The sequence below is a fragment of the Rossellomorea sp. NS-SX7 genome, from assembly GCF_052828565.1.
Window position 1 is genome coordinate 918,360 of the sequence record NZ_CM128249.1, and the last position, 115,343, is coordinate 1,033,702.

Sequence of the window (115,343 nt, forward strand, 5' to 3'; positions counted from 1 at the left end):
CCTCGGCAGCTTCGGTAAAGCACAACAGGTGGAAGAAAGCCTGATGGATGCGATCCCTGCAGTGAGCGGGTCTTCTCCTGCCTATGTGTTCATGTTCATTGAAGCACTCGCAGACGGAGCTGTGCTTCAGGGGGTACCAAGAAACCAGGCTTATGAAATGGCGGCTCAAGCTGTACTGGGTGCCGCCAAAATGGTACTCGACACAGGTAAGCACCCAGGAGAACTGAAAGACGCTGTCTGCTCTCCGGGAGGTGCCACCATCGAAGCAGTGGCAGCGCTTGAAAAAAATGGATTTAAAGGTACCATCTTAACGGCCATGGAAGCCTGCGGGAGAAAAACGAAATCATTGGGAAAATAAAACATATTAAAGGCCTGTCACTTCATCGCTTTAAACCGATGAGGGACGGGCCTTTTTGTGAATAGAAAGGTTAAGTTCTACCTTGGGAATTGTCCAGCTCCGGCGGCTAGCCCCTCGAGGTCATAAGCTAAATGGGCCAAGAAGGCAAAAAGCGCCTTCCCGTCCCATTCATCTTATGCTTGTCGGGGCTGAACGAGCCGCCTCCGCTTTCTTATTTCGTTCGGAATTCCGCTGTGAGTGAAGCCGTTACGCCGATTTGTCCGGGCTGAAGGGTTGTGCTCTCTTCGGCTGCTTTGACAAAGGCAGTCGGAGCATACGGTATCACAGCAGTACCGGAATGTTCAGTAATGGATTTGGGATACGGGTTCAATTGCTGACCGGATTGATTAGAAAGGGTGAGAGCTTTTTCATATGAATTTTGATAAGCAGCAGCAAGGGCCTGTTGGTAGGTCTTTGCAGGGTCGGAATTGACAAATTGAATATTCTCGACACGATTTGCTCCGCTCTTTACGGCATCATCAATGATTTTTCCCAGAGAGTCAATGTCGTTCACAGTAACCCGGAAAACATGCCTTACCTCATAACCGGTAAAGACCTGCTTTCCGTCTTCATAATTATATTGAGGAAAGATTTGATAAGTGGACGTTTGGATGTCCTTTTTCGGAATATCATTCTTCATCAGTGATTGCACAACTTTGTTTGAAATCTGGCGGTTCTGACTCTGGGCTTCTTCAAGATCTTCATTCTTTGTAACGACGCCAATAGACACAATTGCCTGATCCGGATCTACGTAGAGTGTTTGTTCCCCGGTAACCTTGATCGTTCCGCTCCGGACTTCTGTTGTTCGAATATATGATGGGTACGAATACATATTCATCGCCTATACACATGTAAAGGATCGGATCTTATCTAAATCAATGCCGAAATATACCCATCTCCAGCCGATCCATCTCCAGCCGGCAATCGAACGGCGGCCAATGAATGTTGGATAGAACCAAAACGAATCCCTTCTCAGCCAAATATAAGTGTAACGGAACATGCAGCGTCTGATGGCACCAGGGTCTACTGCGAAGGTGCTCGGTCCCCCCGGTCCAGCTTGCATGGGTGCCATTTGAGGTGTATAGTTCGGCGGCGGCCCAGGCGGCTGCTGACTACCGGAGCCTTGCTGCCCTCCAGGAGGAGGCGAGCTTGGCGGCCCTCCGCCTGGTCCTCCGCCTGGAAAACCTCCTCCAGGGAATAATTGTCTCTCATCGTACATAGAAGAACCTCCTCATAAACGAATTCTCAATAGTTTATGAGGAGGCTGCAATGGCGTGCGTGTCTATTCAATTCTCAAGTACAATCTCACAGGTTATTCCTCGAATGCTGTATCCATTATCCCTTTTAACGTCGCGGCAGAATGGTTGAATTGACCTTGTTCTTTCTCATTTAGAGGAAGCTCCACCACTTGGCGGATCCCTTCACGGTTAATGATTGCAGGAACCCCGATATAAATATCATTCTGTCCATATTCCCCTTCAAGCATTGAAGAAACGGTCAAAATACTGTTTTCATTGTTGAAAATCGCTTTCGTGATCCGGGCAAGCCCCATGGCGATCCCATAGTAGGTAGCTCCTTTCCGTTCAATGATCTGATAAGCAGCATCCCTTACATTGATAAAGATTTCATCCAGTTTGTCCTGTACCTCTTCTTTGTTCATATCAACTAATTCACTTAAGTGACTGGCTCCGATGGTCGTATGGCTCCATACAGGGAATTCTGTATCACCGTGCTCACCCATGATATAGGCATGAATGTTACGGGTATCAATGTCAAAATGCTCCCCGACCAAATAGCGCAGTCTTGCTGTATCCAAAATAGTACCTGATCCGATGACTCTTTCTTTCGGTAATCCGGAGAATTTCCATGTTGCATACGTCAAAATATCCACAGGGTTGGTAGCGACAAGAAATATGCCGTTAAATCCGCTGGCCATGACTTGTTCGACAATGCTCTTGAAGATTTTAATGTTTTTACCTACCAAATCGAGACGGGTTTCACCAGGCTTTTGATTCGCCCCGGCAGTGATCACCACGATATCAGCGTCCTGACAATCACCGTAGTCCCCGGCGTGAATTTTCATCGGAGAAGCAAATGCCAGACCATGATTGAGGTCGCGTGCATCTCCATCTGCTTTTTCTTTATTCATATCAATTAATACCAGTTCATGGGCAATTCCCTGATTTAAAAGGGAAAAGGCATAGCTAGAGCCTACAAATCCAGTTCCGATTAGCGCCACTTTATTTGTGCATTTGATTGTCATTCTTCATCACACACCTAACTTTAAGGAAGTTTTCATTGTACCCTTGGGGTATACTTTATATTGTGAATCAATTCACAAACTAATCATAACATGAATGCCTGGCTTATTCTACTTCTGAGCATATAAAAAAATACCTAAACAACGTAAAAATTTTATACTTTCACATGATTGTCATAAAATGCCGCTTTTATATAATAAAACTCTTTTTTCCTTTAATGCATTCCATTATTAAAATCCCGTCCCTCAACGCATTTAGGCCGGTCCGTAGATTTGCCTGAAGGATTTTTGCTGGGGTTCAGTGAACTATTATATAGAGGGAAGAGGTGTGAGAGATGGAATTCAGGAATGGAGATATAGGGATTCAGCCCATTAAAGAGGAAGATAAATATGTGGTAACAAAGTGGCTGTCTGACCCGAAGGTGCTTCAATACTATGAGGGAAGGGACTGTCCTTTTACACTCCAAATGGTAGAAGAAAAATTTCTCAAACCAAGTGATGGGGTTATCAGGTGCATCATCACTTATAAAGGCAAGGGAATCGGGTATCTTCAATATTATCCCATTGATGAAGAAGAGAGAAATAAATACGGATACGGTCCTTCCGATGAGGTGATTTACGGAACCGATCAGTTTATAGGTGAGCCTGACTATTGGAATCAAGGACTCGGGACCAGCATCATCAATTCTGTGAAGGGATATCTTATCGACACAGCCGGTGTTGACCGCCTTGTCATGGACCCCATGATATGGAATGAGAGAGCCATAAAGTGCTATGAAAAATGCGGATACAAAAAAATAAAACGCCTGCCTAAAAATGAAAAACATGAGGGAGTCTGGCATGATGCCTGGCTGGTTGAGTATAGACCTGAGCAGAGGAAAAGTCAGCCTGGATTACTTGAGGAGAGAATTGAAGAAGGGGTTAACCTGAGAAAAAAAGGAGATATCCAGGCTTCTATTGATCTCTTTAAAAAGATGATAGAAGAAGACCCTCTTAATGGCCATCTACATTATCAATCTGCATGGAGTCATGATGCACTCGGAAAAGAATCGGAAGCCATCCCATATTATAAAAAAGCTTTAGAACTCGGACTAAATGAGAGTGACCTTCAAGGTGCCTATGTAGGGCTTGGCAGCACATTCCGTACGTTGGGACAATATGAAAATGCCAAAAAGATTCTAAATGAAGGGATGGAAAGGTTCCCTGAGAATAATGCATTAAAACTCTTTTACAGTATGACATTACATAATGTTAAAGAGCATAGTGAGGCTATGGAAATCCTTCTTAATCTCTTGGCAGAAACATCTAGTGACCATACGATTCAGTCCTATCACAAAGCTATAAAATTTTATGCTGGTCAGTTAGATATGATTTGGGATTAGTGAGATCTTTTTTAATGCTTATAAGTAAATAAATTATACAAGTTTTTAAGAAAAGAAGTGAATGAATTGAAAACCAACATTTATTTTGTGAGGCATGCACATTCAGTGTATACCCCTGAAGAGTTGAAGAGGCCGCTATCAGAAAAGGGCACACGCGATGCAGAACGTGTGAGATCCCTCTTAAAAGATAAGAACATCCACGCTGTATGCTCAAGCCCATATAAAAGAGCGATTGAGACGGTAGAAGGAATTGCCTCACACTACGATAAAGAAATTGAAATCTATGAAGAGATGAAGGAAAGACAGCTCTCGGGGGAACCAGTCGAAGACTTCTCCCATGCGATAAAGAAAGTATGGACTGAGCCTGAATTTTCTTTCGATGGAGGCGAATCGAATAAGGAAGCGCAGAATAGGGGGATTCGGAGCTTTCTACGTATCTTAGAAAAATACGAAGGTAAAAATGTAGCCATCGGGACTCACGGAAATATCATGGTCCTGATCATGAATCATTTTGATGAACGCTATGGCTTTGATTTTTGGAAAAAGCTTGAGATGCCGGATATTTATAAAATGACCTTTGAAGGGAAATCGCTGACTGGAGTTGAGAGGGTATGGGAGTGAGCAGCTCCCGATTGGAAGATTATGAATCGAATATATAAAAAAAATCGCCCGGAATCATTCCGGGCGATTTTTTTAATGAGGCAGAAATGCCAGCTGATAGAAGAATAATACTGCAAAGATGTAGACAAGAGGATGTACCTGCTTCCATTGTCCTTTGACTACTTTTAATAGCGGATAAGAGATGAATCCAAGTGCAATTCCTGTTGCGATGCTTGATGTCAGAGGCATGCTCAGGATGATCAGGAATGCAGGGAACGCTTCATCCAGTTCATCCCATTTAATATGGGAGATGCTGCCCATCATCAAGCTGCCGACAATGATCAGGGCAGGGGCCGTGATTGCTGAAATCCCTGAAACTGCACTGACCAGAGGACCGAAAAAGGCGGCTGAAATAAATAGAATCGACACGGTCAAAGTCGTTAATCCTGTTCTGCCTCCTGCAGACACACCAGCAGAGGACTCGATGTAGGCGGATGTAGGGCTTGTACCGAACATTGCCCCGATTGTCGTCGCAACGGAGTCTGCCAAAAGTGCTTCACGTGCTCTCGGCATTTTGTTGCCTTTCATCAATCCTGCCTGCTGTGCAACACCGATCATCGTACCGGTCGTATCAAAAATCGTCACGAGCAAAAAGGAGAATACGACGGCATAGAGTCCGTATTGAACTACATCTGCAAATGCGGTAATCGGATTGCTGATGATGATGCCTTCCGGTAGATGAGGGATGGCAAAGATCCCTTTATCAAAAGACAGCTCCCCTGTAAAATAAGCAATCAGTGCCGTCACGATCATTCCGATGAATAGTGCCCCATGGACATTCATCACCATAAGAACAAGCGTCACTGCCAATCCGGTAAGGGCAAGAAGTGCAGAAGGTGAATGAAGATCCCCGAGCTTTACCAAATTGGTCGGGTGGGCTTCAATCAAACCGGTCAAACGTAATCCGATGAATGCGATGAACAGACCGATTCCTGCCGTGATCCCGTGTTTTAAATTTTGCGGAATCGCTTCAATCAATTTTGCACGGAATGGTGTAAGAGAAAGAATGACAAATATGATTCCTGCTACAAAGACAGCAGAAAATGCCACAACATATGAGATATCTTCATTCGCTCCGACGACAGAATAGGTAAAATACGCATTCAAACCCATACCTGGAGCGATTGCAATTGGATAGTTTGCGAATAATGCCATCCATAATGTACCCACAACGGCTGATATAATCGTTGCCATGAATACCTGGTCAAACGGAACACCTGCATCCGCTAAAATAATCGGGTTGACGATCACGATATAAACCATCGTCAGGAACGTTGTCAAACCAGCCAGTATTTCAGTTTTCGGAGTAGTGCCGTTTTCTTTCAATTTAAACATTGTTATACCTCCATAAAAAACGAACATTAAAAACACACAAATAATATATTATTCGGTATTAAGGTGGAATTCAATAGGTAATCCAAAAAAATTATAAAAAATAATTTTGAAACCCCTTCCAAATGATGTGCTTTTTCGTTAAGATGTTATCAATTATAGAGAATATATTTAAGGGAAAGGAGCGGTACTAACGTGTATTTACAGCTGAAAGACAAATCGATCTCCGAGCAGATTGAACTCATCACACGATCTTTAGTCGCTCTTAAAAGTTATAATGGTACAGACGGTGAAAGCCGAAAAGCGCAATATATATATGAAATCATCCGGTCATTTCCTTACTTTCAAAAACATCCCGATAAAGTGTGGTTGCAGGAAGTCCCAAATGACGTGATCGGCCGTCAGAATGTCTTTGCTCTTCTTGACGGTGAAACATCAAAAACATTATTGTTTCATGCCCATTACGATACGGTAGGCACAGATGATTACGGTGCCCTGCAGGAAATGGCACATGACCCTGATTTTCTTCAGAAATTCTTCATGGACTATGAAGGTGAAGAGAAAGTAAGAGAAGATGCCCTGTCAGGGAATTGGCTATTTGGCAGGGGATCCCTCGATATGCAAAGCGGAATTGCCGTTCACCTTGCAAATCTGCTTCATTTTTCCGAACAAAGCAAGGCTCCGGAAGGGAATCTTTTGTTTTTATTCAATGGAGATGAAGAAAGTGAACACGCGGGGCTGATTGCAGCTTTAACAGAGCTTGACCGCTTGAAGCGCGGAGGATTGGACTACTTGGCGGCCATCAATACCGATTTTATTTCCCCCATTTATGACGGGGACTGTAAGAGATATATTTATACAGGAGCAGCCGGTAAATTTCTTCCCGGGTTTTATATTTATGGGAGGGAAGCACATGTAGGTGACGTATTGACGTCCATCGACCCGACCGCGATCGCTTCTAAAATCAATTTGGAGATCAATCAGAATCTTGACTTTGTGGAAAATATACCAGGTGAATTCACTCTACCTCCGTCATGCCTTTATTTTAAAGACGATAAGACAGCGTATAATGTACAGACACCGCTCTCCACGTCAATTTATTTTAACTATTTTGTTTATGAAAAGACGGCCCGCGATGTGTTATACGTAATGAAGAAGGCCGCCATGAAGGCGGTGGCACAGCTCGAGGAACGAAGTAAACAGCAGTATGAAAGCTACCGTGATTATCACGGTTTTCCTGAGCGGGAATTGTCGTGGCAGGTTGATGTCCTCACATTAAGGGAATATATCTTCTGGCTGAAAGAAAGGGGACTGGATCCGGAGCCTGTCATGGAAAAAGTGCTACGTGATCATGAGGGTGAGGACAGACGCACTGTTTCCTATAAAATGGTAGAAGCCCTTCAGCATCTCGACCCTGATCGAACGCCAAGAGTCATCATTTTCTTCGCACCTCCGTTTCTGCCTCATAACTATTTAAACGAAGAGAATGAATACGGAAAGAAAGTAAAGGAAGTGCTTAACAGCTGTCTGAATGAAATTTCCGAGGAAACAGGAGAAGAGTTCGTTACAAAGCGCTTTTTTCCATATCTCGCAGACGGAAGCTTTCTGTCACTTCATGAAGAAGATGAAGACATCGAAGTGATCAAAAAGAATCTCCCGATGATTGACGACCTTTACCCGGTACCGATTGACACGATCCGGAAGCTCAATATTCCTTCCATTAATATCGGTGTTTACGGAAAAGACGGTCACCAGTGGACGGAACGAGTATATAAACCCTATACATTTTCAGTACTGCCGGAAATCATTCAACGGGTCACAAAGGATTTATTGAACATTTAATGCTTCATTCAAATCAAAAGCCACATCGCTGAAAACGATGTGGCTTTCTATTATTCCGCCCAATCAATTAAATTGCGGATATCTAGTCGGTCTGTTTTTCGTGCTTCCTTAAGAGGTTTACCGATGGTGATCAGCATGATCGGCAGGTAACGGCCGGAAATATTGAATTCTGAAATCAGGGCTGACGGATTGAAGCCACCGATCGGACAAGTGTCCCAGCCTTTCGCTTTGGCTGCCAGCATTAACTGCATGGCTGCGAGCGAAGCGTTGCTGAATGCGGCATCCCTTGGGTATTGGTCTCGGCTGTAGGCCCCTTTGATCTGTTTTGAAAGGATTTCTTTTAATTCCGGTGTCATTTCACCTTTTTCGACTGAAGGATCGAGTACAGGGTCGATATTTTTATCTGCCTCAAGATCTCCCAGTACGGCAACGACTGCAGATGCATCTACGACTTGCTGCTGATTATATGCAATCGGAAGCAGGCGCTCCTGAACTTCTTTTTGGTCAAACACAAGAAAATTCCAATGCTGCAGATTCCATGCAGAAGGTGCTTTCCCTGCAATTTCAAGAATTTCTACCAATTCTTCACGCGGGATCTCCACCTCTGGATTGTATACTTTCGTTGAGCGGCGTTCCTCTGCCACTTGAAAGAAGTTTGTCATGATTATGCCTCCTTGATGTGAAAATAGTGCTATAATATAGGGTATATCTGGATGTCACTTACTTTTTGTAAGTAGTTTATAACATGACCACTATAACGGACGTATTTTTTTGCGTCAAGCAATCAGACTTAAAGGAAGTGTGTTCCATCATGAATTCAACCATATGTCCTAAATACGAAGCAGCTTTTTCTCTATTGGGAAAACGCTGGGTCGGAGTGATTATAAGAGTATTATTTGACGGAAGCTGCCGTTTTAAAGATATAAATGATCAAATACCGAATCTCAGTCAAAAAGTTCTGGCAGACAGGCTGAAAGAACTGGAAGGGTGCGGACTTGTCCAGCGGGAGTGTGTGGAAGAGAAGCCGTTGAAAATCACATACACGCTGACACAAAAAGGAAGAGATCTTCAACCGGTTCTTGAGGCGGTACATGTATGGGCGGAAAAATGGATGAATCCACCTGGACACGAATAAAAAACCGCTTCCCCGCCTGGAGGAAGCAGCTTATTAGTATTACATATGTCTCTTAAACAGTGAATCGAAAGGATCATCAACATCTGTTGCAGTGAAAAAATCAATGGGCTCCAATGCAAGATAACTGCCTCCGACAATGATGATACAAAGAATCGGGAGATATAAAATGCCCAGCATACCGCATCCTCCTTGCCTTTTATTTTTTTAATGCGTTAACCTTATCTTGACAATAAACTGTGAAACGCGTTTCAGAGCAAGCATTTTGCAGAAAAAAACATCCATAAAAAAGGGGGGGGCTATCATGACAAATATCCGTAAAATAGCCCAGCTGGCCGGTGTATCGGTTTCAACCGTTTCAAGGGTATTGAATGATCACCCTTATGTTATAGAAGAAAAAAGACGGAAAGTAATGGACGCCGTCAAAGAATTGAAATACATCAAAAATGCAAATGCCGTTCATTTATCCAAGGGGAAAACGTATTGCATAGGCGTGGTACTTCCCTTTCTAAACCTTCCTTACTTTGGTGAAGTGCTGCAGGGCATCGCCGCAGAAGCTTTGAAACATGGGTACCATCTGCAGATTTTTCAGACTGATTATGAAAAAGAGGCAGAACTTGATGCCTTTCACCGTCTTCAGATGAAAGAGGTAGATGGCCTTATCATCACATCAAGGGCGAACTCCCTCGAAACGCTGCATCCTATAATGGAGGGGCTGAATGTCGTTTTCTGTGAAAACCTTCAGGGTGTGGAGAAAAAAGTGTTCATCAACCATTATGAAGCGATTCGTACCGGAATCGATCATCTGTATTCCAAAGGCCATACCGACATTGGGTTATGTATTCACCGCACTTTCGGTACCAATAGTGAGGAGCGGGTCCGTGGATTCTATGATGGGGCCGAAGCGGCCGGTTATGATGTCCGTGAAGACTGGATTTTCAACAACTGTATCGACCTAAAGGATGGCAGGGAAGTCGCAGGGCAATGGGAGGCTATGAATGAGAAGCCTTCTGCCCTTATCGTCACAAGTGATCAAGTTTCGGCAGGAATTGTATCTCAAGCAGGGAGGAAGGGCATTGCCATTCCTGATGAACTCGCAATCTTAAGTTTTGATAATCATCCGATATCTGATGTTTTTGATATTACTTCATTTGAGGTACCCATCAGACAGCTGGGTGAGGAGGCATTTAAGCTGTTCTTAAAGGATGACCCATCTTCCCCGGTCATTCTTGAAACCACTTTGCACGAGCGGAAAACGGTGTAATACGTGTTGGAAGCTCAATTCAGGGTAAAATGATAGTACACTGGGTGAAGGGTACATCACAGGGAGGCGAATCATTATGCTTGGTAATAAAGAAGAAAAAATCCTGGTCATCGTCATGTTTGTTGTTGCCTTATTCCTTCTTTTTGCGATTGTAAGAAAATATATCATGTAGAATATGATAAGCAGATCCGGAAACGGGTCGGCTTTTTTTCTTTGTAGGGGAGCGCCATCGAAGTCAGGGGCCTGCGCGGGAAGGGCAGAACCTTGCTGCTGATCATGAATCAGAATGGACTCCCTGGATTCTCTTTTTCGGCAGAGTCGAGCTAACTTAATAAACATAAGATTGTCCTCATACCTTGCTTGTTCCTGCCATATGATTTAATAATGAAACGGCAGGTGAAGGGATGATGTGGAGAGAATTTAAGCAGTTCATTTCCAGGGGGAATGTATTTGATCTTGCCATTGCAGTGATGATCGGGGCAGCATTTGGGAAGATTGTAGAATCTCTCGTTCAAGATATCATGATACCCATAGTGGGCATAGTATTCGGTGGCATAAATTTTGAAGGACTGACCTTGAAAGTGAAAGCTGAGGTGATTGAAATAGGAAAGTTCATTCAGACGACAGTCGATTTTCTCCTGGTTGCTGCAAGTATATTTTTTATGATCAAGCTCTTCAACCGCTTAAGGGGAGGAGAGGAGCAATATAAAGTCAAACAGACGACCAATCTCGAAGTCCTTCAGGAAATAAGGGACCTGTTGAAGGAGGAAAGAAGTGAGCCCATTCAGCTGAATGGTCCTTCCCAGCAAAGCCCTTCCAAAAGCGGCTTGAAAATACACATTAAAAATAAACGGAATGTGAAATGAACACTCCATTTTGACTGTAATCCTACTTTTATAGTAGGATTACTTTGTATTCTCTTATTCTTTTTGAATTTTATTAAAATGGGGTAATCATGATGAAAAAAATTTATGTCATACATGAAAACAGTGAATGGACCGATCATTTGACGGCTCGTTTGAATGAACTGGGGCTGCCGTACGAAGAATGGTTTCTCGATCAAGGCGTTGTCGATTTGACAGAAATCCCTCCAGACGGCGTATTCTATAATAGAATCAGCGCGTCATCACATACAAGGGATCATCGCTATGCACCGGAATTGACAGAAAGTGTCCTATCCTGGCTTGAGCGTCATGATCGAAAGGTATTAAATGGTACTCGTGCTCTCCGGCTGGAAGTCAGCAAAGTGAATCAATATATGGCTTTGAATGCGGCCGGCATCAAAACCCCAAAGACCATTGCTGCTGTTGGGAAAAAGCAAATTGTTGAAGCTGCAGAAAAACTGGGAAAGACATCGTTTATCACTAAACATAACCGTGCCGGTAAAGGGTTGGGCGTACAATTATTCCATTCAGTCGAAGCATTGAAGGACTATGTTTACAGTGATTCCTTTGAGGAACCATTGGACGGTACAACGTTAATACAGGAATATATCCAGTCACCCGATTCTTCCATCATCCGTTGTGAATTCATCGGTGGACAGTTTCTATATGCTGTCCGAGTGGATACATCCGAAGGCTTTGAACTATGTCCTGCCGATGCCTGTCAGATTGATGACTTATTCTGTCCGGTCGGCGAAGAGGAAAAGGCACCCAAGTTTCAAGTAATCGATGGTTTCGAAGATGGAATCATTTCTGACTATCGGACCTTCCTCATCGAGAACAAAATCGATGTCGCCGGCATTGAATTTATCAAGGATGCAGAAGGAACGATCTACACGTATGACGTGAATACCAATACGAACTACAACAAAGATGCCGAGGAAGCTGCCGGTAAGTATGGCATGCTGGAGCTTGCAAAGTATTTGGGTAGTGAATTGGAAAAACTGTGATCATGAGATAGTATGGGAGCCCCTCTTGGATGGAGGGGTTTTTTGTTTGTTCGGGATTCTGTCTTTTGTGGAATTGTTTTCCAGTTGACGGAATTAATTTGAAAATCGAAAGAATAAGGGGCGGAACTCGAAGAATATTGGTTGAAATCGAAAGAATAATGGTAAAAACTAAAAGATTATTGGCCAAAACTCGAAGATTCAGGCGTCGTAACCAAAATTGCCACCTATTCCGGCCCATTCATCTTATGCTTGTCGCCTCTGAACAAGCCGCATCCGCATCTCTAGTGTCCAGCTGCGGGGCTTAGAGGCACATGTCATAAGCCAAACCGGCCAAGAACGCAAAGAACGCCTTCATGGACGGTTCGTCTTATGCCACCCGCCTCTGAGCAAAGCCCTTCCGCTTTTCTTGTTGAACTTTTACCAATTATCTGATAATATATATTTCTGCTCCCAAACGCCTACATAATTTTTACAGATTTCGATGTGTCTCATTTAACGTGTTAGACCGCACGGGCGTCGTTACCCCGTCGGTGTGATTAAGACGTTTTTTTCTCCATTGCGGCAACCACACTTGAAAGGAGAAAGCTATGACGAAGGAATCAGCATTGCACCCCGATTTTTCAAATGAATCAGAGCGCCTGGAATTCACAAAGAGGTATATTGATGTGGTGATTGAAACATCACAGTCAAGCAAAGAGAAGTACAAAGAGAATATGGAAAAAGCCTTTGGCGATGTCGACTGGGGAGAATCCAGTGCGGCCTATATCGATATTCTCACTAACTCGAGCTTTTTCGAGATGTCTAAAGAAGAATTGGAATCCCTCCTGAAAGCGAAGAATAAGCCGTATTTTGCCCGGATTGATTTTAAGAATCAGGGTTCGGACAGAACAGAAAAACATTACATCGGGAAGACTTCTTTGTATCAACGTGAAAACCAGGAGCAAATCATTGTTGACTGGCGTTCCCCGATCGCGAATCTCTACTATGAAGGAAGGATTGGCGATGTCTCGTATGAGGCGGAGGGTGAAACGTATGAGGGTGACCTATCCTTAAAGCGTCAATATATGATTGAAGACGGTCTGCTTGAAGAAATCAGGGACATCGACTTGACGACCACAGACGAACTCCTCCAGGATTCTTTGGCAAAGAGTTCGAGCAATCGATTGACTGAAATCATTTCCACCATTCAAGAAGAACAGAATAGAATCATCCGGGCCGACCTGAACAAGCCGATTATCGTTCAGGGAGCGGCAGGAAGCGGAAAAACGACGATTGCGCTTCACAGGATTTCCTACTTTATTTATAACTACAAACAGCATTTTGATCCTAGGCAGCTGATGATCCTTGCACCGAGTAATCTGTTCATCGATTACATTTCGGAAGCATTGCCCGAGCTCGGAGTGGAAAGAGTGAGGCAGACGACTTTTTCCGATTATGTCATGACATGCCTGGAAAAGAAATTGAAGCTCGTTGAGGATGACAAACTGATCAGGCTGATTGAGCGAAATCATGATGTTGAGGTCAAAAAGGCTTCGTGGATCTCGGGATTCAAGGGATCAAAGACGTTCAGAAAGATCCTGGATCAGTATATTGAAGAAATTGAAAAAAGATTTTATCCATCTGAAGATTTCTATGTCGACAAATACAAACTATACTCCGCAAAGAGATTCACGTATCTTTTTAAAGAAGAATACACCTACATGCCGATCTACCGCCGTCTTGAAAAGCTGAAAACAATATTGCAGAGCTATGTGCGGACAAACAAGAAGCAAATGATCGAGAAGGTAGAAACTTTTTTTGACGGCAAAATCGAAAAAGCCCTCTATCAGCGTACTGGTGCCGGAAACCGTAAAGAATATATATCAAAAGCATTGGATAAGAAAGCTGAACGGCTTGAGGAAGTTAAGAAGGCTGTAAGGACAAGTGTCTCGCAATATATGAAACAGTTTGAAAAGAAAAACCTTGAACAGTACTATTCAGAGCTCTTTTCCGATCCGGAACGGCTTGTGAAGTATTCAAAAGGGGAACTGGACTTGATTCAGGCACAGGATCTTTGCTTTTATTCGTTGAACCTTTTGATGAAGAAGAAATACGAGGTGGAGGACCTGGCCGCGCTTCTTTACTTACAGACCCATCTATTTGGGATCGATAAGTTCTATAAAGCGAAAAACATCGTGATTGATGAAGCCCAGGATTACAGTTACATGCAGCTTTATGCGTTGAAAAGGGCCTTGGAAACAGACATGTTCACCCTGGTGGGGGATCTTGCCCAGGGAATCCATTCCTACAGGGGCCTTCAAGCATGGGATCCCGTTTTCAGGGAAGTATTTCCGAGGGCCACGTATACGGAGCTTCAAAAAAGCTATCGTACCACAATTGAAATCATGGAAGAGGCAAATAAGTTATTGAGCCTCCTGCCATATGAGTTTCCAAAGGTGAATCCGGTGGTAAGGCATGGCGAAGCGCCGGATTCACATACGTATACAGAGAATGAGGAGCTTGCCGGCATCATTGCGGAGAACGTTGCCCAAGGTAAAGAAGAAGGCTTTCAAACATTTGCGGTCATCGGAAAGAGCATGAAGGATTGTAAGATGATCTATAACATCCTGGAAGAACATATGCCTGGGAAAGTAAAGCTATTGGAAGAACAGGAGTCGATCCCGAAAGACAAGATCGTCGTTGTGCCTTCTTATCTATCGAAAGGATTAGAATTCGATGTGGTCATGATTACCGTCATCGACGAAGTGTTCAGCAGTGAAAACGAACTGGATATCAAGCTGCAATATGTTGCCATGACGCGTCCGCTGCACCAACTTTCCTTCATAGGAAAAGACCTGAGCCAATTCATAAACAGATAAGATGGTAGAACCCAAAGTCCGTTCATCGGTGCTTAAAGCATTGATGGGCGGGCTTTTTAAATTATAGGTAATTTGTCATGGTTTTGTAGTATAATGGTTTAGAAGAATTTGGTTGAAAATGACTTTGAGAGAAGGAGCTTGCTTTCTATGTTTTCTGCAATTCCAATCGTGCTGCTTACAGCATCTGCAGTGACCGTCTTGATTCTGATGGCCATAGTCTGGAAAATGGTTATGTATTATAAACAAAAGATAGCAAGTTTGGAGAAGATCTTTCAACTGGTGGAACGTTCTCAAGACATTATCTATCATTTTGAAATTAAACCGGATTTCGAATATAAATACTTAAGTCCTGCCATTGAAAAAGTATTAGGGACCAATTTAATAGAAGAAAGCAAGAAAAATCCTCTGATTGCATTTGATAGAATACACCCGGATGATTATAATATTCTGCTCAGAAAAATTTCCGGGAAGCTGGATTATACGAAGCCTGTGAGACAGCGATGGAAAAATGATGAAGGAACTTATATTTGCTTTGAGGAATTTGTAACACCTGTTTATGAAAATGGTGAATTGACCGCGGTCCAGGGAATCATCCGGAATGTGGACGATAAGGCTGCCCTCCAGAGGGAACTTGAATACAAGGCGACCCATGATTCGCTGACGGATGTATTCAACCGTGAATACTTTGAATCCCGTATGCAGAAGTATAACGACTGTGAAGATATTTCAGCAGGCTTGATCATCTGTGATCTTGATCATCTTAAAATGATAAATGATCGCCATGGCCATAAAATGGGGGATCGGTTAATTGTAGAGGCAGCAAGCATCCTTAAACAAGTGGCTGCTGAAAATACTTCTGTCTCAAGAATCGGCGGAGATGAGTTTGCCATACTGATCGAGTACTGTTCACCGGAATTCCTCGATGAACTGGTTCATTTTCTTCATTTCGAGATACATGGATATAATCAAAACAGCACCGAATTCAATATAAGCATGTCGATCGGCCCTGCTTATTGTGAATCATCTCTTGGCAGCATGGAAGAACTCTTTAAAAAAGCAGATCAGCAGATGTACCGTCAAAAACATCACCACAACAATGCCTGTCCCTCCATACGGTAAGTGAGGGACAGGCATTTTTTCTCAGAGAAGAGTGACCATGATCTCTGATAACTCACGTCTATCATACATGTAAAAAAAGAGAGTCGAGGAGATAAGCTGCAATCATAATATTCGCCTTATTGCTTATAGGTTTAGTAAAATATAGGAAGGAGGGATGCAATGTGTTAAAGAATTTACAAAGTAAAAAGACGTTACATAACGGTATAGAAATTCCTTACGTTGGACTCGGAGTCTTCCAAATGAAGGATCCCCGTGAAACGGTTGAAGCTGTCAAATCGGCTATCCAAGCAGGATACCTTTCAGTGGATACGGCAGCTGTTTATGAGAATGAAGAAAGCGTCGGACAAGGTGTAAGAGAAAGCGGTGCAAGAAGAGAGGATCTATTCATTACTTCAAAGGTATGGAATAGTGACCAAGGCTATGATACTACGTTGAAAGCATTCGAAACGAGCCTAAAGAAACTGGATATGGATTATATGGATCTTTATTTGATTCACTGGCCTGTTGAAGGGAAATACAAGGATACGTGGAAAGCCCTTGAAAGACTTTACAGTGAAGGCTTGGTAAAATCAATCGGAGTAAGCAATTTCCATCAGCATCATCTGGAAGACTTGATGAGCAGCAGTAATGAAAAACCGGTGATTAACCAAATCGAATGCCACCCCCGCCTGAACCAGGAGAAGCTTAGAGCTTTTTGTCAGGATGAACATATTGCAGTGGAAGCGTGGTCCCCGATCGCACAAGGAAGGGTTCTTGATGAGCCTGCATTAAAACAAATCGCTGAAAAGCATGGGAAATCTTCGGCTCAAGTCATCCTGCGCTGGCACCTGCAGAACGATGTCGTAATCATTCCAAAATCGGTACATTCAAACCGCATCAAAGAAAACGGTGATTTATTCAATTTCGAACTTTCCTCAAGTGAAATGAACCAAATCAACGACCTTAACCAGGACGAACGTTTCGGCCCGGACCCGGACAACTTCGACTTTTAATTTTAATGTAAAGGCCATTCCCTCGCTTCTTTAAACAGAGAGGGAATGGCCTGTCTTTTGGATTTATTATTATTGTTGACAGGAGGGGGAGAGTTGATATACAATTATCTCGAAATCGAAATAAATATTACTGAGATATTTTTTTGGTTCTATATCTCAATTTCAAGATATTCAATTGAAGGATAATTGCAATTGAGACGTTTTGTTTGGGATTTCACTGGGAACACAGTAAAGAGGAAGTTTTTAGTGTATGAAGAAGAACTTTACTATTCTAGCGCAAGGTCCAATAATGGATGATCAGGTGCTTGAGTAAGGAATGAAAGACGAAGGTTTATGCTGGCGGCACTGCCGGCATACTATTTTATGTGCATTACCCATTACTATACATTATTTGAAAAAAGGAGAGATTTACATTATGTCCAACGTAAAATTAGCAATCATGTACTACAGTTCTACAGGAACGAACTACCAAATGGCAAAGTGGGCGGAAGAAGCCGCGAAAGAAGCTGGAGCAGAAGTGAAATTACTTCGTTTTGAAGAAACGGCTCCTGAAGCAGCGATTTCCTCTAATCCAGCTTGGGAAAAACATTATAATGAAACGAAAGACAGTGTTCCGGTAGTCACTCTGGATGATTTGGAGTGGGCAGATGCATATCTTTTCAATGTACCGACTCGTTTCGGGAATGTTCCGTCCCAGGTGAAATCCTTCCTGGATACAACAGGCGGTCTCTGGTTCCAAGGTAAATTGGCTAACAAAGTCGTGAGCGCTACATCCTCTGCAAGTAACTCACATGGCGGTCAGGAGCAGACTGTTCTGGCACTCTACACTACTATGATGCACTGGGGTGCAATCATTGCTGCACCTGGCTACACGGATGAATCATCATTTGCTACCGGAGGAAACCCTTACGGTACAAGTGTAACGGTCGATCAGGAAGGAAATATGGTAGAAGGCGTTGAGCCTGCTGTTAAACATCAAACCCGCCGTACGATCCAGGTAGCGGAAGCGATCAAAAACGGATTGAAATAATCATGTATCGGAGTACCCGGCTGATGTGGTCAGGGTGCTCTTTTTTTACATTAAAAAGAAGCCGCTGCAAAAGCAGCGGCTCACATCAAAAAGTTCCTCTCGACAGACCAACATCATCCAAGCATTCAGCCTCGCACTCAATCCTCTCACCGCTCAAGGGGTGTGGAAAACTAATCCGTGAAGCGTGCAGAGCCTGGCGACTGACTACAGGTTTACCCCCGTATAAAGTATCCCCTGCCAATGGATGTCCGATATGACTCATGTGCACGCGGATCTGGTGGGTCCGCCCTGTATCCAGTACAACTTCGGTAAGAGTCATATTTTCTCTCACTTCTAATACGTTATAATGAGTGACTGCTTTCTGACCGGATGGAGAGACCCTTCTTCTTGTGTTGTGATGACGGTCGCGGCCAATCGGCTCGGAAATGGTCCCTTTCTTCTGCTTGAGCCTGCCCTGGAGAAGTGCCAGATATGTTCTTTTCACTTTACGTTCGATAAGCAGCCGATCAAGAATCGCTTTGCTTAACGGGTGTTTGGCGAAAATGACTGCTCCTGAAGTGTCGCGGTCGAGTCTGTGAATATGCATCACCCGGCAGCTTTCTCCCTTTGACTGAAAATGAAATGCAACCAGGTTCGCAAGTGTATCTGTATCACCCGGCTCGTTGGGATGGGTATCCATACCGGCAGGTTTATTTACGACAATCAGATGATCATCTTCATACAGGACATGCAATTCACCAAATGATGGAGGGACATCATAGTCCACTTCTTTGAAAAGGGTAATTTGGAGAAGGTCGCCGGGTGACAACGGCTTATCCCATGGCAACAGTTCTCCGTTTACTTTGATATCTTTTTCCATTCGCATCGAGTGAATAAGTTTCTTCGGGGCTTGCCAATGATTCTTAAGGATGTGATCTATCGTTACATTTTTCCAATTCTCTGGTATCACCACTTGGTAGAGTGAACCTTTTCTCATTGTTTTCATCAAAAAGCTCCTTTAAATGACAAAAATCTTATACGTTTATGGGTATTTAATCCCATTTAAGCACCTGTTTTACCAAATTCATGGGTATAATTACCACACTTGAGGCTTCTTATCTATGTTATTCTAAATGTATCTATTACAGAGAGATTACAACCATTACAAAGGTGGGTTATCAAGGTGAAGGTTTTACTTGCTGCAACACATGAACAGGATCATAAAATCCAGGAATTAATCAGTCATATGTATTGTACTATTTTCCCTGATTATTTCACAGACGAAGAAATAGAACAATTTGAAGATATGGAAATTTTACATACGACGAATAGAAACTTTGAATATTGCGGTACATTGAAAGAAGCGTTCCAAGTGATATCCAGTCTGCAGACGCTGATTTCAATCGTTGAATGCGGAGTAAGAGATGAGGTTTATGAGGATATGTTCTATCACAATGTTCAAATTCTTCAAGGATTTGGACTCTTCTTTCCACTGTCTTTTGATCAATTTACGGATGAATCGGAATGCAAACACACGCTAAGCGTCTATTCAAAGGCTGCCAATCAGCTGTTAATTTAGTGATTGTTTAGAAAATTAAAAGAATACGTTTATTTTTGATCCAGCGGGGAATATACCAAGTAATCAATTTTAATATTGAAGGTACAGCGTATCTTCTCTTGAAATTCCTCCTCATTGACAGGGGCTGACGAATTCGTCGGTCCCTCTTTTTTATGAAATAATAAAAGCCCGTTTCTCAATGCTTTATCGCACTGAGGAACAGGCTTTTAATATTTATTTTATTTCACATTTTCCTCAAAAAAGCTTCTGAATTCTTCTTCAGGCTGGCTTCCGACAACGCGGTCGACTTCTTTACCATCTTTGAAGTGGACAAGGGTAGGTGTGGCTTCGATTTGATAGTCAGTCCATCCCTGCTCAAATTCCAGTACATTGTATTGAACCATGTCTACTCCCATTTCTTCAGCAAGCGGTGCAAGAATCGGAGTCGTTTCTTTACAGTGAGGGCATGTTGAGCTGTAAAAATAGACCGTCACATCTTCTTTATCTGCCAGCTTTTTTTCAAGTTCTTCAGGAAGGATGACATTTTGATAATTTGGATCGTCCAACAAGGCTACAGTTGCAGGGTCCAAGTTATCCTTTTTAAACTTATTTCCTTCTGCTTTTTGACTGTTCTGCATGTTGGTTACAATGGCGATTGCGGCAAACAGTCCGATCACAACGGCTAAAAAGATAATGATTTTCTTCAACTTAATGGTCCTCCTTTATTGCTTTAAGCGTTAACAGGCTTGTAATGAAAATAATGATGAATCCTGATAGTGCAAGGAATGGAATCGTAATGAATCCCATCCAGTTTATGTACTCGCCTGTACACGGTACACGTCCGCATGACGGTGCGGCTTCAGATAAAAATGATAGTTTTTGCAGTGAATAATGATAAAGGGACACTGCAAGTCCGATACCGGACAGAATCAAAGAGTATAATGCCGCTTTAAAGTCTTTTCGTACATAGGCAACCCCTAAAAGGATGACCATGGGATACATCAGGATCCGCTGATACCAGCATAACTCGCATGGTTCATATTTCATCACTTCCGAAAAAAACAAGCTGCCCAGAGTAGCGATTAGTGAGGCTGCCCATCCAGTGAACAGGAGGGAATCTGCTTTTTTATTCATAATGAAATCCTTTCTTGACTTATTTTCTCTTACTATTATAAAGGTAAACCGTTCAAATCTGTTAAGAAAAGGTGATCGTTTTTCAACATTTTTTGTTCAGGCTATCATACCCCATTGCTATATAGTATATATTATTGCACTTTTGAGCAAATCATCTGCGCCTTCCCAGGGTTCAAAATGCTTCAAAAATGATTCTTTCTTTTGGTAAAATGATATAGATTACTAACCAAACTTTGTATCTATGCACTCATGAACTTCGTTTCACCAGTGCATGATAAGGGTATAACAACAGCGTATAGAGGAGTGATTTATATATGGCAGAAAAACTGGACTTATCTCAATTCGAGAAGAAAATGATCATACGTCCAATGGAACATAAGGACATCAAACATATAATCAGCATGCAAGAGGTCTGCTTTCCCGGCATGGAGCCGTGGAAGGTGGAACACCTGGAAAGTCATTTGGATGTATTCCCTGACGGCCAGCTGGTGGCAGAACTTGATGGCGATATTATCGGATCCTGCTCAAGTTTGATTATTAACTTTGACGAGTACGATGATCGACATACCTGGGATGATGTCACAGACAACGGATACATAACCAACCACAATCCGGACGGCTACAATCTTTATGGAATCGAAGTGATGGTCCACCCGGATTACCGCCGCATGAAAGTGGGGCATCGTCTGTATGAAGCCCGTAAAGATCTTGCACGTCAGTGGAATTTAAAGAGTATCATCATCGGGGGACGCATCCCGAATTATTATAAACATTCAGATGAAATGTCCCCGAGGGAATACGTGGATGCGGTAGGGCGCCACAAAATCTATGATCCTGTTCTGTCGTTCCAGTTACTGAACGGATTTACACTGATGCGTATCAATCCGAATTACCTGCCGGATGACAAAAGGTCGCAAAAATATGCAACATTGATGGAATGGAACAATGTTGATTATCGTCCTTCAAGCAAACGTCATTTCAAAACGAGTTATCCTGTCCGGATTTGCGTAGTGCAGTACATGATGCGCAAAATCAACTCGTTTGAAGAATTTGCGAATCAGGTTGAATATTTTACGGATGTAGCATCTGATGCGAAATCTGATTTTGTTGTGTTCCCGGAGATTTTCACAACTCAGCTGATGTCATTCCTGAACATCAAATCACCTAGCCTTGCAGTGAGGAAGCTGACTGACTTTACAGAAGAATACATTGAACTCTTCACAGACTTGGCTGTCCGTTACAACGTCAATATCATTGGGGGATCCCACTTTGTAAAGGAAGAGGATGATGAAATCTATAATATTGCCTATTTATTCCGCAGGGATGGAACCATCGAGAAGCAATATAAGATCCATATCACACCAAATGAACGAAAATGGTGGGGAATCAGTCCCGGCGATTCCGTGAGGGTATTTGATACAGACTGCGGAAAGATCGCCATTCAAATCTGTTACGATATCGAATTTCCTGAACTTGCCCGGATTGCAACAGACAAAGGTGCTAAAATCATCTTTACCCCATTCTGTACGGAAGACCGCCAAGGCTATCTGCGTGTCCGTTACTGTGCTCAGGCACGTGCGGTTGAAAACCAGATTTACACGGTTATTTCCGGAACTGTTGGAAACCTTCCTCAGACGGAGAATATGGATATCCAGTACGCTCAATCAGGAATCTTTGCCCCGTCCGACTTTGAATTTGCGCGCGATGGAATTGTCGGTGAAACCAACCCGAACATCGAGATGGTCATGATAGGGGATGTCGATCTGGAAGTACTGCGACGCCAGCGCCAGTCAGGGACGGTCCGCCAGCTTAAGGACCGCCGCCATGACGTATATGGAGTAAACTATAAGAAATAGACTCGAAACAAGATCCAAGGAGCAACTCTGTTCCTTGGATCTTGTTTTGTATTGGTGAAGGATAGCAGCATATTATGAATATTTCTTGAATCACTGAAAAACAATAAATTAATCACAAGGGTTAAGGAGGGTCTATGATGATCAACAAACTAATACTTTGGTTCATACTTATTGCCCCCTGGTTTTCATTGTTCTTTTTGAAAAAAGAAGATATTAAGCGATTTATTCCAGTTTCCCTGCTTGCATCGTTCCTCATGCTCGTTTATAACCTCGTTGCTGAAAATCAAAACCATTGGGTTATTAATGTTTCGATCATCCCATCCTTGGAACCTGCATTTGTATCTGGTGTTTTTGGCACATTTCCTGTCATCACTTTATGGATATTCCATTTTTCTTTCGGCCGTTTTTGGAGATATACAGTGATCAATGTGATAGCTGATTTTATGTTTGCTTTCTTTCCTATTCATTACTTATTGCAAAATGTGCTTGGGATATACGATCTCGTTACCATTACACCTTTCGAAAGGTTCATTCTATTTGTTACATTTGCCATGATTCTTTATGGTTTTCAGGCTTGGCTCGACAAAGGTGATGATTCTCTGTCCAGGTATCCCTCATAAAAACAAAACTACATAATACATCCCCTGCCAATCAAGAAATTATGCTAAAATAAGAACGGTTACATCTGTCGGAATGTGACGAAAAGGTTTTAAAAGGAATACGGGTAACTATGATAGAATTAATTATTATACAGCATTAGGAGGGGATCGTATTGAGTTGGCAAACAGCTTGGACAAAGTGGAATGATTATGTACATATCGATCGTGAAATAAACGATCATTTAGCTTCAATGAAGAATGATGAAAAAGCATTGGAAGACGCTTTCTATAAGAACCTCGAATTCGGAACTGGCGGAATGAGAGGGGAAATCGGTCCCGGAACCAATCGTATGAACATATACACGGTGCGCAAAGCATCGGAAGGTTTGGCCCGTTATATTGAGAAAGAAGGGGATGAAGCTAAAAGGAGAGGTGTGGCAATCGCTTATGATTCCCGCCATAAATCTCCGGAGTTTGCAATGGAAGCAGCGAAAACACTTGCGACTCATGGCATTCAAACCTATGTGTTTGATGAACTTGCCCCTACACCGGAGCTGTCCTTTGCACTCAGGTATTTAAACGCGTTCTCAGGTATTGTGGTGACAGCAAGTCATAACCCTCCTGAGTATAACGGATATAAAGTATACGGTGAAGACGGAGCCCAATTGCCTCCGCATATTGCAGACGCCGTGATCGATAAAGTAAACGAAGTGGAAAACGAACTTGAGATCGATGTGAAAACCGAAGAGGAATTGAAATCACAAGGGTTGATCAAGATGATTGGGGAAGAAATCCACCAATCCTATCTTGATCACCTGATTTCTATTTCAGAAACTCCTCAAATCAGCAAAGAAGTTGATTTAAAAATTGTATTCTCACCTTTACACGGAACGGCCCTTAAGATGGCTGAAAGAGGATTGGATGCACTGGGGTATGAACATGTTCATGTTGTTAAAGAACAAGCAAAACCAGATCCTGAGTTTTCGACTGTAAAATCTCCGAATCCAGAGGATAAAGAAGCTTTCGAACTGGCAATCCGTGACGGTAAAGAAATGGATGCCGATATCTTGATTGCTACAGATCCAGATGCCGACCGCTTAGGAGTCGCCGTTAAAGGACAAGACGGAGAGTATGTGCTTCTTACCGGAAATCAGACAGGTGCCGTGCTCATGAATTACATTCTTTCCCGGAAGCAGGAGAAAGACATGATCCCTGCTAACGGCCGTGTCTTCAAAACGATTGTTACCTCCGAGTTAGGAAGGAAAGTGGCTGAACATTATGGTGCATCGGTTGAAGACGTCCTGACAGGCTTCAAGTTCATCGGTGAAAAAATCAAGAAGTATGAAGAATCCGGAGAATTTACATTCCTGTTCGGATATGAGGAAAGCTACGGCTATCTGATCGGGGATTTTGCACGTGATAAAGATGCGGTACAAGCAGTTCTGATGGCTGCAGAAGCAGCGGCATATTACAAAAAGCAAGGCAAGACCCTGTATGATGTATTGAACGAATTATATGAGCGCCATGGCTACTATCAGGAAGGATTAAAGAGCCTGACTCTGAAAGGGAAAGAAGGGGCAGAGCAGATTCAGGGGATCCTTAAAAAGTTCAGGGATGAGCCTCTTGACGAAGTGGCAGGCTTGAAAGTCGTATCGGCCGAAGACTATAAATCAGGCAAAAAAGTGGAACTCTCCACAGGAGCGGAAACGGCCATCACACTTCCTGCTTCGAATGTATTGAAGTATTTCCTTGAAGATGGTTCATGGGTATGCCTTCGTCCATCGGGTACCGAGCCGAAAATCAAGTTCTACTTCAGCGTCATAGGTAAGACCCAGGAGGAAAGTGACAAGAAATTAGCTTCTCTGACTGAAGATTTAATGAACAAAGTAGAAAGCATCATCCAGTAAATGAATGGTCCGTCCCTTACCGTAAGCAGTGAGGGACGGACTTCTCTTTTGGAGTTAAATTAAGTGGAAAAAGACAACTTAGATGGAAAAGGAGAATGAGGGATGTTGAAAAATCAAGCAGCAATCATAACAGGGGCGTCAAGAGGGATCGGCCGTGAAATTGCACAGCAGTTTTCAAAAGAAAGCACGAAACTTGCGCTGGTAGGAAGTTCTGAGGAAATACATAAAGCAGCTGAAGATTTGAAGGCGAGCGGATTTGAACATGTGATTTCGATACAAGCTGATGTGTCGAAAGAACAGGACGTTCAAAAAGTGGTTGATGAAACCCTGTCTGCCTATGGGAAAATAGATATTCTGGTTAATAATGCGGGTGTAGGATTCTTTAAACCGACAGAAGAAGTGACGGCAGATGAGTGGAAGAAAATCTTTGATGTGAATGTCCAAGGTGTTTTCCTATGTTCAAAAGCTGTACTGCCACATATGAAAAAACAAAAATTCGGGACCATCATCACCATCTCTTCCGATGTAGCACGCTATACAATTCCTAACGGGTCGGCATATGTGGCGACCAAATATGCCGTGCAGGGCTTCTGTGGTTCACTTGCACAGGAAGTAAGGGAGTATGGAATCAGGGTCGGCACGATCAATCCGGGAATGGTCGATACCTATTTTGCGGACTCCAAGCAGGGTCTTCCTGAGAAAGAAGACTGGCTGAAGGTAGAGGACATCGCTAAATCTGTCATATACATGGCTTCAGCACCAAAGCACATGTTGATCGACGAAATCAAGATCCATCCATTTGCGCAGGATTATCCAATATCATAGATGGTTTTTAAAGAGATGGGGGGACTCATCTCTTTTTTGAATTTATTTATATCAGGGTTGAGATGGAGAAAGTACAAGTGTGTGTGGAATTTGTCGAAATTTGAAGAATGGCAGATATATCGTGGTTTTGGCAGATAAAATAAATAAATGGCAGATATATCAGGATTTTGGCAGATAAAACGAATAAATGGCAGAAAAATCAAGATAATGGCAGATATCCCCCTCGGCTCGTTTAAGTCTATATAAATAAAATGGACTTCACCCACGAAAGTCAATACTATCAGTGAAATCGGACAAAGGCATCCACTCAGTAAACCAGAAACTGAAAAGAACAAACGTTTTCAGTCAAAAGTCGTAGGAAAATTCCTTCTTTCTTAGAATATCGAATTCCACTCTGGAACTGTATACTAATAGTAAGAGAGAAGAGAGGACGATGACAATGAATGAGGAGGCACTTTCAAATATCGAGCTGTTGAAAGAAATTGCCGAATTCCTGAATAACGAGACCGAGCAGTGTGATATGCTCCATGGCGCCCTGAAGAAATTGATCAAAGGCACAAGCTTTACGACCGGCTGGATCTTTTTTATAGAAGAAGGCGGGAAGCATCAGCTGGCATCTTATGAAGATCTGCCGGAATCCCTGGAAAACAACGGCTGTGAATTGATGCATGACGGTGGTTGCTGGTGTGTCAATCGTTTTCGAAAAGGGAAGCTGACGAGAGCCTCGAATATCATTGAATGCCAAAGAATAGAAAAAGCCATCGAAGAGAACAGGGGGGGAACTGATGGTATCACCTACCATGCCACAGTCCCGCTGCAATCCGGTGATGAAACCTATGGATTGCTAAATGTAGCTGCCCCCCACAAAACCCATTTTTCAAAAGATGAATTGGCACTGCTGGAATCTGTTGCCTTTCAAATAGGCTCAGCGATAAAACGGATCGCCCTTACAAAAAAAGAACAGGAGATCGCATTGCTTGCGGAAAGAAACAGGCTGGCCAGGGATCTTCATGACTCTGTGAATCAATTATTGTTTTCTCTTACACTGACTGCAAGGGGCGGTGCAGAGATGACCAGTGAAGAAGAAGTGAAACAAACGTTTCAGACAGTGCAGACCCTCGCCCAGGAAGCGTTATCCGAAATGCGAGCCCTTATCTGGCAGCTGCGTCCCCATGGTCTGGAAAATGGGTTAGTTGAAGCGGCTAAGGGTTATTCCGACATGCTGGGATTGACACTGGAAGCAAAGGTGGAAGGAGTCATCTCCTTAAGCTCAAAAGTGGAAGAAGTCCTCTGGAGGGTCAGTCAGGAAGCGCTGAATAACTGTAAAAAGCATTCAGGAGTGAATGCCATCAGCTATTTGTTAAGGGACGATGGCAATATGATCGCTCTGATGATTGAGGATAAAGGCTACGGTTTTCAATACGATGAGGCCCAGCCATTGCCCTCCATCGGGATTGAAAGCATGAAAGAACGGGTGAGTACCCTGGGAGGAACGTTTCATCTGGAGAGTGCTTTAGGAAAAGGAACAAAAATAACGGTGAAAATACCGTATTAGGAGGATCGGTATGACGATTCGAATCTTGATTGCAGACGATCATCATGTTGTGAGAAGGGGTCTTGTTTTCTTCTTGAAAACGCAAAAGGACATAGAAATCATAGGCGAAGCAAAAAATGGGGCAGAAGCCGTTCAATTGGCAGACAGCTTGAAGCCTGACCTGATCTTGATGGACCTGATGATGCCGGTCATGGACGGGATCGAAGCAACCAAAGAAATCAAAAAGCAGCATGGCAGTGCCGTTCAAGTGCTCATGCTGACGAGCTTTTCCGATCAAAACCATGTGATCCCGGCAATCGAAGCGGGTGCTGCTGGCTATCAATTGAAAGATATCGAACCGGATGAGCTGGTCGCGAGCATCCGAAAGCTGTTATCAGGAGAGAACTCCCTTCATCCGAAAGCAACCAATCATCTGCTGACAAGGATTTCAAAACAAGATCCCCCTCATAGAATCCATGCTCTTACAAAAAGGGAAAAAGATGTTTTGGTCGAGCTGACGAAAGGGAAGAGTAATAAAGAAATTGCTTCCAGCTTATTTATCACGGAAAAAACGGTAAAGACCCATATTTCGAATATATTCTCAAAGCTTGAAGTATCCGATCGAACACAAGCGGCACTTTATGCCGTTAAACATAATCTTGCTTGAATACAGGAAGGACGTTTTACTGAATGAACATCTTAATCATCAATGGCAGCCCAAGAAAAAAAGGGCGCACAGGTATTGCAGCGCGTTTCATGGCAAGGACGTATAACGCAGGTTTGATTGATCTAAGTGAGGGAACTCTGCCTCTTTATACAGGTGAACAGGATCAGGCTGAGCTTCCATCCGTACAGTCCCTCAAGCAAAAAGTGAAACATGCCGATGCGGTCATATTGGCTTCCCCCGAATATCACAGCGGCATGAGCGGAGCATTGAAGAATGCACTGGACTTCTTGAGCAGTGAACAATTTGCCCATAAACCAGTGGCTTTGCTTGCGTGTGCAGGAGGCGGGAAAGGCGGAATCAACTGTCTGAATAACCTTCGTATCGTGGCGAGGGGTGTTTATGCAAATGTCATCCCGAAGCAGCTGGTACTTGATCCGCACTGTTTTGATTACGACAATGACGGTTTGCTGGAAGATCCGGCAAAACTTGTTGATGAAATGGTCAAGGAATTGAAGGTCTATGTGAAGGCAGCAGAGATTGTGAAGAATGAAACTGCGGGAAATTCATAATATGTGTGGAAACTGACGCTGGGTGTCGGTTTCTTTTTTTATGCTGTGTGCTGTGGAGAGGTTGTAAAATGCAGGGTAATGTCGATTTTTGTAGGATCGTCGGTAAATCAATAAAAATTGTCTGTATTTCAAATTTTTCGTCTGGAAATCCAAAAAATTGTTCGAAAATAAAAAATTTCGACCGTAAATTCCCAAAAATGTCCGAATCATTTTAGCAGCGATCCTTTATCAAAAAATGCTGATCTTTACATAAAAGTCGGCTGTATGCAAATACTAAAAGCTGATTCAACAGTCATGCTGCTGAATCAGCGTGGTTAGGTGGAATTCTCTTTTTACATTTCTGCAAATGTTTCCTCAAGTGGTTGCTCGACACTGAAGGTGTAATTTGCATGCTCGATATAGCGTAGTAATGTGTAAAGGTTCCGTTCGACAACGGTGTAATCCTTTGAAAAGTGATAGGCGTGCAAGAATTGTTCAATTCTTTTCGAAAGAAGGTCATCTTTCGTCCTTACCATCAGGATGAGCAGGTTATCCCATTCCGATCGGTGGGTGTAGTACAAGGCCCGGTCATAATCGACTTTGTTCACTTTTGTTTCCCTCCTTCTGAAGGGGGTAATCTTATTGTGTGAAGAAACTCAGCATTTTTTCTCTGAAAAACTTGGTACTCCTGATTGCACTGACTTTCCTTCTATTGGGTGAATATTTTTGCATTTTTTCATTATCCTATGTAATGAGAAGACATAAGAGGTGATGAAATGAAAAAGTCATTCATGTTGTTGATGGCCATATTTTTTCTTTTATTTTCGAGCAATGTACAGGCACAGCAGCCGCAGCCTTCCGATTATGCAAAGTTCGGCCGCATTGCAACAGCTGTCATAAAGGAAGATTATCCGGGACAGCCTTTGAAGGATTATAAGTATCAAGGCCGTCAAAAAATTGATGAAAATAAGCTTGCGGATTCTTTTGAATTCACGGTACAGGAGAATAATGCAGAGAAGAAAGTAATCGTGAAAGTCATACACGATCTTGATAATGAGAAGACATTGAATATTACTGTAGAAGAGCAAAAATAATCAAAAAAACCGGGAACTGGCTTAGTATCGTATGATGCGAAATGAGTCAGTTTTTTATTTGGCTGTTTTTTTACGACTTTCTGCACGCTTCTTCAAGGAACTGGCCAGTCAGGGAATGGCGGGATCTGAATACGCGGGACGAACTATGATCATTTAATATATATCAGGTGTTCACCTTCAGAATTGTTTGATAAAATGAAATCAAATGAAATGTGAGAGGAGCCATCGTCCAATGTGATATGTCTTTTACCTGAATATAAATTGAATATTGGGAGGAAGAGACATGGCTTCTAAATCATTTCGACATCTTTGGATCGGGCAGGCACTGGCGAATATGGGGGATATCCTGTACATCGTTGCGTTGATTTCCCTGATTCATGCGGTCACAGGTTCACCGGTTTTTTTGACCGCAGTGCCGTTGGTCATTACATTTTCAAGATTTATCAGCAGTGCGATGGCACCGCTGTTATTGAATCGTTCACAAATGAAATCCTTGATTGCATATTCTCAGCTCGCAAAGACATTGCTGCTCATTCTGTTTTTGGTTATGATTTTATATTCAATGGGGAATGTATGGCTCTATTTAGGGGTTGCAAGTGTCATTTCCTTTTTGGATGGGTGGGCGCTTCCGGCAAGAAACGCCTATATTCCTTTTATCGTAAAGAGGGAAGAATTGATGGGTGCGAATGGTTTTTTATCGACCGTCGATCAAACCATTCAATTTTCGAGCTGGGCTCTTGGAGGATTATTGCTGACATTATTGAATGAAAGCTTATTATTCATACTTGTCATTCTGCTGTTTCTTGCGAGCACGCTATATATGCTGAAGCTTCCGGTCATTCCAGGCACCACGCTGCAGCAAAAGAAATACTGGTGGAAACAATTTGGAGAAGGCTGGTCTGAAGTGAGAAAGAATGAAAGGCTAAGGAATATTTTCTTCATCTATGGTTTAGAAGCTGCAGCTGGAGCCGTTTGGATTGCAGCCGTTCTTTATCTTTATGTGGACCTCGTCCTGGACCGAAGTGAAGCTTGGTGGGGATTCATCAACAGCAGCTTTTTCATCGGTTTGGTGATTGCTTCATTTCTTGTGTTCAAGCTGCATGGCTTTTTTTCGCGGCGGCGGGATGAGTGGCTTCCGGTATGCATGATTATGACATCCCTTGCAACACTGGCTTTTGCCTGGAACAAAGCGGCCTTGTTTGCACTGGTTCTATCACTGATCTTCGGTGCATTCGATCAGATTAAAACCATCGTTTTGCAGACATATTTGCAGGAAAGTTCGCCTTATGAAGAGATAGGGAAGATATATGCTGCGCAGGGGGCGTTGACCACTCTTTTATTCGGACTGTCATCCTTAGGGGTGGGAATTCTCTTGGAAATCACGAGTGTACAAATCATTTTTACCATTTCAGCAATCCTGCTGATTCTCACTCTGATTCCGATTCAGTCATTGAGAAAAGCTTAGATGTAATGAAGGCTGTATCATCAATTTTTGATGGATACGGCCTTTTATTTGTTTGAAGCTGGAATCTGAAAAAATCATCCGGCAGAAACAGAGTCCATTTCTTCTCATGAATCAGCTCCTCTTCTCATACATTGTGATAAGAGTAAAAAGAGGGGGATGACCATGAACCAAGAGGAACAAAAGCAATTGCAGAATGCGATTGGTGAAATTACTGAAATAGCTGCCGGATTCGGCCTCGACTTTTATCCGATGAGATATGAAATCTGTCCTGCTGACATTATTTATACATTTGGTGCCTATGGGATGCCGACTCGTTTCTCTCACTGGAGCTTCGGGAAACAATTCCATAAGATGAAGCTTCAATATGATCTGGGTCTCAGTAAGATCTATGAACTTGTCATCAACTCAAATCCATGCTACGCATTTCTGTTGGATTCCAACTCATTGATTCAAAATAAGTTGATTGTTGCGCACGTACTGGCGCACTGCGACTTTTTTAAAAACAATGTGAGATTTCAAAATACAAAGCGGGATATGGTGGAAAGCATGGCGGCGACAGCCGATCGTGTCAGGAGATACGAAATTGAACATGGAAAGAGGGAAGTTGAAAACTTCCTTGATGCGGTTCTTGCGATTGATGAACATATCGATCCATCATTGATGAGACCGAAGCTTTCATGGTCGATGGATGATGTGGAATGGGTGGAAGAAGAAGTGAATCCAATCACACCTTATGATGATTTATGGTCGCTGGATGACAAACCGAAGAAACGGAAAACCAAGAAAGTGAAGAAGAAGTTCCCGCCGCAGCCGGAGAAGGATATCCTTCTTTTCATCGAGCAATACAGCCGTGAACTGACAGACTGGCAAAGGGACATCCTGACAATGATGAGGGAAGAGATGCTGTATTTCTGGCCCCAGCTTGAAACCAAGATCATGAATGAAGGCTGGGCATCCTATTGGCATCAGCGGATCATCCGTGAGATGGACCTGACTAGCGGTGAAGCGATTGAATTTGCCAAGCTGAATGCAGGCGTCGTACAGCCGTCGCGTACGGGGATCAACCCATACTATTTGGGATTGAAGATCTTTGAGGATATTGAAGAACGGTATAATAACCCTACGGAAGAAATGAAGAAGCGGGGCGTGAAACCGAATTCGGGCCGCGATAAAATGTTCGAAGTACGGGAGATCGAATCCGATATTTCCTTTTTACGCAATTATTTAACGAAAGATCTAGTGATGAGGGAAGATATGTATCTCTTCCAGAAACAAGGAAAAGACTATAAGATTGTGGATAAAGAATGGACGGCGGTACGTGATCAGCTTGTAAGCATGAGGGTCAATGGAGGGTTTCCTTATATAACGGTGAATGACGGCGACTATATGAAGAGCGGGGAACTCTATCTTAAGCATTGGTACGAAGATGTGGAGCTGGATATCAAGTATTTGGAGAAAGTACTCCCATATGTACATCGTCTCTGGGGAAGACCGGTCCATATCGAAACTCATGTCGAGAACCGGGATATGCTGTTTACGTATGATGGACGCAGTGTGCAAAGAAAGTATCTATAATGCCCGAAGAAAACCGATTCCTTTTTGAAGGTATCGGTTTTTTCAATTACTTCCTAAATGGCTTAACCAGTATTTCCTGTTCTAAATTACATGGACAGGCTTATATATAGTAGTAAATACGTTATGGGATGAGGGGGAAATCGAAATGGCAGATGTTGAAGTATTCATAGGGGACCTTACAGATGAGACATTTCATTATGAGGGAGGCGACTGGAATCATAATTATCCAAAAAGGATCAGTGCATTTTTCCCTAAAGGATATGATTTGTTTTTTTCGGTGTTGGATGACATTTATTATAATCGGATCGAAGGAAGGCAGACGGATTGGGGGAGCCATACATGCCCCATGTATCCTGACGAAATCCTGGCTCTTCTTGAGGATTATTATAAAAAGGACATGGGCGACGTTAAAGTGCAGGAGCTGTTCCAGTTTATAAAACAGCTCGACCCATATCAGCAATATGGTTTGGTGGCATGCGAAATGACATAGATCTATCAAACGGAAGAACAAGCCTCGGCAGCTTGTTCTTTTTCATTGTGATCAAGGAGGTCACCCTGCCTTCATACTCCGGTCAGACTGCGGAAAGCGTCTGTCCAGCATGCGGGTAAAAGAGAGAAACGTCTTCTGGAAAATAGGGCTTTGGATGAACGTATAGATAAATGTAAAGATGAACACCGGGCCGCCAAGCAATAGTCCGAAGAGAAGTACACAGCATTCACAAATGATCCTGACGGAACTGATAGAGAATCCGGTCCTGTCTGATATTGTCAGCATGAACCCATCCCTCGGTCCCGTCCCCAGGTGTGCAGCAGAGTATAATCCTCCGCCAATCCCCATCAAGACAATGGCAGCAAGGAGCATGAACACATCTCCGACTGCATTCGTCAGAGGCGGAAGCAGGTTGAAGTAGAGAATGAAATCTACAAGTACACCAACCATCACTCCATTTATGACCGTTCCCACCCGGACATATTTACCCTTCAAGAGGAGTGTACCAGCGATCATAGCGGCTCCTATGATGATATTCCAGGTTCCAATCGTCAGGCCGATCTTTTCGAATAAGGCAATATTCAATACATCCCACGGGTGAATACCTAAATACTGCACCCTGATCGACAAACTGATGCCATAACTGAAAATGAGTAAACCGATGATGAAAAAACCTAATTGCCAATAGATTTTCATAACTTCTCCTTTTCCTGAAATCAATCGCACTATACAATATTTTACAATGAAATCGATTATTTAGAAACGGACGGTTTTCCTAGTTTTTTTAAGGTGCCTGGTTGAACACAAAAAAATCGGATCAGAATTCTGATCCGATTTACTGCTATTATTGACCGGGTAATCCCCTTCACTTATTGTGTTGTATATCCGCCATCCAGAACAACAGCCTGCCCTGTGACACCTTTTGCCTTGTCACTTGCGAGGAACATTGTATAATCAGCGATTTCTTCGACTGATAGCAGGCGTTTTTGAGGTACTAAGGGATAAATGACTTCTTCAAGCACCTTTTCAAGCGGTACCCCTCTTGTTGAGGAGATGTCCTTAAGCTGGTTACGCACAAGAGGCGTGTCCACATAGCCTGGGCACATTGCGTTAACGGTTATTCCGTGCTCAGCCCCTTCAAGTGCAGATACCTTTGTCAGCCCGATGACACCATGCTTTGCGCTATTGTAGGCTGCCTTCCCGGCGAATCCAATCAGACCATTGATGGAAGCCATGTTGATGATACGCCCGAACTTTTGCTTCTTCATATGTGGAAAAGCAAATTTGGTAGCGATGAATGGAGCAGTCAGCATGATTTTAATGAGCAGCTCAAATTTCTCGATGGGGAATTCTTCGATCGGAGCCACATGCTGGATTCCTGCATTATTGATCAATACATCGATTCTTCCATAATGCTCGACAGTTTTATCGATACCTGCTTTGACTTCGTCTTCATTCGTAACGTCACACTTGATACCAATCGCATCAAACCCTCTGTCTTTCAAATCATCAACGGCTTCATCAAGTCCTTCCTGATTGATATCAGATAACACAACCTTGGCACCGTTTTGGGCAAAATGTTCCCCGATTTCAAATCCGATGCCGCGTGCAGCCCCAGTAATGAATACAACTTTTTCATTTACCATAATGAGTGATCCTCCAATTTTATCAAATAGATTTTTAATCATAGGATGGAATTTCTTATGTCCGTACGCCAAAGCATACCGTAAAAGCTAAAACCATGGGCAGGGCGTACGATTAAAAATACCCCGGTTATTATAAAGCAACCATAATAATCAAATTAATAAATCCCCATATTCGCTAAAATGATGGACACGATTTCAGCTACAGTCGGAATCAATAAACCGACGACTGCCACATCGAGATAGGAGTCTTTATGGGTCAGGCCAGTGACTGCAAACAGTGTCAGCAAAGCTCCATTATGCGGCAGGATGGATGCACCGGATGAGATGGAAGCGATTCTGTGAAAGGCTTCTGCACTGATTCCGGATGTCTGTGACAACTCATAATACTTATCCCCCAATGCCTCCAGGGCAATGCCCATCCCTCCGGATGCGGAACCGGTGATGGCAGCCAGGACCTGTACGGCGATGGCTTCTGATATGACCGGGTTTCCTTTAATGCCAAGAATAAGATTTGTCAGTGTTTTGAAACCCGGAGCGGCAGTCACGACAGCTCCGAATCCAACCGCGGCACTTGTATTGATGACCGCCATGACTGATCCTTTGGCACCTCCGTTTATAGACGGGATGAATTTCTTGAAATGCTTCACATTTATCAAAAGTATGGAAAGGATCCCCACCAAGAGGGACGTTAAGATATTCCAGTCAAATACATTCAATGTTACAACCACGATGACTAAAGGTAAAAAGGACAAATAGAAATTAGGCAGCTCATCTTTGTTGATTTCCTTTACTTCGTTACCTTCTTTAGGCTCTGTGAACGTATCCCCTTTTTTCGTGAACATGCTTTGACGCCATCTTAGATAGAAATATCCACCCGCCGCCATGATCAATCCGCCGACAATCCCGATGATGGGTGCGGCAGTCGGTGATGTCTTAAAATAATCCATCGGTATCAAGTTCTGGATTTGAGGGGTACCGGGGATGGCGGTCATTGTGAAGGTGAATGCCCCCAGTACAAAGACAGGAGGGAGAAGTTTCCTCGTAATATCCGCCTCCCTGAACATGGCGATGGCCAATGGATAGATGGCAAATACCACCACGAACAGGCTGACACCCCCATAAGTCAAGACAGCTGCCGCAATGAGCACACCAAGAATGGCACGGTCCTTACCTATGATACTCGTAATTTTATAGGCTACAGATTGTGCGGCGCCCACATCCTCCATGAGTTTTCCAAAAATCGCCCCGAACAGGAAGACAGGAAACCATTCTTTTGCGAAATCTACAAAGCCGGTCATATAAGTGTCTGTATATGCAGGCAAGAGATCCAGGCCGCTCATGAGGGCAACCAGTCCTGCGACCAACGGGGCAATCCATATGATGGACCAGCCCAAATAAGCTAATAACATAAGCAGGAGTAATCCAATAATAATGCTAGTCATAATTCACCTCTCATACATGTTTGTATGTTATTTTTCCAATAACATATGGATTTATCCAGATTCCACGTGTGAAACAAGAAAATATGAAAATAAAAAGGCAGCCCCGCACGTCACTGATTGTGACGAACGGGGACTGCCTCGTTTGATCATCCTGGTTTATACCAGCTTCTCTGTTTTTCTCTTATGGTCAAAATAAAGCTTTCCTTTAGAAAGGCTGATGACAGTATCCGATTCACGTGCCAAGCCTTGGTCATGGGTGACTACAATCACACATTTGTTATCGTTATGGGCTAGGTCCTTGAAAAGTTCGACAATTCCTCTTGCCGTATCTTCATCCAGATTCCCGGTTGGTTCGTCTGCGAGAATAAGGTTCGATTGACAAGAAAGTGCTCTTGCAATAGAGACTCTTTGCTGCTGCCCTCCGCTCAGAGTCAGCACTTTTTGCCGGGCTTTTTCTTCTGAAATGCCTACTTTTTTAAGCATTTCCAAGGCATATGCCCATTTGTTATCTACTTTTGACTTGGTGATTTCCATTGCGGTTATCACATTTTGCAGGGCTGTCATATAAGGGAGAAGGTTATAGGATTGAAAGACGATGGATACATGCTGATTCCTGAATGTCGACAATCCTATTTCTTTAATGTCTTTCCCCTCGAATAGTACTTTTCCTTCTGTCGGGACATCCAGTGCGCTTGCCAGGGAGAGGAACGTTGTTTTCCCCGAACCTGATGGACCTACACACGTATAAAATATGCCCCTTTCAAACTCCGCCGTTACATTATTTAAAATAGGTTGTACATCTGTACCTCGTTTGTAGCTGTAGCTTACGCTTTCAAATTTCAATAGCTGGCTCATGGGCGTGACCTCCTTAGTCCTTCGTCAATATTGTTTTCGGATGCAGTCTTAGAACCGTCAGCGACGGTAGCAGGGTGGAAAGGAGTACAACGATCATCCCGATTGAAAACAATTGGATCAAGTCTTCACCCGTAATATCAATAGACAATTCATCCACTACTTCTACATCTTGAGCACCCGGCTGCTGCTGAAACGGATTTCGGCGTTCAGAGTTAAAGGAGGCCGGCATATCAGCAGACTCACTGGACTGGGAAATTTCTTGCTGAAGTAATTGTTTTCCCATTTGCTCTGCGATTACATTTCCTGATAAAGTCGATATTCCCATTGCTATGATAGCGACAATCAATATTTCAATGAGGAATTGGCTGATGAGTTTTCCTTTCTTTTCCCCGATCGCTAGCAATACGCCCATTTCATACTTTCTTTCCCTCATTGTCATCATGACGATGAGGGCCAATATGATCGCACCGGCTATGGTGACAAGAATGACGATGTTGTTTGAAAAGGACGCAACATTCTCAATCGGTCCCATCATCTGTTGATACAATTGATCATTGGCATCAAGTTTAAATGTGTCGAAATCAATGGATGATGAAGCTTTGGCATCGGTCAAAAATGCTGGGATGTTCTCAGGATCATCCATGTAGTATACCGCCCGGTCGATGGTCCCGCTTGAGCCTTTTAAAGCATTTGCTGCAGTATATGGAACATATAGCTGGTTATATGGGTTTAGAAACGTGAAGTTCTGAGCACGTTCATCGATCTCAGCGGTTGTTTCATAGATGCCGGCGATTTCTAATTCAATTTCCAGACCATCCACATTAGAGACGGTCAATGAGTCGCCTGCCTGCAGTTCATTTTCATTGGCAAGGTTTTTCTCGATCAATGCGACTTGTTTGTTTGCATCTTCCTCTGTAAGGTGGCGGCCATCTATTAAAGTTGCATCCCCGTTTAGGAAGGAGTCTGCAGAGTCTGAGTATAATACTCCTTGAATTGAAACATCCCCAGCCATCCTGCCGCCCGGAAATCCATTGCTTTGTTCCTGATCATCATCGGATTCATCGCTTCCTATAGGTGTAAAACCGCTGGCAAGAGCAGAAGTACTGGAATAATAATTGTACCCCTTTACATATGAGGAATCTGTTAAGTCATTTGCTGAATCCACAGGAATGGGGACCGGTTCAAACCGGGCTCTTCTCCCTGCTTCATCCTGCTGCTCGGCCATAAGCTTTTCCCTGTCTACCGTTAAAGTGACTTCACCTCCAAGTTTTTCACGGGCTAAAACACTCGACTGCTCAGCAGCGGTCTGGATCGTCAGACCCGAAAGCACCAGAACAGATAGGACAGTCAGTACAATAAGTAACAGCATACTTTTACCCAATCTGGCCTTTACACTCCAAACGGCACGTTTAATAAAATTCATTCTCCTGTTCTCCCATCCATGATTAATAGGGATCTTTTTTCTTTTTTTATCCCTCTAGAAAATTATTTGTTTAACTCTTCACGCTCAACCTCAATTACTCTTCCAAGTGTAAAGACCTGGTGAGTAGTACACTGGAAGCCTTTTTTGATTTTGTCAATCCATTTCATCCTTTCTTTATCTGCTGATATAGTGATAGCTTATCCATCAATTATGACGAAACTATGAACAAAGAATGTCGTAATGTTTAAATGTTAAGGAACAAAGGAATATACAATGAGATGAACGAAGTCCACTTGAGACACGAAAGGAACCATCTTTTTATTCGGACACGCGGTACAAGAAAAACACTTGAAAATAGAACGTATTGAGTTTATCCTTTTAAAGTACCAACACCAAATCCATTTCCAGTCTCCGTACGGATTTTTTGTACAGGACGTATGATTCATAAGAAACGACATTGAGATAAAAGACCATACCGGATAAAAGACAAAATGGATAGCAGGAAAGGAGAAAGAGTATGGCAAACGTATTCAATCAGGAGTTTGTTGTAGCGATCATCATAGCTTTTTCCGCTTATATCATTTTAAGAGGAATCGCTATTTTTTTTGGAAAAGCAGGTAAAGGCTATGTGGAGAATATAGAAGCGCCAAGAAAGTTGTTTTTGCAGTTAATTGGTATTTATTATGTGGTATCAGGCGGGTTAGGACTTATGATTCCCAGGCTCCAGTGGAAAGCGGAAGACATTTATTTTGCCATTGCGTATTTTGCCATCATATCGGTTATCTTCTGGGCAGGGCTTGATTTCTTCATTAAGCGTGATAAGAAAAAGCAGCTTCAGCAGAATTAAGGAATAAATGCTCAGGGAGACACACCTGGGCTTTTTTTATTCCATGCTTTTTTCGCTGACTTCTTGTTATAAATAGTTGAAAGGCAGCTGTTTTCTGGAAGTAAATGCTGGAAAAGAAGCGTACGCTGGTTTAACTTGATCTCCCTTTGGGGTATATCCCCTTTTGGAGGGATGAAAAATGCTGCACCATGAAAGTAAAACAAACAATGCGAATTCACCTGAAATGAAAAAAGACTTTTATATACAGCAACTACTGAGAATAGGCGTATATAAATATGTTGGCAAACAACTTTATGAACTATCGATGAACGAACTTCAGGAAGTATACATTGAGTATTATATAAGCAACAAAGATCTAATCAGTTAAAAAGACGAACCTTTTGTGAAGGATCGTCTTTTTTGTGATTCTTATGGGACGTCGTGACCCATTGAACTTTGCAGGATCTCAAACCACTGATCATGATTTAACTTCAGTTCCAAAGAGTTTATTGCTCTCTGAATGCGTTCTTTCTTTCCTGAACCTACAATCGGCATGATGCCTGCAGGATGATTCATCAACCATGCATAAAGAATGGAATCGATTCCTTCTGCACCGGTCTCACCCTGAATTTTCATTAATGTTTCTCGCAGGCGAACGGCTTTCTCATCTTTACCGGTGAAGATGTTTCCACCTGCAAGCGGTGACCATGCCATTGGTGCCACTCTTTTTTCCTGACAAAGATTAAGAGTGCCGTCTTCAAAGTTTTCAAGTTGGTAAGCGGACAATTCAATCTGGTTGGTCACTAATGGAAATGGCAGGTATGATTGAAGCATGCTCCATTGATGATCTTTAAAATTGGATACACCGAAATGGCGTACCTTTCCTTGATCCTTAAGCTGGGTGAAGGCTTCAGCTACTTCTTCACCATTCATGAATGGATCGGGGCGGTGAATAAGCAGTACATCGATGTAATCAGTGCGCAGGTTTTGTAAAGACTGCTCCACTGAGGACATTATATGCTTTTTACTCGTATTGTAATGATGCGTTTTATGCTCAGGACGATTCTTTGAGGGAAGAACGATGCCGCATTTCGTCACGATCTCCATCTCTTGCCTGAGTGATGGTTTCAATGAAAGGGCATCCCCGAAAATCTCTTCACAAGTGTAGGACCCATAAATATCTGCATGGTCGAAAGTAGTGATGCCGTTTTCCAGGTTGTATTGAATCAATGACAATGTTTCTTCCTTTGATTGCTCCCACTCAGAAAGCCTCCATAATCCATGTATGATCCTGGAAAATGATAAATCTTCTTGCACAGTGATTCTTTCCATATGTATACCCCATTTCATGTCAGTATGTAGTCAATAGCAATTAGTAATACTAAAATGTATCTTACTATGATGTGGAATGAAATGAAAATGAAAGACCTTCTGAAAAATTGGGATCTCGGTAAAATCAACATCATGAGCCATCAATCGAATATATTGACAGTCATCTCCGAAGGGTACGCATTCTATTTGAAAAGGAGAAAACGAACCTCCCTTGGTGAACGTTTGGAAGAATACCGCATCACTCAATATTTGGTAGGCGAAGGCATTCCGGTGGAAACGCCGCTTTTAACCAAACAAGGGGAAGTGTCCATCGTCAAGGGAGGAAGCTGTTATTCTTTATATGCTTCTTTGGAGGGGACTTCAATCCCGAAAAGCAGTATGATGACCTCCGATCAATTTTTCTTGCTGGGAAAGTATCTGGCTGGTTTGCATCTAACGTTGGAAAAATACCCTCTTAAAAAGGATACAGTTCTCTGGGATGTATATGGGAATATGAAAAGCTGGCTTTCAATACCCAATCCCGATTTGAATGCTTGGGCAGGGAGAGTGTACGGTGAGATTGAACCGTATGAACGAGTTTACAATCAACTGACTCTGCAGCTTGTACACAGTGACGTGCACTTGGGTAATTTTTTATGGCATGAAAATGTGATCAGCGGCCTGGTTGACTTTGAAAAAATAAGGGAAGCGTCCCGTGTGGGGGATATCGCATATATGATCACAAGTATCCTGAGAGATACTTCTAGAAAAGTTGACTCCTCCCTTTTTATTGAGAAAATACACTTGTTTCTTAAGGGATACAGCATAAAACAGCCATTAAGTGATACAGAAATACGATCCATTCCGCCGCTCGTCATACTGTTCCTCCTTCAGTACACATTGTATTACTCCCGACAGGGGCTTGATCAGACAGTCGAATGGTGTGTGAAAAAGGTTGATGATTTGATAGCGGATAAGAAGTATTTAGCATTACTTACTGACTTCTAATCGGAATTGGGTTGGGGGATGAAACTGCAAAACATCTTTTACCATCATAATTCTTCACCTCGTGAGAAAAAATGAAAGAAATGTGTTCTCGAAAAAAAGCGTAAAAAAAGAGGTGACTTATGTACGTACACTTGGAATGGAGTGCGTACAAGAGACTCAACTTTCGATGTTGACACAACGAAAAGATTATTCGGTGTGTGACGAGAGCATAAAAAATGAAATGAGAAGGTGAAGATGATGGATGTGAATAATCAGGGTTACCCCTTTCATGCCGGAGACGTGGTGTACGTAATATACCGAAATCCTCATACTCAAAGCGTTGCGAATGTTCAGGAAGCGGCAGTCGTTAATAATCCGGAAAATCCGGAAGAATTGGCTTTATTTCTATATGAAACATATTATCCCCTGACAGATGATCTGGCGGTATACTCTTCTGAAGCGGAAGCAGAGCAGGTATATAATCAATCATTCGGGGACTTATAGGGGGGATGAAATATGGTTAAACCATTCGTACCGCAGCTTGTCTACTTTGAACCAGGTGCATTGGAGTATCCGTTGGGGAAAGTGCTTAAAGAAAAGTTTGAGAAAATGGACATCGAAATACGATATACCACTTCTCATAACCAGGTGAGAAATCTACCAGGGGAAAATCACTTCCAGAAATACAGGATCGCGAAGTCCACATTGGTGGTGGGGGTAAGGAAAACATTGAAGTTCGATACGTCCAAACCATCCGCTGAATATGCCATTCCGTTCGCTACGGGCTGCATGGGGCACTGTCATTACTGTTACTTACAGACGACAATGGGAAGCAAACCCTATATTCGGACATATGTGAATGTAGATGAAATCCTGGAGGCAGCGGATAACTATATATCTGAAAGAGCCCCTGAGGTTACAAGGTTCGAAGCTGCATGTACCTCGGATATCGTAGGTGTGGACCACCTTACCCATACCCTAAAGCGTGCGATCGAGCATTTTGGTAAATCTGATCATGGTAAATTAAGGTTTGTGACAAAGTTCCACCACGTCGACCATTTACTGGATGCAAAGCATAATGGTAAGACTAGATTCAGGTTCAGCATAAATGCAGACTATGTCATCAAGAATTTCGAGCCGGGTACATCACCTCTCGATAAACGATTGGAGGCTGCCGGTAAAATTGCAAGGGCAGGATATCCGTTGGGGTTCATAGTTGCCCCTATCTATATCCATGAGGGCTGGGAAGAAGGGTACAGGAAAATGTTTGAACACCTGAATCAGCATCTTCCACCCGAAGCCAAGAAAGATTTGACCTTTGAATTCATTCAGCACCGTTTCACCAAACCTGCAAAACGGGTGATTGAAAAAAATTATCCGATGACGAAGCTTGAACTGAATGAAGAAGAGCGCCGATACAAATGGGGGAAATATGGTATTGGAAAATATATTTATCAAAAAGATGAAGAACAAGAATTAAAGGACCGGCTATATTCCTATATGGAGGAATATTTCCCCCAGGCAAAACTGGAGTATTTTACTTAATAGAAGTGTAAAAAAAGGACTGATACCATTTGAAGTGAAATGATGATCAGTCCTCTCAATTGAAGTCGGGAAGGATTGTTTCAAGACTCTTTACTTTTAATGCTATTTCATCACAGATTTCCTGATATCTTGCCCATTCTTCCACTTGATTCCTGGACCTTTTCCTTGGATTCGGAAGGTGCCAATAAATCACTTTCTTTTCTAAATCAGATGGCAGGCTGATGTCTTCATCGTACTCACTGTCTTGAATCTTCACGATCACCGAAGCTTGATCTAAGTCAGGTATCTCTATTCGGGTACGCGGGAATGAACTAATATCAATACATAATTCCTTCATTGCAAGGACAGAAAGCTCTTGATCCTTCGCATCAACCCATCCGGCACTTTTGAAAGTCCAGTTTGGAACAGAAAGTTTTTCGGCCCAGCCTTCAGCTATTAAACTTCGCTGCTGGCTGCTTGAAAGAAAATATACAGTCTTATTCATAGCTATGTTCCTTTCTGTTTTCATGCTGTTATTACTATTTACCCAATACCGAGTAATGTAATCAATAAGTTCATTGAAAGTTTCTGGAAAAATCTTTATAGGTAAAAGTGATTAATAAATCCCTTTTTTTATGTAATGAAACTTTCTTTACATGGTAGAAAAGATTGAAATTAGGGAGAAACTAATTTAATTTTTAAATAAATCAGTATAATGATAAAGGGAAAACCTCGAAAGGCTGGCATGGCATAGTATAAGTAAAAAAAGGTTTAGAAATTTTATAAAAGGGTAAACATCTGTAAATTATTTTGTGTAATTGAAGCAATCCTGATTTTTAGTTTTATATAAGGAGGTACATCTATGAAATTCAACTTAACAACAAAGATCATCCTTGCCTTGATTCTCGGGGCTCTGGTAGGACTGGCTCTGAATATATTTGCTAAAGATGTATTCGATATATTAGATCCTTACTTATTCACTCCACTGGGCAAGATATTCCTGAACTTGATCAGCATGCTGGTTGTACCGATCGTGTTCTTATCCATCGTCTTGGGGTCCGCAGGCCTTGGTGATCCGAAGAAGCTTGGAAGAATCGGATTGAAAACCATCGTTTACTTTTTGGTAACGACATGTATTGCCATTGTGATCGGGCTGTCATTAGCAAACATTGTTGATCCCGGATTAGTTGAAGGAATCGACCGCACCCAAGCTGAGGAATTTAAATCCGAGAAAGCTCCTCCTGTAGGGGAGACAATCATGAATATTATTCCTAAAAATCCTTTGACCGCCATGACGGAAGGGAATATGCTGCAAATCATTGCATTTGCCATCTTCATCGGATTCGGTCTGACTGCTCTTGGTGAAAAGACGAAAGGAATCTTAAAATTAGTCGAACAGGGTAATGAATTGATGATGTACCTTGTGACGCTTGTAATGAAGTTTGCTCCGTATGGAACATTTGGACTTATCGCTTCAGCAATCGGCAGTCAGGGGATGAGCGCCCTTAAAGCAATGTGGCTGTACTTTGTCGTCGTTTTAGCTGCATTGATCATCCATGCTATCATCACCTACGGCAGCACCGTATTCTTGCTTGCCAAGAAAAATCCACTCTGGTTCTTTAAAAGTTTCAGCCCTGCCATGAGTGTTGCGTTCAGTACTTCAAGCAGTAATGCGACATTGCCGATATCAATGGAAGTCGCACAGGAGAGATTGAAAGTTTCAAAACCAATAAGTTCATTCGTTCAGCCTTTAGGGGCTACAATCAATATGGATGGAACAGCGATCATGCAAGGTGTCGCTACGGTCTTCATTGCTCAGGTTTATGGCATTGACCTGACCTTTGAACAGCTAGTGACAGTCGTACTGACAGCGGTCCTTGCAAGTATCGGTACAGCAGGTGTTCCGGGTGTGGGATTGATCCTGCTTGCTATGGTCCTAAGTTCTGTCGGCCTTCCTGTCGAAGGAATCGGCTTGATTCTGGGAATCGACCGTTTACTTGATATGGCCAGAACATCAATCAATATTTCAGGAGATGCAGCATGTGCCCTGTTTGTTTCCGAGAGTGAGAAGAAACGTACAATCAAGGAGCAAAGAGGCGACGTTTAGTCCCAAGGAGATAATCGCTTGATAAAGCGATTATCTCCTTTTTTTAGGCCGATTTTTATAGTTGAATTTGAAGTGAGGACTAGTGTAATATTACACTAAGTCAAGAAAAGCAGGTGTTCCAATGACCAAAGAAGAAATTATTCAAATTATTTCCAATAAGCTGCGATTAATCAGAACGGAAGCGGGTTACACACAAGATAAAATGGCGAATGTGATCGGTCTGTCTAAAAAGACCCTTGTTCAAATTGAAAAAGGAAGAGCAGCTGCTAGCTGGACAGCGGTTATTGCGGTATGTGCCTTGTTCAGAGACAATGAGACTTTGACTTCAAGTGTAGGTGGGGAACCGCTCGAAATAATTGAGACGATTGCCCGTGAAGGGATGGACTTTCGTAAAGAAAAGACGCTTGGCGGGAAAGTATGGTGGAAAGAAATCAGGAAGAATGAAGGATACGTCCTTCAACAGAATCTTTTCAGCAAACACTATCGGATACTGGATAGTGATGACTTTCGGGTATACAGCAGCTTTGATGAAGATGATTCACATAGCAGGTTTGATGAAATCTCATCAAATGGCTGACAATAAAAGTGAAGGAACCTGACTATTCAGGTTCCTTCACTTTTTGTCTGTTATTTGACCAGCAGGACACTTGATTCGCAATCATGTGCAACTTTTTCACTGACACTTCCAAGCATCCATTTTTTTAGATTGGACTTTCCAGTATGGCCGACTAGTACGAGATCTACGTTGTTTTCTTTTGCATACTCACAAATCCGCTTCGCTTCTGAGCCTGATAGGTGAACATAGTTCGTGTTGAGCTGGTAAGGACTTAACTTTTCTTTTACATTTCTCAAGATAGCATGAGAAGAAGATGGGGCCGTGATTCCTTTGTTTGTCTCCACTGCTTGAGTAGAGTTTACTTTTTCATCACGGGATCCTGATAAATTCCCCATATACTGATTATCAAACCCAGGCGCCGTATCAGCAATTGCGTGGGTAGGAGTATAATGATCACGTGTTTCTGTTGTCCCTTTCTCGTCTGAAACATAAAGGATCGTAAGTTTTGTATCTGGTGATAATTTAGTTAGTTTCAACGCTTCATCTAACGCTTTTTTACTTCCGTCAGTTTCATCATAAGCTACTAGTAAGTGCTTATACATGTAATCACCTCATTTGTATGATGTACATTGTTTACCCCGTTTAATAAAGGCTTAATCATTTTTTCAGCAAAAAGAAAGAGCAGGATAGGGGGAAGATCCATCCTGCTCTTTCTATGTTACTGACATATAAAACGTATAATAGCTGATTAATTAAATTAATAATTATAGCATGCTGATAATCCAGCCAATTACTACAATTGCACCAATGACCATTAGGATTGTACGTAACATGTGATTCACCTCGACTTATAGATATCAATAGTGTGTTTTTGCATTCATTACAACCGGTTAATGTACTGTTACCCGGTTGCTTTCTACTCGAAACATTCCTGAATATCATTTGAATAAACTTCTGATTGTGAGTTGTATTATTAGTGTGAACGTTTAACGAAAAATTATGATTGTTTTTTGATAGCCGTGATAAAATAGAAGATATTGGTTGAGGGAGAGTTGGGGATGAGTGGAAGGGTTATTTTTGTAGAAGGGATCCCGGGTGCAGGGAAAACTTCGACAGTCCAAATGATTTCAGAAATATTAAAGGATAAAGGTCTCCGTGTCAAAGCATGTATTGAAGGGGAAGAGGAGCAGCCTGCTGATTATGAAGGAGTCGCATTGCTGTCTGAAGAGCAGTTGACTTATTTTGAAAAAAATTATAGTGAGTCACCTATTGATTTACAGTTTTATTGTGAGCCGACTGAGTATGGGATGTTGGTTCATTATACAAAGATGTCTGCAAGCAGAGGTTTCCCTGAGGATTTAATAAATGAAATATCAAGTTTTGATATCTACAACGAGGAACCTGCGATTTATACAGCTCTCATTAAATATAAATGGGAACAATTCAACCAAATACTTACCAAAACAGATGATATTTACATATTGGATTGCAGTCTGCTGCAGAACCCAACTACGTTTCTGAGTGCCAGGAATGACATGCAGGAGGATTTCATTGAAGAATTTGTGCTTGCTCTCTTAAATCAAGTGAAGAAGTATCAGCCTATGATTATCTACATAGAGCCGATTGATATCAAAGAATCATTCCAACATGTTATGGCGGAACGTTCCGAGCAGTGGTTTCAATTTGTAAGGGACTACTACACCAAACAGTCATATGGGGTGAATCACGGCCTCACAAATGATCTGAAAGGGGTATTGAGCTATCTGAAACATCGTGTAAACCTTGAAAAGTCCATATTAGCAAACGCCAATTTGGATTTGATTCATATCGAACGTGATCAATCATCATGGGAGGCAGTGAATAATAGGATCATGAGAGAAATTTCCCTGCGTTTTTAAGAAGGGATGAAGCGGCATCAGACTTTAGACGGAGGAAAAAACCACCAAGAGACGCTCATCGTTCCATGGAGGGTGAGGTAGAATTAACATATATTAGAAGTGGTGGAGATGATTCCTATGAAAAAAATGATTGAAATCTTTAAAAATCCAATTTTTATGAAGTTGTTCCTGGCGAATTTGACGTCTCATATGGGAAGTGTCATCGGTCTTACGGCATTTATGTTTTACCTTTTAGACCGATTTTCAGACCAGCCGATGTACGCTTCTATTACAGAAATGATGTATTCACTTCCGACGCTGGCGGTATTCTTCCTGGTTGGGGTATTGGCAGATCGAATGGACCGGCAGAAAATCGCCTACCATTGTGACACGATTAGTGCGGTATTAACAGTTGTCCTGTTATTGGCCGTCTATATCGGCTGGCTTCCTCTGATCTTTGCTGTCCTCTTCCTGCGCAGCGGAGTACAGAAGTTCTTTTTTCCTGCTGAGCAAGCCATTTTACAGGGAGTCCTATCGAAGGATGATTATTCCACGGCAGCAGGGTTGAACCAGATGGTTATGAGCCTGTTCATGCTGCTGGGGAACGCCATTGCGATTTTTGTTTATTGGAATGCAGGCATTTATGGTGCTCTTCTAGTGGATTTCATTACATTCGTAGTAAGTGCCTTTTTGATCAAAAATTGCGTTATTCCCGAAGACGTGCGTCAGCCGAACGGAAAGCATACATGGAAAGATTTAAATGTCTCGTTCGTCATGAAAGATTTCAAGTCGGGTCTTGTCTATATCCTGAATCATAAACTGCTTCTTTCGTTGATCAGCGGTTTTGTCGTCTTTGGGATTGTAAACGGAGGTTTCTCCGTTATTCCGATTTTCATCCTGAAATACAAATTGGCTCCGGATACGTATGAAGAATATTCCATCGTGCTGGGAATTGCTTTCGGAGCGGGGGTCTTGATTGGAAGTATTGTTTCTTCGATGCTTACACAGAAATTCAAATTTAATCAATTGATTGTCGCAGGGCTGGTTATTTCAGGGACGTTCATCATTTCCGCTTCATTTGCGGCGGAAGCTTGGATCTTTATGCTGGTTGTATTTATCGCTGCATTGGGACTTCCGCTTGTAAACATAGCAATCGGCGGCTGGCTGCCGAGTATCATCGATCCAAAGATGATGGGGAGAGTACAGGGATGGATCAATCCACTGATGATGCTGTCCCAATCAATCACCCTTGGCATCATCGCACTTACATTCCCAGGAGTGGTTTCTGTGGAAATGCTCTATTGGCTCGTTGGAGGGTGTTTACTAGTGGTCGGTGCATTTTATTCAGTGATTTTGCCTAAGTTAATGAAAGAAGAAGAAATCGAACCTGCAGTTGTAAATGGATAAGTGTTAACGAGAATAATCTCCATAGTCTTTCATGGAGATTATTTTTATTGAAGATGTTAAATATAATCTATTAAGAACTAATTTATTCTAGCTTTTGATTGGAATGGAAGACGAAGACTCCTGCGGGAAAAGCGAGTTAGGTGAGACCCCGCAGGAGCGAAGCGACGAGGAGGCTCACCAACCGCCCGCGGAAAGCGAAGTCTTCCATGGAAATCAATGCGGTATATAGAAGGTCTTTTTATGTTTTATCTAACGAAGAAAAAAATTTGAACGTTTTTTCTTATCATTCGTATTATCAATGAACGCACTGGCGGATAGAAGGGAATCATGCGATGGAAGAGAGAGAATTAATCAAACACGCAAAAAAAGGGGACCATGAAGCCTTCGCGATCTTATTCAAACAACATTATCCTTTTTTAGTGAAGTACCTCATAAAAGTAACCATGAACAAAGACCAGGCAGAAGAGCTTGCGCAGGATACCATGGCAAAGATAGTAGAGAAAATTCATCTCTACAATGGTAAGTCTAAGTTTTCTTCCTGGCTGATCACAATCGCAACCAATCGTTATATCGATATCCAAAGGAAAACGGGGAAAGAGAAGGACTGGCAGAAAGAAGAAGCCAATTACCGCAGTCTTAAATGGAGAATGGAGTCAAGAAACGAAGAGTGGAATGATGTGCTGGCGGCGTTGACGACTTTGGAAGATGGGGTGAGGATACCGATTATCCTTAAACATTATTACGGCTATTCCTATGAAGAAATTTCAGATATTGTCGGACTTCCCCCCGGAACTGTTAAATCAAGGACCCATCACGGCATTCTCCGGTTACGAAAGGAGTTGAAACTGGATGAACAACAAACAACAGCCAAATAAAGATCAAGAACTGGAGCAAATCCTTAAAGCAGGGATGAAGCCTTTGGAAGAAGAGGTGGATGATCATGTCTCACAGGAATGGTTTGAGCAATTCGTTCTTCAGCAGCAAAAAGAAATAAAGGCGGGATTAAAACGGGATCTCCTCCTATTTATGTTCATTGCAAGCTGTCTGCTGATCATCCTTTCACTCACACTTTTAAAATTACCAGCGCTGTTCCTTCTGCTGCAAGGTGTCGTTTTTGTTGGGGCAGTCATGTTCAGCAGCCTTACGTTTTTCAAGCAGGTGAAGAAGATATGACGAAAGAAGAGCTTTATCTGTTATTGCTCATCACGCCCATCCTTCTTGCTCAAAGCATCTACTTATTTCTCGATGCCAGAAAGAATGGTCATCTCTATTGGTTCTGGGGAATATGGGGATTGATCCAAACACCTACGCCGCTGATTTTTTATCTGCTTTTCGCTAAGAAAATATGGAAGAAGTTTAAGAAGAGGGAGAGAATCGAATGATCATCGTAACGACTGATTTTGTGCCGGGAAAGGAAATCAAGGAGTTAAAAGGATTTGTGAGAGGCAGCACGGTACAAGCCAAGCATATTGGAAAAGATATTGTTGCTGGTTTAAAAACGATTTTGGGTGGAGAAATCAGCGAATATAGTGAATTGATGGAAGAAGCAAGGCATCAGGCAATTGAAAGAATGAAAGAAGAAGCTTCACGAAAAGGGGCCAACGCAGTGATCGCCGTCAGGTTGGAAACGTCTGCTGTGATGCAGAATGCATCTGAGATCATTGCCTACGGCACAGCTGTAACAGTGGAATAATCAATACACCTGAAACATATAGTGAATTGGGTGCACTCGATCTGAAACACGCACATACTGTATAAAGAAAATTACTAATTAAAATAAAATTGACACAATTCAAAACCTATAGTATGGTTATTAATGGAATAAATACTATTGAAGAAATGGAGGGTTTGTGATGATTAATGTATACAGAGTTGAACGCAGAGAAATTACAGCTACTACTAATTTCATATCATCACATAACCAGTAACTCCTTATTCAACATTCAAGCGGATAACAGGCACAGGTTATGATTGATAATCTGTGCTTTTTTATGTCCATTTATGGGCGTTAACAAGGCACCGGCAGGACTTCTGATGCAAATCAGCCCTGTCCTTAGAGCCTTTTTAACGCCCTTTTTTATTTGGTGTTATCAGGTTCAGTACCTGTTCACATAAAAAAACATTCAGGGAGGAAGAAAAAATGCTCAAAGTACAAAAGAAAAAGATGATGACACTGGTGGAGACAGAAGGCGGATAGTGAAAGGGATTTTAAGGGGGGGATAAGGATGTTTAGTATTTTTAAGAAATTATCATGGTTTTTTAAAGAAAACTGGAAGCGTTATACGGTTGCGATCATCCTTTTGACGATTGTGGGGATTCTCGATGTGATTCCTCCAAAACTCGTCGGAAATGCAATCGATGATATACATCTCGGGTCGATGTCCTGGGATGTATTAAGTAAGTACCTTTGGTTATTAGCGGGCATTACAATCATCTCATACTCGATGACCTACGTATGGATGTATCAACTATTCGGAGGGGCGTTCCTCGTTGAACGGAAGCTTCGGTCCAACTTCATGAGTCATTTATTGAAAATGACACCTACTTTCTTTGAGAAAAATCGTACCGGGGACTTGATGGCAAGGGCAACGAATGATCTCAAGGCGATTTCTGTAACTGCCGGATTCGGTGTGCTGACACTGATCGATTCAAGTGTCTTTATGCTCACGATTTTGTTTACAATGGGATTTCTGATCAGCTGGAAATTAACCATAGCGGCCATCCTGCCCCTGCCGGTCATGGCGTTATTGATGAAGGTGTACGGGGCAAGGATCCATAAACGTTTCACGGAAGCACAGGACTCATTCGGAGATCTTAACGATAAGGTGCTTGAGTCGATTGCCGGTGTCAGGGTGATCCGGGCTTATGTTCAGGAAAGGGCGGATGAGGGCCGGTTCTCTGACATGACAGAAGATGTCTATAAAAAGAATATTGAAGTGGCAAAAATTGATTCGCTGTTCGATCCGACCATTAAGGTGCTTGTCGGGTTAAGTTATCTGATCGGACTTGGGTATGGGGCGTATCTCGTCTTCCATCAGTCCATCACCCTGGGGCAGCTCGTATCGTTCAATGTCTATCTTGGTATGTTGATCTGGCCGATGTTTGCTATTGGTGAACTGATCAACATCATGCAGCGGGGGAATGCATCGCTTGACCGTGTACAGGAAACGCTGGATTACGTCCAGGATGTAAAAGACCCGGAGCGTCCTCAATCTGTCGGTATACCGGAAAATGTCGCGTTTGATGATGTCGATTTCCAATATCCATCCTCACAGGTGAAGAATCTGGCCAATCTTATAGTGAAAATTGGCCAGGGGGATACACTTGGTGTGGTCGGTAAGACAGGAAGCGGAAAGACGACCTTCATTAAACAGCTTCTTCGCGAATATCCTGCAGGCTCGGGTTCCCTTTCGATTGCGGGAGTTCAGATTAATGACCTCACCCTTCAGCAGGTCAGAAGCTGGATCGGCTATGTTCCTCAGGATCATGTACTGTTTTCGAGGACCGTGAAAGAAAATATTATGTTCGGCCGGCATGATGCAGATGAAAGAGACCTGGAAAAAGCGATTGAGCTTGCCGATTTCAAGAAAGACTTAGAAATGCTTCCAGACGGTTTATCCACGCTTGTGGGAGAAAAAGGAGTTGCGCTCTCCGGGGGACAGAAACAGCGAATTTCCATCGCAAGGGCACTCATCAAGAATCCGGAGATCCTTATTCTGGATGACTCCCTATCAGCGGTCGATGCCAAAACAGAAGCAAAAATCATTGAAAATATTCGAAATGAACGTGACGGAAAAACAACGATCATCACGACCCACCGTCTATCGGCTGTCCAGCATGCTGATTGGATCATAGTCATGGAGGATGGGAAAGTGGTGGAAGAAGGGGTCCATGAGACTCTTCTTGAAAATGGCGGCTGGTATAAAGAGCAATTCGACCGTCAGCAGGTTGAAGATTCCTCACTTGAGGAGGTGGGCGCATGAAAGTCGGAAGAAGACTCGTAGACTATGCGCTTTTATATAAAAAAATCATCATAGCAGCCCTGCTTATGCTGACCGTTTCAGTGACAGCAGAGCTTGCAGGACCATTCATCGCCAAGAAAATGATTGACGATCATATCCTTGGGATAGAAGCGGCATGGTATGGAACCGAAAAAGGAAAAGATGCCGTTTTCTATAAAGGAGAATGGTATAAAAGAGAACAGTATTTCAACAGTGGTGAACAAAAGGGGGATGAGGTAAGAATCCTTCAAATGGGAAGGGAATTTTACTTTATCCCTGCTGCCATTTCATTCGATGGTGAGCGTAAAGTCAAAAACGGCACAATGATCATAACAAAAGGAGAAGACTCGGAAGTCTACCCTGCTCAAAAATTAAGCGGTGATGAGCTTTTGGATTTTTATAATCCTGAAATTCCGAAGATCATCAAACTGATCGCCTTTTATTTTGGTCTTCTGGTGATTGCGTCCTTCTTCCAGTACGGTCAGCGGTTCTTTCTTCAAAAAGCTGCCAACAGAGTCATCCAGAAAATGCGGAACGATATTTTTCAGCATATCCAGAAGCTGCCGATCCGTTACTTTGATAATCTGCCGGCTGGAAAGGTCGTTGCCCGGATTACAAATGATACGGAAGCTATACGGGACTTATATGTGACCGTATTGTCTACGTTTTTCACAAGTACGATCTATATCATAGGGATTTACATCGCACTGTTCATTCTGGATGTGAAGCTCGCGGCAATCTGTCTGATCTTGATTCCGATACTTGTTATCTGGACTTATTTATACCGGATCTATGCATCCAAATATAATCATATCATCCGGTCGAAGGTCAGTGACATCAACGCAATGATCAATGAATCGATCCAGGGGATGAACATCATCCAGGCTTTCAGCAGGGAAAAGCAAACGAGCAGCGAATTTGAAGAATTGAACGGCACCCATTATAAATATCAAAATAAGCTGCTCAGCTTGAACTCCATGACTTCTCATAATCTTGTAGGGGTTTTGAGGAATATTACGTTTGTGGCATTCATCTGGTACTTCGGAGGTGGATCGATCGGTGTCGGTTCTGTCGTGACGCTTGGTGTCCTCTATGCGTTCGTAGACTACATCAACCGATTATTCCAGCCTGTAACCGGAATTGTCAATCAGCTTGCGAACCTTGAACAGGCACTTGTGGCAGGGGAACGCGTATTCAGGCTGCTTGATGAGGATGGGACGAATGTAGCGGATGATAAAATGCCCCGTTACCAGGGGAACGTCAACTTTGATCATGTGTTCTTTGGGTATAAAGAAAATGAATATGTGCTAAAGGATATTACGTTCGAAGCGAAAAAAGGGGAAACAGTAGCTCTTGTTGGACACACGGGGTCTGGTAAAAGTTCCATCATGAATCTACTATTCCGTTTCTATGATGCAAACGAAGGAAAAATCATGATTGACGGTCAGGACATTAAAGATATTCCCTATCAGACGATCCGCGAGCATATGGGAATCGTCCTGCAGGATCCGTATTTATTTACGGGTACGATCGCATCCAATGTCAGCCTTGATGATCCAAGGATTTCAAGGGAGACGGTGGAGGAAGCCCTCAAGGCGGTCGGGGCGGAAAAAGTATTCAAAAACCTTGAAAAAGGGTATGACGAACCGGTTATTGAAAAGGGAAGCACCCTTTCATCCGGTCAGCGTCAGTTAATTTCCTTTGCCCGTGCACTTGCCTTCAACCCGGCAATCCTGATTCTCGATGAAGCAACCTCGAGCATCGACACAGAAACAGAGGCAGTCATTCAGGAAGCAATGGAAGTATTGAAACAGGGAAGAACGACATTCATCATCGCACACCGTCTATCTACGATTAAAAATGCAGATCAAATCCTCGTATTGGACCGCGGAGAAATCGTTGAAAAAGGCAATCATGACGATCTCATGAAGGCGGGAGGACGATATTATCAAATGTATCAGCTTCAGCAAGGCTCATCATCAGGTCTTGCAGGATAATAAGAGGGAATGCAGCTTTCCAAGCGGTATGTTTTAAAAAGGAAGAGAGCCAAAAACATTTTCACTGTTTTTGGCTCTCTTTTATTGTTTTGTGATGGAAATCCAGCACCTGGCGATGACTGGTTCATGGTGGATGCGGGTACGGCTGGGTGAATTGTTCAGTGTGCAAGGATGCAAGTAGTGCCAGGCACAATAGTGGCAGATTGTGCCTGGCACAACAAAGTTAGTGAATTACCAACGTTTTTCGAGTGTTTATCTACAAAAATTTGGAGTTATCAACGAAAACTCATTTTTATCAACAAAAATTCAAGGATACCAACAATTTTTTCTTACTTACCGACAATTCGATAATATTAGACAAATTTCACGAAAACGTATCCCATCCCAAATCCTCTATATTCCTTCCAAACCCACCATTCCATTTTAGCGCTAATAACAAATTCCAACTCTACTGCGTACAAATTTAGGCTGCATCAATTCCTTGTATATAAAATCTCCTGTATCAAATATTGAAATGCTTCTCCCGTTCTCAGGGAGCGTATTTCTCTGAATGCGGTAATCGCCATTTCGCTCGCCGTCGGGAAGATAAGTAGGGCAAACAACTGTCCAATTGAGCCCTGAAGCTTGAAGCATCATGAATGCCCTGAGATGATCCTCTGCTGCTGTTGTACTCCTTCTTTTCGCTTCACTGGATTGGAAACGGTATAAATGAGGTTCTGTCCTTGAATCCAGTATCCCGGCCGTTCCGCACGTTATGATGCGGGTGATCCCATTTTGCCTCATTGCCCTTAATATCAACGGCATGCTTCTCGATAACACTTCTTCCTTATCGGTATTCAAGCAGCTGACCACAGCATCGCAGCCTGATATTGTATTGAACACATCTTCTTCATTGAGTACATTTCCTGCAACTAAATGCTCCCTTGAAGAGTCTTTTTGAACAGCATCCCTTGTTAATCGATGGATCGTATGTTCAAGTTTTGCATTTTCGTAGACGACCGAACCAACTCTCCCGGTACTGCCAAACAGAGCAAGTTTCATGGCTTATCATTCCTTTCACTATGAAGCGGTATCCGTTTTCACACATTTGGTTAGATTAAAAGTATATCAAATGAAAAAGCAACCATGAAAAAAATCTTGAAATTAAGATGTTTTCATTGACTTTTATGTCATATCGTTTTATGATGACATTCGTACTAATTAATTCCGATAAGAATAGTGGGGGTTTGAATGATGAAAAAATGGAAATTATCGGTTGTGCTGCTGCTTGCTCTTTCAATGGTGCTTTCTGCATGCGGGCAATCCAAAGATAAAGAAGGAACAAACGGGGATTCTGAACAATCCCTTTACGATAAAGTAAAAGAGGAAGGCAAATTATTAGTCGGGACAGAAGGAACATACCCTCCTTTCACATTCCACGACGAATCAGGAAAGCTGACTGGATTTGATGTGGAAATCGCCCGCGAAGTGGCAAAACGCCTAGGTGTTGAAGCTGAATTCAAGGAAACTCAATGGGATGCGATGTTTGAAGGGTTGAACTCAGAACGGTTTGACATGATTGCCAACCAAGTGGGAATCAGGGAAGACAGACAGAAGAAATATGACTTTTCAAAACCATATATTGAATCAAGTGCAGTGGTAGTCGTTTCGAAAGACAACAATGATGTAAAATCTTTCGAAGACATCAAAGGACTTACTTCCGCTCAATCCCTGACAAGCAACTACAGAGATATCGCAGAGGAAAATGGTGCTGTCATCCAAGGAGTCGATGGACTCGCTCAATCAATCCAGCTTCTTGAACAGGGACGTGTGGATGTGACTGTAAACGATAAAATTTCGATTCTTGATTATATGAATAAACAAAAAAATGCCAATATCAAAATCGCTGCCGAAGCTGAAGATGCGGGACAAAGCGGCTTGATGTTCCGTAAAGGAAACGACAAATTGGTTGAAGAAGTAAATAAAGCGTTAGAGGATATGATGGAAGACGGTACGTACGAAGAGATTTCTAACAAATGGTTCGGTGAGAATGTATCTCCTAAGTAGTATCTTTCAGAATCCTGAAGAAATGTTTGATATTTTACAAAGCTCCCTGCTTCCGATGATCAAGGGAGCTTTGTATTATTCTATCCCTCTAACGCTCATATCGTTTACTTTAGGATTGGTGATCGCTGTATTCACTGCATTGGCAAGACTATCAAGCTTCTCTATTTTAAGGGGTATCGCCAGAGTGTATGTGTCAGCAATCAGGGGAACCCCTCTATTGGTGCAGTTGTTCATTATTTTCTTTGGACTCGGTTCACTTGGTATAGAATTTCTGAAACTGGAACCTTTCCCTGCTGCAGTCATCGCTTTTTCTTTGAACATGGGAGCCTATTCTTCTGAGATTGTAAGAGCTGCTATTCAATCCATACCAAAGGGACAATGGGAAGCAGGATATTCTATTGGGATGAGTTATTCACAGACGCTGAAACGGATCATCCTGCCACAGGCAACAAGGGTGTCCATACCGCCTTTATCGAATTCATTCATCAGTCTTGTTAAAGATACGTCGCTTGCCTCATTGATCTTTGTAACGGAAATGTTCAGAAAGGCACAGGAAATAGCGGCAACGAACTATGAGTTTCTACTCATGTATATGGAAGCTGCACTCCTGTACTGGATCATCTGTTTTATCTTATCCATCATACAAGGGCGAATTGAAGCAAGACTGGATCGGTATATAGCAAAATAGAAAGGAGGGTAAACATGATTTCAATTAGGGGACTGAAGAAACGCTTTGATGACCTCGAAGTACTGAAGGGCATGGATGTAGAAGTCCGAAAAGGTGAAGTGATCGTTCTGATCGGCCCATCGGGATCAGGAAAAACAACGTTTCTCAGATGTTTGAATGCACTTGAAACACCAAATGAAGGCAGTGTATCAATCGGTGAATTGAATGTGGATTTTTCTAAAAAAGTATCGACTGCCGAACTATTGAAATTGAGAAGAAGAACAGGCATGGTCTTTCAAACTTATAATTTGTTTCCTCACATGACTGCCCTCCAAAATGTTATGGAAGGCCCGGTCATCGTTCAGGGGAAGAATAAAGCAGAAATGAAAGAAAAAGCAAGGCGCATTCTTGAAAAGGTGGGACTTGGGGATAAAATCGACTATTATCCGTATCAGCTATCAGGTGGGCAGCAGCAAAGGGTCGGTATTGCAAGGGCACTTGCTATCGAGCCTGAGGTTATGCTGTTCGATGAGCCGACCTCGGCTCTCGATCCAGAATTAGTCGGGGAAGTCCTCAAAGTCATGAAAGACCTTGCCGAAGAAGGCATGACGATGGTGGTTGTCACACATGAAATGAGATTTGCGAAAGAAGCAGCAGATAGAGTCATCTTCATGGACGGCGGACAAATCGTGGAAGAAGGCACCCCGCAGGAAGTGTTTGAAAAACCGAAACATGATCGGACCCGTCAATTTTTAAACTTGATACAATGATTGTTAGAAGATGAATGGAATTCTCCATTCATCTTTTTTTGTTGTCTGTGTAAAAAAAGGAGGATTTTGACTAATTGGAAAGAAAAGGTATTAAATGAGGAAAGGGGGATACCATGAAATTAATTAGAAGACTGCTTCTTGTTTTTATGGGGTTAATCTTCATAAGTGTGCTGCCGACTTTATTTTTTAATAATGATTTTCAATATGTAAATATGACTGGGAAAAGCGGGTCGTTTGGTTTTTATCCGCTAGACTATGCTGTTGCTATTTATCAAGTATTTTTGAATTTATCACAACCTGATCAGTGGTCACTTGTCGTAATGGGCAAAGAGTATGCGCTAACTGATGTGATGGCCGATAGGGTTACATATTCCATGAAGGTATTCTTTTTTTCATTATCGCTGGCGATGATCATCGCTTTTTTGATCAGCATACTGATTTCCCTGGCATCCCGTAAGGTGAACCGTCGTCTTCTTTCAATTGTGAATGTAATGGAATCACTGCCGGATATCTTCATCATCATTGGCGTTCAGCTGCTTGTCGTCATGTATTTCCGGAAGACAGGGGTATTGATAGGCGATATTGCGATGCTTGATGAAGAAATCTATTTATTGCCTGTCACGTGCTTGACCGTGATACCTGCCGTCTTTTTAATAAAGACGATCGTGTTGCTATTGAAAGAAGAGGAACAGAAGTTTTATATTGAACTAGCAAGGGGAAAAGGGTTAAGTTCTCTCTACATTTTAGTGGTCCATAGTTTTCGTAATGTATTGTACAGCCTCTTCTATCGATCGAAGTTGATCTTTTCATTCATGCTGTCGAATCTATTCATCCTTGAGCGGCTTTTTAACATGCGAGGGGTGATGGATCTTTTGATGTGGTCGACGGGATACTCGTTTGTCATCATCAGTTCAATGATATTTCTCCCATTCTTCCTGATCTTTACATTCGTTGAGCAGCGTTTGAAAAAGAGCATTGGGATGAAGGAGGACGGCACTTATGCTTAGACCACTGTGGAAAATGCCGAAATTTTTGACAGGATTCATCTTTCTGAGCGGACTCCTCACCATCAGTTTTTTGTATGAGCCGTTATTAAAAGACGGGATCGAAACGGTCAGCTTCCTTCATATAGATGGAACGACGGTTGGGCCGCCGTTTACTCCCTTGGAATTACCACCGCTTGGTTCGGACAGGGTAGGCACCCCGATATGGACGTATGTCGTACAGGGAGCGAAATATACGATTCTCCTGGGTTTGATCATCAGCCTCCTTCAAATCGTATTATCATTACTTTTTTCAATTGTCATGACAAGGTTTTCAAAGGGAATGGTACATGTTTTCGAAGAAATAGTCGAATCCATGATTTATATTCCGATGGCTGTCATTGCATTTATGCTGCTCTTCCCTATTCGGTTTGTTGTGGACGCGGAGGTTGAGCCTGCTAAATATCTGATGATTCAAATCTTCTTGCTGACAATCATAGGTATGCCCCAGATCATGGTAGTACTTATTAAAGAAATCAAGAAGGCGCTTCAGGAAGAATTTGTACTGAGCTCCAAAACCCTGGGTGCAAGGGGATGGTATTTATACCGCCGCCACATCCTGAAAAATCTATTGCCCCGCATCATGCTGTTGTTCTTTCAGAGAAATGTAAGCGTACTGGTCCTGTTTGCTCATCTGGGCTTTTTTGGTGTTCTGCTTGGCGGGGGGGTTGAAAAAGAAATTATGGTAGGAGAACCCCGCTTATTTTCTTTATCCAATGAGTGGGCAGGAAACATAGGGAATGCCCGTATAGAAATCATGACAGGTCCCTGGATCATTTTTGCACCCCTGGCAGCGCTGTCCCTTACTGTGCTTGCGTATAATATGATGGCAGACTCCCTTCAGGGTGTGATTCTTGGGGGAAATGTATCGAGGAAACGAAAGAACAGGAAAAATGTGAAGCACGATTATCCCATCATGAGTGGCCAAGTGGAAAAGGATCAATTTACCTTCAAACGTGATCACACACTGAACGGTTGATAATCTTACATGAATAAGGTTAGTTCCGATCATTTAGTGGAAATATGGTAATGTGAATACATTTGTTGAGGGAGGAAGCGAAATGGATTATCGAATTGAACGGGATACAATTGGTGAAATGAAAGTACCGAGGGAAAAATACTGGGGAGCCCAGACTCAAAGAAGTAAAGAAAACTTTCAGATTGGTCATGAAAGGATGCCGATAGAAGTTACATATGCCTTTGCTCAGCTGAAGAAAGCAGCAGCAGTGGCGAATCACTCGCTTGGAAAACTGTCTGAAGATAAAAAAAGGGTGATCAGCCAGTCATGTGATGAAATTCTTGAAGGCAGATGGGATGGGCATTTTCCATTGGTCGTCTGGCAGACGGGAAGCGGTACGCAATCAAATATGAATGTAAATGAAGTCGTTGCTTACCGCGCAAATGAACTATTAAGGGAGTCAGGGAGTGAAGAAAAGGTTCATCCCAATGATGATGTGAATATGTCACAAAGTTCAAATGATACCTTTCCTACCGCCATGCACATCGCGGCATACAAAGAAATAGGAGGGAAACTGCTGCCGGTCATCGATGAATTTATCAAGACACTCCGTGAAAAAGAAGAGAAGTTTAAGGATATCATTAAGATCGGGCGCACACATCTTCAGGATGCTACACCCCTGACGTTGGGGCAGGAGGTAAGCGGCTGGAGGGCAATGATGGAAAAATCACGTCATATGATTGAAGAAAGCATGGGACAGCTTGTCCAATTGGCCATAGGCGGAACAGCTGTCGGGACAGGCATCAATGCACATCCTTCATTCGGGGATAAAGTAGCTCATGAACTTGAGAATCAGACAGGTATCGCATTTGTTTCATCCGACAATAAATTTCATGCACTGACTTCCCACGATGAAATCGTTTATGTGCACGGGGCTATAAAAGCGCTGGCTGCCGACTTAATGAAAGTCGCAAATGATGTCCGCTGGCTGTCAAGCGGCCCCCGCAGCGGAATCGGGGAAATCACGATTCCTGCTAATGAACCCGGCAGTTCGATCATGCCGGGGAAAGTGAATCCGACTCAAAGTGAAGCGGTCACGATGGTTGTCACCCAGGTATTTGGAAACGACGCTGCCATCGGCTTTGCAGCGAGCCAGGGAAACTTTGAATTGAACGTCTTTAAACCGGTGATTATTTATAATCTCATCCAATCGGTACGACTGCTGACAGACGGAATACGTTCGTTCAATGATAAATGTGTAAAAGGTCTGGAAGCAAATGAAGACGTCATTGAGGACTTCGTTCAGCGATCCCTGATGCTTGTTACGGCGCTTAATCCGCATATCGGCTACGAGAAAGCAGCGGAAATTGCCAAGAATGCACACAGAAGCGGATCGACTTTAAAGGAAGCTGCCATAAAGTCAGGATATCTTACAGAAGAACAGTACGATGAATGGATCAATCCGGCGAACATGGTGAATAATAAATGAATCAAGAAAACTGGCTCAATTAAGAGTCAGTTTTTTTTAGTCCCGCTCAATGCTTATTGAAGTTTAAAACCGGTTCTAACGATTCCACGCAGATCAACAGCGGAGTCATAGTGGCTCCAATTAAAAAACCCCCGACATCAGCCAGGGGTTTATCCATACATATTAAATTTTGCTGTTGATTAGTATTGTCCGCCGCCGATTTGTTGTTCAGCCATTTGAACAAGACGCTTAGTGATTTCTCCACCAACAGAACCGTTAGCGCGAGCTGTAGCATCTGGCCCTAATTGTACGCCAAATTCAGAAGCGATTTCGTATTTCATTTGGTCGATTGCTTGTTGAGCTCCAGGAGCTACTAATTGGTTAGATGAATTGTTGCGTGATTGTTGTTGCATAATCTGTCATCTCCTTAAATATAGTGTGTTTTATGGTTGGGTCAGCCGGAGTTGCACCAGCACGCATTCCATTAGCGACCATCTATAATGGTATAACCCAAGGTTATGAGTTGATTATGTGTTGTTACTAGGTATTATGGTTCGTCCGGTAAAATATATGCAAAAACAGATGTAGGGAATTTATTCCTTCTCAATTCCCTGTATTTTGTCTACATAAAACAGTATCAATCATAAAAGGATAACATTACACACTTAAGCTGAAAGAATGGTGACACGCATGAAAGCTTGTGCATTATGTAATGGAATTGTTGAATATAAAGGCTTATGTCCAAAATGCGGAGATTCTACATTAGATCAAGGAAGATATTATGATTATTATGATGAATACAGTGCCTATATGGATATAAATCACGTGCAGCTGGCAGATGGAATACCGAACAGCAGTTGTACGGATACTTGCCTGCATTTATTCACTTGTATAAGATGCGGGGAAGAAGAAGGAAAAAGCATAAATCTAACGGAGTTTTAATAACAAGAACCATTGTTATGAATTCTTGATGAAATTCTTACATGTGCTCTTTTCGAACTCAACAAAAAAACAAGAAAGACCACGCTCACAATGAGCGTGGTCTTTCTTGTTCATGGGTATTAGCGGATTCTTGACTCAGATTCAGTATCGAAGAAATGAGCTTTGTTCATGTCAAATGCCAGGTCGATTGTTTGACCGGCACTGATATCTGTACGGGAATCGACGCGAGCGACAAATTCCTGGCCTTCGATTTGAGAATACAGCATTGTTTCAGCACCCGTTAACTCAGATACTTCGATTTTTGCAGTGATCTTGGCACCTTGTGCTGTATCGATGAAAATAGGCTCATCATGAATATCTTCCGGCCTTACTCCCAAGATGATCTCTTTTCCAACGTAACCTTGATCACGAAGAACTTTCATCTTTCCTTCCGGCACTGCCACTTTGGACTTGCCGACAACGAACGAGCCGTCTTCGATTTTGCCGTGGAAGAAGTTCATTGCTGGAGAACCGATGAAACCGCCAACGAATACGTTCTCAGGCTTATCATATACTTCTTTAGGCGAACCGACTTGTTGAATGACACCATCTTTCATGACAACAATGCGGGTAGCCATCGTCATCGCTTCAGTCTGGTCATGCGTTACATAAACGGTAGTGGTTTGAAGACGTTGATGAAGCTTGGCGATTTCTGCACGCATCTGTACACGCAGCTTTGCATCAAGGTTGGACAATGGCTCATCCATTAGGAATACCTTTGCATCACGTACGATTGCGCGCCCCAAGGCAACACGCTGACGCTGTCCGCCTGAAAGTGCTTTAGGTTTACGGTCCAATAACGCTTCCAGCCCAAGGATTTTTGCAGCTTCCTGCACACGGCGGTCGATTTCCTTCTTGTCAAACTTACGAAGTTTAAGTCCGAATGCCATATTGTCATATACACTCATATGCGGATAAAGTGCATAGTTCTGGAATACCATCGCAATATCACGATCTTTTGGAGCTACATCATTTACACGTTTACCATCAATGGAGAAATCCCCTTTTGAGATTTCTTCCAGTCCGGCGATCATACGAAGGGTCGTTGATTTTCCGCAGCCTGATGGGCCGACGAATACGATGAATTCCTTGTCATTGATATGAAGATTGAAATCATTTACTGCCGTTACTTTATTATCATAGATTTTGTAAATATTATCTAACTTTAATTCAGCCATTTTCGTTTCTCCTCCTGTTTATGAAAACGTTTCATTCTATGCTTTCATTCTAAAGAAAGCGGATTCAAAACGATATGGTCAACCTGCACAAAGTTCGTTCTCACTTTTTAGGCAGGTTGTCAGATTCATAATCAAGAACAGCTAAATAAGCAAGCAGTGCACCTTGAAATGTTTTTATATCGATCGTTGTTTTCTCAATGAATTTATCGATACGATACTGCACGCTGTTCCGGTGCATGAATAACTTCTTGGCAGTTTGACTGATGTTTGATTGATTTTCCAGAAAAGCTTTTACCGTATGAATCAGTTCGGTGTCTTCTGAAAAAACCTGTTTCGTCTTATTGAAAATATGTTCTTTCCACTCAACAGGGAGATGCTTCAGCATAAACGGTGGCAGGACCGTAACGACTGACTGAATATAGTTGGAACGAAGAGTGTCTTCAGAAAATGAATGCATTTCACACTCGTACTTGTAGGATCTGATAAAATCACGATTCACCGGTTGGAACTGACCGATGAAAAAAGATACGCTTACAAAAAAATCAGATTCTATGACGTGTGAAATGGAACGAAGCTGTTCTTCATCTAGTTGGAAGTCACTTTTTTCTTCTACAATTAATCCTTTATCCTCATCAAGCAGAACCAATACTGTAAGAAGAGGGAGCAAATGATTGAATGCCTCTTTCATCAGCTGAATGTCTGTCTTCTCTTTCATACTGAATTGGATGACGCGATATTCAGCTCCGTCATGTGAAGGAGCAGGCCCTTTATTAAATAAAAACTCGAACCATTCAATTGACCGCGGAGACTCATTCAAACGTTTTTGGTCTCCTGACAATTCCTGAAACAGGCATCTTAACAATTCTATTTCTTCTTGTGTGAGATCACTTGCCTTTATTCCAATGAATTCATCCTGGGTTTCATTTGTAAACCAGATCTTCATTGGGGTAAGCTCTGACGGATAGTGTTTTTGAAAGGTTGCATCGGGGTATTTTAAAAGTAAAGAAGTTAACATTTCATCCCTCGTATATGAATTATTTATTGGGTTTGTTATAAGGCTTTGAAACAAATCCATATGTATTAAAACCATTGTACTGAAAATATTTAGGGAATCAAAGTGTCCTGCATTGCAAATTCTTCCTAATTCTAATACTATGGGGTAAGGAATAAATCATTATGGGGTGTCCAATATGGAATATAATAAAGAAGTAACAAACCGTTTGAAACGTTTAGAAGGACAAGTCCGTGGAGTCCTTAAAATGATGGAAGAAGAAAAACACTGCAAGGATGTCGTTACCCAGCTGTCAGCTGTGCGGACAGCGGTAGACCGGACAATCGGGCTGATCGTGGCTAAAAATCTGGAAGCTTGTATCCGTGAATCTGAACTTGAAGGCGGAAATGCGGAAGATGCAATCAAGGAAGCCGTTAACATGCTGGTGAAAAGCCGATAATAATTGATGAAAGCTGCCGTCGGGCAGCTTTTTTTATTTGCTTCTTTCCATAATAAAGTACTCGGTCTTCAATGGAGAGGGGATCTGTCAGACAGATCCCTCAACTGAAAGATGATTAAGAATGAGCTGGGGGTTCCTCATGATCCGTTATAAGAGTCGATTCACCGATATTCGCTGAATCCTCTCTCATATGAACAGACCCGCCCGACATACCTTCGTTTATGAATCTGTCCACATCAAGGAACAAACTGCCTCTTCCTTCATAATTGGTATCAGGAAGAAATTGATAGTCATTTTTATCTTTCGCCATTCTTATCAGCCTCCTGTGTATAGTTTTAGAAAAGAGGCATGTGTTCATTCATCTTTCCAGATTTTTGTGTGGAGAGGTTTGAATTAAGAACAGGAGGGTTATTGAACAAATAAGGAGTGTCAGTAGTAATATTATTTTCTTGAATTTAGTACGATGGAAGAAAAAATGTCGATTATAGTTCCAAAAACAGTTATTTTGAGAGATTTCTGTAAGAACAGAGTCCGATTTCAGCTTTATTTAGCTAAAACTATATCCTTCCTAAGGAGAAACGAACCGGTATTTAATGAGCAATGATTCTAATTGCGCCACTTTCTTGATTTTTCGTGCCAGAAATAAAATAATTGCGCCGGTTTCAAGATTTATGTGCCACATTTCAAATAATTGCTCCACTTTTCCTGATAATCGTGCCACTTAGAATGATTCTAACTAAACTCTTCCTTTTTCTTCATCTCCATCTTGGCAGTATCATAAGCAGGGAACTTAAAAAGGCAAAGTACGAAATGCCGGCCCAATCATCATATGCTTTTCGCCTCTGAACGAGCCGCCTCCGCTTTTCTAATGTCCAGCTCCGGCGGCTAGAGGCTCGAGACATAAGCCATGCCATCCAAAAAGGCAAAAAGCGCCTTTATGGCTGCCCTGTCTTATGCTTTTCGCCTCTGAACGAGCCGCCTCCGCTTTTCTATTTGTCCAGCTGCATGGCTTAGAGGCACATGTCATAAGCCAAACCGACCAAGAGGGCAAAGAGCGCCTTCATGGCCGATTCGTCTTATGCCACCCGCCTCTACCAAAGCCATTCCGCTTTTCTATTGTCCAGCTCCGGCGGCTAGAGGCTCGAGACATAAGTCATGCCATCCAAAAAGGCAAAAAACGCCTTTATGGCTGCCCTGTCTTATGCTTGTCGCCTCTGAACGAGCCGCCTCCGCTTTTCTATTGTCCAGCTGCAGGGCTTAGAGGCACATGTCATAAGTCAAATCGACCAAGAAGGCAAAGAGCGCCTTCCAGGCCGATTCGTCTTATGCCACCCGCCTCTACCAAAGCCCTTCCGCTTTTCTATTCATACACATGAAACAACATAAGCTCATGCAGTTGTTTTTTTAGGTCTTCTTCCTTATCTGCAGGCGGGAGATGGCTTGTCCATTCAATGCTTCCGTTTTTGTGATAATTTCCTTCGTATTTCAACCCGCTGTAATAGAACGAGAATGTCCATCCCGGCAGCTGTTTGTTTTCATACATACTTTTGTATTGAAAGTGCTGTATCAAATTAATCACCTCATCTAACATTGTAAACGTTTCATCAGAAGCTGTGTAGGAATTCCTTTTATCCAATCATAATTTTCTTTTTTGAGTAATAGAATTTAGGGAAGAGACCATAGGAGGGACGAAGCATGAATTCGTTTATTCGTGATTTGGAAAAGGCGATCAGTGATGAATGGACAGCCTATTATTTTTATAAAGATTTAAAGAACAGGACGAATAATCCGTTATATGTAGAATTCATCGATCATGCCAAAAAGGATGAGAAGGAACATTATGAGATGTTTCAGTATCTCCATTATTTATATACTGGTGAGTATTATGAGCATAAAAAAGAAAAGATTGAGTATACCACATTCAAGGAAGGGGTTCTGCGTGCTTTGAAGGACGAATTGGAAGCAGCAGAGTTCTACCGGGATTTGTTATTAGATATGCCTAATCAGCAGGCCTATAATCCCTTGTTCATTGCGATGACAGATGAGATGGAGCATGCTACACGCTTTTCCACGATTTATAATTCACTGCGTTAATAAAAAGGTTGACCTTGGTGCCCTTTGCAAACGGTCAACCTTCTTTGTGTGCAGAAAGTGTAAGAAATGTGCGGACAAGCTGCCGCCGCCGCTTCGTTTCAATGTCTTCTTCGTCGAATGTCATCGGTTTTGAATTGACCTCAAAAAGGACAAATCCTCCTTGTTCCCGCGGTGCAAGGTCGACGGAAAACTCTCCTACGTACCCAAAAGCCCGTTCCAGCTCTTTGCCGCAGGCCTTCACAAGCGTGAGGATTTCTTTTTTTGTCTGAGGTGTTGCGACCTCCTCTATTGAAATGATCTTCCCGCCGGCCGGTACATGGGTGGTCACTTCCTGACGTTGAGAAATCCTTACTCCAATCCCCATCAGTTTGAAATCCTCCCCTGTGTGCAGGACAAGGATCCGGTAATCATACCGGTGATCACGAAGTGTCTTGCAGGGAATCGCTTTCTGCATGATGAGGTTTTGCTCTGGGTGGAACCACCCATGGTATGAATAAAGAAAACGTGACAGGGAGGTGTACTTTTCGATTTTTTTTATACTTTTACTTATGATGATGCCGTTTTCATCTATTTCAATAAGCCTGATTCCTCTGCCCTGGGAAGCAAAAGTAGGTTTGACATAGATTTTTTTATGCTGTTCTAAAAAACTCGTGAAGTTTTCTTCATTTTCCACGAGTGACGTAGGAGGTAAGTAATCCTTCAGCTCAGCACACTGAGAGAGAATCTGGTGAACTTCCCATTTGTTAAAGAAGTGAGGGTTGAAATAGGGAATATTGAATGTCTTAATGAATTGTTTGAATTTATTATAGTCCCAATGCTGCTCCGCTTCCCTTGATGGAATTCTGTTGTAAATGACGTTCGGAATCGGGAAGACACACTTCACCCACTTATTTACGCTGCTGTTAAAGATGATGCCGTTAATGGAATGATCGGAAGCATCATCCGGAGAGAATACAAAACACATGCCTCCATTCTCTTCAAACTCCTGTTGGATCGACCGAAACAGCTCGAAGTTTCCCCTGTACTTACTTTGGTCTTTGCTTGTAACGATGCCGACAAGCGGGACAGACAGAATGTTTTTATTGGACTTGAGCGTAAAGGTATAAGTATCTTCTGTTTCTCTGGAAGAAAGAAGGAAGGAATCCTTCGCGAACGGGCAAGCTGTGAGTGATTCCTCCCTGTGAAAAAATATCTTTTTGGACAAGTCGTATATAATATTCATTGCATCAATTCCTCGGGATGATGAAGAGCCTGTTGAGATAAGAAGACCCCGAATGATAAAGCGAGTTTCCTGGTCAGTTTGTCGAAGTTTCTTAAGTGGGGGTGAGAAAAGATGGCTCTTCCCGGCTTTGAATTTGCTTCGAACATCCATATACTGCCGTCTTCATCGATGCCTAAATCAAACCCTATTTCACCGATGTATCCCTCCATATTGCATTCAATCGCATGGGAAAGCCTTAATGCAGCTTCTTTCAGTGAACGTTCCACCTCTGTGTTTCTGACCGGATCTGGAAACAGTTCTGCGAGACTTTTTACTACGCCGCCATTATTGGCGTGGGACGTGACGCTTCCGACGCCCGCTACCTTACCTGCCATTGCACTAACCTGCCAGCTGCCTTTTTCGTCTTTATTTGTATGGATGCGAAAGTCGATCGGACGGCTATCTTCCGTCAGAAGCGAGATGCCCTGCTGGATAAGAAATGAATCCAGGCTCCGATTTTTAAAAACGGAATTCATCAGACGTTCGAGTGAAGAGAATCTGACAAGTCGATTTTTACCTTCTGTATCACGGAACCGGCAATAGTAGTCCTGTGCCTGCCGATCGAAAGTAAGTTTGTGGATCCCATTACCCAAGCTTCCGTTCTTCGGTTTAATAAAGACGTGCTTGTAAAGGGAAAGCATCCGTTCGATTTCTTCAAATGATTGAAAAGAATGGGTCTCAGGAAGGTATTGAGAGACGGATTCATCTGATTCCAGCCGTTCAAACAGGTCAAGCTTATTAAAGAATCCAGGATTATACCATGGGATTCCGTATTCCCTTTGAAGTCTGTCTTTGATTTCTTTGTACGTCTTCCTTTTTTCACTGCGCCTGTTTGGGAGACGGTCGTATATCACATTTGGAAATGGAACCGTTTCGGTCACCCACCCATCTCCAAAATGAAAATACCCATTGACCAGACCGTTTTCCCAGTCGATGTGCTTCTCGCCGAAGATGAACGGAATCACGCCTAATGAGGACTGTACCGATAATAGTTTCCTGAAAAAGTAGGATCGTTCCCCGATCGGACTGAGTTTGAAGTTTGTAAATCCTGAAGTGAAAACCCCGATTAGTACTCCGAGGTAAAGGCAATCGTCCTTTGTATATAGAGATAGTGCGGTTACTTTCTCGGGAAGATTCATGCTCTTGGCAAGAGCAGAGCTGATGCCGATTACATTCCTGCCATTCGGGTGTCTTTTACAGACGACCCCCTGCCTTTTAGTCCCCAGTACAGCCGTTTTAGGAAAATCGGCTTTTTCCGGTTCCCAGCGTGAGGGGAGATAAAGGATGTATTCTTTTTCTCTGAATTGTTCTATTTTATACGTTTTCAACATTTAAAAATCACCTCGTCTTAAGGATGAAAGAGAAAGCGAGTGCAGGTATTCACAATAATCCAATGGAGACTGATGAAGGGAATCAAGCATTTCGATGCTTAGGGTTTCCACGATTTTATGACCCGGTTTCGAATTGATGTCTAATATCCAGAGTGAGCCGTCTCTTGCAAGCAGGACATCCACCCCTAATTCAAACAATGGTGAAAATTGGTCTTCGAGCAGTTGAGGAAGTTCATTCAAGATTTCATTCAGTTCGGCATTGATGAAATCCCAATTTGCTTCTGGATATCTGTTTTCCCATTCTTCTTGTGAAAAATAGGAACCACCTCTGCTTATATTTGTCAATATCCCGCCTATCGGCCCTTCACGGACCGCTCTCTGAAATTCCCTCCAATCACCGTTTTTATCCTTGTTCAAAAGGATCCTATAGTCAAAGGGCGTGTCAAGCTGCGTTCTGTTAATGACTCTTTGCTGTGCGATGAATGTGAACTGTTCAAGCATTCTCTCTGCCCACTTAAGAAAAGTATCCTTAGAAGAAAAAGATTGTTCAGCGATCTGTTGGTTTTTGGTAGTACGGACGGTCAGTTCATTATTTGATAACAATAAATGGTATACAGCGAACCCATGTGCTCCATCCACTGGTTTTATTATGATATCTTTATGCTTTATCAGTAAGTTAAATAAGTGATAGTGGTCATTTAATAAGAACGTTTCAGGAATATAGGAAGAAAGGGGGGAATCTTTTAATTTTTCGTACAGGTGCCATTTATGAGGAAGTCCATATCCAAGGAACCGGATGTCTGCCTGGTTTTTGAGCCATTGGACGACGGCCTTCGCTTGTCTGGATTGCAGGCTTTTGTCATAGTAGGTGCGGTCATAAATAAATGTGGGGATATCGAACGTTTCTTGTTCCCAGTTACCACTATCTTTATTGAATGCATACCCTGCTACAGTTTCCTCGTGCGGACAGATATCTTGAGGTGAAAAGAGGTATAAATCGATTTTGTAGGAAGTTGAATGTCTGCCGATTTCGTTAAAATATGCATGTGATGGGTCAGGCTTAAGCGTCATGATCCCAAGTGGAAGATTCATGTTCATTCTCCTTCTCTTTCCAAATGTTGTAGCTGTACTCATATAAAGCTTTTACGGAAGGTCTGATGCGTTCGTTGTCAACGAACGTCTTTTTAGATGGTTTGGAATTGATTTCGATAATCCAGGGTTTCCCTTCTGAATCCACCCCGATATCGATGCCGAACTCTGCATAATGTCCTTTAAGGTGTTCTGAAAGGAAAGCAGAGGCTGAAAGGGATAATGCTTTCATATTTGAGAATATCAGCCCACTGTCTGCATGTGGGAAAAGTGATGTAAGGATCGAAAGGGGAGGTTCCATTCGGCCGCCCTGATCGATATTTGCGACGAATTGCTTTTCAGAAGCAATCCGGGCAACTGTTGAAATCACCGTCCAGCTTCCTTTTCGGTTCTTATGACATAAAAAGCGGAAGTCGAGCGGCTGCTCCTTGACCTTCATGAACGGAATCGTCTGCTGCACGATATAACATGAAGAGCGGCACCATGATTGAAGTTGTCTATAAAGAGATGAATAAGTTGGAAACGTGAGAGTACGTTTAGAAGAAAAGGAATTTTGGAAGACGAGATAATCCTTTTCCCTCTTTTGAATGCGAATGATATAGCGCCCTTTGCTTCCGTTGACAGATTTGATAAAGATATCTTTATGGATGGAGAGCATCTCATCAAGGCGGTCGAGTCCTTGGCCCGTTTCAGGTAAGTGGGACTGAAGTTGCGAATGACTCTGTAAGTAAGTATGGACGATGTCCTTTGAAAGAAAAGAAGAATTGAATAGATGTACTGATTGATCTTCGATTCTTCTCAGGGCAGATTCGTAGAGTGTGTGTTTTTCTACTTTACGTGAATGACTCCGGTTGTAAATAACATGGGGGAGGGGGACAGACACCCTCTGCCATTCATCATGATCAAACACAAATCCTTCCGGCTCATTCTTTAGAAAAGAGGTGACCGGAAGCAGATAAAAGAATCCGCCTCTTTCTTGAAACCAGCGTCGACACTCTGTAAAATATTTCTTTAAAGAGTGTGTATTTAACGTATCTTCATCACAATGATCAATCAGTAAAGCTGTTATCGGCCCAATGGAAATGCACTGATGTTCCTGATCGATCGTCATTAAGACATTTTCCATCTGGGGGATAGAGGTGAATAAAGGGTCCCTGCTTTTTAACATAACCTCAGTACTTCCGCCTGCGGATGGGGAGCAGTTTACTCGAAGAGAGGAAGCTCCGGCTTTCAGCATCGGTTGTCCTGAAAAGTTAAATTTTCGATAGATGGATTGAGGTAAAATCAATTCATTTTCATCTCTATGATTCTCAAGGCTGATGAAGGGGCATTTATACATCATAAGACATTCCTCGTTTGCATATGGGGATGAGTTCACTTTAATATTGTGTATTGGGCTAATGTTGATATAGCATTGTATGTAAAGATAGGCAAAATGTTCAAAGCAGAAAAGGAAGGTGCCATTATGCTGGATGCTTTCATCCTCATTATGTTTATGGTAGTGATTGGAGCCCTTATCGGAGGCGTAACCAATTCACTCGCAATCAAAATGTTGTTCAGGCCTTATAAGGCTTACTATATTGGAAGATTCAAAGTGCCATTCACGCCGGGGCTGATCCCGAAACGAAGAGGGGAATTGGCTGAACAGCTCGGTAATATGGTGGTCGATCATTTAATCACTCCTGAAAGTCTTCAGAAGAAGATCATGAATGAGGAATTTCAAAGAGATGTCATAGAGTGGCTCAAGGAAGAGACTGAACCCGTTTTCCACTCGGAAAAAACGGTAAACGAATGGCTTGAAATGCTGCATATCCCTGTTTCATCCGATGTATTGAATCAGTGGCTTAAGGATTGGGTTGAAGAGAAAGTCTCCCGCTCAAAAATGGAGTACAGTTCAAAACGAATAGAAGAAGCACTGCCTGAAAAGTGGCAAGGAAAAGTCGAAGAGGCCCTCCCTAAACTGGTCGACATGATCGCCGATCGGGCTGAAAGCTATTTTACCAGCCCAGAAGGAAAAGCGAAGGTGAAGGTCATGATCGACGACTTTCTTAAAGAAAGAGGAATGCTTGGCAATATGCTCGGGATGTTCCTCGGCAACACGTCCGTAGCCGATAAGGTACAGCCTGAGATCGTCAAGTTCATCAAGCACGAAGGCACCCAAGAAATACTCCATAACCTCCTGAGAAAGGAATGGGCAAAACTCAAGCTCATGAAAATTGAAGACGTAATTGATAAGCTTCCTGAAGAAGATATCAGGTCCCAGCTGCATGCATCTTTAATCAAGATGGTCAACATAGAAGGCCATTTTTCAAAACCATTGTCACATTGGCTGGCCCCTCATCAGGAAACATTCACAGGCACTTTGCTTCCTAAATGGGTTGATAAAGGGACGGACCTTTTAGCAAAAAAGGTGCCGAACCTTATGGGCAAGCTTCATCTGCAGAGAATCGTTCAGGACCAGGTTGAATCATTCTCGGTTGCAAGACTCGAAGAATTGGTTCTTGGCATTTCACGACGTGAATTCAAGATGATCACCTATCTCGGTGCCCTGCTTGGAGGGGTCATCGGGTTGATCCAAAGTATATTCGTCATGTTATTCTCTTAGGTTAGAAAGAGAATGAATGGCTATTGAAACAGGCGAAAAGGGAACTTCCTAGAATTCTGCCTCATAGTTTGTTATAGTGGTGGAGGAAACAAAGAGTGAAAAATATTAGGAGGTACGTATTTTGGCTATTAATTTATATGATCAAGCAAATGAATTAGAAAGAGCGCTTAGACAAAGCGACGAATTCTTGGAACTGAAAAAAATGTACGACGAAGTAAACAACGATGAATCAGCAAGCAAGATGTTTGAAAACTTCAGAAACATTCAAATGACTCTTCAGCAAAAACAAATGAGCGGCGAAGAAATTACACAAGAAGAAGTGGAACAAGCTCAAAAAACAGCACAACTCGTGCAGCAGCATGATAAAATCGCCAAGCTTATGGAAGCTGAACAGCGTATGAGCATGGTCATCAACGACCTTAACAAAGTCATCATGAAGCCGCTTGAAGAACTGTACGGTTCCATGCAGAAATAATCAGTTACACTGAAAGTACCCGGATCATGTCCGGGTACTTTTTTTTATGAGTAGACGTTTCGGATGTCCGGTGCGTGTACTGATCGATGGTTTTGTTAAGGCAGCGGAGCTTCTTTCATTGACCAGCTGCAATACACCACACTTCAAAACCTTCCTCCTTGTCATATTTGTCTCCATTCATTCATATGAGTATAGAAAGGAAGTAGACAACTTTTAGGGGGGACACCAATGATTTATAGAATGATGGCTCTTAATATCGATGGCTCTGTAGTAAACGAAAATGGAAAAATCGCAAAGGAGACAAAGGAAGCGATTGAGTACGTTCAAAATAAAGGCGTGCAGGTAACTCTTGTCACAAGCAGAAACTTTGCTTCTGCCAGAAAAGTAGCAAAAGCCCTTAAAATAGATGGGCCAATCATCACCCATGGCGGCTCGTATATTGCAGAAGAGCGTGATCGTCCGATTTATGTAAGAAAAGTCTCTGAAAATATCACGTATGAAATCACGCAATTTCTGGAAGGATTCTCAAGCCAGATTCAGTTATCCCATGAAAAACAGAGCATTGTAGGAAAAGCAAGCAATCAATCAAAGATGTCATCCACATTATCGTGGGAAAGGGATTCCCGGTTTTTATACAGCAAGCAGTATGTGAATGTGGTTAGCGAACACCTGCTTGAAAATCCGCTGGCTGTTCCGAAAATCTCTGTGCTGCTGGAACATAGAGAGGATTTATGGGATATCGTTGCCGCATTAAAAGGAATGTATGAGGAAGTGGATGCAATTCCTACATCCGATCATACGCTCGATATTGTTCCTAAAGGGGTTTCGAAACTGAGAGGTCTCATGTATTTATCAGAGAGGCTCGGAATCAAAAAAGAGCAGATTGTCATGGTCGGTGCTGGTGTCGATGATGTTGATGCCCTCAGATGCTGCGGTCTTGGAGTCGCAATGGGTGAAGCACCTCCGGAGGTTAAGGCCCATGCTGACTGGATAACAAGAAGCCAGGACCTGAAAGGTCTTCCCTACTTCATCATGGAGCTCTTCAGGAAGCAGCACCCGATTCCATTTCTGAAAAAAATGAATGTGATTAGATCTTAACGTGTATCCCCGCACCTTCTCATTAGAGAGGGTGCTTTTTTATGGTAGGGAAGTTTTTTACAGTATCAACACAGCCCCATCGCTCATTGACCATTTTCCAGCCTTTCTGTACACTAATAAAAGTTAGTTTTATTGAAAGGTGATTACAATCGTGAATGTTTTAATAACGGGAGTGGACGACGAACGTTTCGAACGGCCGCTTCGATTGATAGCGAATTTATTTTTTGAAGAGACGACGATTTATTTTTCAGACTGTGAAGAGTTTGAAATAAAGGTTCATATAGAAATCAATACAGATGACCGAATAGATGCAAAGGCGGTTTTAACTGATCTTGAAAGCGAGAAGGAGTTCCACTCAGCGTATTCAAGGGACTGGCAGCCCTTTGAAACGGATAAAGAGCGATTCCGGCAGGTGAAGACCGCGCTGTCCCATGTGTATCTCAATGTGCTGCAGGATTTAACAGGCATCAGACAAAAATGGGGGATCCTTACTGGGATCCGTCCGACTAAGCTGATTCATAAACAGAACCAGCTGGGCACACCGAAAGAAGAAGTTCATGCAAAGCTGAAGGAAGAATATCTGATTACTGAAGAGAAGATCCAGCTTATGCAGAATATCGTCGACCGCCAGCTATCCGTCGTACCAGATTTGTATGAGGTGCAGGATGAGGTCAGCATATATATTGGTATCCCTTTCTGTCCTACGAAATGTGCCTATTGTACATTTCCTGCTTATGCGATCCTCGGAAAACAAGGCCGTGTTGATTCCTTCCTGGCAGGTCTCCATTATGAAATACAAGAGATGGGCCGCTGGCTGAAGGAAAATGGGATCAAAATCACGACCATTTATTATGGTGGAGGCACACCGACTTCGATTACCGCGGAGGAAATGGATGCCCTTTACGAGGAGATGTACCGATCCTTCCCGGATGTGGATAAAGTAAGGGAAGTGACAGTGGAAGCAGGCCGTCCCGATACGATCTCTGTGGAAAAGCTCGAGGTGTTGAATAAATGGAATATCGACCGGATATCAATCAACCCGCAATCATATACACAAGAAACCCTGAAGGCGATCGGGCGTCATCATACAGTTGAAGAAACCATCGATAAATTTCATCTTGCCCGTAATATGGGGATGAATAATATCAATATGGACCTCATTATCGGACTGCCAAATGAAGAACTTCCGGAGCTTCGGCATTCGTTGGATGAAACCGAGAAACTAATGCCAGAATCACTGACGGTCCATACTTTATCTTTTAAGCGTGCATCCGAAATGACCAGGAATAAAGAAAAGTATAAGGTGGCCGACAGACTTGAAATCGAACGGATGATGAATCTGGCGGAGGAATGGACTAGCGAACACGGCTATGAGCCATACTACCTCTATCGCCAGAAAAATATTCTGGGCAACCTTGAAAATGTCGGATATGCACTTCCGGGGCAGGACAGCATCTACAACATCATGATCATGGAAGAAGTCCAGACAATCATCGGCATCGGATGCGGGGCAGCAAGTAAATTCATCGATCCGAAGACAGGAAAAATCACTCATTTTGCAAATCCAAAAGAACCAAACGCATATAATCTTGGATTCAAAGAGTATACGGAGAAGAAAATCAAGATTCTTAATGAATTATTCTCATAATAAAAAGCAGTTCGTGAGCAAGTCTCATGAACTGCTTTTTTTATATTCCTTAACTGGATTAACGTACAAAGCGAAGATTTGCACGGTGTATAACAAGGAACGTTGATTAGTGTAAATTTTCTATAAACTTAAAGGAGAAATAAGAGAAAGAGAGAATAGTAACTATAGACAGAAAATGAAAGCGCTTTACTATTTGAGGGGAGAGATGGAATATGATGCAAACACCTCTGCTATTAACACAAATGATTGAAAGAGCTGAAAAGTATTTTCCAAAGAAAGAGATTGTTTCCCGCACAGAATCGGGGATCCAACGTTTCACCTACAAACAGTGGGGAGAACGGACGAGAAGGCTTGCAAGTGCCTTAAACAAATTAGGGGTGAAAGAAGGCGACAAGGTGGGGACCCTTGCCTGGAATCATCACCGCCACCTTGAAGCATATTTCGCAATCCCTTGCAGCGGAGCCGTGCTCCATACGATTAATATACGGTTATCACCACAACATATCAGTTATATCATCAACCATGCCGAGGATAAAGTGCTCCTCATCGATTCGGATATTCTGCCGCTGGTCGATAAGATAAAAGACAGCATTCAAGGTGTCGAAGCCTTTATCGTCATGACAGATGGTTCCTTGCCAGAGACATCATTAGAAAATGTGTATCATTATGAAGAGTTATTGGAGAAAGGCGACCCTTCTTTTTCATTCCGTAAAGATTTGGATGAGAATGCTCCTGCCGGTATGTGTTACACTTCTGCAACAACAGGTAATCCGAAAGGGGTCATTTACTCTCACCGCGGAATCGTGCTGCATGCCATGGCACTGGGGCTTGCAGATACAACGGGAGTCTGTGAAAGGGATGTGGCTCTTCCAGTCGTACCGATGTTCCATGTAAATGCTTGGGGACTGCCGTTTGCTTCTGTATGGTTTGGTACCAAACAGGTACTGCCTGGTCCGTACTTTACTCCGGGAATTCTTGCAAGCTTGATGCAGGATGAAAAGGTGACGATTACGGCCGGTGTTCCAACCATTTGGCTCGGGCTGTTGAATGAGATGGAACAGAATTCGTATGATCTCTCCAGTCTGCGTTCTGTATTGTGCGGAGGTTCTGCTGCGCCAAGGGGAATGATCAAAGCCTTTGAAGAAAAATTCGGCATTCCGTTCATGCATGCATACGGGATGACAGAAACCAGCCCTCTCGCCGTCATAGCCGCTTCAAAGAGTTATCACGATGACTTGTCCAGTGACGAAAAGCTTGATTTGAAAGCGAAGCAAGGGATCCTTGTTCCGGGATTGGAAATGAAGATCATCGGCAAAGACGGGGAAGTCGCTTGGGACGGTAAGGAAATGGGAGAGCTGGTACTGAGAGGTCCTTGGATTGCTTCCGAATATTATCAGGATGAACGGAGTCAGGACGCTTTCCGAGACGGCTGGCTTTATACAGGTGATGTCGTCACGATCGACGAAGAAGGCTACATCAAGATTGTGGACCGGACGAAGGATTTGATTAAGTCTGGAGGTGAGTGGATATCTTCAGTAGATCTTGAAAATGCGCTCATGGCTCATGAAGATATTTTCGAAGCTGCCGTCGTGGCAGTTCCTCATGAACAATGGCAGGAGCGGCCGGTTGCCTGTGTCGTATTAAAAGAATCCTCTCAAGGAAAAGTCACAAAAGAGGATATATTAGAGTTCTTGAAGCCTCAGTTCGCAAAGTGGTGGATTCCGGATGACGTCCTATTCATGAATGAAATCCCGAAAACATCTGTAGGGAAATTCCTAAAGAGAACACTGCGGGATCAAGTTCAGGATAAAATCAAACAGCATTGATTCCAGAGAGGTCAACCTATTTCAAGGCTGACCTCTTTTTGTACACTTATAATAGAAGTGATTTTGGGTATTGGACAGTTCCAGCTGTTGATTGTAGTGGAAGACGAAGACTCCTGCGGGAGAGACGTGTCTAGCTACAGGGCTTAGAGGCACATGTCATAAGCCAAACCGACCAAGAAGGCAAAGAACGCCTTCGTGGCCGATTCGTCTTATGCCACACGCCTCTGAGCAAAGCCCTTCCGCTTTTCTGATGGAAAGCAAAGTCTTCCACGGAAATCAACAGCGGTAATAAAGCTGTTTTCACTTAAATAGTTAAACTATTCAAAAAATGATTCACTATTCATTTTTTATGAGGTATTCTAGAAATAAGGGGAGGGATTACATTGACAGTGTCAAATCATTATGAAACGGTCAAGTTACATAAAGAGGGAAGGGTGGCAAGGCTTCAGCTGAATAGACCGAAGTCTTTAAATGCTTTGGATGCAGGGCTTATGAAGGATTTACTGGCTGCCCTGAAAGAAGTCAAAGCAGATCCGGAGGTTGCGATATTGATCCTGACTGGGGAAGGAAAGGGGTTTTCCTCAGGCGGTGATATTAAATCGATGCTCATGCTGAGCGGTGAAGAACAATTTTCTGGGATAATGGATACGATCAGTGAACTTGTCATGACGTTGTACACGATGCCGAAAGTGGTGGTCACCGGCATTCATGGAGCAGCAGCCGGTCTTGGATTCAGCTTGGCACTTACATCAGACTATATTTTATGCGAGGAAGACAGCAAGCTTGCCATGAACTTTATCGGAATCGGATTGATTCCCGATGGGGGAAGCCATTTTCTTTTACAAGAGAGACTGGGTACCCATAAATCAAAGAGACTGATCTGGAATGGAAAAGTACTTGAAGGCCAGGAAGCATTGATGAAAGGGCTTGTCGATGAGGCTCTCCCTTCAGGGAAATTGGAGGAAGGTATAGAGCGATATATTACACAATGCTTAAAGGCTCCTACCAAAGCGATGCTCAAGACGAAGGAAGTATATGTTTCCTTGAATAAAGAGAGATTGCAGCACGCTTTAGAGCTTGAAAAAGAGGGACAGTGGCTCATGAGGCAGACAGGCGATCATCAAGAGGGGATCCGGGCTTTTGTAGAGAAGAGGAAGCCAGAGTTCAAGGGAAAATAATTTAGGTGCGAAGAGGTTACTAGTAACCGACCATTTTATCTGGGTATAGAAAGGTTTATTACAGGAGCAGTTGGCTGTAATAAACCTTTTTGTATGGATTTTTTAAGAAATTTCATATTAATTTACTATACCTAAGGGGGTTTGTCCAATCGAAAATGGTACTTTTGGCATACTATCAATAGTATCTAAAGCAAAGGGGGATTTACAATGAAGAAGATTATTATAGACCCAGGGCATGGAGGAAGTGATCCTGGTGCAACTTATAAAGGGAATGAAGAGAAGACGTTCAATCTTTTGGTTTCTTTGAGGGTCAAGGAATATTTACAAGATAACTATAATGTACAGATAGAAACGACAAGGAGTGATAATAATACCATTTCTTTGTCTGAACGTTCTAAGTATGCCAATAGCATCAACGCTGATTTTTATTTATCGATCCACCATAACGCAGGAGGGGGAAGCGGGTTTGAAAGTTATACGTTCAATGGCAGCGTTCCTGCTAATACACTCACTTACCAAACTGTGATTCATGAAGAATTTGTTAAGAAGATAAAGGGAAAATATCCGGTCATTGACAGAGGGAAGAAAAGGGAGAACTTTCATGTATTGAGAGAAACCAAAATGCCGTCATTACTGGTGGAAATATTATTCATCGATAATGAGAAGGATCTGTCGCTCATGAAAAATACAGGCTTCATGAGCGACGCTGCACAGTACTTGGCAGAAGGAGTGGCCAAAGCATTGTCGCTTCCTGTGAAACAAGAAGTTTCAGGCGGCCCTCTTTATAAGGTAATTGCCGGATCTTTCACCAATCGGAAGAATGCCGAAGAAAGGGTTGCAGAACTAATACGAAAATCTATTGATGCTTTTATTAATGCGGAATCGATTTCAGGAAAGACTTATTACAGAGTGCAGGCAGGGGCATATACAGAAAAGACAAACGCCGAAAATTTAGTGGCTGACTTAAAAAAGGAAAATATTGAAGCATTCATCCTGATGGATGGAGCAAGCATTGGGACAACACCACCTCCTTCACCGCCCGAAAAAGACATCACCATCCTTGGAGATTCTCTCTTAAAACCCCATCAATTGAATGAGTTTGTTAAATCAATCAACCCGGCTGCTCCTTTACTTGGGGAGTATTATATCAAGTATGGACAAGAATATGGTATTCGCGGGGATATAGCATTTGGACAAGCCATCCATGAAACGGATTATTTTCGGTTTACCGGACAGGTCAAACCAAAACAGAACAATTACGCGGGACTGGGGACTACAGGACCCGGTGTAGACGGAGCATCATTTAAGACACCTGAAGAAGGTGTACTTGCTCATATCCAGCATCTTTATGCCTATGCTTCCAAAGAAAAACTGCCTCCTTCATACCCGCTGGCGGACACGAGATTTTCACTCGTCAACAGGGGCAGCGCGGAGTACTGGACTCAATTGAACGGGAAATGGGCAGTCCCGGGAACAAATTATGGTCAGAGTATATTAAGTGTATACAGCAGAAACTTGGACCATACCCTCGCTGAAATGGAGAAACAAAAGAAGAACATCCAAGACAGAATCATCGTTTTGAAATGAGAAAAGGCCCGTCCCTCACTTAAAACTGAGGGTGGGCCTTTTAATCGGTTTCCGGTTAGGCGTGAAATAATACAAGCTTGCCTAATGGGGAGGTACAGCGGTGCGTATGATCAAGATATCCCTTTTCCTCCAGCAGTGATTCCCCTGTTCTTTTTGCTTCGTTGTCAGACGATGCTTCGAATGTTTCGTCAAGAATCTTCTCTCCGTCTTTTTCAAATACCGTTAACTTATACGTTTTCATCATCAATACCCCTTTGTCCAAAATAATTCATTCTTTATTATTTTTCCATAATTTTTAAAAAATTTAAAGTCTTAATAGATAATAAATTCAAAACAGGAAAATGAAACTTTTTTCTTAGACAATCGTAGAGTAACAAGAGAAGGAAAAGGATGAGAGGAGAAACTTCAAATGAGCTTATCTATTCAACAGGTCACCAAGAAATTCGGCAGCTTCACAGCCGTCGACAGACTGTCTCTTACAATTGAAGGTGGAGAGATGTTCGGATTCCTTGGGGCAAATGGAGCGGGGAAGACCACCACATTCAGGATGGTGCTGGGGTTATTGGACCCTACTGCAGGGGAAATCAACTGGAATGGAAGGGGCATCGATTATGCCTCAAGTGGTGAAATCGGCTATCTCCCTGAAGAACGCGGATTATATCCAAAAATGAAGGTCAAGGATCAGATTGTTTATCTGGCACGTCTGCGCGGAATGGACAAAAAATACATTCTTAAAGAACTTTCCTATTGGCTTGAACGATTCAATATTCCTCAATATTTAGATAAAAAAGTAGAAGAGCTCTCGAAAGGGAATCAGCAGAAGATCCAATTCATTTCTTCGGTGATTCATAAGCCGAAACTGTTGATTCTGGATGAACCATTCAGCGGACTTGACCCTGTAAATGTCGAATTATTAAAAGATGCTGTCAGGGAAATAAAAAAGGAAGGGACAACCATTGTGTTTTCGAGCCACCGGATGGAGCATGTGGAAGAACTGTGTGAAAGTTTATGTATCATGCACCATGGGCGTCCGGTCGTACATGGGGGACTTAAAGATATCAAGCGCTCCTTTGGAAAAAAGAATGTTGTTATTCATGCTGACTTCGATTTGACTTATCTTCAGGATTTCAATGGTGTTACCAAGTTCAGGGAAACAACGGAAGGAGTCATGCTGCAGGTTGAGTCGGAAGAGGCGGCAGAAGGATTATTTCATCACACGGCACAAAAAGGGTTCCTTCGAAAATTCGAATTGGAAGACCCATCATTGAATGATATCTTCATAGAAAAGGTGGGAACTTCCTATGAATAAGTTTTTTATTATGCTTGGACATTCATATTTTTCGAAACTTAAAGCCAAATCCTTTATCATCTCAACTATCATCATTGCCGGTGCATTGGTTTTATTGACGAATTTTGATCAGATCATTTCCACTTTCAAGGGTGATGAGGAAGAGAAAGTCGCGGTGCAGGATGAAACAGGGTATCTCTATTCGATGCTTAAAGCACAGGTGACAGTTTTAAATGATGATATAACACTAACTGCCTCCAATGATTCTCAGGAGGAAATTGAGAAGAAAATAGAAGAGGAAGAAATCAAAGGACTTCTTATATTGACCGAGGGGAAAGACGGTCTGCCGAGTGCTCTTTATAAATCAGCCTCTTTATCTGATACAACTGTGACGTCAGATTTGCAGCTGGCCATGCAGAATATAAAATCATCCTTGGCTGCAAATAAGCTTGAACTGACCAGTGAAGAAATGGCATCATTAAGCGGACCGGTGACATTTGAGAAAGAAGCCCTGTCAGAGGGGGCTAAATCCGAAGAAGAATTGAGTCAGGCAAGAGGCGTTGTTTATGTTCTATTGTTCTTTATTTATTTCTCTGTCATCGCTTATGCCAATATGACGGCCATGGAAGTAGCGACCGAGAAAAGTTCCAGAGTGATGGAAATATTGATTTCAAGTGTATCACCCGTAAAGCAAATGTTTGCAAAGATCATCGGGATCGGTCTTGTGGGGTTGACTCAATTAGCCGTTATCCTCGCTGTTGGGTATTTTACATTACTCAGCCGTAAAGATGAACTTGCAGGGGGATTTTTTGAATCATTTGGATTTGAATCTTTGTCGGTAACTGTCATTTTGTATGCAGTCGTATATTTCTTACTGGGATATTTCCTTTATGCCACGCTTGCGGCTCTGCTGGGATCCCTGGTGAGCAGGATAGAAGATGTACAGCAGATGATCATGCCTATGACGTTCCTCATCATGATCGGATTCTTTATCTCGATGTTCGGACTTGGCAATCCTGAATCAAGCTTTGTCACAATCACTTCTTACATTCCTTTTTTCACTCCTATGGTCATGTTCCTGAGAGTGGGGATGCTGAATCTGCCGGTATATGAACCGATTATCGGAATCGTGGTACTGCTTGGCACCATCATTCTTCTAGGAGTGTTTGGAGCCCGGGTTTACCGTGGAGGTGTCTTGCTTTACGGGAAGTCAAACTCCTACAAGGATATCAAGAAAGCAATGGATCTTACGAATAATAAATAATAGTTGGCTGTCTCCGTTAATGGAGGCAGCTTTTTATATGGAATTTCTGATACTTTTCATGATAGCAGCTGAAAAAATAGGCTAGTTTAGGATATAATGAGAATACAGAACGTACATTCGTAATGGAGAGGGGATTTCATGGATAAGATACGATTTATTCATTGTGCCGATTTGCACTTGGACAGCCCGTTTGTCGGGTTGAAGCATCTTCCTGCAGAATTATTTGAACGGATTCAGAACAGCACATTTGCCGCTTTTGAGAAGCTGGTGAAGGAAGCGATACGGAGGCAGGTCGACTTTATGGTCATAAGCGGTGATCTGTTTGATGAAGAAGACAGAAGTATCAGGGCTCAGGCCAAACTGGTGAATCAGTTCAACCTGTTAGGTGAAGAAGGAATACCCGTTTACGTCATTCATGGAAATCATGATCATCTCGGGGGATTTCGGCTGGAGCTCGATATGCCGGAAAATGTCCTTATTTTCGATAAAGAAACAGAAGTGAAGGAGCTAGTGACCAAAAGCGGTGCATTGGTCAAGCTGGCAGGTTTCAGTTATGGAACCCGTCATATCCGTGAACGGAGAATATCAGAATATCCGAAGCAGATTGAGGCTGATTACGTCATCGGTTTGCTGCATGGAAGTGAAGGAAGCGTACATTCTACACATGAAAGTTACGCCCCTTTTTCAATCAATGAATTGAAAGAGAAAAATTATCATTATTGGGCACTGGGGCATATTCATCAGCGTCAGGTCCTGCATCAAGAACCTCCGATTGTCTACCCTGGCAATATTCAGGGCCGACACCGCAAAGAAACGGGGGAAAAAGGCTGTTATCTTGTGGAATTATCCCAACAAGATGCTGTCCTTGAGTTCATCCCGACCCAGGATATCATTTGGGGAAAAGTCGTGGTATCGCTTGAAGGTGTCGAGCGGTTCGGGGAAGTATTTCAGTTGATCGAGAAAGCAGCAGAGGAATTTGAAGTGAATGGTGATTGTCTGCTCCAGGTGGACCTGATAGATTTTAAAGATCTGAACTCTGATATGATCCATGCAATAGATAATGGTGATCTTCTTCAAGCTCTGCAAGCTGATTTGCCGGCAGGGGAGACGATAAAATGGGTTCATTCCATTAAATTGAGCAGGTTTGAACATGTTGATATAGATGTAAAAGATCCTTTTATCACCGATGTCATACATACCCTGAGAAATATGAACGTCTTGGAAGGAAAAGAGGCTTTGGTGGAATTATACGAACACCCTTCACTCTATCGATATATAGATTCTTTAAAAGAAGATGAGCTGTCTCAATTGGTAGAGGAGACGGTAGATTTAATCCTTCATCCATCAAGGAGCCAGTAAGAAAGAGGTGAATAAGATGAGAATCATCCAGCTGCACATTTACGGATATGGAAAAATGATAAACAAGGTTTACAGCCTTGCTGACCTTCAACTAATCTATGGTGAGAATGAGGCAGGCAAATCCACCATCATGTCTTTTGTACATAGTATTTTATTCGGATTTCCGACTAGACAGCAAACCGAGCTTCGCTATGAGCCGAAACATTCCTCAGAATATGGAGGGAGGATTCTATGTGAGACAGAGAAACATGGCAAAGTCACCATCGAACGGGTAAAAGGCAAGGCAGCAGGTGATGTTTCGGTTCAATTCGCCGATGGAAGTACAGGCGGGGAAGAGGCCCTGCTGGAACTGATGGGGAATATGGATAAAACAACATATCAAAACATCTTTTCGTTTAATCTGGACGGCCTGCAAGACATACATAAATTGAAAAAAGATGATTTAAACCGCTTCTTATTCAGCGCTGGTTCCACAGGAACCGACCTTCTTTTGCAAATGGAACAACAGTGGCAAAAGGAAAGGGAACAGTTATTTAAGAGGTCTGGCAGAAAGCCTGTCATAAACACCAAACTAAATGAATTGAAGGGTTTGGAAAAACAGGTGCGCGAAGCAAAGGAAAAAAATAAACAGTATGGCCCGCTGCTGAAAGAAAAGCATGTGAGAGAGTCTGCGATCAGTTCCATGGAAGTGGAAAAAGAATCTCTCATACAAGAAAAAGAAGGTCTCCTCGTAATTGAAGAACATTGGGACAGTCTTACAGAATATGTTTCCACATCGACAAAACTGTCAACATTTGAAGAAATCTCTTATCCTCCAAATGGAGCAGAGAGACTGAACGGTTTGAAAATGGAATGGCGACAGGCGTCCTCCTATTTGGAGTCGCTTGACTTAAAACAAAAAAAGCTGAAAGAAAAGCTTGAAGCTGTTCAGCGATCATCTGAATTTACAGCAGACATCCATCAAGCCGAGTCCTTGATATCACAGCAATCTATCTTTATGAAATGGATGGATGACCTGGATGAAATCAGCCGGGAAACGAAGGCGGTAAAATATAAAGTAAGTGAAGCGATGAGAGAACTTGATTTAAACATAGCAGAAAAAGATATACCATCCATCAATACAAGCTTGTTCATGGGTGAAAGAATCGAACAGGTCCTTCAGGACAAGAGCAAGCTGCAAAATGAAGGAGAAAGCCTTGAAGATCAAATTGAAGCCGAATATGAAGCCAGGAGGAGCATTGAAAGAAAATGTGATGAACTAGAGGAACTCCTTATGAAAGAAGAAGAGTATCATGCGTTGCAAAAAAAAGCCAAAAAGAACTCTTCAAGACAGGCCTCACTCCAGCAGAAAATGTGGATTCAAGACCAGCTTGATGAGGGGGATAAAGAAGTACAGGTAAGGCGTAAATCCTTCTATAATCAAATGGTTTACAGCGGGATAGCAGCGATACTGTTGGCAGGGTTCGGGATATGGGCACTCGTAACTGATTACGCATTGGGGGCTTTCGTGTCGATTTTCATCATTGCCCTTCTTGTCGTCAATGGATGGAAGTCAAGACAACATGTAAATGAGAAAATACACCATCTTCAACATCTGAGAGGAAAAGCCAATGAATTCTCTGAAGAACTCACTTTAAAAGATGATCCCGCGTCCATGGATGCTTCAGAGCAGCTCTTGAGGGAACAGATGGAGTATCGAAGTGAATGGAAACAGCGAATCCTTCAATTGGAGGAGCAAAAGGCAAAGCTGGAAAAGTTGAAAAAACAGCAGGAAGTAATCTCATTCAAACTTAACGGGGAACATCAAAAGCTTGATGAGATAAAAGGAGAGCTGAATCTCCCATCAGAGTTCCCTTGGAAATGGCTTCGAGACGCGTTCGGCAAAATGAAAGAGCTCGTACGGTCATACGAAAGCTATCAGCAGTTAAGGGAAGATGAAATATTTCTCCAAGAAAAGATAGATCTTTTCGCTAACGAGTGTGAAGAGTGGTTTATCCGGCATTCATACGTGTTTACAACCATGGGGGAAGCATTTGTTAAATTAAAAAACATCTTACAAGAAGTGGAGAAAAAGAAGCTCATCTTTGAACAGATACAGTCAGATTTGGACCCACTGCGCATTGAAAGAGAACAATCCGTTCTTCACCTGAAAAAAATAGAGGAAGAAATTCATGCCCTGCTTAAAGAGGCAGGATGCAAGGGCGAAGATGAGTTCCGTCAGCTATCCCTGAAAGCTGAAGAGAAGAAAGAACTACTGGCAAGGCATGAAGGGATGAAAACGAGAATCAATCAAAATACTCTTGCGTTATTCTCGACATTCCAATTTAAAGAAGATGTAACCAAGAGGCTGAAAGGGATTGTACTGAAGATTAGTGAGTTGAATAGAGACATTTCACATAGTCAAAAGAAACTTGCTTCCATTGAACATGAAATCAAGCTATTAGAGGAAGGCGCAAGCTACTCCAAGCTCCTTCAGGAATTTCAGGATAAAAAGGCCGATCTGCAGGAATACATCATGAAGTGGTCCAAATATACTCTTGCACAGGATAGTCTCAAGAAAACGATTCATCACTATCAACAAACGAAAATGCCGAATGTAATGATATTGGCGGAAGAATATTTTTCAATATTGAGCAAGGGGAACTATCATTCCATTTATATGACAGAAAACGAAATGATCGAAGTGGAGAGGAAGGACGGCATGCGTTTTCAGGCAGTCGAGCTCAGTCAGGGGACGAAGGAACAGCTATACATTGCCATAAGATTCGCACTCGTACGTTCTTTTAAAGACTCATACAAGCTCCCTCTCTTAATCGATGATGGGGCGGTGAATTTCGATTCAGGAAGAACGGGAGCTTTTGTAGAGCTTCTAAGAAAAATGGGAAAAAGTCAGCAAATCATATTATTTACCTGTCATCCGCATATCAGAAGTTACTTCCATGAGAAAGAAGCCATCGTTTTAGAAACATCTGTGACTGTATAAACTCCGGAGACCGAAACCGACTTTTCTGCAGTCGGTTTCGGTCTCGATTAAATGACGTACTTCAACTCAAATAGAAGAGGTATGAACGGTAAATCAATGAATCTATTGAAATATGTTATACTGAGACTAATACCAATGAGGACGGAGGATAATGATGACTGGAATCATGACATTCAATGTAGGGGAAACGGTTGATTTGCATCTTCTCATCAAACAGATGACCAAAGGTACGACAAATACCGGAAAGCCATTTTTGACTCTAATACTGCAGGATAAAAGCGGAGAGATGGAAGCTAAGCTTTGGGACGCATCTGAACAGGATGAAAAAGCATACCAGCCCGAAACAATTGTAAAGGTGGTAGGTGATGTACATAGCTATCGTGGGAAAAATCAGCTTAAGATCAAACAGATCCGTCCTGCATCACCATCAGATGGACACTCGATTTCGGATTTTTTACAGACGGCTCCACTGTCGATCGATGAAATGACAAGCAAGATCACTCAATATATCTTTGAAATGAGAAATCCGAATATCCAACGCATCACCAGGCACCTGATCAAGAAATATCATAAACCATTCCTAGAGTATCCAGCTGCCACTAAAAATCACCATGAATTTGTCTCGGGACTTGCCTATCATGTCGTCTCGATGCTTGACCTTTCCAAGGCAATCGCAAGCTTGTATCCGTCCCTGGACACCGATCTTTTGTATGCAGGTGTGATACTCCACGATTTAGGAAAAGTCATTGAGTTATCTGGACCAACATCGACAGCGTACACGATCGAAGGAAATCTGATTGGTCATATTTCAATCATGGTCAATGAGATCGGAAAAACAGCCGAGGAACTGGGAATCGAAGGGGAAGAAGTAATGATTCTTCAACACATGGTATTAAGCCATCACGGTAAAGCTGAGTGGGGAAGTCCAAAACCACCAATGATCCGTGAAGCTGAAATCCTTCACTATATCGACAATGTCGATGCAAAAATGAACATGCTCGACCGTGCACTGGAGCGTGTGAATCCCGGTGAATACACGGAAAGGATCTTCCCTCTCGATAATCGGACATTCTATAAACCGACTTTTCATGAATAATGAGGTTGAATGAATATGAAAAGCAGTTTAGTTTAGGCGTCAGTACGCAAAACTGAACTGCTTTTATATTTTGTTACTATGAAAGTCTATTTATGTTATTAACTGGTACCAGCTTTTGATTGGAGTGCAAGACGAAGACTCCTAACAGAAAAGCGGAAGGGCTTTGGTCAGAGGCGGGTGGCATAAGACGGATCGGCCTGGAAGGCGCTCTTTGCCTTCTTGGCCGGTTTGGCTTATGACATGTGCCTCTAAGCCCTGCAGCTGGACAGTGAAGATCCCATAAAACTTAGCGACGAGGAGGCTCACCAACCGCCCGCGGAAAGCGAAGTCTTGCACGGAAATCAAAAGCGGTATTAAGAGTGCGTCTTCAAATTAGCTAGTCAATCATTAGTGGAATCAAAGGTTAAAGTAAATCTCCAAATACAGGTTATGTTTCCTGGAATGATTTCATATAGTGTCAATAAGAGAGGACAAACTATAAGGAGATGAAGTAAATGACTCTACCAATTTGGATGTACTTCGTTGTGGCAGGGATCTTCGCCAGTGCCTTTATGACCATTAAATCAGCAAAAGAAGAAAAGCAGTTGGAAGATGAATGGATCGAGAAAGAAGGGGCCGTCTATATTTCCCGAATGGAAGAGGAAAAAGAACGAAGACGTCAATTCACCTAGATGATAAAGATGGATATAAAAAACCTGAAGATCGTGTCAGATCTTCAGGTTTTTTCATTTGCCATTACTCAGCAGGTGCCGGTGTTTCTCCATTTTCCGGGGCAGCCGGCGGGTTCAATACTTGGTCAAACGCTTTTTTAAGGTCTTTATCTTCAATATTCAAGTCAGCCTTTTCAATTTCACGCTTCATGGCTTCTTGTATTTTTTGAGGATCAACTTTGGAAAGTTTTAGTTCTTTTTCCAGTTCCTTTTTCATTTCATCGAACGATTTCTTTTCTTTCTTGTCGGTCACTTCAATGATATGGAATCCGTATTCGGTTTTAATCGGCTCGCTTACCTTACCTTTTTCTAATGTATCAAGTGCTTTGGAGAATTCAGGCACAAAGTTTTGGCGTCCGGCATAATCGACCCATCCAAGGCTTCCGCCGTTTTCACCAGAACCAGGATCTTTTGAGTATTCTTTAGCAAGATCTTCAAATTTAGCGCCGTCAGCTAATTTTTGCTTGACTTCCTTAGCCGTTTTTTCGTCATCGACAAGGATGTGACGGACCTGAATGTCAGGCTTCCACTTTTCATAATACTCTTTAAGTTCCTCTTCAGATACCTTTACATCAGAAATCGCTGCTTTTTCTTGAAGCAGCTGTAGCTTCAGATAATCCTTAAATGATTTTTCATCAAGATTATACTGCTGCAGGAACATTTCGAATTGGGGTCCGAGTTGGTCTTTTGCTTCATTCAGTTTTTCTTCCACTTCTTTATCACTAACTTCATATTTATCAGAAAGAACCTTTGTATAAACAAGTTCTTGCAGAGCTTGTTCCATTTGAGGTGTGAACTTCTGCTTCATTGACTTATAAAGTTCTTCTTGTGTTACATCCCCTGCTTTTGTCGTTGCAACAACATCACTGTTTTCTGCACCGTCTCCACTGCAGCCTGCAAGTCCTATCATCCCAGTTGCAAGTGTCACTGATATAATCCATTTTTTCATGCTGAACATCTCCTAAAATATATATTCGCTTAATGGCTTGTCAAAATTCTACAACCCATACTATATCACACTTTTTCCATTAAAAAAAATATTTTCCAAACATAACATGAGAAAAATGGGCATTTTACACACCCATTTCCCAGGTTCCTTCATATGATAAAAACGAATAGAGAAAAGGAGGTAATAAATATGAGCTGTGGAAACAATTCCGGATTCGCGTTAATCGTAGTACTGTTCATCTTATTAATCATCGTTGGTGCCGCGTATCTATATTAAAAAATTAGAAATATGACAAATGCCTAAAACAAAAGGCGACTAACTTGAATAAGATACATTAGCGCTTCAAAGGAGGTGGAAAGTTATGGGTCACGCATACGGCGGAGGTTTCGCGTTAATCGTAGTACTGTTCATCTTGCTAATCATTGTAGGTGCAGCATGGCTATAATTTAGCCTCGGGATAGTGTAGTGTTTCACCGGATAAGGACTGGAGAGGGGGGCGAAACCTTTAGAAAGGCAGCCCCTTTTGCCTATTCTTATTCCGGTGGCTTTTCATAAATGAAAGGAGGAGCACATTATGTCTGGTGCTTACGGCGGAGGATTTGCGTTAATCGTTGTGTTATTTATCTTGTTGATCATCATCGGTGCAGCGTACGTTTGCTAATTGATGTAAATTTAAAAAACCAGTCTCGATTTGAATCGAGCTGGTTTTTTTCGGTCGTGGGGCCGGACGGGCCGCCTCCGCATTTCTATTGTCCAGCTCCAGGGCTTAGAGGCACATGTCATAAGCCAAACCGGCCAAGAAGGCAAAGAACGCCTTCCCGTCCGGTTCGTCTTATGCCACCCGCCTCTAGGCAAAGCCCTTCCGCATTTCTACTGTCCAGCTCCAGGGCTTAGAGGCTCGAGACATAAGCTAAGCCACCCAATAAGGCAAAGAACGCCTTTTTGGGTGGCTCATCTTATGCTTGTCGCCTCTGGGCAAAGCCCTTCCGCTTTTCTATTACGTAAACAATATTTCTATGTATGAAGATACCAAAAGAATAGTGATTAGAATGTTGATGGTTCTAAATACCTTTGGTTGGCGTTCTTCAGGTATTTCCTTTTGTAAGCATAGTGCGTTGGTCATTTTGTTTATGTAAAATAAAATAAACACTGCAAATACTAAAAATATGGAGATCATTCTAACCCCTCCCCGTTATCTCCTATAAGCTATACGATACCAAAATATGAAACATAATGGTAGAGCGAGTATTGCCGAAATATTGGTAAATGCCTATATTCAAATGTGGCAGCCTCAACTCTACTCAATTCCCGTCTCCCTGATTGAAATATTTAAAGTATAGGAGACGGGCTTTGTAAATAAAGCAGAAGGATGATAGTTGGCCATTGCTGTTACCTAGCCAATGGTTTTTTATCATCCTTACTGATAAATGAGGATTTCATATCCGTCATCATTCTCTTCAATTAATGCATTCTTTGGAGAGTGCATTAATTGTTTTGCATAAATGAAATCAATGGCACAAATCCCTGAGTGATACGCTAATAATATAGCGAAATAATGAGAGTAATGCGGAAAATGTATGCACCCGTATAGTAAGATGCTGTTAATGACCAGGAACGGTGCAAAAAGGGCAATCATATACAGGTACTTTGAAATCGGCCGGTCGACCCTCAGTGAAACAATTGGAAGTATGAGGAGCTTCCTGTCCCATCTCCATCTCATCTTTTTCACATAAGGAAAAATCGGTAACAGATGAATGAATTTATGCATCGGATAGATACTTAGAAGTCCAATGATAAAACCTAGTAAGTGATTGTCATAGAACGAACTAGAGTACACTAAATTCATCGGTACGTATATAAAAGAGAATACCATCATCATGATTATAGATGAAAGTAAAAAGACTCGATAAAATCCAAATTGTCGTTCTAGATTGATTGTTTTCCAACAGTGCATAAAAAAATCGCCTCCGTAGACGATAGTGTTTTAAATGAGCGCTTTACATACTTTATTATGATTGAAGGAAAAAATCAATACAAAATTTGAGATTTTTTTGAGTTGAAAATCGACAACGGAAGTATTGAACTGCAAAAAGTGATTATACTGGGGAAATGGTGAAACTGACCTGGAAAATACAAATGATTTTGACATTTGAACTCAATGAAATTCAGTGGAGTTTAACAACCAGGAGGAGTGAATCGATGGAAGAGGTGAAGATGCTTTCTTGTGAGATGATGAACAAAGATAAAGAAAAGCAAAAAAGCGGATCAGTTAGTTTAGTACTCCGCTTTTTACAAAATTCGCTGATGGATTTAACTCTATGATGGAGTTCTGGAAGTGATTGATAGCTGCATGGACCGAAGCGTAAATCAGTTCCTTAATATGATGCATGAAATTCATCTGCTCATGTACAATGCGTGAAATGAATCAAGCAAGTTCTTCTTCATTTTCGAATAACTCATTGAGTTTTGAATTATCTTCAGCAAATTCACTGTCGATGTTATGGAATGATTTTTCAAAAATCTCCATAAAATCATTACCGTAAATATTACGGACTACCGACATCATCTCGATCATTTCAGGGAATTTTCCATACAGTTCCTTTAATGGCGCCACCCCTTGGAAAATTGAATGAGTCTCTGGTTTATAATTTTTCATGAGCTCAAGCAGGATTTTTTCCCCTTTATCTGTGAGCTTGATATACGTATTCCTCTTATCATTATCGCGCTTTGAGAATTGGAGTAATTCCCGCTCTTCAAGCTTTTTTGAAAAGTTGAAAGCAGTCGATACATGCATGACCCCAAACTTTGCCACATCTGAGATAGACGCACCTTTGAGGTGATATGCAATCCAAAGGATATGATGCTCGTTAATATTTAAATCATATGGCTTTATCCATTGCTGCCAGTCTTTTTCGATGGCCTTCCACAGCGCTTTGCTAAGCTGAGCCATACGTTGACTGAAGATAATTGCCTCTTTCAATGAATAATCTCTTTCTTCCATCCCTTACACCCACTTTGTTAGAAAATCTTTTCTTTATATGCGCATGCCCATTATTCTTACTTAAACAGCTATCGATAAAAAGAAAGCGCTTTTATATTATTATGCCAATAAAATAAAAATTAATAAAGGATAAATTGACAAAATTTTTCGAAGTATGTGTATTTATTTATAGTTGGACTTCTTATACCGCTATTGATTTCCGTGCAGGACTTCGCTTTCCGCGGGTAGCCCGTGAGCCTCCTCGGCTTCGCCTGCGGGGTCTCACATAAGCTACTTTTCCCGCAGGAGTCTTCGTCCTGCACTCCAATCAACCGCTAGATTCGGTAAAATCATACTCGCATCTATAGGTAGTACTTATCTTCATCAAGGCTAATACTTTCTTTTTCTTTTAATCCGAAAATATTATGTAATGAGAAAGAAGACCCTGCTTGCATTTGTTGCACATAATGCGGCATTAAAGGTCTTCTTTGATTCATTTCATAATTCCGTTTAGTTTGAGTTGTTATTTGTGTTTAATGAGCTTTCGAGTTCTTCGATTTTGGATTGGATGAGTTGGATTTCCTGCTGGAGTTTCTGGTTGTTGGGTTCGGTTGATGCCTGCCATTGTTTTACGGATGCCTGCAGGTCTTTAGAAATTTGCTGCACGGTTTCTTTTCCTTCTTGTGACAGGGTGCTTATTGAATCCTTCAATTCTCCCAAGTGCACCTTCATTTCTTCAAAAACCTGGCTCCAATCTTCTTTCTTGCTTTTGATTTGGCTTCTGAGTTCTTTTCCGGATGAAGGAGTCGAAAGGAGTGAACCGATACCTGCGATCACACCTCCAATAATGAACCCATAAGTAAGAGACTTTATTTTCATTTACATCACCTCGTTATTCTATAATACTTACTTCTACAACAAACATGTATATTCCTTTTCCCTATTGAAAGGGAATGGAAACAAGTAAGTTCATATCCTCATTCATTTTCGCATAAAAATAAAGATAAGAGGTGTGTAGGGGAGGGGTAAGGAGATGGACGGGATCATTTTCGGTTTTTTTGCTCTGAGCGGTGTGCTGTTCTTGTGTATGGTTTATAATTTTATCAAAATCCAAAGGCCCGGTATGTATCCTCCTAAAAATATGTTGAAGAGAAGAGCGTCGATTATGGGAACAGGTGGCGTGATCACTTTTTTGATTGGGGTTTTGTTTTGGTTTGCTGCCTGAAAAGAAGAAAAGCGGAGGCGGATCTAGCTAGCCGCAGGAGCTGGACAATTCTCTGAATTTATACTTTCTTATAAAAACAAAAAAGGACTGTATAGCTTCTGCTATACAGTCCTTTAAATAATCAAGAAAGTTGTTCAGTAGTCACTGCTTCTTTCATGCTGGATCGTTTCAAGATGGAGTGTATGATAGGATAAACGACAAACATTGCTCCGGCATTGACGATTGTTGCAGGCAGTACGACCGCCGCAAACAGTGCAAAGAATGCTCCCGGTAGCCCGACAATCAAGTAAGCGGAAAGCAGAAATATACTTCCGGATACAAGAGTACCTGCCGCGGTAAGCACAGAAGCTCCTATGACCGAGCGTGTGACCTTTTGAGTAGCCAGGAATAATCCATAGAACACAAAGGCTGTAATTGGTTTATCAATTAGATTGGGTAAGAAACCGCCTGGGAATTGTGTCGTTAATCCGGAAATGACTCCAGTCAGCACTCCAAGAAGTAATACATTCTTCTTTGCTGGAAATAGGATAATGCCCAAGAACATCATCGTAAGCATCATATCAGGTTTCATTCCTAGAAAGAATCCCGGAATTACCGTATGCAGAACGGCTCCGATCCCTACTAATAGTGATAGGGATACAAGTGTTTTTGTATTCATTTCTCATCTCTCCTCAACTATTCTAACTTTTTGCCCTCTCCTGATGTGCACTCATTGCCATCAGCGAAAAGATAGGTACATTATAACACAGCGAAAAACAGTGTCAAAGATTTAATTTTCAAATAATTTAAATGTAATTTTCTCTGAACATGGTTCGTTCAATTCACGTCCAATCAACTATTTATTCCTATTAGACAAAAAGACACCCGGCAAAAGGAAATGCCGGGTGTCTTTCATCTTTTATGAGATATGCTTGGAGATGGCATCTGCGATTTCTTTCAGATCGTCTCCGCTATAATCGTCATTATGTGTTTTCCAAACTGCTCCAAAGCCGTCTCCAGAGCCATAGCGTGGAATGAAGTGCATGTGGAAGTGAAAGACGGATTGACCAGCCTGCTCACCGGTATTATTTAATAAATTGAATCCTACTGGCTCAAATTCCGCTTTAAGGGCATTAGCGATTTTCGGCGCAACGGAGAAAAGGTGACTTGCTGTTTCAGGCGTGAGTTCATAGATGTTTTCCTTATGTACTTTCGGAATCAGAAGGGTATGTCCCTTGGTAACCTGGCTGATATCCAAAAAAGCTAAAACATGTTCATCTTCATATACTTTCATTGAAGGGATATCGCCATTGATAATCTTGCAAAAAATACATTCGCTCACGAAATTTCCACCTTTCAGTAATGTGATGTTGAAGTTTATTTTATCATGAATAGAAATAGAAAGAAAAGTAAAGAAGAGACAGGAACGGTTTTCCTGCCTCTCTTTGAAGGGGTATTCATAAAGGTTTAAACGTCAATTTTTCTTTCTTTGATAAACACCTCATTTGCTTTGTAGCGTAATCAGAGATCCCATCCTTGAATAGAATGATTATTTTGCAATGCGACCATCCCCTTATCTTTTAGCTTTTGGCTTAAGACAATAGAAACTGTATGTGGTCTGCGACAAACACCTCATTTGGCTATAAGCATGATTTGTGTAATCTTGGAAAATGAATGACTTTGTTCAAAGTGACCATCCCCTTATCTTTTAAAGCTGTAAAGCTGTTCAAGATAATTGATTCAGTCAAAATGTTCTTTAACAAACACCTCATTTATCAAGTTTGTGATGAAATGAATCGGTGAGTGTGTCATTCACTATGAAAGACGACTATCCTTTAAGCCGTGAACAATAGTGAAATCGGTTAACTGGTCTTTAACAACCACCCCGTTTTTCTTATTGCTGGCCCCTTCAATAATTAGAATGTGCAGATTTACGGATGTTATGAATACTAAAAATTGGAATGAGGCTTCATTGTACGGTGCCTTTAGTAAGAAATTTTGCTAGAATAGAGTCAAACCATGTAGAAGAGAAAGGACGTTGCTGCCAATGGCATTATTAGAGATAAATCACCTCGTCGGAGGCTACACAAGGAAACCTGTGTTAAAGGACATCAGCTTTTCCATTAATTCCAGTGAAATCGTCGGCTTGATTGGCTTGAATGGAGCGGGGAAAAGTACGACGATCAAACATATCATTGGCTTGATGGAGCCGAAACAAGGCGGTATATCCATTAATGGACATACATTGAAGGAAAATGCTGATCAATACCGTAAGCAATTTTCATACATACCTGAAACGCCTATCCTTTACGATGAATTGACTCTTGAAGAGCACTTGAAGCTCACGGCCATGGCATATGGTTTGACGGAAGATGAATATAAAGGAAGGGTTGGAAAGCTCCTTAAAGCGTTTCGAATGGAAAAGAAACTCGGATGGTTTCCTGCACATTTTTCTAAAGGGATGAAGCAGAAGGTGATGATCATGTGTGCATTTCTCATTCAACCCAGTCTCTATATTATAGATGAACCTTTTGTAGGATTGGATCCACTGGGCATCCAATCATTACTGGATTGGATGGAGGAAATGAAGCAAAGCGGGGCAGGTATATTAATGTCCACTCATATTCTTGCCACAGCGGAAAGATATTGCGATTCATTCGTCATCCTTCATGAGGGGAGAATCAGGGCAAAGGGGACATTGAAGGAGCTCCAATCAGAGTTTTCCATGCCTGGAGCGACACTGGACGATATATATATCCAGTTGACAAAGGAAGAGTCCGATGATGAATAATGCGGAAAATATTTGGAAAAAGCGAGTTATAGAATACAATCAGGAACTCCAGAAGTACCTGAAATACATGTTTAATGATCATCTTCTTTTTGTACTGATTTTTGCGCTGGGTGGTGCTGCTTTTACATATAACCAATGGGTGAAAATACTTGACCCAACTTTCCCGGCAGCGTACATAATGGCAGCGATACTGGGGTTGATCCTTGCGTGGAGTCCAGTATATACGTTTCTGAAAGAAGCGGACGCTGTATTTTTGCTCCCGCTAGAGAATAGGCTGTCCGGGTATTTCAGGAAGAGTATCTGGATCAGCTTCATGTTCCAGTCCTATATCCAGCTTCTTGTCCTGGCGGCATTGATGCCTATGTATGTCGCAGTGTCAGGTAATGGGTTTAAAAGCTTCTTTCCTTTACTTGCACTCGTTCTGGCAATCAAGGTGTGGAATCTTTATGTCAGATGGTTCATGCTGCGATTTCAGGAAAAAGAAGCACACTGGATCGACGGCATCATCCGGTTTTTATTATCCGGGACCCTTCTGCTACTGGTCTTATCTGAAGCATCCATTGTCATGATCATGGCAGTGGCACTTATCATGGCAGTTTACTTTTTTTACTTTTATCACACAACAAAAAAGAAGAATTTGAAATGGGATTTGCTGATTCATCTCGAGCAGCAGAGAATGCTGATGTTTTACCGGATCGCCAATATGTTTACGGATGTACCTAAGCTAAAAGGAAAGGTGCATAGAAGGAAGTGGCTCGATTTCATCGTGAAAACCGATTTTTCACAAAGTGAATCCTATCGGAATTTATATCTTCGCTCTTTGGTGAGAACAAGTGAATATTCTGGATTGTATATAAGGTTGACATTGATTGGGGCGGTATTGATTTATACGAACCAGTCTTTTATCGTCAACATCCTGACGGCTCTGTTATTCCTGTATTTAACAGGGTTTCAGCTGGTTCCTCTTTATAAACGGTTTGATTACAAAATATGGGTTCTTATCTACCCCATGTCAAAAGAATTGAAAACATCATCATTTAAAAAGGTGTTGAATCAGTCCATGATGGTTCAATCAATCCTCTTTTCGCTTCCTCTTTTGATAAAAGGAATGTGGATGGAAGGAGCCATCATTCTTTTAGCGGGCTTCGTATTCTCCATACTTTTCAGCCAATACTATTTGATTCAGCGCTTGAAAAAAATGGACAGCAGTTTTTATTTGTGAAACTATTGGCAGGTCCCTCTCGTATAAAGGAATGATGAAGCCAAAAGGTGGGATGGAACATGAATCAGGAAAGAGAAGAACTGGATTATTGGAAAAGAAAATTCATTAAGAAATCATCGGTTTTTCAAAGGGTTTCTAAAGAGGCTCAAAAGAAAGTGAATCAGTTTATCCCCGAAAAAGCCCATCATATGATCACGGAAAGTATAAAGAGAATGGTCGAAATAACCTTGAAAGGGAGTGAATGGGTCAAACTTTCATCGTTGGATGCACTCCCTACTTTAAAAGAAAGAGAAGAGCGGATGAGGGAGAGGCTCGAATTTCACCGAAAAGCTGCGGTCATTGAAGGTGCAGGTACTGGAGCAGGAGGCATCTTTCTTGGCCTGGCGGATTTCCCCTTGCTTCTTTCCATCAAGATGAAGTTCTTAAGCGAGTGTTCGGCTATACATGGCTATGAAGTCGGGAAGTATGAGGAGAGGTTGTTTCTTTTGTACGTGTTTCAGCTGGCTTTTTCCAGCGATGAGCATAAAAAAGAAACATTAAGGGTCATCGAGAACTGGAATCAGGAGAAGGAAAAGGTTAAGGAACTGGACTGGCGTTCCTTTCAACAGGAGTACCGGGATTATATAGATTTCGTAAAGATGCTTCAGCTTGTCCCAGGAGTGGGGGCAGTTGTTGGGGCATACGCCAATTATCAGCTTCTGGATCAGCTCGGGGAAGTGGCGAAATTTGCGTATCGGATCCGATACTTTAATGAATGACTGATACAAAAAAGATCGGCCCCGGCGGCCGATCTTTTTTGTATTACCTTTTAACGGTGATCCCTGCATCCGCATGCTTCTTCTGATAATTGAGAGTGGCAGATGCCAATGTCTTGGCAGCGATCAATAACGCTTTTTCGTTAATATCGAATCTGGGGTGATGATGGGGGTAAAGCGTTTCTGCATTCTCAGGGGCCGCACCTGTAAAGAAGAAAGTGCCTTTCACTTTTTCCAAGTAGTAGGCAAAATCTTCCCCTCCCATTTGCAGTTCGATTTCCTCCACGTTGTGAACTTCATCAATATCGGCTGCAGATTGAATGAGAAGCTGTGTTTCCTCGGAGTGGTTCACAACCGCTGGATATCCCCTTTCGAAACGGTACTCATAATCGCAGTTGAAGGATAAAGCGACTCCTTTGATGATTTGTTCGATCTCGGTTTCGATGAAATCCCTTACTTCCGGGTTGAAGGTGCGGACGGTGCCGATCAGCTTTGCTTGATCAGCAATGACATTGAAGGCATTATCTGCCACAAAGGAACCCACAGTGACGACGGCAGGATCAATCGGGTTCACCCTTCTGCTAACGATCTGCTGAAGATCGGTAATAAGTTGTGCACCGGCTACGATTGCATCTTTTGTTTTATGAGGCTGCGCACCATGGCCGCCAGAGCCTTTTATCACGATTTCAAAGCGGTCGGCTGCTGCCATGACAGGTCCTGTTTTGAACAGGATTTTCCCAAGCTTTTCTGTTGCCCATAAATGAGTGCCGAAGATCACATTGACACCTTCCAGGCAGCCATTCTCAATCATGGGCTTCGCTCCACCGGGAGCATATTCTTCGGCGTGCTGATGAATCAGTTTGACTGTTCCAGGAAGCTGGTCCCTTAGTTCGTGCAATGTTTTCCCTAAGACCAGCAGGGTTGCTGTATGGCCGTCATGTCCGCACGCATGCATGACTCCAGGCACCGTGGATCGGTATTCCACATCCTTCTCATCCTGAATGGGCAGTGCGTCAAAGTCAGCACGAAGGCCGACAGTTTTTCCAGGCAGCCGGCCTTTGATCGTTGCCACTACACCATTTCCACCTACGTTTTCCCGCACATCGACTCCCAATCTGCGGTAATATTCAGCAATATATTTTGCGGTGTTTTTTTCTTGAAAAGAAAGCTCCGGATGCTTATGTAGGTGTCTTCGGATTTCTACCATTTCTGCCCATCGCTCTTCTAATTTCTGATATAATTCATTCAGCAAGATGAAACCTCCTTAGAATTGTTGAAGATTTAGAATATTATAACATTAAATTGGAGGAACAAATAGGTTATAAAGAGATAATAATAGTGGAAAGGAGGATGGAAATGAAAAAGACATACTACATACTTGGAATTATCTCATTCATTTTATTTATGGCGATTGCCCACTTCGTTTATCACAAACTTTCTATGCCATGGGACCCTTATTTATTGGAGAAAATGAATCATCTACACTTCATCAAGGTTTTTTCTGTGGTAGGGACTGAACTGGTCATCGGAGGAGGTTCCATACTGCTGATCCTTTACCTATGGTGGGTAAAGAAAGATTTCCCGGGCATTTTGACAGTGGTCGTAGCTGTTGCAGGAAGCAATGTCCTGAATAAAACAATTAAGAATCTGATGGAAAGGGACAGACCGCCGTTCCCACACGGGGAGGATGGTTTCAGTTTCCCGAGCGGCCATGCAATGGTGGGCATTGTATTTTTACTGACAGCAGCCTATTTTATCAGCAGGGAATTCTCTTCTGTCAAAGTGAAATGGAGCTTGTACATACTTGCACTGGTCATTGTTTTCCTCACTGGACTGAGCAGGGTCGTCGAACAAGTCCATTATCCCTCAGATGTATTGGCAGGCTTCCTTATCGGCTATTCCATCTTTACGCTGACAACCTTTTTATATGAAAAAAGACCAACATAAAAGGTCCGTCCTTCATTGCATTAACGCAGTGAGGGGCAGGCTTTTTTTTATTTCAGTCTGGAGACGGAGACGGAATCAGGCGTGTGCTGCTCATTATCATGATCCTTTCCATTTATAATGAAAGCAGAAACAGGAATTTTGGACCTTTTCTAGAAACTAATAGAAGTGAAGGTGGTGTGGCAGTGAGGTACAAAGGAAGGAAGCAATGGTTCTTCTCATTACTATTATTGATGGCCGGTGTATGGCTGTTACTGTTGAACATTGGAGTCATTTCCTTGGAAATAACCCTGATTTTTGTCAATATAATTCCTATTTTGCTGATATTCATCGGATTGAAATGGGTGATAGACAGTTTTTTGAGTAAAAGCTTCGGTAAATTATTTTTTGGCCTGTTCAGCCTTGTACTTGGTTCTCTCATCATTCTCGATGAATGGAATATAGTCGATTTTAATTATGGGAACTGGTGGAAGTTGTGGCCGATCTTTATTATAGCCATCGCCATTAATAGAGTGGCGTTTAATAAATCGATTAAAGTGACCGTTACCCATGACTCCCCCGATGAAAAAACATCAATCGTGGGAATCGAAACCGAAAAGAAGGCTGAGGTAAAGCCAAAAAAGAATAAAATCAACAGAAGTTCCATCATTGGGGAGATCAAATTTTCAGAGCCCAATTGGCCGTTGGAACCTATGAGGCTTCAAAATGTGGTGGGGGATTATTATTTCGACTTTAGTCAAGCGTTTATCCCTGAAGATGAGACTTTGATTGAAATAAAGGGCTGGGTCGGGGATGTGAAGGTGATCATCCCGGAAAATATCCCGGTGGACATCACCATCAATGTCAAAGTCGGGGAAGTGAAATTATTTGATCAAAAATCTGCTGAAATCAGATCTGCTTTCGCGTATCAGTCACCAGGCTATGCAGAAGCAAGCAGGAAAATAAAACTGTCCATAAACGTAAAAGTAGCTTCGATCCGGGTCAGTGAAGTATAAAAGGCAAACATCCGGCAATCGGTGATCATCAACTTTCGGAAGGAGGGAAATCAGTGAATCATTCATCTACCATCAGGAACTGGATTTTGAAAACTTTTATTATGATGGCCATCATGACGACATTGATCTCATTCGTTTTTCTTCAAATCTACTTGTTTGTTTCAAAGAATGAGAGTGTTTCGCTTAGCCTTTCGATTTATTTGACACTTGCACTATTTCTTATCCTAATTTCAATGAGTGTAAATTTTGGATTCCGGACAAGTTATACATTCAAAGGACGAATCGATGATATTTCCACTTTCGTGACCTTGTTAAGAAGCGGGAAGTTTTCTGCAAGGATCGAGTCGCATGAATATGACGAGCTGGGGATGCTTGCAGATGAATTGAACCAGCTTGCAAAATACATTCAAGAACAGGTGAAGTCATTACAGCGTTTAGCTGATGAGAAATCAGAACTCGCCGAGCGGGCTCACGGGGCTGCTGTCATGGAGGAACGCCAGAGACTTGCAAGGGATCTGCATGATTCGGTCAGTCAGCAGCTTTTTGCACTTAATATGCTTTCTTCAGCAGCATATAAAAGCATGGGCGACCATCCTGACAAAGCAGAAGGGATCATCCGGCAGGTGGCAGATATAGCTGCTAAGGCTCAAGGGGAAATGAGGGCACTGCTGCTTCATTTAAGACCCATAGATTTAAAGGGGGAGGGTCTTTGTGAAGCGTTGACGATTCTTATCCAGGAACTAAAGGAGAAGACACAGCTTGAAATCGAAGCGACTCTCGATGGAATAGAGAATCTTTCAAAAGGTACGGAAACTCATATGTTCAGAATCATACAGGAGAGTCTTTCCAATATACTCCGTCATTCAGAAGCATCAAAAGTGAAGATCATGACCGAGAAAAAAGAAGGTTTCGTGACCTTATATATCAGTGATAACGGGATAGGTTTTAATATTAGAGAGAACAAGATGACGTCTTATGGACTACAAACGATGAGGGAACGGGCTGAAGAAATCGGCGGAAACTTTCAAATCCGTTCAAAAGAAAAAGAAGGGACGTATATCGATTTGAGGATTCCGGTCTGATGAAAGGGGAGGATTATGTGTGGGAAAAGTAAAAGTGATGATTGTGGATGATCATGAGATGGTGAGGCTAGGGATCAAAACCTATCTGCTCACTGAAGATCGAATCGAGTTTCTTGGCGAAGCAAAGAGTGGGAATGAAGCTGTTCAGCTTGCAAAGGTATATAAACCTGATGTTATATTGATGGATCTTTTGATGGATGACGGCAACGGAATAGAAGCCACTGAAAAAATATTGACCTATCATGGCAGCTGTAAAATCATCATTCTCACAAGCTATTATGATGATGAAAAAGTATTTCCGTCTATTGAAGCAGGGGCGCATAGCTATCTATTGAAAACAGCGAGTGCAGAAGAAGTCACTTCTGCTATTTATAAAGCGGTAAAAGGAGAATCCGTCATTGCCTCTAAAGTCGCTGATAAAATGATGACAAGGTTCAGGCCCCAAGAAAGAAAGCCCCATGAAGATTTAACTGCGCGGGAGTTCGAAGTTCTGAAGTGCCTCGGTGAAGGAATGACCAATCAGGAAATCTCAGGAACCTTATACATAGGCGTGAAAACGGTGAAAACTCACGTCAGCAATATCTTAAGTAAACTGGGGGTTGCGGACCGGACTCAGGCGGCGATCTATGCAAATAGGAACGGAATCTTATATAAGAAAGAATAACGGCTGCAAAAGGCTGGCAGGGATTCCTGCCAGCCTTTTAAGTCAGCATCATGATTTGATGCGGCCTGATTGATCAGTGGGTCAATCTTCAGTAACCCCATACTCCGTTACATAAGATGCCCGGGGGAAGATGTCTTTTTTTGCATCGATCCCTTCTTCAGTGCCCCTTTTTTCGTGTGCTTTCTGATATTGCTTGGATTCCTGCCAGCCTAAGAAACTTTTACGATCTTCCCATAGCGTCATGATCACATATGTATCGCTGTCCAATGGGCGCAGCACACGTATGGCGATAAAGCCGGGAACTTCTTCTATCAGGCCTGCACGATTCTTGAATCGATATTCAAATAACGGGCGTCCTTCATCCGTGACGGGGATATTATTGAAAACGGCATATCCCCTTTTTGCCAAGGAGCCTGATTGATCGACAATTTCATACCTTCTAGGGGATTCGAATATACTGTCACCATCTGTTTCATGGACCAGGAGTGCGTCTGATCCCTGCATAAGAACCATCTTCTCATCAGGATGCTGTTTTAAAATCTTACTTAAAAACTCATGCGTTCCTGTCGTCATATACAACTTCATCTTCATTCACCTCGTAAAAGTAATCTCGCTATTAATCTTCCCTAATCTGCTCACTCTGTAACCTGATTTCCAGGATTATTTATCATGTTATCAATTAATTTACACATAAAGCTGAGTGCAGGAGAAAGCAGGCTCCTGGATTCCGGTTCAGCAACCGGCATTTCAGCCTAGTAAAATCGGCAATTTTATGACATTTTCTGTTGGAAACTATACATTTTGAGGATAAAAGTCTATAGTTTATAAGGGTTACAGTTGTACGGTTAAACAATTTTAGAATTTTATTCATTTATTATACAATAGAACCAATGGAAGATTGAAAGGTGGCCGACAAGGTATGAAACAGATGAATGACACATTTTTAAGAGCTGCAAAAGGTGAAAAAACAGACTATACACCGGTATGGTATATGAGACAGGCTGGGCGTTCACAGCCTGAATACAGAAAAATAAAGGAACAGTATTCACTATTCGAAATTACGCATCAGCCAGAGCTTTGTGCGTATGTGACCAGACTTCCGGTAGAACAATATGATGTGGATGCTGCCATTCTTTATAAAGATATCATGTCGCCGCTTCCGGCGATCGGAGTCGATGTTGAAATCAAATCGGGAATCGGCCCGGTTATCGACAATCCGATCCGTTCTGCGGCAGATGTAGAAAAGCTTGGGGAAATCGATCCTGAAAATGATGTTCCTTATGTTCTTGAAACCATTAAACTACTTACTCAGGAACAATTATCCGTACCGCTGATCGGATTTGCAGGAGCACCATTTACGATGGCAAGCTACATGATCGAAGGCGGTCCTTCCAAGAACTACAATAAAACGAAAGCATTCATGTACGCTGAACCAAAAGCCTGGTTTGCTTTAATGGACAAGCTGGCTGATATGACGATTACGTACGGTAAAGCCCAAATCAAGGCAGGGGCATCGGCCTTTCAAATCTTTGATTCGTGGGTAGGTGCATTAAATGTACAGGATTACAGAACATTCATCAAACCGATCATGGAGAAAATCTTCACCGCATTGAAAGAAGAGAACGTCCCTTTGATCATGTTTGGTGTAGGTGCCAGTCATCTGGCGAAAGAGTGGCACGACCTTCCCCTCGATGTAGTGGGACTTGACTGGCGTCTGCCGATTACGGAAGCACGTCAAATGGGTATTTCAAAAACCGTTCAAGGGAATCTTGACCCGTCAATCCTTCTCGCTCCTTGGGAAGTAATCGAGGAAAGAGCGAAAGCCATATTGGATCAGGGAATGGAACTGCCGGGCTACATTTTTAACTTGGGACATGGGGTGTTCCCATCCGTTAATCCCGACACCTTGAAACGTTTGACAGCATTTGTCCATGAATACAGTGCGAGATAATGCGAATCCTGTAACAAAAGATGATCAGACACTAAAAGAGGTGAATATAAATGGCAAAAAAGAAGATGGGCCTGTTGGTTATGGCCTATGGAACTCCATATAAAGAAGAAGATTTAGAACGCTATTATACTCATATCCGTCATGGAAGAACACCTTCTGAAGAAATGATTGAAGACCTGCGTGGAAGATATGAGGCGATCGGCGGCATCTCTCCGCTTGCGAAGATTACGATGGATCAGGCAAAGAGCCTTGAAGAGCATTTGAATTCGCTGCAGGATGAGATTGAGTTTAACATGTACCTCGGTTTGAAGCATATTGAACCTTTTGTCGAAGATGCAGTTGAACAAATGCATAAAGATGGAATTGAGGAAGCGGTATCCATTGTCCTTGCTCCTCATTTTTCCACCTTCAGTGTGAAATCGTATAATGGGAGAGCGAAAGAAACAGCAGAGAAATTAGGCGGACCTTCCATTACATCAGTGGAGAGCTGGTATGATGAGCCAAAATTCATCAAGTACTGGGTCGAAAAAGTGAAAGATACATTTGCGGGCATGAGCGAAGAAGAACGTGAGGATGCTGTGCTGATTGTTTCTGCACACAGTCTTCCTGAACGTATCCTTAAGTCTGGAGATCCGTATCCCCAGCAGCTGGAAGAGACGGCAAAAATGATTGCTGAAGGTGCCGGCGTGGAACATTATGCCGTTGGATGGCAGAGTGAAGGGAACACCCCGGATCCGTGGCTTGGTCCGGACGTTCAGGACTTGACGCGCGATCTTCATGAGGAAAAAGGGTACAAAACATTCGTGTACACTCCTGTAGGTTTTGTTGCCGATCATTTAGAGGTATTATATGATAATGACTATGAATGTAAAGTGGTAACGGATGAAATTGGTGCCAGCTACTATCGTCCTGAGATGCCGAACGCAAAACCTGAATTTATTGATGCAATGGCAGATGTCATTTTAAAGCACTTGAATAAGTAAGTCATCGCTCGTTTTGAAATTACGGGGATGTGAAGGACTGCGGCTGATGAGTTCATTCTCAGGGAGCTCAGTCCTTCTCTTTATTGATAAGGGAGCGTGCCCGTCTGCAAGCTCTGTTTTCTGAATAATGAGCAAACTCCAGATAAGGATCATAAAAGATTAATAATTAGATAAAGAAGGCGATGTTTATGAGGGGACAACAAATGAAAAAGGTTGTGGTCATTGGCGGAGGTATCACGGGTCTGGCAACCGCTTATTATTTGCAAAAAGAAATCAAAGAAAAGAATCTTCCCATCCAACTGAAATTGGTAGAGGCATCCCACCGACTGGGCGGCAAAATTCAAACACTCAGTCAGGACGGTTATGTCATAGAAAGAGGTCCTGATTCATTTGTACCGCGTAATTCAAGCCCGCTCACTCTCGCAAAAGAAATCGGGATTCAGGATACGCTTGTCAAAAGCACATGGGGAAAATCATTTGTTATTGCAGGCGGGGAGCTTTACCCTATGCCTGGAGGTTCAATTATTGGGATCCCGACCCAAATAGCCCCATTCATCACGACAAATCTATTTTCTATCACTGGAAAAATGAGAGCTGCTGCTGACTTTATCCTTCCCCGCTCCGCAGTCACCGAAGATCAGTCACTTGGAAGGTTCTTCAGGAGAAGGATGGGGGATGAAGTAGTCGACAATCTGATCGAACCTTTGCTGACAGGTATCTATGCAGGAGATATCGATCAAATGAGTCTCATGTCGACATTCCCTGAACTTCATCACATCGAACAAAAGCATCGAAGTCTGATCGCAGGTATCAAAAAAGCTGCTTCCCAGACTGAAAAAGAACAAAAGAATGGCAGATTCATGACTTTCTCAAACGGACTCCAATCACTCGTCGATGGAGTGGAACAGGCGCTCGAACCCCAGACGATTCATAAAGGGATGAAAGTTTCACACATTCACAAAGAGAAAGATCAAGGTTACACGATTGAATTTACAAACGGTCATGTTCTTGATGCTGACAGCGTAGTGATCACGACTCCTCATCATTCCCTGCAATCCATGTTTCCTTCCTATTCATTCATGGAGTATCTTAAGGAGATGCCGGCGACTTCAGTAGCAACAGTTGCTATGGGCTTTGACCGTTCAGCGATTAAAAAGAATGTGGATGGAAATGAATTTATTGTATCGAGAAATAGTGATTACTCAATAACAGCATGCACATGGACTCATAAAAAATGGCCGCATAGCGCTCCTGAAGGAAAGGTATTGCTGCGTTGTTATCTGGGGAAATCAGGGGATGAAACCATTGTTGATCTATCGGACGATCAGATAGAACAAATCGTGCTGGAAGACTTGGAGAAAATCGTGGACCTTGAAGGGAAGCCTGAATTTACAGTTGTTACCCGTTACAAGGATTCAATGCCTCAGTACACTGTAGGTCATAAAAAGCGTACGAAAGCCCTTTATCAGAACTTGGAAGAAAGGCTGCCCGGGGTCTTCATTGCCGGCAGTTCATTTGAAGGTCTGGGCATCCCTGAATGTATTGAGCAAGGGGAGAAAGTGGTAAGGAAAGTAGTCAGCTATATGCAATAGAATGGAAGGGACCTCCCGGGCGGGAGGTCCTTTTTTCTCATCGTTTCAAAGTCTATTTCACCACTCTATATCTCGCATGCTGCATCACCCAGTTCTGTGGAAATGCACTTCCGAGGACCCAATAGCTAATCCCTCTCAGTTTATATTCATCCAATGTATTATGTTTGGCTGCAATGCTTCTTGCATCTTCAAACCACACTTCATGCTGCTGTCCTGTTTCATCCCAATACTTAAAATAGGGAGCTTGATATTCATTGTCATATTGAATCCGCACACCGTATTTACCTGCTAATTCAACTGCGGCAAGCGGCGAAACGGTTTTTGCAAAAGTTCCGTCCACCCAGGGAACCTTCCAATCCCGGCCGTATAAAGGCACACCCATAAGGATTTTATTGCGAGGGATTACAGTGACAGCGTAATCCAGTACTTTTTTTACTTCGTTGATGGGAGCAATCGCCCATGGCCTTCCGCCTGCCCACCCCCACTCATAGGTCATGATCACGACAAAGTCTACGATCTCCCCGTGAGCTTTATAGTCATGAGCCTCATATAACAGACCTTTTTGATCTTCTTTGATTTTTGGTGCGAGGGCAGTGGAGATTGAATATCCTTTTGGTTTAAATGCCGCTGTAACTTTTCGAAGGAAACGGTTGTAATTTTCACGATCTTCAGGATAGACGTATTCAAAGTCGAAATTTACACCCCTATATCCTTTTGTTTCCATTGTTTTCATCAGGTTTGATAGTAAAGTGGTCTGAAGTGTTTCGTTTCTGAAAAGGGAAGCAGCTAAATCCGAGTCGAACATTGTGCCGGAATAATTGGTCAGTACAAGCAGTGGATCAACATTTGTGTCATAAGCTGCGAATATTAACCCCTCATCATTCAAAGAAGTGAGTGACCCATCTTCCTTAAAGGAATAAGTGAATGGAGATAGATAAGAGAAGTAATTCCCCAATCCCCTTACCTCACCGACCCCTTCACTTCCGGTTTGAGTGATATATGCATTTATTTCAGTTGATTTCTTTTTATTTGGGATTCGGATATTCTGGTCTGGATAGATGAGTGAAGGGTTTGGGATCTGATTTACATTTAAAATGTCCTGCAAACCAACTTTATAGTTGTAGGAAATGGTATAGAGAGTGTCTCCTGATTTGACTGTATGGTTGAAATATGGAAATACGATCAGCTGTCCGATGTAAAGCTGCGAAGGATTTGCGATTTGGTTGAAGTCAATTAGTTCCTGCATGCCGATGTTCACTTTTTGGCTGATTTCAGTTAGAGTATCGCCCGGCTGTACGATATATTCTTTATAGGGTTCGGGGATGATGAGGCTTTGTCCGATAATGAGTATGTCATTATTTTTCAATTGATTGCCATAGGAAATCTGGGACATGTTAACGTTGAATTGCCTGGAAATGGACCAAAGCGTATCTCCGCTTTTTACAACATAGATATTCACGAGGCACCTCCTAGCCTAAGTGTTCTATATAGCTTATTCTTGAAGGCTTATCTAATATGAGGGCTCTTTTGGCAAACTTTGCAGCTTACATAGGGGATTTCGGTGCCCGTGATTTGTAACATGATTGTGTTCAAGTATGATAATGTGTACGCACTTATGTATTGTTCAAAGTGTACGGAGAACGACACACTATTATCGAATAACATTAAGAAAAATATAAAATAGTTGTTTATTTTATAATGGTATGATAAATTAAATGTTGTATTAATGACTAAAAATCATTTTCGGTCATACAGTCAAAAGAGGTGAGGGAATGGCAGTTAATCGGAAACAACAAATAGTTGAGGCAGCTTCTAAATCATTTTCTTTATTCGGATATAAAGCTACGACTATGGATCAGGTAGCGAAGCTCGCGAACGTAGGCAAAGGCACAATTTATACGTTTTTTAAAAATAAGGAAGAATTGTTTGATGAAATCGTGACATCATTGATCAATGAAATGAAAAAGGAAGCAGAGGTTGTGATTGACCCTCAAGAATCTTTTTCGGAGAATGTTCACAGGGCACTGTTTCGCCTGCTTGAGTTCCGTAAAGAGCATAAGCTGACGATCAAGTTGTATCAGGAAGCAAGAGAAATCGGAACCCCTGCGGTTTCAGAAGTGATTGATCGGATGGAAAAAGCGGTCATTGAGTTTTTGAGTCACCGTATTGAAAAGGCGATTGCCTCAGGGGCGATTAAGCCATGCAATCCAGAAATGACTGCTTTTATTATGTTGAAGCTATATGTCTCATTGATCTTTGATTGGGAACGGGCCCATGGTCCACTCGACAAAGACGAAATTTCCAATCTGTTTGAACTGTATCTAATTAAAGGGTTATCTGCAGGATAGTCCTTCATTTTTGACCGGAAATGACCAAACGAATAAAATGGTCAATTATTTTTTGGGACAATATGACTACTTGAGGAAATTGGTCAATTGTTCTAATCTGATTAATTTAGGAGGAAAATATGAAGAATTCATTTACAGGCGCAGAATTTAAAGCGATTTTTCGCAACAAAAAGCTGCTTATACCGATTCTCGCTGTATTATTCATCCCGGTCTTATACAGCGGTATGTTTCTTTGGGCGTTTTGGGATCCATATGAACAGCTGAATGATTTACCCGTGGCAGTTGTAAACAGCGACCGCGGGGCTGAGTTTGATGGGGAAAATCTCCACATCGGGGACGACCTTGTTGAGAAGTTGAAAGAAAGTGATCAGTTCGATTTTCACTTTGTAGACAAAGAAGAAGGATATAAGAATCTGGAGAAGCAGGATTACTATATGCTTGTGGAAATTCCAGAGAATTTCTCCGAAAATGGAACCACCCTTCTTGATGAAAAGCCTCAAAAACTGGCTCTGAAGTATGTTCCGAATGAAAGTTTTAACTTCTTGTCAGCTCAAATCGGGGATACAGCCATGAAAGAAATTAAGGCAAGCCTTTCACAATCTGTTTCTGAAACATATGCGGAGACCATGTTTGATAAGATTCAGGAAATGGGGGATGGGTTCCAGACAGCTAGTGACAAGGCCGGGGAAATCAACAATGGTGCCATAGACTTGTCAAAAGGGGCAAAGACTTTAAAAGAAAATTTAGCCGTGCTGGCTGAGAAAAATGTTGAAATGACTGACGGCGTCGCACAAACGAAGGCGGGTGCTGCCGAACTTGCGGATGGTTCAAAGGAATTATCTGACGGTGTCGGTGTCATGACGGATAAAACCAAGCAATTGTTCAAAGGCACACAGGATGTACAAACCGGGATCGATACACTTGCCGGTGGTATCGACAAGAGCAAGGCAGGCCTTGAAGAAGTCGATGCCGGGCTTGAAAGTGCAGTCGACAACACAGCCAAATTATATGCCGGTTCTCAAACATTGGCAGAAAAAATTGGAGAACTCCAAACAGGAGCGGATCGTGCCCAGGCCGGAGCCAAGGCGATCGGCTCAGGAGCCGCTGAACTTGAAGAGCAATTGGCACCTTTCATGGGCAGCCTGCCCCAAGATAAACAGGAAGAGTTAAAGGCGGCAATAAATGAAATTAAACAAGGTGCATCCGGTCTTGAAACCGGAACAGGTTCTCTCAGCACCGGTGCTACCGAGCTGCAAAAAGGCGCAGGAAGCCTTGCCGGCGGACTCGGGCAGCTAAATGAAGGACAGAAAAAACTGCAAGGCGGTGTCGACCAACTCGTTGCCGGCTCAGCTCAGCTTGACCGGGGTTCCAATCAGCTTCAGGCGGGTCAGGCTGAAATTGTCAAGAACTTCGGCCTGTTGACTGAAAAGATGGGCGATGTCTACAATGGAACCGTTCGTCTTGCATCAGGCGCCAATGAATTAAATTCAGGCCTTAATAGAGTGTATGCCGGATCGACTCAATTGGCGGATGGATCGAAGCAGCTTGCAGACGGTTCGGTTCAGTTAGCGGAAGGGTCGACAAAACTGTCTGATGGAACAACCGAATATGAAAACAAATTAAAAGACGCTGCAAAAGAAGCAAACAGTGTAGAGCCTAATGGTGGAACGTATGACATGATGGCTGCTCCAGTCGATGTGAAAAATGAAAAAATCAATCATGTGCCGAACTATGGAACCGGTTTTGCTCCATACTTCCTTTCACTGGGGCTGTTTGTCGGGGCATTATTGATTTCAATTGTCTATCCATTGAAAGAGCCGGCAGACCGTCCATCCAGCGGAATGAGCTGGTTCATGGGTAAATTCACAGTGCTGACGACAGTGGGAATCATACAATCACTGATTGCTGCCGCCATCTTATTGTTTGGGTTAGGTCTGGAAGTAGAAAGTGTACCATTGTTCCTGCTTTCTACCATCATCACCAGCCTTACGTTCCTTGCATTAATTCAAATGCTTGTGACAATCCTGGGTGATCCTGGACGATTCGTTGCAATCATCATCTTGATCCTGCAATTGACGACAAGTGCAGGGACATTCCCGTTAGAATTGATTCCAAGTGCCCTGCAGCCAATCAGTGCATTGCTGCCGATGACTTACTCTGTATCAGCTTTCAAAGCTGTCATCTCAAGCGGCGACTTTGGTTTCATGTGGCAGAATCTATTCATTCTGCTCGGATACTTCCTTGTCTTTATCGTCTTGACGTCAATTTTCTTTATGGGATTATTCAAGAAACAATATTCAAAAACAGTCGATGCTTAATTTGCAAAAGGAGATGCCCAGGCATCTCCTTTTTAGGTTCATCAAATGGACAAACCATTTTTGAAAATCAAGGTGTATACTATGTGATGGAAAGTTCAAAATGGTTAATGAGAATAAGATTGCTTATCAAAGGAGAATGATGATGAAGAAGACACTGTTATTTTTATTGATGGGTGTTCTGGCTATATTTATTTCTGCATGCGGAAACTCGAATGCTAATGACTCCTCAACGGAAGAGAACAAGATGGAACCGCTTGCGGCAGAACTTGATGTACCTGAAAAAGGTGACAAAGGAAAAGCCGTTTCACTTTCCGTAAAAGTCACTCAAGGTGATGAAAATGTGGAAGATGCAGATGAAGTGAAATATGAAGTATGGAAGAATGGTCATAAAGAAGAAAGTGAAATGATTGAGGCCAAGCATGACAAGAGCGGTATATATGAAGCCGAAAAAACATTTGATGAAGACGGAATGTATACGGTTCAGGTCCATGTGACGGCCCGTGATATGCATACCATGCCGAAAACTGAAATAGCGATTGGTGAAGTTCATGAAGAAGGACATGGAGGTGAGGGGGGCGATGATCACCATGGCCACCACGAGAATACAGTTACTATTCATCTGATGAAGCCTGACCCAATCAAAGCGAATGAAGAGGCTGAATGGAACGTGCAGGTGGAAGACGAAGGGAATGCTTTGGAAGATGCGGAAGTGCGTCTGGAAATCTTTAAAGAAGGCCAGGAAAAGCATGAATGGGTGGACCT

General features: G+C 42.4%; 117 protein-coding genes (2 of these 117 cut by a window edge). 78 read left to right on the top strand and 39 right to left on the bottom strand.

Annotated features, from left to right (window positions below; genetic code table 11):
* Positions 1-358, top strand: partial view of a pyrroline-5-carboxylate reductase gene (gene proC / locus ACUXV2_RS04465; RefSeq protein ID WP_446245848.1) — the end only. The gene continues 449 nt to the left of window position 1, outside the view; only the last 358 of its 807 coding nucleotides appear in the window; its start codon lies beyond the left edge, outside the window; the stop codon is at positions 356-358.
* Positions 359-569: 211 nt separating this feature from the next.
* Here proC and ACUXV2_RS04470 read toward each other — a convergent pair whose 3' ends face one another.
* From ACUXV2_RS04470 to ACUXV2_RS04480, 3 genes are all read right to left on the bottom strand, one after another.
* Positions 570-1,235, bottom strand: coding sequence for an SIMPL domain-containing protein (locus ACUXV2_RS04470; RefSeq protein ID WP_446245849.1), 666 nt, complete (start codon positions 1,233-1,235; stop codon positions 570-572).
* A 3-nt stretch (positions 1,236-1,238) separates the two neighbouring features.
* A complete protein-coding gene (locus ACUXV2_RS04475) occupies positions 1,239-1,616 on the bottom strand; it encodes a hypothetical protein (RefSeq protein WP_446245850.1) in 378 nt (125 codons plus the stop codon).
* Between the two features lie 93 nt (positions 1,617-1,709).
* The gene (locus ACUXV2_RS04480) at positions 1,710-2,660 is read right to left on the bottom strand and encodes an L-lactate dehydrogenase (protein ID WP_446245851.1); all 951 of its coding nucleotides are present in this window, start codon (positions 2,658-2,660) and stop codon (positions 1,710-1,712) included.
* A 332-nt stretch (positions 2,661-2,992) separates the two neighbouring features.
* On the opposite strand from ACUXV2_RS04480, the gene ACUXV2_RS04485 reads away from it, so the two are divergent.
* Together ACUXV2_RS04485 and ACUXV2_RS04490 are read left to right on the top strand one after the other, a co-directional pair.
* Positions 2,993-4,039: a tetratricopeptide repeat protein gene (locus tag ACUXV2_RS04485; RefSeq protein WP_446245852.1), complete on the top strand. Its 1,047-nt coding sequence runs from the start codon at positions 2,993-2,995 to the stop codon at positions 4,037-4,039.
* 66 nt (positions 4,040-4,105) lie between these two features.
* Positions 4,106-4,660 carry a histidine phosphatase family protein gene (locus ACUXV2_RS04490; protein ID WP_446245853.1) on the top strand — a complete coding sequence of 185 codons (555 nt, stop codon included), beginning with the start codon at positions 4,106-4,108 and terminating at the stop codon, positions 4,658-4,660.
* A 72-nt stretch (positions 4,661-4,732) separates the two neighbouring features.
* Here the strand turns inward: ACUXV2_RS04490 and ACUXV2_RS04495 are convergent, their stop codons facing one another.
* Positions 4,733-6,034, bottom strand: a complete 1,302-nt coding sequence (locus tag ACUXV2_RS04495; protein WP_446245854.1) for an NCS2 family permease — start codon at positions 6,032-6,034, stop codon at positions 4,733-4,735.
* A 192-nt stretch (positions 6,035-6,226) separates the two neighbouring features.
* Between ACUXV2_RS04495 and ACUXV2_RS04500 the strand changes: the two genes are divergently transcribed.
* Positions 6,227-7,873 carry a M20/M25/M40 family metallo-hydrolase gene (locus ACUXV2_RS04500; RefSeq protein ID WP_446245855.1) on the top strand — a complete coding sequence of 549 codons (1,647 nt, stop codon included), beginning with the start codon at positions 6,227-6,229 and terminating at the stop codon, positions 7,871-7,873.
* Between the two features lie 50 nt (positions 7,874-7,923).
* Here the strand turns inward: ACUXV2_RS04500 and ACUXV2_RS04505 are convergent, their stop codons facing one another.
* Positions 7,924-8,535, bottom strand: a complete 612-nt coding sequence (locus ACUXV2_RS04505) for a nitroreductase family protein (protein ID WP_446245856.1) — start codon at positions 8,533-8,535, stop codon at positions 7,924-7,926.
* A gap of 149 nt (positions 8,536-8,684) precedes the next feature.
* Between ACUXV2_RS04505 and ACUXV2_RS04510 the strand changes: the two genes are divergently transcribed.
* Complete coding sequence (locus ACUXV2_RS04510) at positions 8,685-9,008, top strand: winged helix-turn-helix transcriptional regulator (protein WP_446245857.1); 324 nt, start codon at positions 8,685-8,687, stop codon at positions 9,006-9,008.
* Positions 9,009-9,047: 39 nt separating this feature from the next.
* Here ACUXV2_RS04510 and ACUXV2_RS04515 read toward each other — a convergent pair whose 3' ends face one another.
* Positions 9,048-9,185 (bottom strand): hypothetical protein, encoded by a 138-nt coding sequence (locus ACUXV2_RS04515; protein WP_446245858.1) that lies wholly within the window; start codon positions 9,183-9,185, stop codon positions 9,048-9,050.
* A 124-nt stretch (positions 9,186-9,309) separates the two neighbouring features.
* Between ACUXV2_RS04515 and ACUXV2_RS04520 the strand changes: the two genes are divergently transcribed.
* The 7 genes from ACUXV2_RS04520 (at position 9,310) to wrbA (ending at position 18,159) form a co-directional block, all read left to right on the top strand.
* Complete coding sequence (locus ACUXV2_RS04520; protein WP_446245859.1) at positions 9,310-10,269, top strand: LacI family DNA-binding transcriptional regulator; 960 nt, start codon at positions 9,310-9,312, stop codon at positions 10,267-10,269.
* A gap of 407 nt (positions 10,270-10,676) precedes the next feature.
* Entirely contained in the window at positions 10,677-11,135 is a 459-nt protein-coding gene (gene mscL, locus ACUXV2_RS04525) for a large conductance mechanosensitive channel protein MscL (protein ID WP_446245860.1), read from the top strand.
* A 92-nt stretch (positions 11,136-11,227) separates the two neighbouring features.
* Complete coding sequence (locus tag ACUXV2_RS04530) at positions 11,228-12,160, top strand: ATP-grasp domain-containing protein (protein WP_446245861.1); 933 nt, start codon at positions 11,228-11,230, stop codon at positions 12,158-12,160.
* Positions 12,161-12,747: 587 nt separating this feature from the next.
* Positions 12,748-15,018 (top strand): RNA polymerase recycling motor HelD, encoded by a 2,271-nt coding sequence (helD, locus tag ACUXV2_RS04535; RefSeq protein ID WP_446245862.1) that lies wholly within the window; start codon positions 12,748-12,750, stop codon positions 15,016-15,018.
* Between the two features lie 147 nt (positions 15,019-15,165).
* A complete protein-coding gene (locus tag ACUXV2_RS04540; protein WP_446245863.1) occupies positions 15,166-16,137 on the top strand; it encodes a sensor domain-containing diguanylate cyclase in 972 nt (323 codons plus the stop codon).
* A 161-nt stretch (positions 16,138-16,298) separates the two neighbouring features.
* Entirely contained in the window at positions 16,299-17,129 is an 831-nt protein-coding gene (locus tag ACUXV2_RS04545) for an aldo/keto reductase (protein ID WP_446245864.1), read from the top strand.
* Positions 17,130-17,544: 415 nt separating this feature from the next.
* A complete protein-coding gene (wrbA, locus tag ACUXV2_RS04550) occupies positions 17,545-18,159 on the top strand; it encodes an NAD(P)H:quinone oxidoreductase (protein ID WP_446245865.1) in 615 nt (204 codons plus the stop codon).
* Between the two features lie 85 nt (positions 18,160-18,244).
* Here wrbA and ACUXV2_RS04555 read toward each other — a convergent pair whose 3' ends face one another.
* Positions 18,245-19,144, bottom strand: a complete 900-nt coding sequence (locus tag ACUXV2_RS04555) for an RluA family pseudouridine synthase (protein ID WP_446245866.1) — start codon at positions 19,142-19,144, stop codon at positions 18,245-18,247.
* Positions 19,145-19,321: 177 nt separating this feature from the next.
* Between ACUXV2_RS04555 and ACUXV2_RS04560 the strand changes: the two genes are divergently transcribed.
* Positions 19,322-19,717: a DUF5365 family protein gene (locus tag ACUXV2_RS04560; protein ID WP_446245867.1), complete on the top strand. Its 396-nt coding sequence runs from the start codon at positions 19,322-19,324 to the stop codon at positions 19,715-19,717.
* Between the two features lie 218 nt (positions 19,718-19,935).
* On the opposite strand, the gene ACUXV2_RS04565 is transcribed toward ACUXV2_RS04560, so the two are convergent.
* Complete coding sequence (locus tag ACUXV2_RS04565; RefSeq protein ID WP_446245868.1) at positions 19,936-20,403, bottom strand: thioredoxin family protein; 468 nt, start codon at positions 20,401-20,403, stop codon at positions 19,936-19,938.
* Between the two features lies 1 nt (position 20,404).
* Entirely contained in the window at positions 20,405-20,830 is a 426-nt protein-coding gene (locus tag ACUXV2_RS04570; RefSeq protein WP_446245869.1) for a disulfide oxidoreductase, read from the bottom strand.
* A gap of 314 nt (positions 20,831-21,144) precedes the next feature.
* Here ACUXV2_RS04570 and ACUXV2_RS04575 point away from each other — a divergent pair, with 314 nt between their 5' ends.
* The 7 genes from ACUXV2_RS04575 (at position 21,145) to ACUXV2_RS04605 (ending at position 28,787) form a co-directional block, all read left to right on the top strand.
* A complete protein-coding gene (locus ACUXV2_RS04575) occupies positions 21,145-22,686 on the top strand; it encodes a bifunctional GNAT family N-acetyltransferase/carbon-nitrogen hydrolase family protein (protein ID WP_175988103.1) in 1,542 nt (513 codons plus the stop codon).
* Between the two features lie 137 nt (positions 22,687-22,823).
* On the top strand, positions 22,824-23,306 hold the full coding sequence (locus ACUXV2_RS04580; RefSeq protein ID WP_446245870.1) for a hypothetical protein: 483 nt from the start codon (positions 22,824-22,826) through the stop codon (positions 23,304-23,306).
* A 152-nt stretch (positions 23,307-23,458) separates the two neighbouring features.
* Positions 23,459-25,192 carry a phospho-sugar mutase gene (locus ACUXV2_RS04585; RefSeq protein WP_446245871.1) on the top strand — a complete coding sequence of 578 codons (1,734 nt, stop codon included), beginning with the start codon at positions 23,459-23,461 and terminating at the stop codon, positions 25,190-25,192.
* A gap of 102 nt (positions 25,193-25,294) precedes the next feature.
* Positions 25,295-26,017, top strand: coding sequence for an SDR family oxidoreductase (locus ACUXV2_RS04590; RefSeq protein WP_446245872.1), 723 nt, complete (start codon positions 25,295-25,297; stop codon positions 26,015-26,017).
* Between the two features lie 439 nt (positions 26,018-26,456).
* Positions 26,457-27,572, top strand: a complete 1,116-nt coding sequence (locus tag ACUXV2_RS04595; protein WP_446247000.1) for a GAF domain-containing sensor histidine kinase — start codon at positions 26,457-26,459, stop codon at positions 27,570-27,572.
* Positions 27,573-27,582: 10 nt separating this feature from the next.
* On the top strand, positions 27,583-28,218 hold the full coding sequence (locus ACUXV2_RS04600; protein WP_446245873.1) for a response regulator: 636 nt from the start codon (positions 27,583-27,585) through the stop codon (positions 28,216-28,218).
* Positions 28,219-28,241: 23 nt separating this feature from the next.
* A complete protein-coding gene (locus ACUXV2_RS04605) occupies positions 28,242-28,787 on the top strand; it encodes an NADPH-dependent FMN reductase (protein WP_446245874.1) in 546 nt (181 codons plus the stop codon).
* 332 nt (positions 28,788-29,119) lie between these two features.
* Here the strand turns inward: ACUXV2_RS04605 and ACUXV2_RS04610 are convergent, their stop codons facing one another.
* Positions 29,120-29,374: a YhdB family protein gene (locus tag ACUXV2_RS04610; RefSeq protein WP_058298714.1), complete on the bottom strand. Its 255-nt coding sequence runs from the start codon at positions 29,372-29,374 to the stop codon at positions 29,120-29,122.
* Positions 29,375-29,542: 168 nt separating this feature from the next.
* On the opposite strand from ACUXV2_RS04610, the gene ACUXV2_RS04615 reads away from it, so the two are divergent.
* The 4 genes from ACUXV2_RS04615 (at position 29,543) to ACUXV2_RS04630 (ending at position 33,390) form a co-directional block, all read left to right on the top strand.
* The gene (locus ACUXV2_RS04615) at positions 29,543-29,860 is read left to right on the top strand and encodes a DUF3889 domain-containing protein (protein ID WP_446245875.1); all 318 of its coding nucleotides are present in this window, start codon (positions 29,543-29,545) and stop codon (positions 29,858-29,860) included.
* 283 nt (positions 29,861-30,143) lie between these two features.
* Positions 30,144-31,325: an MFS transporter gene (locus ACUXV2_RS04620; RefSeq protein WP_446245876.1), complete on the top strand. Its 1,182-nt coding sequence runs from the start codon at positions 30,144-30,146 to the stop codon at positions 31,323-31,325.
* Between the two features lie 162 nt (positions 31,326-31,487).
* A complete protein-coding gene (locus tag ACUXV2_RS04625; RefSeq protein WP_446245877.1) occupies positions 31,488-32,900 on the top strand; it encodes a SpoVR family protein in 1,413 nt (470 codons plus the stop codon).
* 145 nt (positions 32,901-33,045) lie between these two features.
* Entirely contained in the window at positions 33,046-33,390 is a 345-nt protein-coding gene (locus ACUXV2_RS04630) for a hypothetical protein (protein ID WP_446245878.1), read from the top strand.
* Positions 33,391-33,450: 60 nt separating this feature from the next.
* Here ACUXV2_RS04630 and ACUXV2_RS04635 read toward each other — a convergent pair whose 3' ends face one another.
* From ACUXV2_RS04635 to ACUXV2_RS04655, 5 genes are all read right to left on the bottom strand, one after another.
* Positions 33,451-34,086 carry a YczE/YyaS/YitT family protein gene (locus ACUXV2_RS04635; protein ID WP_446245879.1) on the bottom strand — a complete coding sequence of 212 codons (636 nt, stop codon included), beginning with the start codon at positions 34,084-34,086 and terminating at the stop codon, positions 33,451-33,453.
* 173 nt (positions 34,087-34,259) lie between these two features.
* On the bottom strand, positions 34,260-35,036 hold the full coding sequence (locus ACUXV2_RS04640) for a 3-hydroxybutyrate dehydrogenase (RefSeq protein WP_446245880.1): 777 nt from the start codon (positions 35,034-35,036) through the stop codon (positions 34,260-34,262).
* 155 nt (positions 35,037-35,191) lie between these two features.
* Positions 35,192-36,478, bottom strand: coding sequence for a GntP family permease (locus ACUXV2_RS04645; protein ID WP_446245881.1), 1,287 nt, complete (start codon positions 36,476-36,478; stop codon positions 35,192-35,194).
* 156 nt (positions 36,479-36,634) lie between these two features.
* A complete protein-coding gene (locus tag ACUXV2_RS04650; RefSeq protein WP_446245882.1) occupies positions 36,635-37,333 on the bottom strand; it encodes an ABC transporter ATP-binding protein in 699 nt (232 codons plus the stop codon).
* Positions 37,334-37,346: 13 nt separating this feature from the next.
* Positions 37,347-38,756 (bottom strand): ABC transporter permease, encoded by a 1,410-nt coding sequence (locus ACUXV2_RS04655; protein ID WP_446245883.1) that lies wholly within the window; start codon positions 38,754-38,756, stop codon positions 37,347-37,349.
* A 517-nt stretch (positions 38,757-39,273) separates the two neighbouring features.
* Here ACUXV2_RS04655 and ACUXV2_RS04660 point away from each other — a divergent pair.
* Both ACUXV2_RS04660 and ACUXV2_RS04665 read left to right on the top strand, forming a co-directional pair.
* Complete coding sequence (locus ACUXV2_RS04660; RefSeq protein WP_446245884.1) at positions 39,274-39,603, top strand: hypothetical protein; 330 nt, start codon at positions 39,274-39,276, stop codon at positions 39,601-39,603.
* Between the two features lie 178 nt (positions 39,604-39,781).
* Positions 39,782-39,970 (top strand): Fur-regulated basic protein FbpA, encoded by a 189-nt coding sequence (locus tag ACUXV2_RS04665; protein WP_446245885.1) that lies wholly within the window; start codon positions 39,782-39,784, stop codon positions 39,968-39,970.
* 41 nt (positions 39,971-40,011) lie between these two features.
* Here ACUXV2_RS04665 and ACUXV2_RS04670 read toward each other — a convergent pair whose 3' ends face one another.
* On the bottom strand, positions 40,012-40,914 hold the full coding sequence (locus tag ACUXV2_RS04670; protein WP_446245886.1) for an aldo/keto reductase: 903 nt from the start codon (positions 40,912-40,914) through the stop codon (positions 40,012-40,014).
* 81 nt (positions 40,915-40,995) lie between these two features.
* Here ACUXV2_RS04670 and ACUXV2_RS04675 point away from each other — a divergent pair, with 81 nt between their 5' ends.
* The 3 genes from ACUXV2_RS04675 (at position 40,996) to splB (ending at position 43,425) form a co-directional block, all read left to right on the top strand.
* Entirely contained in the window at positions 40,996-41,901 is a 906-nt protein-coding gene (locus ACUXV2_RS04675) for a phosphotransferase enzyme family protein (RefSeq protein ID WP_446245887.1), read from the top strand.
* 237 nt (positions 41,902-42,138) lie between these two features.
* Complete coding sequence (locus tag ACUXV2_RS04680) at positions 42,139-42,384, top strand: transcriptional regulator SplA domain-containing protein (RefSeq protein ID WP_446245888.1); 246 nt, start codon at positions 42,139-42,141, stop codon at positions 42,382-42,384.
* A gap of 12 nt (positions 42,385-42,396) precedes the next feature.
* Complete coding sequence (splB, locus tag ACUXV2_RS04685) at positions 42,397-43,425, top strand: spore photoproduct lyase (RefSeq protein WP_446245889.1); 1,029 nt, start codon at positions 42,397-42,399, stop codon at positions 43,423-43,425.
* 55 nt (positions 43,426-43,480) lie between these two features.
* On the opposite strand, the gene ACUXV2_RS04690 is transcribed toward splB, so the two are convergent.
* Positions 43,481-43,909, bottom strand: coding sequence for a low molecular weight phosphatase family protein (locus ACUXV2_RS04690; RefSeq protein ID WP_446245890.1), 429 nt, complete (start codon positions 43,907-43,909; stop codon positions 43,481-43,483).
* Positions 43,910-44,266: 357 nt separating this feature from the next.
* Between ACUXV2_RS04690 and ACUXV2_RS04695 the strand changes: the two genes are divergently transcribed.
* Positions 44,267-45,511 (top strand): dicarboxylate/amino acid:cation symporter, encoded by a 1,245-nt coding sequence (locus ACUXV2_RS04695; protein ID WP_446245891.1) that lies wholly within the window; start codon positions 44,267-44,269, stop codon positions 45,509-45,511.
* Between the two features lie 121 nt (positions 45,512-45,632).
* Positions 45,633-46,088 carry a helix-turn-helix transcriptional regulator gene (locus tag ACUXV2_RS04700; RefSeq protein ID WP_446245892.1) on the top strand — a complete coding sequence of 152 codons (456 nt, stop codon included), beginning with the start codon at positions 45,633-45,635 and terminating at the stop codon, positions 46,086-46,088.
* 50 nt (positions 46,089-46,138) lie between these two features.
* On the opposite strand, the gene ACUXV2_RS04705 is transcribed toward ACUXV2_RS04700, so the two are convergent.
* Positions 46,139-46,669, bottom strand: a complete 531-nt coding sequence (locus ACUXV2_RS04705) for a universal stress protein (RefSeq protein WP_446245893.1) — start codon at positions 46,667-46,669, stop codon at positions 46,139-46,141.
* Between the two features lie 456 nt (positions 46,670-47,125).
* On the opposite strand from ACUXV2_RS04705, the gene ACUXV2_RS04710 reads away from it, so the two are divergent.
* The 8 genes from ACUXV2_RS04710 to ACUXV2_RS04745 all read left to right on the top strand — a co-directional run bounded on the left by ACUXV2_RS04710 (position 47,126) and on the right by ACUXV2_RS04745 (position 55,349).
* Positions 47,126-47,965: a hypothetical protein gene (locus ACUXV2_RS04710; protein WP_446245894.1), complete on the top strand. Its 840-nt coding sequence runs from the start codon at positions 47,126-47,128 to the stop codon at positions 47,963-47,965.
* Between the two features lie 117 nt (positions 47,966-48,082).
* Positions 48,083-49,351 carry an MFS transporter gene (locus ACUXV2_RS04715; protein ID WP_446245895.1) on the top strand — a complete coding sequence of 423 codons (1,269 nt, stop codon included), beginning with the start codon at positions 48,083-48,085 and terminating at the stop codon, positions 49,349-49,351.
* 332 nt (positions 49,352-49,683) lie between these two features.
* A complete protein-coding gene (gene sigY / locus ACUXV2_RS04720) occupies positions 49,684-50,226 on the top strand; it encodes an RNA polymerase sigma factor SigY (RefSeq protein WP_446245896.1) in 543 nt (180 codons plus the stop codon).
* Positions 50,201-50,524: a DUF5345 family protein gene (locus ACUXV2_RS04725; protein WP_446245897.1), complete on the top strand. Its 324-nt coding sequence runs from the start codon at positions 50,201-50,203 to the stop codon at positions 50,522-50,524. Before sigY ends, ACUXV2_RS04725 begins: the two co-directional genes overlap by 26 nt.
* Positions 50,521-50,733, top strand: a complete 213-nt coding sequence (locus ACUXV2_RS04730) for a sigmaY antisigma factor component (RefSeq protein WP_446245898.1) — start codon at positions 50,521-50,523, stop codon at positions 50,731-50,733. The genes ACUXV2_RS04725 and ACUXV2_RS04730 overlap by 4 nt, the downstream gene beginning before the upstream one ends.
* Positions 50,730-51,044 (top strand): YbjQ family protein, encoded by a 315-nt coding sequence (locus ACUXV2_RS04735; protein WP_446245899.1) that lies wholly within the window; start codon positions 50,730-50,732, stop codon positions 51,042-51,044. Before ACUXV2_RS04730 ends, ACUXV2_RS04735 begins: the two co-directional genes overlap by 4 nt.
* A gap of 532 nt (positions 51,045-51,576) precedes the next feature.
* Positions 51,577-53,334: an ABC transporter ATP-binding protein gene (locus tag ACUXV2_RS04740; RefSeq protein ID WP_446245900.1), complete on the top strand. Its 1,758-nt coding sequence runs from the start codon at positions 51,577-51,579 to the stop codon at positions 53,332-53,334.
* Entirely contained in the window at positions 53,331-55,349 is a 2,019-nt protein-coding gene (locus ACUXV2_RS04745) for an ABC transporter ATP-binding protein (RefSeq protein WP_446245901.1), read from the top strand. Before ACUXV2_RS04740 ends, ACUXV2_RS04745 begins: the two co-directional genes overlap by 4 nt.
* 429 nt (positions 55,350-55,778) lie before the next feature.
* Here ACUXV2_RS04745 and ACUXV2_RS04750 read toward each other — a convergent pair whose 3' ends face one another.
* Positions 55,779-56,390: an NAD(P)-dependent oxidoreductase gene (locus ACUXV2_RS04750; RefSeq protein ID WP_446245902.1), complete on the bottom strand. Its 612-nt coding sequence runs from the start codon at positions 56,388-56,390 to the stop codon at positions 55,779-55,781.
* 192 nt (positions 56,391-56,582) lie between these two features.
* Between ACUXV2_RS04750 and ACUXV2_RS04755 the strand changes: the two genes are divergently transcribed.
* The 6 genes from ACUXV2_RS04755 to fumC all read left to right on the top strand — a co-directional run bounded on the left by ACUXV2_RS04755 (position 56,583) and on the right by fumC (position 62,322).
* Positions 56,583-57,395 (top strand): amino acid ABC transporter substrate-binding protein, encoded by an 813-nt coding sequence (locus ACUXV2_RS04755; RefSeq protein ID WP_446245903.1) that lies wholly within the window; start codon positions 56,583-56,585, stop codon positions 57,393-57,395.
* Positions 57,379-58,083, top strand: a complete 705-nt coding sequence (locus tag ACUXV2_RS04760) for an amino acid ABC transporter permease (RefSeq protein WP_446245904.1) — start codon at positions 57,379-57,381, stop codon at positions 58,081-58,083. The genes ACUXV2_RS04755 and ACUXV2_RS04760 overlap by 17 nt, the downstream gene beginning before the upstream one ends.
* A 14-nt stretch (positions 58,084-58,097) precedes the next feature.
* Positions 58,098-58,832, top strand: coding sequence for an amino acid ABC transporter ATP-binding protein (locus ACUXV2_RS04765; protein WP_446245905.1), 735 nt, complete (start codon positions 58,098-58,100; stop codon positions 58,830-58,832).
* A gap of 113 nt (positions 58,833-58,945) precedes the next feature.
* A complete protein-coding gene (locus tag ACUXV2_RS04770) occupies positions 58,946-59,839 on the top strand; it encodes a hypothetical protein (RefSeq protein WP_446245906.1) in 894 nt (297 codons plus the stop codon).
* On the top strand, positions 59,832-60,854 hold the full coding sequence (locus tag ACUXV2_RS04775) for an ABC transporter permease subunit (RefSeq protein ID WP_446245907.1): 1,023 nt from the start codon (positions 59,832-59,834) through the stop codon (positions 60,852-60,854). Before ACUXV2_RS04770 ends, ACUXV2_RS04775 begins: the two co-directional genes overlap by 8 nt.
* 82 nt (positions 60,855-60,936) lie before the next feature.
* The gene (fumC, locus tag ACUXV2_RS04780) at positions 60,937-62,322 is read left to right on the top strand and encodes a class II fumarate hydratase (RefSeq protein WP_446245908.1); all 1,386 of its coding nucleotides are present in this window, start codon (positions 60,937-60,939) and stop codon (positions 62,320-62,322) included.
* 179 nt (positions 62,323-62,501) lie between these two features.
* On the opposite strand, the gene ACUXV2_RS04785 is transcribed toward fumC, so the two are convergent.
* From ACUXV2_RS04785 to ACUXV2_RS04795, 3 genes are all read right to left on the bottom strand, one after another.
* A complete protein-coding gene (locus ACUXV2_RS04785; protein WP_446245909.1) occupies positions 62,502-62,714 on the bottom strand; it encodes a small, acid-soluble spore protein, alpha/beta type in 213 nt (70 codons plus the stop codon).
* A gap of 648 nt (positions 62,715-63,362) precedes the next feature.
* Positions 63,363-64,460, bottom strand: a complete 1,098-nt coding sequence (locus tag ACUXV2_RS04790) for an ABC transporter ATP-binding protein (RefSeq protein ID WP_446245910.1) — start codon at positions 64,458-64,460, stop codon at positions 63,363-63,365.
* Between the two features lie 100 nt (positions 64,461-64,560).
* The gene (locus tag ACUXV2_RS04795; RefSeq protein ID WP_446245911.1) at positions 64,561-65,475 is read right to left on the bottom strand and encodes a PucR family transcriptional regulator; all 915 of its coding nucleotides are present in this window, start codon (positions 65,473-65,475) and stop codon (positions 64,561-64,563) included.
* 175 nt (positions 65,476-65,650) lie between these two features.
* On the opposite strand from ACUXV2_RS04795, the gene ACUXV2_RS04800 reads away from it, so the two are divergent.
* Positions 65,651-65,911, top strand: a complete 261-nt coding sequence (locus tag ACUXV2_RS04800) for a metal-sensitive transcriptional regulator (protein ID WP_446245912.1) — start codon at positions 65,651-65,653, stop codon at positions 65,909-65,911.
* 115 nt (positions 65,912-66,026) lie between these two features.
* On the opposite strand, the gene ACUXV2_RS04805 is transcribed toward ACUXV2_RS04800, so the two are convergent.
* Together ACUXV2_RS04805 and ACUXV2_RS04810 are read right to left on the bottom strand one after the other, a co-directional pair.
* On the bottom strand, positions 66,027-66,221 hold the full coding sequence (locus ACUXV2_RS04805; RefSeq protein WP_446245913.1) for a hypothetical protein: 195 nt from the start codon (positions 66,219-66,221) through the stop codon (positions 66,027-66,029).
* A 1,050-nt stretch (positions 66,222-67,271) separates the two neighbouring features.
* Positions 67,272-67,481 (bottom strand): YheE family protein, encoded by a 210-nt coding sequence (locus ACUXV2_RS04810; RefSeq protein ID WP_446245914.1) that lies wholly within the window; start codon positions 67,479-67,481, stop codon positions 67,272-67,274.
* A gap of 125 nt (positions 67,482-67,606) precedes the next feature.
* Here ACUXV2_RS04810 and ACUXV2_RS04815 point away from each other — a divergent pair, with 125 nt between their 5' ends.
* Positions 67,607-68,005, top strand: a complete 399-nt coding sequence (locus ACUXV2_RS04815) for a ferritin-like domain-containing protein (protein WP_446245915.1) — start codon at positions 67,607-67,609, stop codon at positions 68,003-68,005.
* A gap of 34 nt (positions 68,006-68,039) precedes the next feature.
* Here the strand turns inward: ACUXV2_RS04815 and ACUXV2_RS04820 are convergent, their stop codons facing one another.
* Genes ACUXV2_RS04820 through ACUXV2_RS04835 form a run of 4 tightly spaced genes read right to left on the bottom strand, consistent with a single transcriptional unit; the run spans position 68,040 to position 73,028 of the window.
* A complete protein-coding gene (locus ACUXV2_RS04820) occupies positions 68,040-69,227 on the bottom strand; it encodes a YheC/YheD family endospore coat-associated protein (protein ID WP_446245916.1) in 1,188 nt (395 codons plus the stop codon).
* Entirely contained in the window at positions 69,224-70,597 is a 1,374-nt protein-coding gene (locus ACUXV2_RS04825; protein WP_446245917.1) for a YheC/YheD family endospore coat-associated protein, read from the bottom strand. Before ACUXV2_RS04825 ends, ACUXV2_RS04820 begins: the two co-directional genes overlap by 4 nt.
* Positions 70,598-71,689, bottom strand: a complete 1,092-nt coding sequence (locus ACUXV2_RS04830; RefSeq protein ID WP_446245918.1) for a YheC/YheD family endospore coat-associated protein — start codon at positions 71,687-71,689, stop codon at positions 70,598-70,600. It lies immediately after the preceding gene.
* Positions 71,658-73,028 carry a YheC/YheD family endospore coat-associated protein gene (locus ACUXV2_RS04835; protein ID WP_446245919.1) on the bottom strand — a complete coding sequence of 457 codons (1,371 nt, stop codon included), beginning with the start codon at positions 73,026-73,028 and terminating at the stop codon, positions 71,658-71,660. Before ACUXV2_RS04835 ends, ACUXV2_RS04830 begins: the two co-directional genes overlap by 32 nt.
* Before the next feature lie 93 nt (positions 73,029-73,121).
* Between ACUXV2_RS04835 and ACUXV2_RS04840 the strand changes: the two genes are divergently transcribed.
* The 7 genes from ACUXV2_RS04840 (at position 73,122) to ACUXV2_RS04870 (ending at position 82,103) form a co-directional block, all read left to right on the top strand.
* Positions 73,122-74,291, top strand: coding sequence for a DUF445 domain-containing protein (locus ACUXV2_RS04840; RefSeq protein ID WP_446245920.1), 1,170 nt, complete (start codon positions 73,122-73,124; stop codon positions 74,289-74,291).
* 121 nt (positions 74,292-74,412) lie between these two features.
* The gene (locus tag ACUXV2_RS04845) at positions 74,413-74,766 is read left to right on the top strand and encodes a YlbF family regulator (protein WP_446245921.1); all 354 of its coding nucleotides are present in this window, start codon (positions 74,413-74,415) and stop codon (positions 74,764-74,766) included.
* A gap of 228 nt (positions 74,767-74,994) precedes the next feature.
* Positions 74,995-75,864 carry a Cof-type HAD-IIB family hydrolase gene (locus tag ACUXV2_RS04850; RefSeq protein ID WP_446245922.1) on the top strand — a complete coding sequence of 290 codons (870 nt, stop codon included), beginning with the start codon at positions 74,995-74,997 and terminating at the stop codon, positions 75,862-75,864.
* 151 nt (positions 75,865-76,015) lie between these two features.
* Positions 76,016-77,512, top strand: a complete 1,497-nt coding sequence (locus tag ACUXV2_RS04855) for a coproporphyrinogen III oxidase (protein ID WP_446245923.1) — start codon at positions 76,016-76,018, stop codon at positions 77,510-77,512.
* Positions 77,513-77,724: 212 nt separating this feature from the next.
* Positions 77,725-79,338 carry a long-chain fatty acid--CoA ligase gene (locus tag ACUXV2_RS04860; protein WP_446245924.1) on the top strand — a complete coding sequence of 538 codons (1,614 nt, stop codon included), beginning with the start codon at positions 77,725-77,727 and terminating at the stop codon, positions 79,336-79,338.
* Positions 79,339-79,721: 383 nt separating this feature from the next.
* A complete protein-coding gene (locus ACUXV2_RS04865) occupies positions 79,722-80,516 on the top strand; it encodes an enoyl-CoA hydratase (protein WP_446245925.1) in 795 nt (264 codons plus the stop codon).
* Positions 80,517-80,723: 207 nt separating this feature from the next.
* On the top strand, positions 80,724-82,103 hold the full coding sequence (locus tag ACUXV2_RS04870) for an N-acetylmuramoyl-L-alanine amidase (RefSeq protein ID WP_446245926.1): 1,380 nt from the start codon (positions 80,724-80,726) through the stop codon (positions 82,101-82,103).
* 55 nt (positions 82,104-82,158) lie between these two features.
* On the opposite strand, the gene ACUXV2_RS04875 is transcribed toward ACUXV2_RS04870, so the two are convergent.
* The gene (locus ACUXV2_RS04875) at positions 82,159-82,344 is read right to left on the bottom strand and encodes a YhzD family protein (RefSeq protein ID WP_446245927.1); all 186 of its coding nucleotides are present in this window, start codon (positions 82,342-82,344) and stop codon (positions 82,159-82,161) included.
* 168 nt (positions 82,345-82,512) lie between these two features.
* Here ACUXV2_RS04875 and ACUXV2_RS04880 point away from each other — a divergent pair, with 168 nt between their 5' ends.
* The 6 genes from ACUXV2_RS04880 (at position 82,513) to ACUXV2_RS04905 (ending at position 90,764) form a co-directional block, all read left to right on the top strand.
* Positions 82,513-83,412: an ABC transporter ATP-binding protein gene (locus tag ACUXV2_RS04880; protein ID WP_446245928.1), complete on the top strand. Its 900-nt coding sequence runs from the start codon at positions 82,513-82,515 to the stop codon at positions 83,410-83,412.
* On the top strand, positions 83,405-84,655 hold the full coding sequence (locus ACUXV2_RS04885) for an ABC transporter permease (protein WP_446245929.1): 1,251 nt from the start codon (positions 83,405-83,407) through the stop codon (positions 84,653-84,655). Before ACUXV2_RS04880 ends, ACUXV2_RS04885 begins: the two co-directional genes overlap by 8 nt.
* Before the next feature lie 138 nt (positions 84,656-84,793).
* Positions 84,794-86,014: a metallophosphoesterase family protein gene (locus ACUXV2_RS04890; protein WP_446245930.1), complete on the top strand. Its 1,221-nt coding sequence runs from the start codon at positions 84,794-84,796 to the stop codon at positions 86,012-86,014.
* Positions 86,015-86,030: 16 nt separating this feature from the next.
* Complete coding sequence (locus ACUXV2_RS04895) at positions 86,031-88,997, top strand: AAA family ATPase (protein WP_446245931.1); 2,967 nt, start codon at positions 86,031-86,033, stop codon at positions 88,995-88,997.
* A 151-nt stretch (positions 88,998-89,148) separates the two neighbouring features.
* The gene (yhaM, locus tag ACUXV2_RS04900; RefSeq protein WP_446245932.1) at positions 89,149-90,093 is read left to right on the top strand and encodes a 3'-5' exoribonuclease YhaM; all 945 of its coding nucleotides are present in this window, start codon (positions 89,149-89,151) and stop codon (positions 90,091-90,093) included.
* A gap of 494 nt (positions 90,094-90,587) precedes the next feature.
* The gene (locus ACUXV2_RS04905) at positions 90,588-90,764 is read left to right on the top strand and encodes a sporulation YhaL family protein (RefSeq protein ID WP_446245933.1); all 177 of its coding nucleotides are present in this window, start codon (positions 90,588-90,590) and stop codon (positions 90,762-90,764) included.
* 64 nt (positions 90,765-90,828) lie between these two features.
* Here ACUXV2_RS04905 and ACUXV2_RS04910 read toward each other — a convergent pair whose 3' ends face one another.
* The gene (locus ACUXV2_RS04910) at positions 90,829-91,752 is read right to left on the bottom strand and encodes a peptidylprolyl isomerase (RefSeq protein ID WP_446245934.1); all 924 of its coding nucleotides are present in this window, start codon (positions 91,750-91,752) and stop codon (positions 90,829-90,831) included.
* A 189-nt stretch (positions 91,753-91,941) separates the two neighbouring features.
* Here ACUXV2_RS04910 and ACUXV2_RS04915 point away from each other — a divergent pair, with 189 nt between their 5' ends.
* The 3 genes from ACUXV2_RS04915 (at position 91,942) to ACUXV2_RS04925 (ending at position 92,413) form a co-directional block, all read left to right on the top strand.
* Positions 91,942-92,028: a YjcZ family sporulation protein gene (locus ACUXV2_RS04915; protein ID WP_446247001.1), complete on the top strand. Its 87-nt coding sequence runs from the start codon at positions 91,942-91,944 to the stop codon at positions 92,026-92,028.
* An 85-nt stretch (positions 92,029-92,113) separates the two neighbouring features.
* Positions 92,114-92,197 (top strand): YjcZ family sporulation protein, encoded by an 84-nt coding sequence (locus ACUXV2_RS04920; RefSeq protein ID WP_060670486.1) that lies wholly within the window; start codon positions 92,114-92,116, stop codon positions 92,195-92,197.
* Positions 92,198-92,326: 129 nt separating this feature from the next.
* The gene (locus tag ACUXV2_RS04925) at positions 92,327-92,413 is read left to right on the top strand and encodes a YjcZ family sporulation protein (RefSeq protein ID WP_082051156.1); all 87 of its coding nucleotides are present in this window, start codon (positions 92,327-92,329) and stop codon (positions 92,411-92,413) included.
* Between the two features lie 336 nt (positions 92,414-92,749).
* Here ACUXV2_RS04925 and ACUXV2_RS04930 read toward each other — a convergent pair whose 3' ends face one another.
* Together ACUXV2_RS04930 and ACUXV2_RS04935 are read right to left on the bottom strand one after the other, a co-directional pair.
* Complete coding sequence (locus ACUXV2_RS04930) at positions 92,750-92,929, bottom strand: hypothetical protein (protein WP_446245935.1); 180 nt, start codon at positions 92,927-92,929, stop codon at positions 92,750-92,752.
* 240 nt (positions 92,930-93,169) lie between these two features.
* Positions 93,170-93,706: a DUF3267 domain-containing protein gene (locus ACUXV2_RS04935; RefSeq protein ID WP_446245936.1), complete on the bottom strand. Its 537-nt coding sequence runs from the start codon at positions 93,704-93,706 to the stop codon at positions 93,170-93,172.
* Between the two features lie 245 nt (positions 93,707-93,951).
* On the opposite strand from ACUXV2_RS04935, the gene ACUXV2_RS04940 reads away from it, so the two are divergent.
* Positions 93,952-94,074 (top strand): hypothetical protein, encoded by a 123-nt coding sequence (locus ACUXV2_RS04940; protein WP_446245937.1) that lies wholly within the window; start codon positions 93,952-93,954, stop codon positions 94,072-94,074.
* Between the two features lie 103 nt (positions 94,075-94,177).
* Here the strand turns inward: ACUXV2_RS04940 and ACUXV2_RS04945 are convergent, their stop codons facing one another.
* Together ACUXV2_RS04945 and ACUXV2_RS04950 are read right to left on the bottom strand one after the other, a co-directional pair.
* Positions 94,178-94,753, bottom strand: coding sequence for an HTH-type transcriptional regulator Hpr (locus ACUXV2_RS04945; protein ID WP_446245938.1), 576 nt, complete (start codon positions 94,751-94,753; stop codon positions 94,178-94,180).
* Positions 94,754-95,242: 489 nt separating this feature from the next.
* Positions 95,243-95,611: a YtxH domain-containing protein gene (locus ACUXV2_RS04950; RefSeq protein ID WP_446245939.1), complete on the bottom strand. Its 369-nt coding sequence runs from the start codon at positions 95,609-95,611 to the stop codon at positions 95,243-95,245.
* Between the two features lie 154 nt (positions 95,612-95,765).
* On the opposite strand from ACUXV2_RS04950, the gene ACUXV2_RS04955 reads away from it, so the two are divergent.
* Positions 95,766-95,957, top strand: a complete 192-nt coding sequence (locus ACUXV2_RS04955) for a hypothetical protein (RefSeq protein WP_446245940.1) — start codon at positions 95,766-95,768, stop codon at positions 95,955-95,957.
* Between the two features lie 121 nt (positions 95,958-96,078).
* Here ACUXV2_RS04955 and ACUXV2_RS04960 read toward each other — a convergent pair whose 3' ends face one another.
* Both ACUXV2_RS04960 and ACUXV2_RS04965 read right to left on the bottom strand, forming a co-directional pair.
* The gene (locus ACUXV2_RS04960) at positions 96,079-96,615 is read right to left on the bottom strand and encodes a tryptophan transporter (protein WP_446245941.1); all 537 of its coding nucleotides are present in this window, start codon (positions 96,613-96,615) and stop codon (positions 96,079-96,081) included.
* Between the two features lie 240 nt (positions 96,616-96,855).
* Entirely contained in the window at positions 96,856-97,278 is a 423-nt protein-coding gene (locus tag ACUXV2_RS04965) for an HIT family protein (RefSeq protein WP_446245942.1), read from the bottom strand.
* 705 nt (positions 97,279-97,983) lie between these two features.
* Here ACUXV2_RS04965 and ACUXV2_RS04970 point away from each other — a divergent pair.
* Genes ACUXV2_RS04970 through ACUXV2_RS04980 form a run of 3 tightly spaced genes read left to right on the top strand, consistent with a single transcriptional unit; the run spans position 97,984 to position 100,707 of the window.
* Positions 97,984-98,727 (top strand): ABC transporter ATP-binding protein, encoded by a 744-nt coding sequence (locus ACUXV2_RS04970; RefSeq protein WP_446245943.1) that lies wholly within the window; start codon positions 97,984-97,986, stop codon positions 98,725-98,727.
* Entirely contained in the window at positions 98,717-99,949 is a 1,233-nt protein-coding gene (locus ACUXV2_RS04975) for an ABC transporter permease (protein ID WP_446245944.1), read from the top strand. The genes ACUXV2_RS04970 and ACUXV2_RS04975 overlap by 11 nt, the downstream gene beginning before the upstream one ends.
* Before the next feature lie 59 nt (positions 99,950-100,008).
* Positions 100,009-100,707, top strand: a complete 699-nt coding sequence (locus tag ACUXV2_RS04980; protein WP_446245945.1) for an EcsC family protein — start codon at positions 100,009-100,011, stop codon at positions 100,705-100,707.
* A gap of 43 nt (positions 100,708-100,750) precedes the next feature.
* Here the strand turns inward: ACUXV2_RS04980 and ACUXV2_RS04985 are convergent, their stop codons facing one another.
* A complete protein-coding gene (locus tag ACUXV2_RS04985) occupies positions 100,751-101,956 on the bottom strand; it encodes a M20 family metallopeptidase (RefSeq protein WP_446245946.1) in 1,206 nt (401 codons plus the stop codon).
* Between the two features lie 104 nt (positions 101,957-102,060).
* Between ACUXV2_RS04985 and ACUXV2_RS04990 the strand changes: the two genes are divergently transcribed.
* The 4 genes from ACUXV2_RS04990 (at position 102,061) to ACUXV2_RS05005 (ending at position 105,389) form a co-directional block, all read left to right on the top strand.
* Positions 102,061-102,651 carry a phosphatase PAP2 family protein gene (locus ACUXV2_RS04990; protein ID WP_446245947.1) on the top strand — a complete coding sequence of 197 codons (591 nt, stop codon included), beginning with the start codon at positions 102,061-102,063 and terminating at the stop codon, positions 102,649-102,651.
* 182 nt (positions 102,652-102,833) lie between these two features.
* A complete protein-coding gene (gene liaF / locus ACUXV2_RS04995) occupies positions 102,834-103,643 on the top strand; it encodes a cell wall-active antibiotics response protein LiaF (RefSeq protein ID WP_446245948.1) in 810 nt (269 codons plus the stop codon).
* A 53-nt stretch (positions 103,644-103,696) separates the two neighbouring features.
* Positions 103,697-104,725 carry a sensor histidine kinase gene (locus ACUXV2_RS05000; protein ID WP_446245949.1) on the top strand — a complete coding sequence of 343 codons (1,029 nt, stop codon included), beginning with the start codon at positions 103,697-103,699 and terminating at the stop codon, positions 104,723-104,725.
* Positions 104,726-104,744: 19 nt separating this feature from the next.
* Positions 104,745-105,389 carry a response regulator transcription factor gene (locus ACUXV2_RS05005; protein ID WP_446245950.1) on the top strand — a complete coding sequence of 215 codons (645 nt, stop codon included), beginning with the start codon at positions 104,745-104,747 and terminating at the stop codon, positions 105,387-105,389.
* Positions 105,390-105,470: 81 nt separating this feature from the next.
* Here ACUXV2_RS05005 and ACUXV2_RS05010 read toward each other — a convergent pair whose 3' ends face one another.
* On the bottom strand, positions 105,471-105,974 hold the full coding sequence (locus ACUXV2_RS05010) for an antibiotic biosynthesis monooxygenase family protein (RefSeq protein ID WP_446245951.1): 504 nt from the start codon (positions 105,972-105,974) through the stop codon (positions 105,471-105,473).
* Between the two features lie 334 nt (positions 105,975-106,308).
* Here ACUXV2_RS05010 and hemE point away from each other — a divergent pair, with 334 nt between their 5' ends.
* The 3 genes from hemE (at position 106,309) to hemY (ending at position 109,915) form a co-directional block, all read left to right on the top strand.
* Positions 106,309-107,340, top strand: a complete 1,032-nt coding sequence (gene hemE, locus ACUXV2_RS05015) for a uroporphyrinogen decarboxylase (RefSeq protein WP_446245952.1) — start codon at positions 106,309-106,311, stop codon at positions 107,338-107,340.
* Positions 107,341-107,390: 50 nt separating this feature from the next.
* Entirely contained in the window at positions 107,391-108,323 is a 933-nt protein-coding gene (gene hemH / locus ACUXV2_RS05020; RefSeq protein WP_446245953.1) for a ferrochelatase, read from the top strand.
* Positions 108,324-108,526: 203 nt separating this feature from the next.
* A complete protein-coding gene (gene hemY / locus ACUXV2_RS05025; protein WP_446245954.1) occupies positions 108,527-109,915 on the top strand; it encodes a protoporphyrinogen oxidase in 1,389 nt (462 codons plus the stop codon).
* 52 nt (positions 109,916-109,967) lie between these two features.
* On the opposite strand, the gene ACUXV2_RS05030 is transcribed toward hemY, so the two are convergent.
* Positions 109,968-111,374 carry a LysM peptidoglycan-binding domain-containing protein gene (locus ACUXV2_RS05030; RefSeq protein WP_446245955.1) on the bottom strand — a complete coding sequence of 469 codons (1,407 nt, stop codon included), beginning with the start codon at positions 111,372-111,374 and terminating at the stop codon, positions 109,968-109,970.
* A gap of 313 nt (positions 111,375-111,687) precedes the next feature.
* Here ACUXV2_RS05030 and ACUXV2_RS05035 point away from each other — a divergent pair, with 313 nt between their 5' ends.
* From ACUXV2_RS05035 to ACUXV2_RS05045, 3 genes are all read left to right on the top strand, one after another.
* Positions 111,688-112,263 carry a TetR/AcrR family transcriptional regulator gene (locus tag ACUXV2_RS05035; RefSeq protein WP_446245956.1) on the top strand — a complete coding sequence of 192 codons (576 nt, stop codon included), beginning with the start codon at positions 111,688-111,690 and terminating at the stop codon, positions 112,261-112,263.
* A gap of 119 nt (positions 112,264-112,382) precedes the next feature.
* Positions 112,383-114,581 (top strand): YhgE/Pip family protein, encoded by a 2,199-nt coding sequence (locus ACUXV2_RS05040; RefSeq protein WP_446245957.1) that lies wholly within the window; start codon positions 112,383-112,385, stop codon positions 114,579-114,581.
* Between the two features lie 142 nt (positions 114,582-114,723).
* Positions 114,724-115,343 carry the 5' portion of a FixH family protein gene (locus ACUXV2_RS05045; protein WP_446245958.1) on the top strand. It continues 133 nt past the right edge of the window, so only the first 620 of its 753 coding nucleotides appear in the window; the start codon lies at positions 114,724-114,726; its stop codon lies off the right edge, out of view.

Coding starts and splice junctions, on each gene's coding strand:
- ACUXV2_RS04470 (WP_446245849.1), bottom strand. CDS start 1,235: ATGAATATGTATTCGTACCCATCATATATTCGAACAACAGAAGTCCGG.
- ACUXV2_RS04475 (WP_446245850.1), bottom strand. CDS start 1,616: ATGTACGATGAGAGACAATTATTCCCTGGAGGAGGTTTTCCAGGCGGA.
- ACUXV2_RS04480 (WP_446245851.1), bottom strand. CDS start 2,660: ATGACAATCAAATGCACAAATAAAGTGGCGCTAATCGGAACTGGATTT.
- ACUXV2_RS04485 (WP_446245852.1), top strand. CDS start 2,993: ATGGAATTCAGGAATGGAGATATAGGGATTCAGCCCATTAAAGAGGAA.
- ACUXV2_RS04495 (WP_446245854.1), bottom strand. CDS start 6,034: ATGTTTAAATTGAAAGAAAACGGCACTACTCCGAAAACTGAAATACTG.
- ACUXV2_RS04505 (WP_446245856.1), bottom strand. CDS start 8,535: ATGACAAACTTCTTTCAAGTGGCAGAGGAACGCCGCTCAACGAAAGTA.
- ACUXV2_RS04510 (WP_446245857.1), top strand. CDS start 8,685: ATGAATTCAACCATATGTCCTAAATACGAAGCAGCTTTTTCTCTATTG.
- ACUXV2_RS04515 (WP_446245858.1), bottom strand. CDS start 9,185: ATGCTGGGCATTTTATATCTCCCGATTCTTTGTATCATCATTGTCGGA.
- ACUXV2_RS04520 (WP_446245859.1), top strand. CDS start 9,310: ATGACAAATATCCGTAAAATAGCCCAGCTGGCCGGTGTATCGGTTTCA.
- mscL (WP_446245860.1), top strand. CDS start 10,677: ATGTGGAGAGAATTTAAGCAGTTCATTTCCAGGGGGAATGTATTTGAT.
- ACUXV2_RS04530 (WP_446245861.1), top strand. CDS start 11,228: ATGAAAAAAATTTATGTCATACATGAAAACAGTGAATGGACCGATCAT.
- helD (WP_446245862.1), top strand. CDS start 12,748: ATGACGAAGGAATCAGCATTGCACCCCGATTTTTCAAATGAATCAGAG.
- ACUXV2_RS04540 (WP_446245863.1), top strand. CDS start 15,166: ATGTTTTCTGCAATTCCAATCGTGCTGCTTACAGCATCTGCAGTGACC.
- wrbA (WP_446245865.1), top strand. CDS start 17,545: ATGTCCAACGTAAAATTAGCAATCATGTACTACAGTTCTACAGGAACG.
- ACUXV2_RS04555 (WP_446245866.1), bottom strand. CDS start 19,144: ATGAAAACAATGAGAAAAGGTTCACTCTACCAAGTGGTGATACCAGAG.
- ACUXV2_RS04570 (WP_446245869.1), bottom strand. CDS start 20,830: ATGAATAAAAAAGCAGATTCCCTCCTGTTCACTGGATGGGCAGCCTCA.
- ACUXV2_RS04575 (WP_175988103.1), top strand. CDS start 21,145: ATGGCAGAAAAACTGGACTTATCTCAATTCGAGAAGAAAATGATCATA.
- ACUXV2_RS04580 (WP_446245870.1), top strand. CDS start 22,824: ATGATCAACAAACTAATACTTTGGTTCATACTTATTGCCCCCTGGTTT.
- ACUXV2_RS04590 (WP_446245872.1), top strand. CDS start 25,295: ATGTTGAAAAATCAAGCAGCAATCATAACAGGGGCGTCAAGAGGGATC.
- ACUXV2_RS04595 (WP_446247000.1), top strand. CDS start 26,457: ATGAATGAGGAGGCACTTTCAAATATCGAGCTGTTGAAAGAAATTGCC.
- ACUXV2_RS04600 (WP_446245873.1), top strand. CDS start 27,583: ATGACGATTCGAATCTTGATTGCAGACGATCATCATGTTGTGAGAAGG.
- ACUXV2_RS04605 (WP_446245874.1), top strand. CDS start 28,242: ATGAACATCTTAATCATCAATGGCAGCCCAAGAAAAAAAGGGCGCACA.
- ACUXV2_RS04615 (WP_446245875.1), top strand. CDS start 29,543: ATGAAAAAGTCATTCATGTTGTTGATGGCCATATTTTTTCTTTTATTT.
- ACUXV2_RS04620 (WP_446245876.1), top strand. CDS start 30,144: ATGGCTTCTAAATCATTTCGACATCTTTGGATCGGGCAGGCACTGGCG.
- ACUXV2_RS04625 (WP_446245877.1), top strand. CDS start 31,488: ATGAACCAAGAGGAACAAAAGCAATTGCAGAATGCGATTGGTGAAATT.
- ACUXV2_RS04630 (WP_446245878.1), top strand. CDS start 33,046: ATGGCAGATGTTGAAGTATTCATAGGGGACCTTACAGATGAGACATTT.
- ACUXV2_RS04635 (WP_446245879.1), bottom strand. CDS start 34,086: ATGAAAATCTATTGGCAATTAGGTTTTTTCATCATCGGTTTACTCATT.
- ACUXV2_RS04640 (WP_446245880.1), bottom strand. CDS start 35,036: ATGGTAAATGAAAAAGTTGTATTCATTACTGGGGCTGCACGCGGCATC.
- ACUXV2_RS04645 (WP_446245881.1), bottom strand. CDS start 36,478: ATGACTAGCATTATTATTGGATTACTCCTGCTTATGTTATTAGCTTAT.
- ACUXV2_RS04650 (WP_446245882.1), bottom strand. CDS start 37,333: ATGAGCCAGCTATTGAAATTTGAAAGCGTAAGCTACAGCTACAAACGA.
- ACUXV2_RS04655 (WP_446245883.1), bottom strand. CDS start 38,756: ATGAATTTTATTAAACGTGCCGTTTGGAGTGTAAAGGCCAGATTGGGT.
- ACUXV2_RS04660 (WP_446245884.1), top strand. CDS start 39,274: ATGGCAAACGTATTCAATCAGGAGTTTGTTGTAGCGATCATCATAGCT.
- ACUXV2_RS04665 (WP_446245885.1), top strand. CDS start 39,782: ATGCTGCACCATGAAAGTAAAACAAACAATGCGAATTCACCTGAAATG.
- ACUXV2_RS04670 (WP_446245886.1), bottom strand. CDS start 40,914: ATGGAAAGAATCACTGTGCAAGAAGATTTATCATTTTCCAGGATCATA.
- ACUXV2_RS04675 (WP_446245887.1), top strand. CDS start 40,996: ATGAAAATGAAAGACCTTCTGAAAAATTGGGATCTCGGTAAAATCAAC.
- ACUXV2_RS04680 (WP_446245888.1), top strand. CDS start 42,139: ATGGATGTGAATAATCAGGGTTACCCCTTTCATGCCGGAGACGTGGTG.
- splB (WP_446245889.1), top strand. CDS start 42,397: ATGGTTAAACCATTCGTACCGCAGCTTGTCTACTTTGAACCAGGTGCA.
- ACUXV2_RS04690 (WP_446245890.1), bottom strand. CDS start 43,909: ATGAATAAGACTGTATATTTTCTTTCAAGCAGCCAGCAGCGAAGTTTA.
- ACUXV2_RS04695 (WP_446245891.1), top strand. CDS start 44,267: ATGAAATTCAACTTAACAACAAAGATCATCCTTGCCTTGATTCTCGGG.
- ACUXV2_RS04700 (WP_446245892.1), top strand. CDS start 45,633: ATGACCAAAGAAGAAATTATTCAAATTATTTCCAATAAGCTGCGATTA.
- ACUXV2_RS04705 (WP_446245893.1), bottom strand. CDS start 46,669: ATGTATAAGCACTTACTAGTAGCTTATGATGAAACTGACGGAAGTAAA.
- ACUXV2_RS04710 (WP_446245894.1), top strand. CDS start 47,126: ATGAGTGGAAGGGTTATTTTTGTAGAAGGGATCCCGGGTGCAGGGAAA.
- ACUXV2_RS04715 (WP_446245895.1), top strand. CDS start 48,083: ATGAAAAAAATGATTGAAATCTTTAAAAATCCAATTTTTATGAAGTTG.
- sigY (WP_446245896.1), top strand. CDS start 49,684: ATGGAAGAGAGAGAATTAATCAAACACGCAAAAAAAGGGGACCATGAA.
- ACUXV2_RS04725 (WP_446245897.1), top strand. CDS start 50,201: ATGAACAACAAACAACAGCCAAATAAAGATCAAGAACTGGAGCAAATC.
- ACUXV2_RS04730 (WP_446245898.1), top strand. CDS start 50,521: ATGACGAAAGAAGAGCTTTATCTGTTATTGCTCATCACGCCCATCCTT.
- ACUXV2_RS04735 (WP_446245899.1), top strand. CDS start 50,730: ATGATCATCGTAACGACTGATTTTGTGCCGGGAAAGGAAATCAAGGAG.
- ACUXV2_RS04740 (WP_446245900.1), top strand. CDS start 51,577: ATGTTTAGTATTTTTAAGAAATTATCATGGTTTTTTAAAGAAAACTGG.
- ACUXV2_RS04745 (WP_446245901.1), top strand. CDS start 53,331: ATGAAAGTCGGAAGAAGACTCGTAGACTATGCGCTTTTATATAAAAAA.
- ACUXV2_RS04750 (WP_446245902.1), bottom strand. CDS start 56,390: ATGAAACTTGCTCTGTTTGGCAGTACCGGGAGAGTTGGTTCGGTCGTC.
- ACUXV2_RS04755 (WP_446245903.1), top strand. CDS start 56,583: ATGAAAAAATGGAAATTATCGGTTGTGCTGCTGCTTGCTCTTTCAATG.
- ACUXV2_RS04760 (WP_446245904.1), top strand. CDS start 57,379: ATGTATCTCCTAAGTAGTATCTTTCAGAATCCTGAAGAAATGTTTGAT.
- ACUXV2_RS04765 (WP_446245905.1), top strand. CDS start 58,098: ATGATTTCAATTAGGGGACTGAAGAAACGCTTTGATGACCTCGAAGTA.
- ACUXV2_RS04770 (WP_446245906.1), top strand. CDS start 58,946: ATGAAATTAATTAGAAGACTGCTTCTTGTTTTTATGGGGTTAATCTTC.
- ACUXV2_RS04775 (WP_446245907.1), top strand. CDS start 59,832: ATGCTTAGACCACTGTGGAAAATGCCGAAATTTTTGACAGGATTCATC.
- fumC (WP_446245908.1), top strand. CDS start 60,937: ATGGATTATCGAATTGAACGGGATACAATTGGTGAAATGAAAGTACCG.
- ACUXV2_RS04785 (WP_446245909.1), bottom strand. CDS start 62,714: ATGCAACAACAATCACGCAACAATTCATCTAACCAATTAGTAGCTCCT.
- ACUXV2_RS04790 (WP_446245910.1), bottom strand. CDS start 64,460: ATGGCTGAATTAAAGTTAGATAATATTTACAAAATCTATGATAATAAA.
- ACUXV2_RS04795 (WP_446245911.1), bottom strand. CDS start 65,475: ATGTTAACTTCTTTACTTTTAAAATACCCCGATGCAACCTTTCAAAAA.
- ACUXV2_RS04800 (WP_446245912.1), top strand. CDS start 65,651: ATGGAATATAATAAAGAAGTAACAAACCGTTTGAAACGTTTAGAAGGA.
- ACUXV2_RS04805 (WP_446245913.1), bottom strand. CDS start 66,221: ATGGCGAAAGATAAAAATGACTATCAATTTCTTCCTGATACCAATTAT.
- ACUXV2_RS04815 (WP_446245915.1), top strand. CDS start 67,607: ATGAATTCGTTTATTCGTGATTTGGAAAAGGCGATCAGTGATGAATGG.
- ACUXV2_RS04820 (WP_446245916.1), bottom strand. CDS start 69,227: ATGAATATTATATACGACTTGTCCAAAAAGATATTTTTTCACAGGGAG.
- ACUXV2_RS04825 (WP_446245917.1), bottom strand. CDS start 70,597: ATGTTGAAAACGTATAAAATAGAACAATTCAGAGAAAAAGAATACATC.
- ACUXV2_RS04830 (WP_446245918.1), bottom strand. CDS start 71,689: ATGAATCTTCCACTTGGGATCATGACGCTTAAGCCTGACCCATCACAT.
- ACUXV2_RS04835 (WP_446245919.1), bottom strand. CDS start 73,028: ATGATGTATAAATGCCCCTTCATCAGCCTTGAGAATCATAGAGATGAA.
- ACUXV2_RS04840 (WP_446245920.1), top strand. CDS start 73,122: ATGTTCAAAGCAGAAAAGGAAGGTGCCATTATGCTGGATGCTTTCATC.
- ACUXV2_RS04850 (WP_446245922.1), top strand. CDS start 74,995: ATGATTTATAGAATGATGGCTCTTAATATCGATGGCTCTGTAGTAAAC.
- ACUXV2_RS04860 (WP_446245924.1), top strand. CDS start 77,725: ATGATGCAAACACCTCTGCTATTAACACAAATGATTGAAAGAGCTGAA.
- ACUXV2_RS04870 (WP_446245926.1), top strand. CDS start 80,724: ATGAAGAAGATTATTATAGACCCAGGGCATGGAGGAAGTGATCCTGGT.
- ACUXV2_RS04875 (WP_446245927.1), bottom strand. CDS start 82,344: ATGAAAACGTATAAGTTAACGGTATTTGAAAAAGACGGAGAGAAGATT.
- ACUXV2_RS04880 (WP_446245928.1), top strand. CDS start 82,513: ATGAGCTTATCTATTCAACAGGTCACCAAGAAATTCGGCAGCTTCACA.
- ACUXV2_RS04885 (WP_446245929.1), top strand. CDS start 83,405: ATGAATAAGTTTTTTATTATGCTTGGACATTCATATTTTTCGAAACTT.
- ACUXV2_RS04890 (WP_446245930.1), top strand. CDS start 84,794: ATGGATAAGATACGATTTATTCATTGTGCCGATTTGCACTTGGACAGC.
- ACUXV2_RS04895 (WP_446245931.1), top strand. CDS start 86,031: ATGAGAATCATCCAGCTGCACATTTACGGATATGGAAAAATGATAAAC.
- yhaM (WP_446245932.1), top strand. CDS start 89,149: ATGATGACTGGAATCATGACATTCAATGTAGGGGAAACGGTTGATTTG.
- ACUXV2_RS04905 (WP_446245933.1), top strand. CDS start 90,588: ATGACTCTACCAATTTGGATGTACTTCGTTGTGGCAGGGATCTTCGCC.
- ACUXV2_RS04910 (WP_446245934.1), bottom strand. CDS start 91,752: ATGAAAAAATGGATTATATCAGTGACACTTGCAACTGGGATGATAGGA.
- ACUXV2_RS04915 (WP_446247001.1), top strand. CDS start 91,942: ATGAGCTGTGGAAACAATTCCGGATTCGCGTTAATCGTAGTACTGTTC.
- ACUXV2_RS04920 (WP_060670486.1), top strand. CDS start 92,114: ATGGGTCACGCATACGGCGGAGGTTTCGCGTTAATCGTAGTACTGTTC.
- ACUXV2_RS04925 (WP_082051156.1), top strand. CDS start 92,327: ATGTCTGGTGCTTACGGCGGAGGATTTGCGTTAATCGTTGTGTTATTT.
- ACUXV2_RS04930 (WP_446245935.1), bottom strand. CDS start 92,929: ATGATCTCCATATTTTTAGTATTTGCAGTGTTTATTTTATTTTACATA.
- ACUXV2_RS04935 (WP_446245936.1), bottom strand. CDS start 93,706: ATGCACTGTTGGAAAACAATCAATCTAGAACGACAATTTGGATTTTAT.
- ACUXV2_RS04940 (WP_446245937.1), top strand. CDS start 93,952: ATGGAAGAGGTGAAGATGCTTTCTTGTGAGATGATGAACAAAGATAAA.
- ACUXV2_RS04945 (WP_446245938.1), bottom strand. CDS start 94,753: ATGGAAGAAAGAGATTATTCATTGAAAGAGGCAATTATCTTCAGTCAA.
- ACUXV2_RS04950 (WP_446245939.1), bottom strand. CDS start 95,611: ATGAAAATAAAGTCTCTTACTTATGGGTTCATTATTGGAGGTGTGATC.
- ACUXV2_RS04955 (WP_446245940.1), top strand. CDS start 95,766: ATGGACGGGATCATTTTCGGTTTTTTTGCTCTGAGCGGTGTGCTGTTC.
- ACUXV2_RS04960 (WP_446245941.1), bottom strand. CDS start 96,615: ATGAATACAAAAACACTTGTATCCCTATCACTATTAGTAGGGATCGGA.
- ACUXV2_RS04970 (WP_446245943.1), top strand. CDS start 97,984: ATGGCATTATTAGAGATAAATCACCTCGTCGGAGGCTACACAAGGAAA.
- ACUXV2_RS04975 (WP_446245944.1), top strand. CDS start 98,717: ATGATGAATAATGCGGAAAATATTTGGAAAAAGCGAGTTATAGAATAC.
- ACUXV2_RS04980 (WP_446245945.1), top strand. CDS start 100,009: ATGAATCAGGAAAGAGAAGAACTGGATTATTGGAAAAGAAAATTCATT.
- ACUXV2_RS04990 (WP_446245947.1), top strand. CDS start 102,061: ATGAAAAAGACATACTACATACTTGGAATTATCTCATTCATTTTATTT.
- ACUXV2_RS05010 (WP_446245951.1), bottom strand. CDS start 105,974: ATGAAGTTGTATATGACGACAGGAACGCATGAGTTTTTAAGTAAGATT.
- hemE (WP_446245952.1), top strand. CDS start 106,309: ATGAAACAGATGAATGACACATTTTTAAGAGCTGCAAAAGGTGAAAAA.
- hemH (WP_446245953.1), top strand. CDS start 107,391: ATGGCAAAAAAGAAGATGGGCCTGTTGGTTATGGCCTATGGAACTCCA.
- hemY (WP_446245954.1), top strand. CDS start 108,527: ATGAAAAAGGTTGTGGTCATTGGCGGAGGTATCACGGGTCTGGCAACC.
- ACUXV2_RS05035 (WP_446245956.1), top strand. CDS start 111,688: ATGGCAGTTAATCGGAAACAACAAATAGTTGAGGCAGCTTCTAAATCA.
- ACUXV2_RS05040 (WP_446245957.1), top strand. CDS start 112,383: ATGAAGAATTCATTTACAGGCGCAGAATTTAAAGCGATTTTTCGCAAC.